The organism is Streptomyces griseoflavus (genome assembly GCF_014649995.1).
Lineage (GTDB): Bacteria > Actinomycetota > Actinomycetes > Streptomycetales > Streptomycetaceae > Streptomyces > Streptomyces griseoflavus.
In genome coordinates, this window is the sequence record NZ_BMUC01000008.1 from 1 (window position 1) to 113,776 (window position 113,776).

At 72.5% G+C, this 113,776-nt stretch carries 108 protein-coding genes and 1 pseudogene (1 of these 109 cut by a window edge); 74 read left to right on the forward strand and 35 right to left on the reverse strand.

All coding sequences use genetic code 11. The annotated features are described in order from the left end of the window. The first annotated feature begins 88 nt into the window (after positions 1-88). The 8 genes from IE172_RS17540 (at position 89) to IE172_RS17575 (ending at position 7,108) form a co-directional block, all read left to right on the forward strand. On the forward strand, positions 89-742 hold the full coding sequence (locus IE172_RS17540; protein WP_190098189.1) for an HAD family hydrolase: 654 nt from the start codon (positions 89-91) through the stop codon (positions 740-742). 60 nt (positions 743-802) lie between these two features. Next, positions 803-2,071 carry an MFS transporter gene (locus IE172_RS17545; protein ID WP_190098190.1) on the forward strand — a complete coding sequence of 423 codons (1,269 nt, stop codon included), beginning with the start codon at positions 803-805 and terminating at the stop codon, positions 2,069-2,071. After that, positions 2,022-3,194: an acetoin utilization protein AcuC gene (locus tag IE172_RS17550; protein WP_190098191.1), complete on the forward strand. Its 1,173-nt coding sequence runs from the start codon at positions 2,022-2,024 to the stop codon at positions 3,192-3,194. The genes IE172_RS17545 and IE172_RS17550 overlap by 50 nt, the downstream gene beginning before the upstream one ends. Positions 3,195-3,300: 106 nt before the next feature. Continuing rightward, on the forward strand, positions 3,301-4,116 hold the full coding sequence (locus IE172_RS17555) for a phosphatase (protein ID WP_190098454.1): 816 nt from the start codon (positions 3,301-3,303) through the stop codon (positions 4,114-4,116). Between the two features lie 129 nt (positions 4,117-4,245). After that, entirely contained in the window at positions 4,246-4,458 is a 213-nt protein-coding gene (locus tag IE172_RS17560; RefSeq protein WP_004984898.1) for a helix-turn-helix domain-containing protein, read from the forward strand. A 154-nt stretch (positions 4,459-4,612) separates the two neighbouring features. Then, positions 4,613-4,711, forward strand: a complete 99-nt coding sequence (locus tag IE172_RS17565) for a 30S ribosomal protein bS22 (RefSeq protein ID WP_003948845.1) — start codon at positions 4,613-4,615, stop codon at positions 4,709-4,711. A 253-nt stretch (positions 4,712-4,964) separates the two neighbouring features. Then, positions 4,965-6,026: an NAD-dependent epimerase/dehydratase family protein gene (locus IE172_RS17570; protein WP_190098192.1), complete on the forward strand. Its 1,062-nt coding sequence runs from the start codon at positions 4,965-4,967 to the stop codon at positions 6,024-6,026. 14 nt (positions 6,027-6,040) lie between these two features. Next, the gene (locus IE172_RS17575) at positions 6,041-7,108 is read left to right on the forward strand and encodes a lysophospholipid acyltransferase family protein (RefSeq protein ID WP_190098193.1); all 1,068 of its coding nucleotides are present in this window, start codon (positions 6,041-6,043) and stop codon (positions 7,106-7,108) included. A gap of 97 nt (positions 7,109-7,205) precedes the next feature. Here the strand turns inward: IE172_RS17575 and IE172_RS17580 are convergent, their stop codons facing one another. The 3 genes from IE172_RS17580 to IE172_RS17590 all read right to left on the reverse strand — a co-directional run bounded on the left by IE172_RS17580 (position 7,206) and on the right by IE172_RS17590 (position 10,942). Beyond that, positions 7,206-8,447, reverse strand: coding sequence for a DUF5667 domain-containing protein (locus tag IE172_RS17580; RefSeq protein WP_190098194.1), 1,242 nt, complete (start codon positions 8,445-8,447; stop codon positions 7,206-7,208). Positions 8,448-8,718: 271 nt separating this feature from the next. Next, the gene (locus IE172_RS17585) at positions 8,719-9,492 is read right to left on the reverse strand and encodes an ECF subfamily RNA polymerase sigma factor, BldN family (RefSeq protein ID WP_190098195.1); all 774 of its coding nucleotides are present in this window, start codon (positions 9,490-9,492) and stop codon (positions 8,719-8,721) included. A 538-nt stretch (positions 9,493-10,030) separates the two neighbouring features. Continuing rightward, the gene (locus tag IE172_RS17590; RefSeq protein WP_190098196.1) at positions 10,031-10,942 is read right to left on the reverse strand and encodes an HAD family hydrolase; all 912 of its coding nucleotides are present in this window, start codon (positions 10,940-10,942) and stop codon (positions 10,031-10,033) included. Positions 10,943-11,046: 104 nt separating this feature from the next. On the opposite strand from IE172_RS17590, the gene IE172_RS17595 reads away from it, so the two are divergent. The 5 genes from IE172_RS17595 to IE172_RS17615 all read left to right on the forward strand — a co-directional run bounded on the left by IE172_RS17595 (position 11,047) and on the right by IE172_RS17615 (position 16,773). Continuing rightward, the gene (locus IE172_RS17595) at positions 11,047-11,325 is read left to right on the forward strand and encodes a glutaredoxin family protein (RefSeq protein ID WP_190098197.1); all 279 of its coding nucleotides are present in this window, start codon (positions 11,047-11,049) and stop codon (positions 11,323-11,325) included. Positions 11,326-11,625: 300 nt separating this feature from the next. Next, on the forward strand, positions 11,626-12,393 hold the full coding sequence (locus tag IE172_RS17600) for a redox-sensing transcriptional repressor Rex (protein WP_190098198.1): 768 nt from the start codon (positions 11,626-11,628) through the stop codon (positions 12,391-12,393). Continuing rightward, on the forward strand, positions 12,390-14,123 hold the full coding sequence (locus tag IE172_RS17605) for a glutamyl-tRNA reductase (protein ID WP_190098199.1): 1,734 nt from the start codon (positions 12,390-12,392) through the stop codon (positions 14,121-14,123). Before IE172_RS17600 ends, IE172_RS17605 begins: the two co-directional genes overlap by 4 nt. Next, positions 14,120-15,079 (forward strand): hydroxymethylbilane synthase, encoded by a 960-nt coding sequence (gene hemC, locus IE172_RS17610; RefSeq protein ID WP_190098200.1) that lies wholly within the window; start codon positions 14,120-14,122, stop codon positions 15,077-15,079. The genes IE172_RS17605 and hemC overlap by 4 nt, the downstream gene beginning before the upstream one ends. Next, positions 15,076-16,773, forward strand: a complete 1,698-nt coding sequence (locus IE172_RS17615; protein ID WP_190098201.1) for a bifunctional uroporphyrinogen-III C-methyltransferase/uroporphyrinogen-III synthase — start codon at positions 15,076-15,078, stop codon at positions 16,771-16,773. Before hemC ends, IE172_RS17615 begins: the two co-directional genes overlap by 4 nt. 377 nt (positions 16,774-17,150) lie before the next feature. Here IE172_RS17615 and IE172_RS17620 read toward each other — a convergent pair whose 3' ends face one another. From IE172_RS17620 to IE172_RS17645, 6 genes are all read right to left on the reverse strand, one after another. After that, on the reverse strand, positions 17,151-17,777 hold the full coding sequence (locus IE172_RS17620) for a DUF4232 domain-containing protein (protein WP_190098202.1): 627 nt from the start codon (positions 17,775-17,777) through the stop codon (positions 17,151-17,153). A gap of 274 nt (positions 17,778-18,051) precedes the next feature. Continuing rightward, positions 18,052-19,845 (reverse strand): LysM peptidoglycan-binding domain-containing protein, encoded by a 1,794-nt coding sequence (locus IE172_RS17625; RefSeq protein WP_190098203.1) that lies wholly within the window; start codon positions 19,843-19,845, stop codon positions 18,052-18,054. 141 nt (positions 19,846-19,986) lie between these two features. Next, positions 19,987-20,514 carry an SMI1/KNR4 family protein gene (locus tag IE172_RS17630; RefSeq protein ID WP_190098204.1) on the reverse strand — a complete coding sequence of 176 codons (528 nt, stop codon included), beginning with the start codon at positions 20,512-20,514 and terminating at the stop codon, positions 19,987-19,989. Between the two features lie 16 nt (positions 20,515-20,530). Next, the gene (gene pdxR / locus IE172_RS17635; RefSeq protein ID WP_190098455.1) at positions 20,531-22,012 is read right to left on the reverse strand and encodes a MocR-like pyridoxine biosynthesis transcription factor PdxR; all 1,482 of its coding nucleotides are present in this window, start codon (positions 22,010-22,012) and stop codon (positions 20,531-20,533) included. Positions 22,013-22,026: 14 nt separating this feature from the next. Then, entirely contained in the window at positions 22,027-22,755 is a 729-nt protein-coding gene (locus IE172_RS17640) for a B3/B4 domain-containing protein (RefSeq protein WP_190098205.1), read from the reverse strand. Position 22,756: 1 nt separating this feature from the next. After that, entirely contained in the window at positions 22,757-23,362 is a 606-nt protein-coding gene (locus tag IE172_RS17645; RefSeq protein WP_190098206.1) for a LysE family translocator, read from the reverse strand. Positions 23,363-23,527: 165 nt separating this feature from the next. Here IE172_RS17645 and IE172_RS17650 point away from each other — a divergent pair, with 165 nt between their 5' ends. Next, a complete protein-coding gene (locus IE172_RS17650; RefSeq protein WP_190098207.1) occupies positions 23,528-24,034 on the forward strand; it encodes a hypothetical protein in 507 nt (168 codons plus the stop codon). 16 nt (positions 24,035-24,050) lie between these two features. Here IE172_RS17650 and IE172_RS17655 read toward each other — a convergent pair whose 3' ends face one another. Further along, the gene (locus IE172_RS17655) at positions 24,051-24,815 is read right to left on the reverse strand and encodes an alpha/beta fold hydrolase (RefSeq protein WP_190098208.1); all 765 of its coding nucleotides are present in this window, start codon (positions 24,813-24,815) and stop codon (positions 24,051-24,053) included. Between the two features lie 117 nt (positions 24,816-24,932). Between IE172_RS17655 and hemB the strand changes: the two genes are divergently transcribed. Then, on the forward strand, positions 24,933-25,934 hold the full coding sequence (gene hemB / locus IE172_RS17660) for a porphobilinogen synthase (protein WP_190098209.1): 1,002 nt from the start codon (positions 24,933-24,935) through the stop codon (positions 25,932-25,934). On the opposite strand, the gene IE172_RS17665 is transcribed toward hemB, so the two are convergent. Then, positions 25,928-26,674, reverse strand: coding sequence for a DUF4232 domain-containing protein (locus IE172_RS17665; RefSeq protein ID WP_190098210.1), 747 nt, complete (start codon positions 26,672-26,674; stop codon positions 25,928-25,930). The two genes, hemB and IE172_RS17665, sit on opposite strands and share 7 nt — an antisense overlap. A 224-nt stretch (positions 26,675-26,898) precedes the next feature. Between IE172_RS17665 and IE172_RS34585 the strand changes: the two genes are divergently transcribed. From IE172_RS34585 to IE172_RS17705, 8 genes are all read left to right on the forward strand, one after another. Then, the gene (locus IE172_RS34585; protein ID WP_438817021.1) at positions 26,899-28,617 is read left to right on the forward strand and encodes a helix-turn-helix domain-containing protein; all 1,719 of its coding nucleotides are present in this window, start codon (positions 26,899-26,901) and stop codon (positions 28,615-28,617) included. A gap of 216 nt (positions 28,618-28,833) precedes the next feature. Beyond that, on the forward strand, positions 28,834-30,150 hold the full coding sequence (locus IE172_RS17675; protein WP_190098211.1) for a helix-turn-helix domain-containing protein: 1,317 nt from the start codon (positions 28,834-28,836) through the stop codon (positions 30,148-30,150). Positions 30,151-30,585: 435 nt separating this feature from the next. Beyond that, positions 30,586-31,266 carry a TIR domain-containing protein gene (locus tag IE172_RS17680; protein ID WP_190098212.1) on the forward strand — a complete coding sequence of 227 codons (681 nt, stop codon included), beginning with the start codon at positions 30,586-30,588 and terminating at the stop codon, positions 31,264-31,266. After that, complete coding sequence (locus IE172_RS17685) at positions 31,263-33,542, forward strand: hypothetical protein (RefSeq protein WP_190098213.1); 2,280 nt, start codon at positions 31,263-31,265, stop codon at positions 33,540-33,542. The genes IE172_RS17680 and IE172_RS17685 overlap by 4 nt, the downstream gene beginning before the upstream one ends. Positions 33,543-33,659: 117 nt before the next feature. Next, positions 33,660-34,565 carry a hypothetical protein gene (locus IE172_RS17690; RefSeq protein WP_190098214.1) on the forward strand — a complete coding sequence of 302 codons (906 nt, stop codon included), beginning with the start codon at positions 33,660-33,662 and terminating at the stop codon, positions 34,563-34,565. Next, entirely contained in the window at positions 34,562-35,815 is a 1,254-nt protein-coding gene (locus IE172_RS17695) for an OmpA family protein (protein WP_190098215.1), read from the forward strand. Before IE172_RS17690 ends, IE172_RS17695 begins: the two co-directional genes overlap by 4 nt. Before the next feature lie 16 nt (positions 35,816-35,831). Next, positions 35,832-37,181: a hypothetical protein gene (locus IE172_RS17700; RefSeq protein ID WP_190098216.1), complete on the forward strand. Its 1,350-nt coding sequence runs from the start codon at positions 35,832-35,834 to the stop codon at positions 37,179-37,181. Further along, entirely contained in the window at positions 37,178-37,594 is a 417-nt protein-coding gene (locus tag IE172_RS17705) for a hypothetical protein (protein ID WP_190098217.1), read from the forward strand. The genes IE172_RS17700 and IE172_RS17705 overlap by 4 nt, the downstream gene beginning before the upstream one ends. On the opposite strand, the gene IE172_RS17710 is transcribed toward IE172_RS17705, so the two are convergent. Together IE172_RS17710 and argS are read right to left on the reverse strand one after the other, a co-directional pair. Continuing rightward, entirely contained in the window at positions 37,571-38,023 is a 453-nt protein-coding gene (locus IE172_RS17710) for an HIT family protein (protein ID WP_190098218.1), read from the reverse strand. The genes IE172_RS17705 and IE172_RS17710 overlap by 24 nt on opposite strands. 87 nt (positions 38,024-38,110) lie before the next feature. Beyond that, positions 38,111-39,859: an arginine--tRNA ligase gene (gene argS / locus IE172_RS17715; RefSeq protein WP_190098219.1), complete on the reverse strand. Its 1,749-nt coding sequence runs from the start codon at positions 39,857-39,859 to the stop codon at positions 38,111-38,113. Positions 39,860-40,070: 211 nt separating this feature from the next. Here argS and lysS point away from each other — a divergent pair, with 211 nt between their 5' ends. Further along, complete coding sequence (lysS, locus tag IE172_RS17720; RefSeq protein WP_190098220.1) at positions 40,071-41,813, forward strand: lysine--tRNA ligase; 1,743 nt, start codon at positions 40,071-40,073, stop codon at positions 41,811-41,813. Between the two features lie 79 nt (positions 41,814-41,892). On the opposite strand, the gene IE172_RS17725 is transcribed toward lysS, so the two are convergent. The 3 genes from IE172_RS17725 to IE172_RS17735 all read right to left on the reverse strand — a co-directional run bounded on the left by IE172_RS17725 (position 41,893) and on the right by IE172_RS17735 (position 45,110). Next, a complete protein-coding gene (locus IE172_RS17725; protein ID WP_190098221.1) occupies positions 41,893-43,251 on the reverse strand; it encodes a DUF2637 domain-containing protein in 1,359 nt (452 codons plus the stop codon). A gap of 88 nt (positions 43,252-43,339) precedes the next feature. After that, entirely contained in the window at positions 43,340-44,182 is an 843-nt protein-coding gene (locus tag IE172_RS17730) for a DUF3558 domain-containing protein (protein ID WP_190098222.1), read from the reverse strand. A 118-nt stretch (positions 44,183-44,300) separates the two neighbouring features. Further along, positions 44,301-45,110: a DUF3558 domain-containing protein gene (locus tag IE172_RS17735; protein WP_190098223.1), complete on the reverse strand. Its 810-nt coding sequence runs from the start codon at positions 45,108-45,110 to the stop codon at positions 44,301-44,303. 217 nt (positions 45,111-45,327) lie between these two features. Between IE172_RS17735 and IE172_RS17740 the strand changes: the two genes are divergently transcribed. Beyond that, positions 45,328-46,521 (forward strand): RtcB family protein, encoded by a 1,194-nt coding sequence (locus tag IE172_RS17740; protein ID WP_190098456.1) that lies wholly within the window; start codon positions 45,328-45,330, stop codon positions 46,519-46,521. A 42-nt stretch (positions 46,522-46,563) separates the two neighbouring features. On the opposite strand, the gene IE172_RS17745 is transcribed toward IE172_RS17740, so the two are convergent. The 3 genes from IE172_RS17745 to IE172_RS17755 form a co-directional block, all read right to left on the reverse strand. Beyond that, entirely contained in the window at positions 46,564-47,400 is an 837-nt protein-coding gene (locus IE172_RS17745) for an LAGLIDADG family homing endonuclease (RefSeq protein WP_229886165.1), read from the reverse strand. A gap of 162 nt (positions 47,401-47,562) precedes the next feature. After that, positions 47,563-48,339, reverse strand: coding sequence for an SDR family NAD(P)-dependent oxidoreductase (locus IE172_RS17750; RefSeq protein ID WP_190098224.1), 777 nt, complete (start codon positions 48,337-48,339; stop codon positions 47,563-47,565). Positions 48,340-48,404: 65 nt separating this feature from the next. Continuing rightward, the gene (locus tag IE172_RS17755) at positions 48,405-48,740 is read right to left on the reverse strand and encodes a YnfA family protein (protein WP_190098225.1); all 336 of its coding nucleotides are present in this window, start codon (positions 48,738-48,740) and stop codon (positions 48,405-48,407) included. Between the two features lie 105 nt (positions 48,741-48,845). Here IE172_RS17755 and IE172_RS17760 point away from each other — a divergent pair, with 105 nt between their 5' ends. Beyond that, entirely contained in the window at positions 48,846-49,322 is a 477-nt protein-coding gene (locus IE172_RS17760) for a MarR family winged helix-turn-helix transcriptional regulator (protein WP_190098226.1), read from the forward strand. A 14-nt stretch (positions 49,323-49,336) separates the two neighbouring features. On the opposite strand, the gene IE172_RS17765 is transcribed toward IE172_RS17760, so the two are convergent. After that, positions 49,337-49,738, reverse strand: a complete 402-nt coding sequence (locus tag IE172_RS17765) for a winged helix-turn-helix transcriptional regulator (protein WP_190098227.1) — start codon at positions 49,736-49,738, stop codon at positions 49,337-49,339. Positions 49,739-49,863: 125 nt separating this feature from the next. On the opposite strand from IE172_RS17765, the gene IE172_RS17770 reads away from it, so the two are divergent. The 8 genes from IE172_RS17770 to IE172_RS17805 all read left to right on the forward strand — a co-directional run bounded on the left by IE172_RS17770 (position 49,864) and on the right by IE172_RS17805 (position 59,168). Continuing rightward, complete coding sequence (locus IE172_RS17770) at positions 49,864-50,754, forward strand: NADP-dependent oxidoreductase (protein WP_190098228.1); 891 nt, start codon at positions 49,864-49,866, stop codon at positions 50,752-50,754. Between the two features lie 124 nt (positions 50,755-50,878). Continuing rightward, on the forward strand, positions 50,879-51,973 hold the full coding sequence (locus IE172_RS17775) for an LLM class flavin-dependent oxidoreductase (RefSeq protein WP_190098229.1): 1,095 nt from the start codon (positions 50,879-50,881) through the stop codon (positions 51,971-51,973). Beyond that, the gene (locus IE172_RS17780) at positions 51,970-52,581 is read left to right on the forward strand and encodes an FMN reductase (RefSeq protein WP_190098230.1); all 612 of its coding nucleotides are present in this window, start codon (positions 51,970-51,972) and stop codon (positions 52,579-52,581) included. Before IE172_RS17775 ends, IE172_RS17780 begins: the two co-directional genes overlap by 4 nt. A gap of 96 nt (positions 52,582-52,677) precedes the next feature. After that, entirely contained in the window at positions 52,678-53,403 is a 726-nt protein-coding gene (locus tag IE172_RS17785) for a response regulator transcription factor (protein ID WP_190098231.1), read from the forward strand. 93 nt (positions 53,404-53,496) lie between these two features. Next, positions 53,497-54,906, forward strand: a complete 1,410-nt coding sequence (locus IE172_RS17790) for a HAMP domain-containing sensor histidine kinase (protein WP_190098458.1) — start codon at positions 53,497-53,499, stop codon at positions 54,904-54,906. A 163-nt stretch (positions 54,907-55,069) separates the two neighbouring features. Further along, entirely contained in the window at positions 55,070-56,338 is a 1,269-nt protein-coding gene (locus tag IE172_RS17795; RefSeq protein ID WP_190098232.1) for an ArgE/DapE family deacylase, read from the forward strand. 71 nt (positions 56,339-56,409) lie between these two features. Further along, positions 56,410-57,117 (forward strand): AAA family ATPase, encoded by a 708-nt coding sequence (locus IE172_RS17800; protein WP_190098233.1) that lies wholly within the window; start codon positions 56,410-56,412, stop codon positions 57,115-57,117. A 113-nt stretch (positions 57,118-57,230) separates the two neighbouring features. Next, complete coding sequence (locus IE172_RS17805; protein WP_438817020.1) at positions 57,231-59,168, forward strand: sigma-70 family RNA polymerase sigma factor; 1,938 nt, start codon at positions 57,231-57,233, stop codon at positions 59,166-59,168. 129 nt (positions 59,169-59,297) lie between these two features. Here IE172_RS17805 and IE172_RS17810 read toward each other — a convergent pair whose 3' ends face one another. Beyond that, a complete protein-coding gene (locus IE172_RS17810; RefSeq protein ID WP_190098234.1) occupies positions 59,298-59,915 on the reverse strand; it encodes a VOC family protein in 618 nt (205 codons plus the stop codon). 53 nt (positions 59,916-59,968) lie between these two features. Beyond that, positions 59,969-61,477 carry a SulP family inorganic anion transporter gene (locus tag IE172_RS17815; protein WP_229886167.1) on the reverse strand — a complete coding sequence of 503 codons (1,509 nt, stop codon included), beginning with the start codon at positions 61,475-61,477 and terminating at the stop codon, positions 59,969-59,971. Between the two features lie 359 nt (positions 61,478-61,836). Between IE172_RS17815 and IE172_RS17820 the strand changes: the two genes are divergently transcribed. The 3 genes from IE172_RS17820 (at position 61,837) to IE172_RS17830 (ending at position 64,028) form a co-directional block, all read left to right on the forward strand. After that, positions 61,837-62,241 carry a MerR family transcriptional regulator gene (locus tag IE172_RS17820; RefSeq protein ID WP_190098235.1) on the forward strand — a complete coding sequence of 135 codons (405 nt, stop codon included), beginning with the start codon at positions 61,837-61,839 and terminating at the stop codon, positions 62,239-62,241. A 301-nt stretch (positions 62,242-62,542) separates the two neighbouring features. Then, complete coding sequence (locus IE172_RS17825; protein ID WP_190098236.1) at positions 62,543-63,193, forward strand: hypothetical protein; 651 nt, start codon at positions 62,543-62,545, stop codon at positions 63,191-63,193. A gap of 193 nt (positions 63,194-63,386) precedes the next feature. Further along, a complete protein-coding gene (locus IE172_RS17830) occupies positions 63,387-64,028 on the forward strand; it encodes a sigma-70 family RNA polymerase sigma factor (protein WP_190098237.1) in 642 nt (213 codons plus the stop codon). Positions 64,029-64,134: 106 nt separating this feature from the next. Here the strand turns inward: IE172_RS17830 and IE172_RS17835 are convergent, their stop codons facing one another. The 3 genes from IE172_RS17835 to IE172_RS17845 all read right to left on the reverse strand — a co-directional run bounded on the left by IE172_RS17835 (position 64,135) and on the right by IE172_RS17845 (position 66,754). Then, the gene (locus IE172_RS17835) at positions 64,135-64,881 is read right to left on the reverse strand and encodes a DUF1775 domain-containing protein (protein ID WP_190098238.1); all 747 of its coding nucleotides are present in this window, start codon (positions 64,879-64,881) and stop codon (positions 64,135-64,137) included. Between the two features lie 124 nt (positions 64,882-65,005). Continuing rightward, positions 65,006-65,902 (reverse strand): phosphorothioated DNA-binding restriction endonuclease, encoded by an 897-nt coding sequence (locus tag IE172_RS17840; RefSeq protein ID WP_190098239.1) that lies wholly within the window; start codon positions 65,900-65,902, stop codon positions 65,006-65,008. A 243-nt stretch (positions 65,903-66,145) separates the two neighbouring features. Beyond that, positions 66,146-66,754 (reverse strand): hypothetical protein, encoded by a 609-nt coding sequence (locus IE172_RS17845; protein WP_190098240.1) that lies wholly within the window; start codon positions 66,752-66,754, stop codon positions 66,146-66,148. Positions 66,755-67,058: 304 nt separating this feature from the next. Between IE172_RS17845 and hemL the strand changes: the two genes are divergently transcribed. The 9 genes from hemL (at position 67,059) to IE172_RS17890 (ending at position 76,827) form a co-directional block, all read left to right on the forward strand. Beyond that, positions 67,059-68,375, forward strand: a complete 1,317-nt coding sequence (gene hemL / locus IE172_RS17850; RefSeq protein WP_190098241.1) for a glutamate-1-semialdehyde 2,1-aminomutase — start codon at positions 67,059-67,061, stop codon at positions 68,373-68,375. Further along, positions 68,372-69,064 carry a histidine phosphatase family protein gene (locus IE172_RS17855; RefSeq protein ID WP_190098242.1) on the forward strand — a complete coding sequence of 231 codons (693 nt, stop codon included), beginning with the start codon at positions 68,372-68,374 and terminating at the stop codon, positions 69,062-69,064. The genes hemL and IE172_RS17855 overlap by 4 nt, the downstream gene beginning before the upstream one ends. 197 nt (positions 69,065-69,261) lie before the next feature. Beyond that, positions 69,262-70,545, forward strand: coding sequence for a polysaccharide deacetylase family protein (locus IE172_RS17860; RefSeq protein ID WP_190098461.1), 1,284 nt, complete (start codon positions 69,262-69,264; stop codon positions 70,543-70,545). 78 nt (positions 70,546-70,623) lie between these two features. Beyond that, positions 70,624-71,274: a TlpA family protein disulfide reductase gene (locus tag IE172_RS17865; protein ID WP_190098243.1), complete on the forward strand. Its 651-nt coding sequence runs from the start codon at positions 70,624-70,626 to the stop codon at positions 71,272-71,274. A gap of 1 nt (position 71,275) precedes the next feature. After that, on the forward strand, positions 71,276-72,049 hold the full coding sequence (locus IE172_RS17870) for a cytochrome c biogenesis CcdA family protein (RefSeq protein WP_190098244.1): 774 nt from the start codon (positions 71,276-71,278) through the stop codon (positions 72,047-72,049). 4 nt (positions 72,050-72,053) lie between these two features. Beyond that, the gene (gene resB / locus IE172_RS17875) at positions 72,054-73,799 is read left to right on the forward strand and encodes a cytochrome c biogenesis protein ResB (RefSeq protein ID WP_190098245.1); all 1,746 of its coding nucleotides are present in this window, start codon (positions 72,054-72,056) and stop codon (positions 73,797-73,799) included. Beyond that, the gene (ccsB, locus tag IE172_RS17880; protein ID WP_190098246.1) at positions 73,796-74,908 is read left to right on the forward strand and encodes a c-type cytochrome biogenesis protein CcsB; all 1,113 of its coding nucleotides are present in this window, start codon (positions 73,796-73,798) and stop codon (positions 74,906-74,908) included. Before resB ends, ccsB begins: the two co-directional genes overlap by 4 nt. Positions 74,909-75,063: 155 nt before the next feature. Continuing rightward, the gene (locus tag IE172_RS17885) at positions 75,064-75,828 is read left to right on the forward strand and encodes a CDP-alcohol phosphatidyltransferase family protein (protein ID WP_190098247.1); all 765 of its coding nucleotides are present in this window, start codon (positions 75,064-75,066) and stop codon (positions 75,826-75,828) included. Between the two features lie 126 nt (positions 75,829-75,954). Continuing rightward, entirely contained in the window at positions 75,955-76,827 is an 873-nt protein-coding gene (locus IE172_RS17890; RefSeq protein ID WP_190098248.1) for a hypothetical protein, read from the forward strand. A 16-nt stretch (positions 76,828-76,843) separates the two neighbouring features. On the opposite strand, the gene IE172_RS17895 is transcribed toward IE172_RS17890, so the two are convergent. Continuing rightward, positions 76,844-77,443 (reverse strand): TetR/AcrR family transcriptional regulator, encoded by a 600-nt coding sequence (locus IE172_RS17895; protein WP_190098249.1) that lies wholly within the window; start codon positions 77,441-77,443, stop codon positions 76,844-76,846. Positions 77,444-77,616: 173 nt separating this feature from the next. Between IE172_RS17895 and IE172_RS17900 the strand changes: the two genes are divergently transcribed. Further along, positions 77,617-79,428 (forward strand): serine/threonine-protein kinase, encoded by a 1,812-nt coding sequence (locus IE172_RS17900; protein ID WP_190098250.1) that lies wholly within the window; start codon positions 77,617-77,619, stop codon positions 79,426-79,428. A 22-nt stretch (positions 79,429-79,450) separates the two neighbouring features. Here IE172_RS17900 and IE172_RS17905 read toward each other — a convergent pair whose 3' ends face one another. Further along, positions 79,451-79,789 (reverse strand): PLD nuclease N-terminal domain-containing protein, encoded by a 339-nt coding sequence (locus IE172_RS17905; RefSeq protein ID WP_190098251.1) that lies wholly within the window; start codon positions 79,787-79,789, stop codon positions 79,451-79,453. Positions 79,790-79,865: 76 nt separating this feature from the next. Between IE172_RS17905 and IE172_RS17910 the strand changes: the two genes are divergently transcribed. Genes IE172_RS17910 through mqnP form a run of 3 tightly spaced genes read left to right on the forward strand, consistent with a single transcriptional unit; the run spans position 79,866 to position 82,710 of the window. Beyond that, positions 79,866-81,323 carry a menaquinone biosynthesis decarboxylase gene (locus IE172_RS17910; protein ID WP_190098252.1) on the forward strand — a complete coding sequence of 486 codons (1,458 nt, stop codon included), beginning with the start codon at positions 79,866-79,868 and terminating at the stop codon, positions 81,321-81,323. After that, a complete protein-coding gene (locus tag IE172_RS17915; protein ID WP_190098253.1) occupies positions 81,320-81,793 on the forward strand; it encodes a hypothetical protein in 474 nt (157 codons plus the stop codon). The genes IE172_RS17910 and IE172_RS17915 overlap by 4 nt, the downstream gene beginning before the upstream one ends. Beyond that, a complete protein-coding gene (gene mqnP / locus IE172_RS17920; protein ID WP_190098254.1) occupies positions 81,790-82,710 on the forward strand; it encodes a menaquinone biosynthesis prenyltransferase MqnP in 921 nt (306 codons plus the stop codon). The genes IE172_RS17915 and mqnP overlap by 4 nt, the downstream gene beginning before the upstream one ends. Positions 82,711-82,727: 17 nt before the next feature. On the opposite strand, the gene IE172_RS17925 is transcribed toward mqnP, so the two are convergent. Then, positions 82,728-83,330 carry a rhomboid family intramembrane serine protease gene (locus IE172_RS17925; RefSeq protein WP_190098255.1) on the reverse strand — a complete coding sequence of 201 codons (603 nt, stop codon included), beginning with the start codon at positions 83,328-83,330 and terminating at the stop codon, positions 82,728-82,730. Positions 83,331-83,423: 93 nt separating this feature from the next. Between IE172_RS17925 and IE172_RS17930 the strand changes: the two genes are divergently transcribed. The 10 genes from IE172_RS17930 to IE172_RS17970 all read left to right on the forward strand — a co-directional run bounded on the left by IE172_RS17930 (position 83,424) and on the right by IE172_RS17970 (position 92,590). After that, the gene (locus tag IE172_RS17930) at positions 83,424-84,107 is read left to right on the forward strand and encodes a UbiX family flavin prenyltransferase (RefSeq protein WP_190098256.1); all 684 of its coding nucleotides are present in this window, start codon (positions 83,424-83,426) and stop codon (positions 84,105-84,107) included. A 153-nt stretch (positions 84,108-84,260) separates the two neighbouring features. Continuing rightward, a complete protein-coding gene (locus tag IE172_RS17935) occupies positions 84,261-84,719 on the forward strand; it encodes an Lrp/AsnC family transcriptional regulator (RefSeq protein WP_190098257.1) in 459 nt (152 codons plus the stop codon). A 106-nt stretch (positions 84,720-84,825) separates the two neighbouring features. After that, complete coding sequence (gene mqnE / locus IE172_RS17940) at positions 84,826-85,989, forward strand: aminofutalosine synthase MqnE (RefSeq protein WP_190098258.1); 1,164 nt, start codon at positions 84,826-84,828, stop codon at positions 85,987-85,989. Positions 85,990-86,139: 150 nt separating this feature from the next. Next, positions 86,140-86,664, forward strand: coding sequence for a GNAT family N-acetyltransferase (locus IE172_RS17945; protein ID WP_190098259.1), 525 nt, complete (start codon positions 86,140-86,142; stop codon positions 86,662-86,664). Positions 86,665-86,762: 98 nt separating this feature from the next. Beyond that, on the forward strand, positions 86,763-87,077 hold the full coding sequence (locus tag IE172_RS17950; RefSeq protein WP_190098260.1) for a DUF4229 domain-containing protein: 315 nt from the start codon (positions 86,763-86,765) through the stop codon (positions 87,075-87,077). Positions 87,078-87,243: 166 nt separating this feature from the next. Then, positions 87,244-87,330 (forward strand): putative leader peptide, encoded by an 87-nt coding sequence (locus IE172_RS35350; protein WP_355929949.1) that lies wholly within the window; start codon positions 87,244-87,246, stop codon positions 87,328-87,330. A gap of 60 nt (positions 87,331-87,390) precedes the next feature. Further along, the gene (locus IE172_RS17955; RefSeq protein ID WP_190098462.1) at positions 87,391-88,722 is read left to right on the forward strand and encodes a dicarboxylate/amino acid:cation symporter; all 1,332 of its coding nucleotides are present in this window, start codon (positions 87,391-87,393) and stop codon (positions 88,720-88,722) included. Positions 88,723-88,889: 167 nt separating this feature from the next. Next, on the forward strand, positions 88,890-90,554 hold the full coding sequence (locus IE172_RS17960; protein WP_190098261.1) for an SPFH domain-containing protein: 1,665 nt from the start codon (positions 88,890-88,892) through the stop codon (positions 90,552-90,554). Next, complete coding sequence (locus IE172_RS17965; RefSeq protein ID WP_190098262.1) at positions 90,551-91,876, forward strand: SPFH domain-containing protein; 1,326 nt, start codon at positions 90,551-90,553, stop codon at positions 91,874-91,876. The genes IE172_RS17960 and IE172_RS17965 overlap by 4 nt, the downstream gene beginning before the upstream one ends. A gap of 24 nt (positions 91,877-91,900) precedes the next feature. Continuing rightward, on the forward strand, positions 91,901-92,590 hold the full coding sequence (locus tag IE172_RS17970) for a TetR/AcrR family transcriptional regulator (protein ID WP_190098263.1): 690 nt from the start codon (positions 91,901-91,903) through the stop codon (positions 92,588-92,590). Here the strand turns inward: IE172_RS17970 and IE172_RS17975 are convergent. Then, positions 92,560-93,426 (reverse strand): MaoC family dehydratase, encoded by an 867-nt coding sequence (locus tag IE172_RS17975; protein WP_190098264.1) that lies wholly within the window; start codon positions 93,424-93,426, stop codon positions 92,560-92,562. The genes IE172_RS17970 and IE172_RS17975 overlap by 31 nt on opposite strands. 7 nt (positions 93,427-93,433) lie before the next feature. Beyond that, positions 93,434-94,741, reverse strand: a complete 1,308-nt coding sequence (locus IE172_RS17980; RefSeq protein WP_190098265.1) for a 3-oxoacyl-ACP reductase — start codon at positions 94,739-94,741, stop codon at positions 93,434-93,436. Between the two features lie 109 nt (positions 94,742-94,850). On the opposite strand from IE172_RS17980, the gene IE172_RS17985 reads away from it, so the two are divergent. After that, positions 94,851-96,137, forward strand: a complete 1,287-nt coding sequence (locus IE172_RS17985) for an acetyl-CoA C-acetyltransferase (RefSeq protein ID WP_190098266.1) — start codon at positions 94,851-94,853, stop codon at positions 96,135-96,137. 236 nt (positions 96,138-96,373) lie between these two features. Beyond that, the gene (locus tag IE172_RS17990) at positions 96,374-98,293 is read left to right on the forward strand and encodes an AMP-dependent synthetase/ligase (RefSeq protein ID WP_190098267.1); all 1,920 of its coding nucleotides are present in this window, start codon (positions 96,374-96,376) and stop codon (positions 98,291-98,293) included. 1 nt (position 98,294) lies between these two features. On the opposite strand, the gene IE172_RS17995 is transcribed toward IE172_RS17990, so the two are convergent. Continuing rightward, complete coding sequence (locus IE172_RS17995; RefSeq protein ID WP_190098268.1) at positions 98,295-98,936, reverse strand: class I SAM-dependent methyltransferase; 642 nt, start codon at positions 98,934-98,936, stop codon at positions 98,295-98,297. Positions 98,937-99,243: 307 nt separating this feature from the next. Further along, positions 99,244-99,447 (reverse strand): cold-shock protein, encoded by a 204-nt coding sequence (locus tag IE172_RS18000; protein WP_003992177.1) that lies wholly within the window; start codon positions 99,445-99,447, stop codon positions 99,244-99,246. A 308-nt stretch (positions 99,448-99,755) separates the two neighbouring features. Here IE172_RS18000 and IE172_RS18005 point away from each other — a divergent pair, with 308 nt between their 5' ends. The 7 genes from IE172_RS18005 (at position 99,756) to IE172_RS18035 (ending at position 106,516) form a co-directional block, all read left to right on the forward strand. Then, positions 99,756-100,604: a menaquinone biosynthetic enzyme MqnA/MqnD family protein gene (locus IE172_RS18005; RefSeq protein WP_190098269.1), complete on the forward strand. Its 849-nt coding sequence runs from the start codon at positions 99,756-99,758 to the stop codon at positions 100,602-100,604. A gap of 48 nt (positions 100,605-100,652) precedes the next feature. Then, positions 100,653-102,440 carry a protein kinase domain-containing protein gene (locus tag IE172_RS18010; RefSeq protein WP_368858551.1) on the forward strand — a complete coding sequence of 596 codons (1,788 nt, stop codon included), beginning with the start codon at positions 100,653-100,655 and terminating at the stop codon, positions 102,438-102,440. Between the two features lie 288 nt (positions 102,441-102,728). Continuing rightward, on the forward strand, positions 102,729-102,962 hold the full coding sequence (locus IE172_RS18015) for a hypothetical protein (protein ID WP_190098270.1): 234 nt from the start codon (positions 102,729-102,731) through the stop codon (positions 102,960-102,962). A 174-nt stretch (positions 102,963-103,136) separates the two neighbouring features. Further along, positions 103,137-103,871: a prepilin peptidase gene (locus IE172_RS18020; RefSeq protein ID WP_190098271.1), complete on the forward strand. Its 735-nt coding sequence runs from the start codon at positions 103,137-103,139 to the stop codon at positions 103,869-103,871. 78 nt (positions 103,872-103,949) lie between these two features. Further along, positions 103,950-105,149 carry a cyclic dehypoxanthinyl futalosine synthase gene (gene mqnC, locus IE172_RS18025; protein WP_190098272.1) on the forward strand — a complete coding sequence of 400 codons (1,200 nt, stop codon included), beginning with the start codon at positions 103,950-103,952 and terminating at the stop codon, positions 105,147-105,149. A 6-nt stretch (positions 105,150-105,155) separates the two neighbouring features. Continuing rightward, positions 105,156-105,755: an imidazolonepropionase-like domain-containing protein gene (locus IE172_RS18030; protein ID WP_190098273.1), complete on the forward strand. Its 600-nt coding sequence runs from the start codon at positions 105,156-105,158 to the stop codon at positions 105,753-105,755. A 65-nt stretch (positions 105,756-105,820) separates the two neighbouring features. Next, complete coding sequence (locus tag IE172_RS18035) at positions 105,821-106,516, forward strand: demethylmenaquinone methyltransferase (RefSeq protein WP_190098274.1); 696 nt, start codon at positions 105,821-105,823, stop codon at positions 106,514-106,516. On the opposite strand, the pseudogene IE172_RS34590 reads toward IE172_RS18035, so the two are convergent. Both IE172_RS34590 and IE172_RS18040 read right to left on the reverse strand, forming a co-directional pair. Then, positions 106,503-106,791: pseudogene (locus tag IE172_RS34590) on the reverse strand (PASTA domain protein). The gene IE172_RS18035 and the pseudogene IE172_RS34590 overlap by 14 nt on opposite strands. A 146-nt stretch (positions 106,792-106,937) precedes the next feature. Beyond that, the gene (locus IE172_RS18040) at positions 106,938-107,462 is read right to left on the reverse strand and encodes a GNAT family N-acetyltransferase (RefSeq protein ID WP_190098275.1); all 525 of its coding nucleotides are present in this window, start codon (positions 107,460-107,462) and stop codon (positions 106,938-106,940) included. Positions 107,463-107,560: 98 nt separating this feature from the next. Here IE172_RS18040 and IE172_RS18045 point away from each other — a divergent pair, with 98 nt between their 5' ends. After that, positions 107,561-108,844 carry a geranylgeranyl reductase family protein gene (locus IE172_RS18045; protein ID WP_190098276.1) on the forward strand — a complete coding sequence of 428 codons (1,284 nt, stop codon included), beginning with the start codon at positions 107,561-107,563 and terminating at the stop codon, positions 108,842-108,844. A 150-nt stretch (positions 108,845-108,994) separates the two neighbouring features. Further along, positions 108,995-110,698: a hypothetical protein gene (locus IE172_RS18050; protein ID WP_190098277.1), complete on the forward strand. Its 1,704-nt coding sequence runs from the start codon at positions 108,995-108,997 to the stop codon at positions 110,696-110,698. Positions 110,699-110,969: 271 nt separating this feature from the next. Here IE172_RS18050 and IE172_RS18055 read toward each other — a convergent pair whose 3' ends face one another. Further along, entirely contained in the window at positions 110,970-111,803 is an 834-nt protein-coding gene (locus IE172_RS18055) for a C40 family peptidase (protein WP_190098278.1), read from the reverse strand. 748 nt (positions 111,804-112,551) lie between these two features. Between IE172_RS18055 and IE172_RS18060 the strand changes: the two genes are divergently transcribed. The 3 genes in view from IE172_RS18060 to IE172_RS18070 are tightly spaced (at most 13 nt apart) and all read left to right on the forward strand, a layout consistent with a single transcriptional unit that may run on beyond the window. Continuing rightward, positions 112,552-112,911, forward strand: coding sequence for an NADH-quinone oxidoreductase subunit A (locus IE172_RS18060; protein WP_003974383.1), 360 nt, complete (start codon positions 112,552-112,554; stop codon positions 112,909-112,911). Positions 112,912-112,924: 13 nt separating this feature from the next. Further along, a complete protein-coding gene (locus IE172_RS18065; RefSeq protein WP_030565381.1) occupies positions 112,925-113,479 on the forward strand; it encodes a NuoB/complex I 20 kDa subunit family protein in 555 nt (184 codons plus the stop codon). Continuing rightward, positions 113,476-113,776 carry the start of an NADH-quinone oxidoreductase subunit C gene (locus IE172_RS18070; protein ID WP_190098279.1) on the forward strand. The gene runs 449 nt beyond the window's last position, so the window shows 301 of its 750 coding nt (coding positions 1-301); its start codon is at positions 113,476-113,478; its stop codon lies beyond the right edge, outside the window. Before IE172_RS18065 ends, IE172_RS18070 begins: the two co-directional genes overlap by 4 nt.

The window sequence follows — 113,776 nt, forward strand, 5'->3', positions numbered from 1 at the left end:
ACCCTGTGGGAGAGTAGGACGCCGCCGAACAATTTTTGGGAAAGCCCCGTGCCATTGGCACGGGGCTTTCTGCGTTTAAGGTCGGGGTATGTGCTATGACCTCGTCATCTTCGACAACGACGGAGTTCTCGTCGACAGTGAACCAATCTCCAATCGGCTCCTGGCCGCCCATCTCACGGAACTCGGACACCCCACCTCCTACGAGGACTCCATCCGTGACTACATGGGCTCCGCCATGCACCGCGTGCACGACCTCGTCGAGGAACGGACCGGGCGGCGGTTGCCGGCAGACTTCGACGACGTGTTCCACGCCCGGGTCTTCGCCGCGTTCGAACGGGAGTTGAAACCGGTCGTCGGCGCCACGGACGTCCTGGAGAAGCTGACCGCGGACGGAGTGCCGTACTGCGTCGCCTCGTCGGGCAGCCATGAACGCATCAGGGTGGGGCACCGCACCACGGGCCTCGACCGGTGGTTCGACGACGATCGGATCTTCAGCTCCCAGGACGTGGGACGGGGTAAGCCGGCCCCCGACCTGTTCCTGCACGCGGCCGAGCGGATGGGCGTCGCACCCGAGCGGTGCGTGGTCGTCGAGGACAGTCCCCTGGGCGTGCGAGCGGCGGTCGCGGCCGGCATGGACGTGTACGGGTACACCGCGATGACACCGGCCGCGAAGCTGGCCGGAGCGACACAACTCTTCGACGACATGCGGGAGTTGAACAGCCTGCTCCACACGGGAATCTGAACCCGGTTCATCTTTGACCGGATCTACCCACCGGTATCCCCGGGCCCTACGCTCGCCGCCATGACTGATGTGCTGCGGCACGGCCGGGCCTCGCTGGCGTTCGGCTTCCTCGTGCAGGGCGTCGCCTTCGCCCTGCTCGTGACGCGGATCCCGGCCATCCAGGACCGGTACGGGGTCTCCGACGCGCTGCTGCCCGTCTTCCTCGCCGCCGTCCCGATCCTGGCCGGCATCGGCAGCGTGGCGACGGAACGGCTCGTGAAGCGGATTCCGCCGAGCCGTGTGCTGCGGTGGTCCCAGCCCGTGGTGCTGCTCGCGCTGCTGGGAGTGGGCGTCGGACGGCACATGGCCGGGCTGGCCGTGGCGCTGGCCGTGTTCGGGCTGGCCGTCGGGGCGCTGGACGCGTCGATGAACATGCTCGGAGTGAGTCTGCAGCGGGCCTACCGGCGCAGCATCATGCTCAGCTTCCACGCCGCCTACAGCCTGGGCGGGATCGTCGGCGCTTCGCTGGCGTGGGCCGGGGCCCACTGGGACCTGGCGCTGTGGGTGTCGTACCTGCCGGTGGTGCTGGTGCTCATGCCGGCCGCGTTGGCCGGCAGCCGGTGGTACGTCGACGGGCGCGACGGACCCGCGGCCGAGACCCGGAGCCGCACCCGGGAGCAGATCCCGGCCCGGGCGCCGGACCCCGCCGAGGGCGCGGCCGTCGGCCTCACCTGGATGCTGCCGCTGTGTCTGGTGATGACCGTGGCGTACATCGGGGACTCGACGGTCTCCAACTGGAGCGCGAAGTACCTCCAGGACGTGCTGGGCAGCTCCGAGCAGACGGCGACCGTCCCGTACAACGTCTACATGGTCACCACCCTGCTGGGGCGGACCCTCGGGGACGTCGGGGTACGGCGGTTCGGGGCCGTGGCGGTGGTGCGGGCGGGGGCGCTGGTGGCGGCGGCGGGATTCGCGGTGGTGGCAGCTGCGCCCGGTGCGTGGGCGGGGATGCTGGGGTTCACGCTGCTGGGGCTCGGACTGTGCGTGCTGGTGCCGCAGACCTTCGCGGCGGCGGGACGGCGGGCCGCCGAGCGGGGCGGCCCGGCGGCTTCGGACGCGGCGATAGCGCGCCTGAACGTCTTCAACTACGTGGGTTTCCTGGTCGGCTCGCCCCTGGTCGGCGTGCTCGGCGACGCGTGGAGCTATCGCGGGGCGATGCTGGTGCCGATGGTGTTGGTGCTGGTGACACTGGTGTACGCCAAGTCGTTCGCTCCTGAACCGGACCGATACGGTGGCGGGCATGAGCGGCCGCGCACAGCTGATGTGGGACGAGGCAGTAACGGGCTATGACTTCGGACGGGACCATCCGATGGACCCGGTCCGGCTCGCCCTGACACGGAGTCTGGTCGGCTCCTTCGGGCTGGACCGCGAGGTGAAGGTGGTCGCGGCGAAGGCGGCCGGGCTGTCGACGCTGCGGCTGGTCCACCGGGAGGACTACATCGAGGCGGTGCGGGCCGCGTCGGCGGACCCGGCCGCGGCGGACCAGTCGTACGGGCTCGGCACGGTGGACGATCCCGCGTTCGCCGGGATGCACGAGGTGTCGGCGCTGATCGCCGGGCAGTCCGTGGGTGCCGCGGAGGCCGTGTGGCGCGGTGACGCGCTGCACGCGGTGAACTTCGCGGGCGGACTGCACCACGCGATGCCCGGCGCCGCCTCCGGCTTCTGCGTGTACAACGACGCCTCGCTCGCCATCGCCCGGCTGCTGGAACTGGGGGCGGAGCGGGTCGCGTACGTCGACGTCGACGTGCATCACGGGGACGGGGTGCAGGCGGCGTTCTGGGAGGACCCGCGCGTCCTGACGATCTCGCTGCACGAGCATCCGCGGACCCTGTTCCCGCAGACCGGGTGGCCCGAGGAGACGGGCGCCGGCGGCGCGGAAGGCGCCGCGGTCAACGTCGCCCTGCCGGCCGGCACCGGGGACGCGGGTTGGCTGCGGGCCTTCCACTCGGTGGTGCCGGAGCTGATCGCGGACTTCCGGCCGCAGGTGCTGGTGACGCAGCACGGCGCCGACACGCACTTCGAGGATCCGCTGGCGCACCTGGCGGTGTCGCTGGACGCGCAGCGGGCGGTTCAGGTGGCGTGCCATGACCTGGCGCACGAGTACGCCGACGGGCGGTGGGTGGCGCTGGGCGGCGGCGGATACGCGGTGGTGGAAGTGGTGCCCCGGTCCTGGACCCATCTGGTGGGCATCGCGGCCGGGCGGCCCGTGGAGCCCACCACGATGATCCCGGAGGAGTGGCGGCAGCAGGTCTACGCCCGCACCCGGCAGCCGGCGCCGCGGCGGATGACGGACGGCCGGTGGCCGGCGTCCTGGGCCGCGTGGGACGAGGGGTACGACCCGGCGGACCGGCTGGACCAGGCGATCCTGGCGACCCGGCGCGCGGCGTTCCCGCTACGAGGGTTGCTGCCCTAGCGGGCCCTCCTCCGCCCCCGGGACCGGGGTCCGTTACGCCAACCGTGCGGTGTCGGTCCCGTTCCGGCCGCGCATCGTGCCCGTGTGGCGCAGCATCGCTCCTGTGCTGCTGACCACCGACGGGCTTCGCTCGCATCTCCTGGCTGCCCGGCTCGCCGGGGTGGTGGGCACCACCCGCGAGGAGAGCCTGCGCAGTTACCGGTTGTTCGCGGCCCGGGATCCGCGGCTGCTGATCGGGCTGGATCCCGAACGGGCATGGGGCGAACGGGATCTGCTCGCGCTGATGGCGGAAAGGTGCGGGGTTCCGGCCGACCCGGGACGCGTGGGGGGCCATGATGTGATCGACCCCGAGCGCACCCTGTCCGCGCTGGACGCCTGTGCGCAGCGGCTGGCGGTGGCCGCGGAGCGTGGTGTCCCGGTGCTCCTCGGCACCGGTCATCCGCACCGGCTGCTCGGTTTCTACGCCGCCCTGGCAGACGGTTTGTCGGCGGCGGGATGTGCTGTCCTCACCCCCGCGCAGGGTCGCCGTGTCGACATAACGACCCGGTTCGGTCTACGCACGTACAACCTCGACTACGTACGGGGAGTCGGGCTCGTCCGGAGCGCGACCTCCGGACGCCCCGGTTGTGAGCCGGGCGCACACACGCACTCCCCCCTCCCGGTTCGGACCGCGCTCGCCGCGGCGGCCGACGCCGGCGGGCCGCTCCCGCAGTTGGTGATCGGCGATCACGGCTGGGTCTGCGGGGCTGGTCAGCTGGGGTTCGAGGCCGTCGGACCGGCCGACGTGAACGACCCGGCGCCGTTCGTCGGGGAGGCCGAGGGGGTCGTATCGGTGGCCGTTCCACTTGATGACGGCGTGCGATGCGATTACTACCTGCCGCTGGCCCGCTACGTACTCAATCGAGCGTGTCTGTCACAGTAGGCCGCCGATGGGTGCACCTCTTCCCCACTCGCATCACCCGCCCCTACATTGGGGAGTGAGCACGCAGCGACGAAGAGTCACCGGAAGGGGAAGCCGGTGGCCGTCGAGTGCGGAAGGTTCAGGTGTGTCATGGCTGCAGCTGGCGAGAGGCCTCTGAACGAGGTTCAGTTCCTTACCGTGGCGGAAGTCGCCTCGGTGATGCGAGTGTCGAAGATGACCGTGTACCGGCTGGTGCACAGCGGTCATCTGCCCGCGATCCGGGTCGGGCGGTCGTTCCGCGTCCCGGAGCAAGCGGTTCACGAGTACCTCCGCGAGAGCTACGTGGGGGTGGAAACCGCCTGACGGCGTGCCGGGGAGACCCGTCCAGGGCACTCACGGGCCTCCCCGGTCACCTCGATTACGACCTCAGCGCTCGGGCGGGTAGGCTAGCCCCTCGTAGGTCGTGTGGGCCCATGGCGCCCAAACACCGAGTGATGAGAAGTGAGCGAGGGTAGTCGTGGGCTCTGTTATCAAGAAGCGGCGCAAGCGGATGGCCAAGAAGAAGCACCGCAAGCTGCTCAAGCGCACGCGCGTTCAGCGTCGCAACAAGAAGTAAGCGACAGCGCGACAGCGTGTTCAGTGGCCCCCCACCGCGATTCGGTGGGGGGCCACTGCCGTGCGTGGATCCGGGGGCGTCGTCCGCGCTGCCGGGGCACTCGTTCTCCCGCCGGTCCTCGCGCGGGTGCGGCCGGTCCCGGGGGTGCGTACGTTCGGGACCGTCGTCACTTCAAGCATCCGGCCGGCACCACAGAGCGACGGCGACCCGATAGGTTGGCCGTCGGGAGCAGGGCGAGAGGAAGGCGCTGATCTTGGGAAGGGTCGTGCTCGTGACCGGGGTGGCCCGGCAGCTGGGGGGCCGGTTCGTCCGGCGGATCCAGCGGGATCCCGGGGTGGACCGGGTCGTCGGGGTGGACGCGGTCCCGCCCGAGCACCATCTGGGCGGCGCCGACTTCGTCCGGGCGGACATCCGGCAGCCCACCATCGCGCGGGTGCTCGCCGAGTCGGGTGCGGACACGGTCGTGCATCTCGACGTGACGGGGATGCCGTTCGGCAGCGGCAGCCGGACCGCGCTCAAGGAGACCAACGTCATCGGCACCATGCAGCTGCTGGGTGCCTGCCAGAAGTCGCCGAGCATCAAGCGGCTGGTCGTGAAGTCCAGTACGAACGTCTACGGTTCGGCGCCCCGGGATCCGGCGGTCTTCACCGAGACGACGTCGGCGAAGTCGCTGCCCAGCGGCGGCTTCGCGAAGGACACGGTGGAGGTCGAGGGGTATGTGCGGGGCTTCGCGCGCCGCCGTCCCGACGTCGCGGTGTGCGTGCTGCGGTTCGCGAACATCCTGGGGCCGGCCGCGGACACTCCGCTCGCGTCGTACTTCTCGCTGCCGGTGCTGCCGACCGTGCTGGGCTACGACCCCCGGCTGCAGTTCGTGCACGAGGACGACGTCATCGAGGTGCTGCGGAGGGGCTCGCACGAGCCGGAGCGGGGCACGCTCAACAGCGGCACCTTCAACATCGCCGGTGACGGTGTGCTGCTGTTGTCGCAGTGTGCGCGGCGGCTGGGCCGGCCCACCGTCCCGCTGCTGCTTCCCGCCGTCACCTGGGTGGGCTCGCTGGTGCGTACGCTGGGGATGACGGACTTCTCGCCCGAGCAGATCCGGCTGCTCACCCACGGGCGGGTGGTGGCGACGGACCAGATGCGGGAGACGCTGGGCTTCACCCCGAAGTACTCGACTGCTGAAACGTTTGCGGACTTCGTGCGCAGTCGTGGTCCCGGGCTGCTTCCGCCGGAGGTCCTGGCGGGGGCCGTCGACCGGATCGCCGCGCTGCCCCTGCCGGGCGGCGGACACTCCCCTACGCAGAGCGCCAACTGAGGAGCGCAGCAACGATGGCGGACGCCAAGGTCATTCCGTTCGACGACGACCACCGCTCCCGTGGGGGCGGCGCTCCGCGCCCGTCGCGCCGCCGGAGCGCGGGGAGCCGGCGCCAGGGGGGCGGGCAGCCCGCGGCGGTCGGTGAGGTCCAGCCCCTGCCGGGCGTGGCGTCCGTGCAGGATGATGATCCGGTGACCGATGAGGACGAGCAGCCCCAGGAGCCGGCCGCCGGGAGGGACGGCGGTGGTCTGGAGCGGAGGGTCGCGAGCGGTCTGGCCTTCCTGCGGCGCCGGCTCACCGGGGACTACGAGGTCGACGACTTCGGCTACGACGAGGAGCTCACCGACCAGGTCCTGATGTCGCTGCTGCGTCCGGTGTACGAGAAGTACTTCCGGGTCGAGGTGAAGGGCGTCGAGAACATCCCGTCGGAGGGCGGCGCGTTGATCGTCGCCAACCATTCCGGGACGGTGCCGGTGGACGGTCTGATGATGCAGGTCGCCGTCCACGACCACCATCCGGCCGACCGCCATCTGCGGCTGCTCGCCGCGGACCTGGTGTTCGTGCTGCCGGTGGTCAACGAGCTCGCGCGGAAGCTCGGGCACACCCTGGCCTGTGCGGAGGACGCCGAGCGGCTGCTGGCGCAGGGGGAGCTGGTGGGGGTGATGCCGGAGGGGTTCAAGGGCATCGGGAAGCCCTTCGGTGAGCGGTACAAGCTGCAGCGGTTCGGGCGGGGCGGATTCGTGTCGACCGCGCTGCGGCAGGGGGCGCCGATCATTCCGTGCTCGATCGTCGGGGCGGAGGAGATCTATCCGATGATCGGCAACGCGAAGACGCTGGCGCGGCTGCTGGGCTTTCCGTACTTCCCGCTGACGCCGACGTTTCCGTGGCTGGGGCCGTTGGGGGCCGTACCGCTGCCGACGAAGTGGACGATCCAGTTCGGTGAGCCGATTCCGACGGACGGCTATCCGCCGGAGGCGGCGGAGGATCCGATGCTGATGTTCAACCTGACCGACCAGGTCCGGGAGCAGATCCAGCACACGCTGTACAAGCTTCTGGTGCAGCGCCGGTCGGTGTTCTTCTAGCGGCCCGGCCGCCGCCGCCCGTCGGCGCGACCGCTCCGCCGTACGTCCCTGGGGGCGCCCCTCGTCGTCGAGGGGCGCCCCCCAGGTCCGCTCCGGTCTACTCGGCGTCCTCGGCCTCGATGCCCAGGCCCGGCAGGAGACCGGGCAGGAGGGGCGGAAGGGTGACGTCGGGGGCGGGGGGCCGGGTGACGGAGCCCGTGGGCGGGGAGGTGGGGGTGCCGCTCTCCTTGGGCGGGTCGAGCAGGCCGCCCGTGTTGCCGCCGAGGAGTCCGTCGTCCTCGCGGTCGGCGCCGGTCGAGCCGGAGGGGGCCGCGCTGCGGGAGCCGCTGCCGCCGGTGCCGTCGTCGTCGGTGCCGGGGGCCCGCGAGGGGTCGGCCTCGGAGGTGTTCCCGGGGGTGGTCTCGGTGCCGCCGTGCCGCGTCCCGTCGCGGGTCTTGTCGTTCGGGTGCTGGGGGAGCAGCGACTTCAGCGGGGCGACGTCTTCGTCTATGGCGTCGAACACCGAGGAGACCTGCTCACTGACGTCTCCCAGCTGCAGTGGAAGCCTGTCGCGCAGGGTGCCCCAGGTGGCGCGGTGTGCGTGCGAGAAGGAGGACAGCGCCTGCATGGGGCCGAGGGAGTCCGGGTCCCGCTCGTAGGCCTCGCGCAGCAGCCGGTGGCCCTCGGAGGCGTCGTGCCGCATGCCGGAGAGGGCGCGGCGGATCTCACCGAGTGACTCGTGGTCGAGGGGGCCGCCGCGGTCGCGTTCCATGAGCCGGCGGGCTTCGCCGAGCCGGGTGGAGGCGTGGTCGAGGTAGACCCGGCCGCGCTCGTCGCTGCCGTCGGCGAGGCCGAGTTTGACGTCCTCGATGCCGCGTTTCAGCCCGTACAGGGAGTCGCCGGGCAGGGCGTCGGAGCTGGCGACGGCCACTCCGCCGAGGGCGCCGGCGGCGACGCCGACGGTGAGCCCGCCCGCGGTGAGTCCTTTGGCCAGCCGTGACCGCGGCCGCAGTTTGCCCAGGGGGGTCGCCCGGTGTGCGCCCCGGGCCCGGCGCGAACGCTGTTCGGGTACGGCCTGGTCCGACGCCTCGCCCGCCGCGGTGCCCTCCTGGAGCATGGCCTCGAACGCGGCCACCAGCTGGGCCCGCTGTACGACCTTGACCTCGGGGTCCAGTTCCGGCTTGGGCAGCGCGCCGAGGCCCGAGGCCAGCGCGAGCAGTCGTGCCTGCTCGCGCTCCGCGGCGGCCGGTGCCGGTGCCGGTCCTTCGGACTGCTCGGCCGCCGCGCCCCGGTCGGACTGCTCCTCCAGGGCCCGGGCGAAGGCGTTCGCCCGCCGGTGCGCCGATACGTTAGCGATCACTGGCGGCACCTCCTCTCGTCATGACGGTCGACTCCCCAGGGGGTCCTGAGGGTTCCCCGCCCCGACCAAGGTCACACGATCGGGTGATCGCGGTCGGTCGGCGGGTGACCACAGGGAGCCTGTATCCCGCACAACGAGCGGCACGGCACTTGGGTTACGGACGTGGCGCGGCCGATTGAAGAAGTCAACCGGGCCTCACATTGGGTGAGTTGAGCGTCGCGGACCGTGCGCGGCCCGGCGGGGGCGGTCCGGTCGGTGTCGAGAGGGCCGGTCAGCGGACGTCGTCCGGGAGGAGCCGGGCGAGGGTGCGGACGGCCCGGTACTGGAGGGTCTTGATGGCGCCCTCGTTCTTGCCCATCACGCGCGCGGTCTCGGCGACGGACAGGCCCTGCAGGAACCGCAGCGTGACGCACTCCCGCTGTTGGGGGTTGAGCCGTCGTACGGCATCGAGGAGGGCGGCGTTGGACAGGGACTCGAGGACGGAGTCCTCGGGGGAGCGCTCGACCTCGTTGGCGTCGAGCATCTCCCCGGTGGTGACCTCGAGGCGGAAGCGGCTGGACTTGAAGTGGTCGGCGACGAGGTTGCGGGCGATGGTCACCAGCCAGGCGCCGAAGTCGCGGCCCTGCCAGGTGAAGGTGCCGATGCGGCGCAGCGCCCGCAGAAAGGTCTCGCTGGTGAGGTCCTCGGCGGTCGCCTTCCCGCCGACCCGGTAGTAGATGTACCGGTACACGGTGTCGCTGTACTGGTCGTAGAGCCGTCCGAACGCCTCGGCCTCACCGGCCTGGGCGCGCTCCACGAGATCCATCATCCGGGCACTGTCGCTGTCGGCGGCGGGGCGGCGGGTGGTGGTCGCACGCCCCCGTCTGCCGACTGCGGCGGTGCCCATGCCCTCGGCGAGGGCGTAGCACGGGCCGGCGGGGGCGGCGGCGAATGCCGGGACGGTGTGCGCGGTGGGGACGGCGGCGCGCAGCATGTCTCGGGCTGTCGCGACGGATGCGCGCAGCGTAGCCAGGCCCGAGGCGTCAACCCCGACGTGTGGGTACACGGGACTCCCAGAGGCAGAGCTTTCGATCACGTGCAGTACATGCAGTGCGGGGCCGTTCACCCGTCGTAGCGACGGGTTGGTCCCGGATTGCGTCTGAGGAGAATAACGCTTCGTGCAGGGCCTGCTACACCGAGTTGCTCAAATCACCGATTACGTCGCTTCCGTAGCCGGTTGACGTTCGTTCAAGTGGTGATTGATGACCGGTTGTTGACCGGGAGGTTTCGTATTGGGGGTGGGACCCGGACGAGTTGTGGCCGTGTGCAGCCAACGTGACTGAACAGGGGGGTTGCGGGGTACGGGAGTTGGATTCGGGGTGTTTGTGGGTGGGGCGGGGGATTTGGTCGGGGTCGGTCACGGGGGTGGCGTCAACGGCGTGGGCGCGGAAGCGGGTCGCTGACCGTACCGGGCTCCGGGTGTGCCGCTCGGCGCCACTGGCGCCGCAGCGTCGACCTGCCCGCGCAGGCGCGGGAACACATGGCCCGGCAGTCACGGAAGGGCGGGCGGCCCGTCAGGCCGTTCGGTCCGTGGCCGAGTGGGGTCAGCGGCGCTTGCGGTGGAGGGCGATGGCCGCCGCGGTGCCGCCGGCCACCGCGCCGACGCCCGCCGCCGCGGGGATGCCGACCTTGGCGGCCTTGCGTCCGGTGCGGTAGTCGCGCAGCCGCCAGTCCATGCGGCGGGCGTGCTTGCGGAGCTTGGAGTCGGGGTTGATCGCGTAGGGGTGGCCCACCAGGGACAGCATGGGGATGTCGTTGTGCGAGTCGCTGTACGCGGCGCAGCGGCCCAGGTCCAGCTCCTCGGCCAGCGCCAGGGCGCGTACCGCTTCGGCCTTGGCCGGGCCGTGCAGCGGTTCACCGACCAGTTTGCCCGTGTACACGCCATCGATCGACTCGGCGACCGTGCCCAGGGCGCCGGTCAGCCCCAGCCGGCGGGCGATCACGGTGGCGATCTCCACCGGTGCCGCCGTGACGAGCCACACCCGCTGTCCCGCGTCGAGGTGCGCCTGGGCCAGCGCCCGGGTGCCCGGCCAGATCCGCTCGGCCATGTACTCGTCGTAGATCTCCTCGCCGATGGACTGCAGCTCGGCGACGCGGTGGCCCTGGACGATGGAGAGCGCCGAGTCGCGGGCCTCCTGCATGTGCTCGGGGTCCTCGACCCCGGCGAGCCGGAACCACGCCTGCTGCCAGGCGAACCGGGCGAGCTCGCGGGTCTCGAAGAACTTCCGCTTGTACAGTCCGCGCCCGAAGTGGAACAGGGCCGCGCCCTGCATCACCGTGTTGTCCAGGTCGAAGAACGCGGCGGCCCGTTCGTCGCCGTGCACCGGGAATTCGGGTTCGCGTTCGGAAATCTCCTGGGTGGACTTCCGTGCGGCCTCCGCCGAGGCCTCGCCTGCCAACACGCTCCGCGCCGTGGCGGAGCGCCTACGGGGGGTGAGCCATCCGAGAGCGGCCATGGCGTGAGCATAGCCAGTCGCCGGGCCTGTTCCGGAGCCGAGAGGTTGGAGCGTCGTGAACTCTCCGGGTCCGTGTCGTGAAGGAGGGCGCGACAATGGCCCGTATGAGCCCTCTCTTCCGCCGCAACACCCCGGCCGCTCCGCGGGACCGGCTCGTCACCCTCGTCCGCAAACCCGGCTGCCATCTGTGTGACGACGCGCAGGTGGTGGTGGAGAAGGTGTGCGGGGAGCTCGGCGTCCCGTGGGAGCGGAAGGACATCACCGAGGACCGGGAGCTGTACGACGCGTACTGGGAGCAGATCCCGGTCGTCCTCGTCGACGGGGAGCAGCACACCTTCTGGCGGGTCGACGAAGGCCGGCTGCGCAAGGCGCTGAGTGACTGACCGGCCAGTCCAATCTGGCGGAAAGTCGCTTAGGATCGATGGTGACTTGGTCTCGGGGGCGGGATTCACAGAGGAGAGTGTGCGGTTTTGCCCCCGAAAGAAAAGGAACGATGGTGCGCATGCGCCGGTTCCGTACGCGTGCGCCGGGGTTGCGTGACCCCGGTCACGTTGGCCGGGCAAATCGGACACAATCTTTGTGCACGCGTTCACAAAGACATAGCCTGCATGCGACGGGGCGGTCCGGGGACGTATGACCTGACGTATGACCGCCTGAAGCCCCGCTCTACCCGCAGGAGCACCGTGGCAACTGGCCGAACTCACCGACCGGCGACCCGTAGCCGAGGAATTCCCGAGGCCACCGTCGCCAGGCTTCCGCTGTACCTCCGAGCCCTCACCGCGCTCTCCGAGCGTTCGGTGCCCACGGTCTCCTCGGAAGAACTGGCGGCCGCCGCGGGCGTCAACTCCGCGAAGCTCCGCAAGGACTTCTCCTACCTGGGCTCGTACGGGACCAGGGGTGTCGGTTACGACGTCGAGTATCTCGTCTACCAGATCTCCCGTGAACTCGGCCTGACCCAGGACTGGCCGGTTGTGATCGTCGGGATCGGTAACCTCGGTGCCGCGCTCGCCAACTACGGCGGGTTCGCCTCCCGCGGTTTCCGGGTCGCCGCGCTGATCGACGCCGACCCGGCGATGGCCGGCAAGCCCGTCGCCGGCATCCCGGTGCAGCACACCGACGAACTCGAGTCGATCATCACGGACAACGGTGTGTCGATCGGCGTGATCGCGACCCCCGCCGGCGCCGCCCAGCAGGTCTGCGACCGCCTCGTGGCCGCCGGCGTCACCTCCATCCTGAACTTCGCGCCGACCGTGCTGTCCGTGCCGGAGGGCGTCGACGTGCGCAAGGTGGACCTCTCCATCGAGCTGCAGATCCTCGCCTTCCACGAGCAGCGCAAGGCCGGCGAGGAGGCCGCGGCCGGGACCGCCACCGCCCCGGCCGCCACCGCCCGCAAGGACTCCGCCACCGACCAGGGGCCCGACGGGGACGTCCCCGCCGTGATGCCGGCATGAGTCTCCTCGTCGTCGGACTGAGCCACCGCAGCGCGCCGGTCAGCGTGCTGGAGCGGGCCTCCCTGGCCGCGGACGCGCAGACCAAGCTGCTGCAGGACACGGTCGCCACCGAGCCCACCACCGAGGGCGCGGTCCTCGCCACCTGCAACCGCATCGAGCTGTACGCCGACGTGGACAAGTTCCACGCCGGTGTCGCCGAGCTGTCCACGCTGCTCGCCCAGCACAGCGGGGTCGGCCTGGAGGAGCTCACTCCCTATCTCTATGTGCACTACGAGGACCGGGCCGTCCACCACCTGTTCTCGGTGGCCTGCGGACTGGACTCGATGGTCGTGGGCGAGGGGCAGATCCTCGGCCAGATCAAGGACTCGCTCGCCCGCGCGCAGGAGCTGCACACCGCCGGACGGCTGCTGAACGACCTGTTCCAGCAGGCGCTGCGGGTCGGCAAGCGCGCCCACTCCGAGACCGGGATCGACCGCGCCGGACAGTCCCTGGTGACCTTCGGCCTGGAGCAGCTCGCCCACGGGGCACCCGTGGAGACCTGGGCCGACGGCAAGAAGGCCCTGGTCATCGGCGCCGGCTCGATGTCCTCGCTGGCCGCGGCGACCCTCGCGCGGGCCGGTGTGGCCGAGGTCGTCGTCGCCAACCGCACGCCCGACCGTGCCGAGCGGCTCGCGCAGATCCTGACCGAGGGCGACGACACGAACGTGCTGGCCCGCGCGGTACCGATGACGTCGGTGCCGTTCGAGCTGACACGTGCAGACGTCGTCGTCTCCTGCACCGGCGCGACCGGACTTGTCCTCACGGGCGACGCGATCGCCGCGGGCGTCGAGGGCCGTACCGGTGCGCCGCGGATCGTCGTCGACCTCGACGAGGAGGCGGAGCGCGCCCCGGCCTCGCGGACGCCCGCGACGCAGTCGCCGCTGCCGCCCGCCGCCGCGGGCACCGACGAGAACTGCCCGCTCGACCTGTCCGCCGTACCGCCCGGCTTCTCCGTGATGGGCGAGGCCGCCGTCGCCGGCATGGACGCGGCGACGCTGGAGCAGCACGCCGCGTGGGCCGCGGGCACGACCGTCGACCGCCGCCCGGCGGGCCGCGTCGGCCCGGAGGCCGACGCCGAGCTGATCGGCGCGCTCGCCGCGACCGCGTCCGTGGTCGGCCGGATCCCCGAGCGTCGCCGCCCGGAGCAGGTGGCCGAGCCGCCGCGCCCCGAGCCGGTGCTGTTCCTGCTGGACCTCGCGATGCCGCGCGACATCGACGCGGCCGCGCACCGGCTGGCCGGCGTGCGGCTGGTCGACATCGAATCGCTCGCGGAAGCCTCCGCGGACGCTCCGATGGCTGCCGATGTGGACCAGGTGCGGCGTATCGTCTCCGACGAGGTCGCCGCGTTCGGGGCGGCACAGCGGGCGGCGCACATCACGCCGACCGTCGTCGCCCTGCGCACCATGGCGGCCGACGTGGTGGCCGGAGAGATCGCCCGCCTGGAGGGGCGGCTGCCCGGCCTGGACGACAAGCACCGCGCGGAGATCACCCAGACCGTGCGGCGGGTGGTCGACAAGCTGCTGCACGCACCGACGGTACGGGTCAAGCAGCTCGCCGCCGAGCCCGGCGGAGCCGGGTACGCCGACGCGCTGCGCACCCTGTTCGACCTCGACCAGGAGACGGTGGCCTCCGTCTCCCGCGCCGAGGAAAGCACCGAGAAGCGAGACGCAAGGAACCGAGGGCCGGGATGACTGAGAAGGCACTGAGGCTGGGGACGCGGCGGAGCAAGCTCGCCATGGCCCAGTCCGGGCAGGTGGCGGATGCCGTGAGCCAGGTGACCGGACGGCCCGTCGAGCTCGTCGAGATCACCACGTACGGCGACGTCTCGCGCGAGCACCTCGCGCAGATCGGCGGCACGGGTGTGTTCGTGGCCGCGCTGCGGGAGGCGCTGGCGCGCGGCGAGGTGGACTTCGCGGTGCACTCGCTGAAGGACCTGCCGACCACGCAGCCCGACGAACTGGTCGTGGCGGCCATCCCGGTGCGCGAGGACCCGCGCGACGTGATGGTGACCCGCGACGCGCTGAAGCTGACCGACCTGCCGCGCGGCGCCCGCATCGGTACGGGTTCGCCGCGCCGCATGGCGCAGCTGAACGCGTACGCGCGCAGCCGCGGCATGGACTTCGAGACCGTCCCGATCCGGGGCAACGTCGACACCCGCATCGGGTACGTCCACCAGGGCGAACTGGACGCCGTGGTGCTGGCCGCCGCCGGGCTCAACCGGGTCGGCCGCAGCGACGAGGTGACCGACTTCCTGTCGGTCGACACGATTCTGCCCGCTCCCGGCCAGGGAGCACTGGCGGTCGAGACCACCGCGGACAACGCGGACCTCATCGCCGCGCTCGCCGAGCTCGACGACCCGTTCACGCGGGTCGCCGTGACGGCCGAGCGGTCACTGCTCGCCGCCCTGGAGGCCGGCTGCAGCGCACCCGTGGGGGCGCTGGCCGACCTCTTGACCGCCGGGCAGTCTGTCAAGGAAATGCGCCTGCGCGGCGTCGTCGGCTCGACCGACGGTGCCACGCTGGTGCAGCTGTCCACCACCGGTCCCGTGCCCGAGACGCACGAGGCGGCGATGGCGCTCGGTCGCGAACTCGCCACCGAGATGCTCGCGCAGGGCGCGGCCGGTCTGATGGGGGAGCGAGCACATTGAGCCCCACCACCCTTCCCGCCCCTCCCGAACACGGGCACGTCACCTTCCTCGGTGCCGGACCCGGGGATCCGGGACTGCTGACTCTGCGCGCCGTGGAGGCCCTGGCGAACGCGGACGTCCTCGTCGCCGAGCACGAGGTCCTCGACGTCGTGCGCCGGCACGCCAGGCAGGGCGTCGCCGAGGTGCACACGGAGGCCGATCCGACGGTCCCGGGTACAGGCACGCCCCAGCTGACGGTCGTTGACGGCGCGTCAACACCCGCCAGTGTCCCCGCGATCAGGGATGCCGCACATCTTGTCATGGAGGCCGCGCGGGGCGGCAGGCGGGTCGTGCGTGCGGTGTCCGGTGACCCCGGGCTCGACGCGTACGCCGCCGAGGAGATGCTGGCGTGCGCCTCGGCGGGGGTGCCGTTCGAGGTCGTGCCCGGAATCGCCACCGCGGTCGGCGTGCCCGCGTACGCCGGTGTGCCGCTGCGTGACGCCGAGGGCGCGGACGTGCGGTTCGTCGACGCGCGCACGGCGTCCGACCGGTGCTGGACGGAGGTCGGTGCGTCGGACGGCACGGTGGTCGTCTCCACCACGCTGGACTCCGTGGCGGCCACGGCAGGCGAACTGGTGTCCGCCGGACGCAAGCCCGATACGCCGATGACGGTGACGGTCGCCGGTACGACGACGCGGCAGCGCTCCTGGACGGCGACGCTCGGCACGATCGCGCAGACGCTGAAGCAGGCGAAGGTGCTGCCCTCCCCGGAGGGCGGAAGGCCGGTGATAGCCGTGGTCGGTGAGCGTTCCGCCCCCGCCCAGCGCGACCGGCTGGCGTGGTTCGAGTCCAAGCCGCTGTTCGGCTGGAAGGTGCTCGTGCCGCGCACGAAGGAGCAGGCGGCGTCGCTCTCCGACCAGCTCCGCTCCTACGGTGCCGTGCCGCACGAGGTGCCGACGATCGCCGTCGAGCCGCCGCGCACGCCCCAGCAGATGGAGCGCGCCGTCAAGGGCCTGGTGACGGGCCGCTACGAGTGGATCGCCTTCACGTCGGTCAACGCGGTGAAGGCGGTGCGGGAGAAGTTCGAGGAGTACGGGCTCGACGCGCGTGCCTTCGCGGGCATCAAGGTCGCCGCGGTCGGCGACCAGACCGCCCAGGCGCTGATCGACTTCGGCGTCCGGCCGGACCTGGTGCCGAGCGGGGAGCAGTCGGCCCGCGGTCTCGTGGAGGACTGGCCGCCGTACGACCCGGTCTTCGACCCGATCGACCGTGTCTTCCTGCCGCGCGCCGACATCGCCACGGAGACGCTGGTCGCCGGGCTGATCGAGCTCGGCTGGGAGGTGGACGACGTGACCGCCTACCGCACGGTCCGCGCGTCGCCGCCGCCGGCGGAGACCCGTGAGGCGATCAAGGGCGGTGGCTTCGACGCGGTGATGTTCACGTCGTCGTCGACGGTCCGGAACCTCGTCGGCATCGCGGGCAAGCCGCACAACGTGACGGTGATCGCCTGCATCGGCCCGGCCACGGCAAAGACCGCCGAGGAGCACGGCCTGCGGGTCGACGTGATGGCTCCCGAGCCGTCGGTCCACAAGCTGGCGGAAGCCCTGGCCGACTTCGGCGCGCGGCGCCGGCTGGCGGCGATCGAGGCGGGCGACCCGGTGACGCGGCCGAGCGAGCGGCGCCCGGGGGCGCGGAGACGCCGGTCGACGACGTGACGGTCGTAGCGTCGAGGTGAGGAGGGGCGCCCTTTCGGGGGCGCCCCTCCTTTTCCGGTTTCCGCGGTCCCGCGCACGTCGCCCGGGATTCCCGCGGTCGTCGCCTCAGGCGCGCATCAGGGGAAGCCGTTCCAGCCGTTCGTCGATGGCGGTGACCACCATGCCGGGGACGGGGCAGTCCCGCTGCACGGAGCCCGGCGAATCCGGGTACGGCCCGCTCCCGGTCGGTGAACCGGCCGGCCGCTGGGGCGTGCGGACAGGTCCGGTGCCGTGCACGACCGTGGGGGCGGAACTGGACTTCGGCCGGTGACCGGGGCCCTCTCCGTCACGCGGGCCTGAGGGTGCGCTCCGCCACACGCCGGACGGCGTCGGGCCGTTCAGCCGCCCTGGCCGGCGCTGCCGATCGGGCCGACCTTCACCGGGGTGCCGGAGCCGTCCGTGACGGGGAGGGAGTCGGCGCCCGGCCAGTCGAGCGTGACCGACTTCGTCTCGTCCGGCGGGGTCACCACCAGGCCCGTGACGCGGACGCCGGAGCCTCCGGAGTCGTTGACCGGGTAGACGACGGCGAAGGACACCTTCTCGCCGTCCTTCAGGACGACCGAGGGGGACTCCTCGCCGGTGCGCTCGGCGGAGAGCGAGCCCGCGCTGGTCTTCAGGTCGACGCCCGCGTAACCCGAGAGCGCGCAGTCCCGGCCGCCGCCGTTGGTGAACGTCACCGCGACGGTGCCGTCGGTGTCGCCGTCGATGGTGGCGTCCGTCGCCGTGACGTCCAGTTCGTCGGTGCGGCACGTGGCGGTCCTGCCGTCCTCGTTGTTCCCGGTTCCGGCGACCGTGCCGCCCTCCTGTCCCTGCTCCTTGCCCTGCTCCTTGCCCGCGTCGCCGTTCGCGGTGGGGGCCGAGGTGGCCGGCTTGGGGTCGGCGGCGACGTCCTCGTTCTGGCAGGCCGTGAGCGAGAGGCCCGCGACGACGGCCAGGGCGGCGATGGTGAGCTTGGTGACGCGCATGGTGTCTTCCTCGGTGTCGGTGGGAGAGCGTGTGACGGGCCGTCAGTGCGGCCGTCGCACCCCACAAGAGCCGTCCCGTCCGCTCGCCGTTTCGCTCCACGGCGCGTCCGGACACGCCTGTTACAGACGGAGGCATGCGCGGTGACATCCGTGCCGCGCCCGCCACCGCACGCAGGCCGGTGTGCCGAGGACGGTCGGCCCGACGAGGCGGAGCGGCCCCCGGGGCGCTCCGCCTCGTCGGGCCTCGCGGACGGCTCCGTACCCCGGAGGCGCCCTACGGGGACTTCGACGTGGGCGTGAAGACCAGCAGGCGGTCCAGGAGGAGCGAGGACAGGGCCGGGTGGGTGAGGGTCTCGGGCTGCATGTAGGCGCGTGCCACCGCCTGCATGCGGCTCATGTCGACGGGCCGGTCGGCGCCGTACTGGGCGCAGAAGTCGGTTCCGGCGGGCGGGAGTGCGGTGACGTGCGGTCCGGTCGGTCCGGCGTCGCCGGCCCGGCTGAAGGTCCATGCGTAGAGCTGGTCCGCGTCCGGGCTGCCGGGAAGGTAGTCGCGGGCGGTGCCCCGCAGGTCGCGGTGGTTCTTGGCGGTCACCGAGACGGCGGCCTCCTCGTCGGCGTAGAGCGAGATGCTGGAGTAGCTCGCCTGCCGGGTGGCCACGTGGTTGGTGCCGTACGCGACGACGAAGGAGCCGTCGGGCAGGCTGAAGGGCGGGCTCAGCGGGTCGTCGGCGTCATTGGACAGGGCGCCGATGCCGGGCGTGGGGGGATCGATCACCTTGTTGGACTGCAGCCCCGGGTACGACTGCTCGAAGCCGCGCTCCATGGCCACGTCGCGTGCCTCGAAACCCGGGTGGGCGTCGATGATGCGTTGCCGCAGCTTCTGCAGCGAGGGGTCGAGGTCGAGTTCGGTGGCGCCGGTACCGGCGACGCGCAGCCGGGGCACGGGCAGCGGGGCGGGGGCGTACACCGGTGTCGTCTGGTCGGCGGAGGCGCCCTTGGGCCGTACGCGCAGGATCCGGAGCGGGGGCGCGGCGCGGTAGTCGTCGAGCGCCTTCTCGGAACCGGGCTCGGGCGCGGCCGTGCGGATGCCGAGCAGGAACTGGTCGGCGTCCTCGCCGAGGCCCAGGCGGAACATGGCCGGGGGGACGGTCGCGTCGTTGATCGCGCCGCCGAGCCCGGAGGCGGCCAGCATCTCGTGCACCTCGGCCCGCGTGCGCTCGTGCCCCGTGATCACGAGGGCGAACGGCTGCCCGAAGGGGGTGGGGCCGGCCGTCTTCACGGTTCCCCTGTTGACCGGGTCGCCGACCGCGGGCCACAGGACCGGACCGGTGTTCAGGGACCCCCGCACCATGCTGAGGTCGAAGGAGAAGTAGGCCTCCGGCGGCGGGGTCGTCCCGATCAGGACGACGGCTTCGTCCTCGCGCATGCGCCAGGTCACGGGGGGATTGGTGTTGGCCTTCTGCCCCGGGACTTCCGGCAGGTTGGTGACGATGTAGGGCGACTGGGGGTTCGGCCACATGCCGCTGAACAGGGCGCCCTCGCAGTACCTGCGGTTCAGGTCGAACACGGCCTCGGTGCCGGACTGGGACACGTACCCGGACTGCGCCAACCGGCGCTCGAAACGGGCCACGTGGGCGTCGGCCGGGGGCGCGGCCGAGGTCTTCGCGGCGGGGGCGGGCGTGCGGAGCGCCGTACCGGCGAAGATCCAGTGCCCGTCGCCGTCCGAGGGGAGTCCGTGGGAGCGGGCGGCCTTCTCGATGCCGTCCAGGCTGGCGCGGTAGAGGTCGGGCCACCGGGCTCCGGTCCCGTAGACCTCCTCCGCCACGGACCACAGGGTGTCGCCGTCCGTGACGGTGCGGACGCTCCCGCTGTCGTTCCCCGTGTCCTCGGACGGGGCCGGTGGCGGGGCCGTCAGCGCGGTGGGGGCCGGATCGGCAGTGGCGGGGTGGGCGGAGGCCGCGGGTGCGGGGCAGAGGACCGTGCAGCCGGCGGCGATGCCGCTCACGGCCGTGACGGCCATGCGGCGTCGGCGCGGCGCCTTCGAGTGGCGTATCGGAAGTTTCTGCACACAGGGCTCCCGGAGGGCGAGTGCGGACGGTTGTTGTTCGTCACGCTAAGTGCCCGCTCTGGCCTGTGCACGTATCGCTCACCCGGACGGGTGTGCTGCCGCACCGGACCGTACGGGGCCGGGGCGGCTGCTCCCGTGGAGTCAGCGGCAGAGGGCGGCGATGTCCTCGGCGAAGGTCGGGAACTCGGCGCGGGCCCCGGCGAGGATGTCGCGGGCCGGGCGGCGGTCAGTCGTGGCGTGGCGTTCGGCGAGGGCGGTGAGGGCGGTGTCCGGGCGGGACTCGGGGGCCCCGTACGTCACGGCCTCGAAGGGTCCGCAGCCGTCGGCCAGCATCCACAGGAAGTCGGAGAGGCTGCCGGCCACCACGCCGCACTCGCCCTCCGAGCCCATGAAGACCACGGGCTGCTCGGTGAGGGGACGGCCCGGTCGCACGCGCCAGAGGGCGGCGAGGCCGCCCGTGCCGTCCTGCCCGAAGACCCGGTAGGCGTCGCCGTCGACTGCGGGGTTGCCCGTCCACCGGCGCAGCCAGTCGGTGGTCTCCTCGGCCGGGTCGAAGGCGTCGTAGGGCTCGAAGTCGATGCCCTCGCCGTCGGCGTAGTCGATCTCCGTGCGGGCCAGGTCGGCGAGGGCGGGAGGGAGGGTGCGGTCGTCGTCGGTCGTCCGGTTCACCCGGTCACCGTAACCGTCAGGACAACTCCCGCAAGGCCCGGCCCAGGAGGGCGACGCCCTCGGTGATCGTCCCGGGTGGGTCCGCCGCGTAGCCGAGGACCAGGCCGGGGCGGCCGGGGAGTTGGCGGTGCCAGGACAGGGGGTGGCACTTGACGCCGTGGGCGAGGGCGGCGGTGGCGAGGTCGGTGTCGGGCACGTCCGGTGCGTAGGTGACCGTCAGGTGCAGGCCGGCCGCCGCTCCGTGGACGACCGCGCCCGGAAGGTGGAGCCTGACGGCTTCGATCATGGCGTCGCGGCGGCGGACGTGGCGGGCGCGGAGCAGCCGCAGGTGGCGTTCCAGCTGGCCCGATTCCATCAGCTGGGCCAGGACGAGCTGGGGGAGGGCGGCGTTGCCCAGGTCGGCGAAGCGTTTGGCGTCGGTGAGGGCGCGGAGGTGGCGGGGCGGCGGGAGGAGCCAGCCGATGCGCAGGGCGGGGGCGAGCAGTTTGGAGACGCTGCCCATGTAGCAGAGCCGGTCGGTGAGTTGCGAGCGCAGAGCGGGCACGGGCGGGCGGTCGTAGCGGTGCTCGGCGTCGTAGTCGTCCTCCAGGATCAGCCCGCCGTCCGCCGCCCAGCGCAGCAGCTCACGCCGGCGTTCGCCGCTGGTCACGACGCCGGTGGGGAACTGGTGGGCGGGGGTGAGGAGGACGGCGTCGGCGCCGGTGGCGCGCAGCGCGTCGACGCGTATGCCGTGGGCGTCGACCGGCACCGGCGGGGTGCTGAGGCCGCCGTTGCGCAGGTGCTGGCGGGTGCCGAGCGAGCCGGGGTCCTCCACCGCGACCGCCCTGATGCCGTCCGCCGGCAGGAGGGGATTGAGGAGGGTGAGGGCCTGGGCGGTGCCGGCGACGATCAGGATGCCGTCCGGTTCGACCCGTACGCCACGGCTGCGGGCCAGCCAGTCGGCGACGGCGCGGCGCAGCCGTGGGGCGCCGCGGGGGTCGCCGTAGCCGAGGTCGGTGGCGGACAGCTCGGCCAGGACGGCCCGTTCGGCGCGGAGCCAGGCCGTGCGGGGAAACGCGGAGAGGTCGGGCCGGCCGGGGGTGAGGTCGATGCGGGCGTCGGCGGCGCGCAGCGCGTCGAAGACGTCGGCGCCCGGTTCACCGGTGAACGGGGAGTGGGGCGGTGGTGCGTCACCGGCCGGGGGCACGTGGGCGGGGGGTGTCGCGACGACGACGGTGCCGCCGCGTCGGCGCCCCTCGACGTGGCCGTCCTCGGCGAGCCGCCGGTACGCCTCGGTGACCACGCCCCGGGAGACGCGCAGTTCGGCGGCGAGCACCCGGGTGGCCGGCAGTCTGCTGCCGACGGTCAGGCGGCGGTCGGTGATCGCCTGCCGCAGTCGCTGCGCCAGCCAGTCCGCCTTGCCGCCCGTGGGGGCGTCGTCGGGGCGGAGCTGGAGGAAGTCGGAGCCGGGCGCCGCCGGGCCGCTCGTCGCCGTGTTCCGCTCGCTCACCGCACCCATGGTGCCACGGCGCATCAGGGCGCCCGGGTGTCGGACAGCGGCCGGTCCGTGAGGGTGAACTCCGGTGCGGTGGAGGTGAGGAGGGCCGTCGTGGGGGTGGTCGGCCAGTGTGCGGTGAGTTCCCGGGCGATCGTCTCCAGCACCTCCGCGACGGTGTCCGTGCCGCCGTCGTGCAGGGCTTCGGTCACCACGAGGATCCGGTCGGTGCGGTCGCTCACCGCGGAGTGGCCGCTCTGCCGGTTGGTCCAGCGGCGGGCGTGCGCGTGCCCGGCGGAGTCGGCGTACGTCACCTCGCCGGGGGCGGGGTGTTCCAGGTCGCCGCCGAAGGTCGTGTACTCCTCGTCGCCGTGGGCGTACCGCACTTCGAGCAGGGGCCCGGTGATGCGGTCGGCGTCGAGGACGGCGACCGGGACCGCGTGGGCGACGGAGATCGCGTTGCACAGGTCGACCACCGGGTGGATGCGGGGCAGCGTGCCCTCCTTGCGGAGCCGCCGCAGCAGTGACTCCGAGGCGCAGCGGTACTGCGTCGGTTTCAGGCCCATCCGGGCGAACGCCCGCCGCCAGGCCAGCACTTCGGGGAACTGGCCCTCGGAGGCGCCGGCCAGCCGGGCCCGGGCGCGGGCGGTGTACTCGGTGACCCTCGGGCCGACGTCGGCCGTCCGGTCGACGCCGGTGGTGTACAGGGCGCCCGCCGCGAGGCGGGGATGGTCGGACCGGAGGGCGTCGGTGTGCCGGAAACGCATCTCAGGCCACCGCCATCCGCGCGCCCAGGCCGACGAAGCAGGCCGCGCACACGCGGCGGACACCCGTCATGATGCGGGGCCGGACCGACAGGTGGTCGCGCACGGCCGCGGCGAGCATGCCGTACGCGGCGAAGACGACGAAGGTCAGGGCCATGAACACGGCGCCGAGCCGGAGCATGAGGCCGGTGGAGCCGGGTGTGCCGGCGGGGACGAACTGGGGGAGGAACGCGACGAAGAACAGGGTCAGTTTCGGGTTCAGCAGGTTGAGGAGCACCCCGGAGGTGATCACGCGGAGCGCCGGCCGCGGCGCGGCGTCCGCCGTGACGGTCAGCGCGTCCTTGTCGCGCAGCGTCGCCCACGCCATGTACAGCAGACAGGCGACCCCGAGGTACTTCACCACCGCGTAGGCGACGGCGCTGGTGTGCAGGAGCGCGGCGAGGCCGGTGACCGTCGCCAGCAGGTGCGGCACGACACCGAGGGTGCTGCCGAGCGCGGCGACCACGCCGGCCCGGCGGCCGTGGGACAGCCCGGCGGCGAGGGTGTACACCGCGCCGGTGCCGGGGGTGACCACCACGATCAGGGTGGTCAGCAGGAAAGCGAGGCTCAAGGGAACCCTCCGGGGATCGACGGTCCTCCCAGCCTGACGCGGTGATGGTCCGGAGGGCAGAGCCAAAAGGAGTCCGCTGGAGAGGTCCAAAAGCCTGCCGCGGCCCACCCGGTCCACCCGGCACCCGCCGATGCCGGGAAGATCGCCACGCATACGATGCTTCATATGACCCATGACGCACACCGGGTCATGTCCGTACGAAGGGGAGGCAACATGCGCAGGGTCATGACCGTGACGGCGCTCATCGCGGCGGCCGGGCTGATGACGGCGTGCGGCGGCAGCGGCGGCGACGGCGACGAGAAGGAGCGCGCCGGCGGAAGCACGGCCGCCTCGTCCTCCGAGACGTCGTCCGAGGCTTCCTCCGAGGGCGAGGACAAGACGTACGAGGTCACCCTCGAAGTGGGCGGCCAGGGCAAGTCCAGCGTCTACTACACCCTCGGCACGAACAGCAACGAACAGGTCACGCTGCCGTGGAAGAAGACGGGCAAGATGACCTTGAACCCCACCGAGCGCAAGGTCGGCATCCTCGTGTCCGTCGTTCCGGGACCGGTGAAGCTGTCCAACGGCCAGTTGGGCGCGGCTCCCTGCTCGATCACCGTCGACGGGAAGAAGGTCGTCGAGGACGAGGGCGGCGTCGAGGGCGCGCACACGTGCGAGTACACCCTGAACTGACGGCACACGGCCGGCGTCAGACGAGCGCTTCCGCCACCGCCCGGGCGAACCCCTCCGGGTTGTCCAGCATGATGTTGTGGCCGCAGCCGGGGATCGCGGTCAAGGACACTCCCGCGGCGGTCAGTTCGGCCGCGCCGGGGAAGGGGCCGTCGGCCTCGGGGTACAGGAACGCGCGGGGCAGCGGCAGATCGAGCAGCAGCTCGCGCATCGTCGGGACGGTTCCCTCGACCAGGCGGGACGCGCTGCGGTGCAGGGCCTCCAGGCCCGCCAGGCGCATCGTCGACCACCAGTGCGCGCCCGCCCGGTCGCGGACCTCGCGCCAGGCGCCGGAGACGAACTCCTCCTCCGTGTACGCGGCGATGCCGCTGCTGCCGGACGCGCCGGGGGTGCGGGGCAGCGGGTCGAGGTTGGCGTCGGCCAGGACGAGCCGGGACACCAGCTCGGGGTGCCGGGCGGCGAGGACGACGGCGACGGAGCCGCCCATGCTGTGCGCGACGAGCTCGGCGCCGGTGACGCCGGCGGCGCGCAGGGCGGTGGCGAGCGTGTCGGCGTGGTCCTCCAGGGTGTAGGCGAACGCGGTGGGGCGGTCGCTGTGGCCGTGGCCGAGGAGGTCCACCAGGAGCGAGCGGTGCCCGGCGAGGAGGGGGTGGACGGCGGTCGCCGTGAAGTAGGCGGGGGAGGTGGCGCCCAGACCGTGGACGTAGACGCGGGCCGGGTCCCGGCCGGGCAGTTCGACCCAGCGGATGCGGTCGCCCTCGGCCGTTACGGCGGCGCTGTGCACGGTGTGGTCCTCCCGGTGGTGTGATCGCGACGGGGGTGAACGGTACCCGCACCGTGTGCGACCGCGCCGACTCCCCGTCGGTAAAGGCACGGGCGGGGCGGGCGTAGCGTAGGTGGTATGACGACGTACGGATCCTTCCCCGGCGCGCGGCCGCGGCGTCTGCGTACCACCCCCGCCATGCGGCGCATGGTCGCCGAGACCAGGCTGCACCCCGCCGACTTCATCCTCCCCGCCTTCGTGCGCGAGGGCGCGGACGAACCGGTGCCGATCACGGCGATGCCCGGGGTCGTGCAGCACACGCGCGACAGCCTGAAGAAGGCGGCGGCGGAGGCGGTGGCGGCCGGAGTCTCCGGGATCATGCTGTTCGGCGTGCCGGAGGAGTCGAAGAAGGACGCCCTCGGGACGCCGGGGACCGACCCGGACGGGATCCTCCAGGTCGCCCTGCGGGACGTGCGGGCCGAGGTCGGGGACGACCTGCTGGTCATGTCCGACCTGTGCCTCGACGAGACGACGGACCACGGGCACTGCGGTGTGCTGGACGAGCAGGGGCGCGTCGACAACGACGCCACGCTCGAGCGGTACGCCGAGATGGCGCAGGTCCAGGCCGACGCGGGCGCGCACGTGGTCGGGCCCAGCGGGATGATGGACGGGCAGATCGGCGTCATCCGCGACGCCCTCGACCAGATCGGGCGGGAGGACGTGGCGATCCTGGCGTACACCGCCAAGTACGCGTCCGCCTTCTACGGTCCGTTCCGCGAGGCCGTCGGCTCCTCGCTCCGGGGCGACCGCAAGACCTACCAGCAGGACCCGGCGAACGTCCGCGAGTCGATGCGCGAGCTGGCGCTCGACCTGGAGGAGGGCGCCGACATGGTGATGGTGAAGCCGGCGGGCCCGTACCTGGACATCCTCGCGCGGGTCGCGGACACGGTGGACGTGCCGGTGGCGGCGTACCAGATCTCCGGTGAGTACTCGATGATCGAGGCCGCCGCCGAGAAGGGCTGGATCGACCGGGACCGGGCGATCCTCGAAACGCTCACCGGCATCAAGCGGGCCGGCGCGCGCAACATCCTCACCTACTGGGCCACCGAGGCGGCCCAGAAGCTGAGCGCCGCTCAGTAGGTGAGGGCGTCGTCCATCGACTGCTGCCAGTACGTCACCGCCAGCGAGCTGTCGTAGTACACGCCCTTGGCCGGCAGGGACGGGATCGCGGACGGGCCGCCGCTGCTGTTCGGGGTGCGGCCCTGGAAGCCGACGGTGAGCTTCTGCCCGGTGGTGCCGCCGTCACCGCTTCCGTCGGCGGCCGACAGCAGGACACCCGCGTACGCGGACTCGCCCGGGTTGAGACTCACCACGGCCTGCGGCTTGCTCTCCTCGACCGGCTGCGGCACCCACTGCATCTCGTCGAAGCGGAGCACCGGGTAGTAGGTGAGGTCGCACAGCTTGCCTCCGGTGTTCTTGACCGTGATCAGCATGTGGTTGACGGGACGGGAGACCGGCTGGGCGGTGACGGTGGTGTTGGAGCCGTTGCAGGCGGCGAAGGTCCGGGGGCCGTCGTCGGAACCCTTCCCCTGGCCCGTGCCCTTCTCCTTGCCGGAGCCGGAGCCGGAGCCGGAGCCGGAGCCGTTGCTTGATGCCTTGTCGCCGTCCGTGCCCGCGCCGGCCTGGGAGGGGGCGTTGGACGGGGTGCCGTCCGCCGAGGGCTTCGAGGACGGGGCCGTGGGGGTGTCCGCGGTCGCCGTCGCGTCCGGCCGGCCCGAGCCCTCGTCCGCGGTGCCCGTGCCGTCCTGGCAGGCCGTCAGGGACAGGGTGGCGAGGGTGATTCCGGCGGCGGCGAGCAGGCGGAGACGGGAGGTGCGCATGGCGAATTCCTTGTCGTCGAGATGGGGTTGGCAGCGTCGCTCGACCGGTTGCCGGGAGCGGCGTGCTTGGATGACCAGAGCTTGCGGGGAGATCCGTCCCGGCCGCCACACCTGGCGGGGCATCCGGGACGCTGGAACGCCCACACCGCTGTGACCTGGGGAAACGACCGTCCCCTGGAACGGTGGAATGGGACGCGGGGGAGGGAGTCACGGTGTCGGAGGACATGCCTGCGGCGGAGTTCGCGGCGCTGCTGCGGCAGTTGAAGGAGCGGTCCGGGCTGAGCTACGGAGTGCTCGCCAAGCGGCTCCACATGAGTACGTCGACGCTGCACCGGTACTGCAACGGGGACGCCGTGCCGACGGACTACGCGCCGGTGGAACGGCTGGCCCGGCTGTGCAAGGCGGGCCCCGGGGAGCTGGTCGAGCTGCACCGGCGGTGGGTGCTCGCCGACGCGGTGCGGGGGAAGAAGGGGACGGCGTCCGCCGGGGGCGCGGTGTCCCCGGGCCCCTCGGCACCTGCCGGGGGACCGGCGCGGCCCGGGGACCCGGCACGCTTCGGGGAACCGGCACGGCCCGGGGACCCGGCGGCGGACGCGGGCGTCCGGGAGGGACACGGCGACAGCCTCCCGGCGGCTGGGCGGCCGGCGGCGGGGCGGGTCGAGCCCGAGGACCCGGAGGCGGAGACCGCGGAGACCCGGGAGACGGAGCATCGGGAGGCCGGGACCCCGGGCGTCGGGGCGCCCCGTGCCGGGGCCGCGGGAGACGGGGCCTCGGGAGACGGGGCCTCGGATGGCGGGGCTCCGAACGTCGGGGCGCCCCATGCCGGGGCCGCGGACGAGGAGTCCCCGGGAGCCGGGACTCCCGGTGCCGGGGTGCCGGTAGCCGGGACTCCCCGTGCCGGGGTGCCGGGAGACGGAAGCCCGGAAGCCGGGACGCCGGAAGCGGGGAACCCGCGGGCGGAGACCGGGCAGGCCGGGATCCCGCAGGTCACCGGCGCCGGTGAGGCCCGCCCCCGCACCCGCACCCGCCGCACCCGTACCGCCGTCCTCGCGGGGATCGCCGTGGCCGCCGTGCTCGGCGGGGTCACGCTCGCCCTGGGCCTGCCGGACGGGGGCGACGCGGGCGGTGGCGACCGGAAGGACCCGGCGGCATCCGCGACCCTCGGCGCCGCCGGAGCGGGCGGGAACGAGGACGCCGCCGTGTCACCCTCCGCCTCCGCCTCCCCTTCCGCCTCCGCCTCCGCCTCGGCGTCCCCCTCCGGGAAGACCGGGGAGACGCCGCGCACCCCGGCCACGGCCTCCACCGGCCCGGCGGGCGACGGCGAGGGGAGCGCCGTGCCGCTGACCGTGCGGACGGAACCGTACGCCTGGCAGAGCCCCTGCTCGCAGCGGTATCTGATCAACAGGCCGGCGGGCGAGGTGAAACCGCCGCCCGAGGAGCCGGACGCGACGGCGTGGGTCAGCTCGTTCGGGGCCGTCTCGTCGGGGGAGCAGTTCGTGCGGCTCACCGTCCAGGGGACCGGGGAGGAGACGGTGGTCGTGGAGGGGCTGGCCGTGCGGGTGGCGGGCAAGCGGTCGCCGCTCCCCTGGAACGACTTCGCCATGGGCTACCCCGGCGTGGGCTGCGGCGGCAACGTGCCCACGCGGTCCTTCACCGTCGCCCTCGACGCCGTACGCCCCGTCGTGACCCCGGAGTCCGGGCAGCGGAACTTCCCGTTCTCGGTGAGCGAGTCCGACCCCGAGGTCTACTACATCACCGCCGACGCCTCCGCGTACGACGTGAGCTGGTACCTGGAGCTGACGTGGTCCAGCGGCTCCCGCAGCGGCACGCTCACCGTGGACGACAAGGGCCGCCCCTTCCGCACCAGCGGCAACAACGGGCGCCCGGCGTACGAGTTCCCGCTCGGCGGCGAGGAGTGGGTGCCGGAGGGCACGACGATGTGACGACGTCCGGCCGGCCGGGTGGCCGACCGCCCGGGAACCCGACACCACCGGGGCCCGACCGTTCAACGACGGTCTCCGTTCATTCACGGAAGAGCACAACAAGTCACCTGTCGCTCAAAGGGGTTCATTCAGTACGACAAAGTCACTGATCGGTTGACCAGTGACCAAGCTGTGGCAAACTCGGCTCACTGCAATGGCACGGCGGGGGGAGCGAGCATGGCACCAGTTCGTCCGGAGTTCGGACCGGAACTGCGCCGGCTGAGGACCGCTTCCGGGATGTCACTGGCCCAGCTGGCCGGCAAGGTGCACTGCTCCAGGGAGTACCTGAGCAAGATCGAGCGCGGGATAGGCACCCCCGGCGACCGGCTCGCGCGGTTGTGCGACGCCAAACTCGGCGCCGGGGGCGCCCTCGTCGCACTGCTGCGGCGCCCGGCGCGGGACAGCGCCGAGGAACCCGGCTCCCTCCCGGCCACCGGCGGCTCCGGACCCTGGTCGCTGCACCTCGGCACCGACGGGGCGGCCGACTTCACCGCCTGCGACCCCGCCCCGCGCGCGGACGAGCGGGTTCCCGCCGTCGCGGCGAAGTGGGCCGTCGCCCCGCACGGCACCCCGGCCGACTCGACGGACGAGGCGCTCACCGTCTTCCGGGAGGTGTACCGGCAGTGCCGGACCCTCGGCCAGTGCTCCGGACCCGCCGCGGTCGCGCCGATGAGCATCGCGGCGACCGCGGCGCTGCGCGGCCTCGGCCGGGGTGAACCCTCCCGTCACCGTGCCGCCGCGCTCCGCCTCGCGGCACGGTTCGCCGAGTACACCGGCTGGATGGCGCAGGAAGCCGGCGACGACTCCTCGGCGCGCTGGTGGACCGGCCAGGCCGCGGGCCTGGCCGAGGCGGGCGGCGACGCCGAGATGACCGCCTACTCACTGTTACGCCGGGCCGAACTGGCGCTGTACCAGGACGACTCGATGTCCACGGTGGAACTCGCCCGGGCGGCCGGTGCGCAGGCCCGGGACATCCGCACCAGGACCCTGGCCGCGCAACGGGAGGCTCAGGGGTACGCGCTCATGGGCAACGAGTCCCCGTGCCGGCGCGCGTTGGAGCGAGCGACCGAGATGGCCGAGCCCGCCGAAGCGCACGACGACGACCTGACCCTCGGCAGTACCCATCTCCCCGACCTCACGGCCTTCGTCACGGCGTGGTGCCTGAGGGAACTCGGTGAGGCCGAGGAGGCCGTCGCACTGCTCGACAGCGGCAAGCACTCCATCGCGCCGCACGCCCTGCGGGCCCGGGCCCGGCACGGTGCCCGGCTGGCCCTGGCCCTGGCGGACGCCGGAGACGTCGAACGCGCCTGTGCGGAGACCGTGCCGGTCGTCCACCACGCCATGACGACCGACTCCACCACCGTCCGCGCCGACCTGCGGCAACTCCGGTCGTCGCTGGCCACCCGGCGCAAACACCCCGCCGTGCGCGACACCCTCCCCCTCATCGCCGCGAGCCTGCGCGGAAACCCTGACACCCGAGGCGGAAGCGGCTGAGCCGGGCCGGGACGCCCCGGCGGCCGGCGCCGGTACGCCGACGGGCGATGCCGCCGTTCCGGCCGCCCGGCCCCACCCCGGGCCCGCTCCCGCGGGACACGCCTCCCCGCGCCTTCCCTCCGTCACCACGCTCCGTCGAGCCCCTGCGGACCCTCCGGGCCCGGATGTGACCTGTTGCCTGCCGAGTGGGCCACAGGCAACACATTGACCGCCCGCGGGGCGGCTGAAAACGTCGATCTCATCCACTGAGTCCAGGCCCCGGCCTCACTGATTCCACCACTCCACCACCGGGTCCTGCCCCCTCCTGAGTCCGTCCACCGCATGCCCGCCCGCCGGCCGGCGCGGTCCTCCCCGATCCGTCTCCGCCGGAGCGCGACGCTCCACGGATGCCCCACATCCGGACACACCGGGTGTTCCCGCGACACGAGGAGCAGCATGGCCCCCTCCGTCTTCATCAACTTCCGTCGTGCCGACACCGGCGGTACCGCCCCGCACCTCGACACGGGGCTCCGGGGGGTGTTCGGCGAGTCCGAGGTGTTCCGGGACCAGCGCTGCATCGACAAGGGCGCCCACTACCCCGACGAGATCAGGGACAAGCTGCGCAGGTCCCGTCTGCTGCTCGCGCTCATCGGCAAGGAGTGGGAAACCGGCGTGGACGCGTCCGGCCGGCGGCACCTCGACGACGAGACCGACTGGGTCCGCATGGAGATCGCCCTCGCCCTGCAGTGGCGGATCAAGGTCATTCCGGTCCTGGTCGACCGCGACGAGATGCCCGACAGGGCCGACCTGCCGGAGGACATCCGGGGACTGTCGACCCGTCAGGCCATCGGCTTCCGCCCGCACCACGAGGAGATCTACCTCCCGGCCCTGATCAAGGCGGTCCGCGCCGCGGTCCCCGAGCTCGCCGCCCGGCGACGACGCGCCGCCCCCGGTGGCGGCGGCGTGAGCGACGTCCGCAGCGTCCGGTCCGACCGGGGCGTGGTGATCCTCGGCGGCAGCGGCCACAGCGGCGTCGTCCACAACGTCGGCTCCGCCCCCGACGGCTCCGCCCCCGACGACGACTTCGACGACGAGTACGACGCGTACGACGACGACCAGGACGAGGGACGCACATGAGCACCACCGAGGAGTTCTCCGGGGGCGGCGCCCCCGAACACGACGGTCCGGAACCGGCCGCCACGGCCGGCCCGGGCGGGGACGACCCGTACGGCACGCACACCCCCGCCGACGCGGCGGACACCACACCCGCGCCCGCCGCGGACGACGCCCCCGCCGGCCCGCCCGGGGAGCGGCCCGCCGGCGGGACGGACGACGCCGCCCGGCAGTCGCGGCGGACACCGGACACCCCGGGCGACGCGCACAGGACCCCGCAGCACCGGCCACCGGACCCGCGGGAGCAGGACGCCGACCGGTTCGAGAAGCTGGAGGCGTACGGGAGTTCGGTCGCCTACCACGGTTCCGCCGTCACGCTGAACGTGGGCGCGGACCGGCCTCCCGAGTTCCAGCGGATCGACCTCGACCCCGAGGAGACGCGCCGCACGTGGGAGCTGCACCAGAAAGCCCCGCAGTACGGCCGGATGACCGGCAGCCTCCGCGAGCACCACCTCGTCGTCGTGGTGGGGGCGAGGGGCAGCGGGCGGGAGGCCACCGGCTGCGCGCTGCTCGCCGAGCGGTGCGCCGGCGGCATCAGCGTGCTGCACGGTGCACAGGACGGGTTGATCCAGGCCCTCCTCGAACGGAACGGCCGCCGGCTGAAGCGGGGTCACGGGTTCCGTGTGAACCTGGGCGCCCACCGGCCCGACCCGGCCGCACTGGAGGCCCTGGCCCGGCAGGCCGCGGCGCGCCACGCGTACGTGGTGGTGATCGTCGAGGACCCGGAGGCCGACCCCGGTGACCTGGGTCCGTACGCGTTCCGGCACCTCAGGCCCGACCCCGCCCCCGTACTGGAGGCGCACCTGAAGGCGGCACTGGAGGAGCACCGTGCGCAGTGCACGGCGGCCTGCACCCTCCACGGCACGGGCGCGTTCCGCTCCCGCGTCATGGCGGACCCCAGGACGGTCAGGAAGCTCGGCGCCGCCCCCTCCGTCCACTGGGTCACCCGATTCGCCCGGGACCTCGCCGGGTGCCTGCACGAACCCGAGGACACGCTCGACACCCTCCTCGACACTCCCGTGGGTGACCTGAGGGGCCTGGTCAGACGGTTCCTGAAGCTGTCCGAGCAGAGGACGGAGCCGGCCGCGGCCGGCCCGTACCACCAGGCGCTGCGCATCGCCTACCTCCTCGGTCACGAGCTTCCGCTGTCCGACGTCATCCGGGCCGGCACCCTGCTCGGCGTCGACATGCTGCGCGTCGAGAACCGGGACACCGCACCCGCCCGGCCCGTCTTCGAGGCCGACCTCGACCGCCTGGCGCCGCCGGGCGGGGGCATAGCCGCCGAACGCGGCGGGGGGATGTCCGACAACCCCCGGCGGGCCCGGCTGGCGGACCCGGAGCTGATGCCGGCCGCCGTCGAGGTCGTCTGGCACGACCTCCCCTGGCTGCGCGAACCACTGGTGACCTGGCTGAGGAGGCTCGGCTCCGACGATCTGGAACGGGTCCGGGGGCGGGCCGGGGTGATCGCCGGGTATCTGCTGCGGCACGACTTCGACAGCGTCTACCGCAACCTGGTGCGGGTGTGGGCGATCAGCAAGTCGGTGAACGACCGGCGGTGTGCCGCCCTGGCCCTGGACGTGGCCCTGGAGGCCGACGACCCCTGGCTGTCGCAACGCGTCGCCCGACAGGTCGCCTCCTGGGCCGACAGCCCCAAGTGGCCGTTCCAGGACAGCGCCGCCCGGGCCTACGGCACCTCCCTGGGCGTCCGGGACGTGACCACCACACTGCCGGCCCTGCGGGCGCTGGCGGGCAGGCCGGCGCTCGTCCCCTACGTATCCGTCGCCTACTCCCTCACGGCCCTGTTCCTCGCCGAGGACGGCGTGGAACCGGTCACCGAGGCACTCGGGGAGTGGATCCGGTCGGAGAACGACAACCTGCCCCGGCACGCGGTCCGGGCGCTGCTCGTCCTCGGACCCTTCGCCGTCGGACCGGACCTGCCGTCCCGGCCCAGGCTCGCGCAGCAGGCGATCGACGACCCCGGCCAGGAGGAGACCCTGCTGCTGCTGTGGCAGCGCGCGCTGGTCGACCCGGCCCACTCCGGACAGGCGTGGAAACTGCTGCGGGACTGGCTGCTCGCCGCCGACCAGGACGAGGAACTGGCGCGGTTCCTGGAGAAGTTCGTACCGCGCGTCTGCGCTCCCCGACGCCGCCGCACCCTGTTCCACCTGCGGCTGTGGTCCCGAGTCCACCCGGAGGCCACCGTCCTGCGGCAGGTCCTGGACTCGCTGGCCGGCCCCTGACCGGCGCACCACCACCCCGGACCGGCCTTCGACTCCCCGACCCCACCGGCGCCGGTCGCGGCACCGCACACCCGGACCCGAGCACCCCGACGTCCCGTCACCTCAGGAGGACCGACCATGGCACGACGGCCCCAGGGCCTGTTCGCCACACTGCGCGAGGCCTACCGCGCGTGGCGGCGCTCGAAGTACGACGACGGCCGGGAACAGGGCGGCGCGGCCGCCACCCCGGACGGCACCGGCCCGTCGCCGACGGCACCGCGCAGGGAGGTGTCCGTCCAGTCGATCCCGCCCGACGAACCGCTCGCCCTGCCGGCCCGCGACGACGTCTTCGCCTTCCAGGCCGTCCCCGTCCTCCGGTGGACCAGCGACACCATGTCGCAGGACATGCTGAGGACCCGCGCCCAGCAGCACGAGGATGCGGCCCGCGAGGAAGTGCTCCGGGTCGCCTGGCGGGCGACCCGCGCGTGCGACCCGGCCGACGCGGTCACCGCCGAAGCCGCCGTCAACGAGGCACTGCCCCTCCACGGCAACTGGTGCTTCGAGGGCGCCGAAGGCCAGATCCGCTGCACACCCTCCGTCCGGCTCCGGGTGGACCCGGCCCTGCGCGAGCACGTGCTGCCGCACCACCTCGACGAGCTGACGCTCAAGGAGACCCAGCGGATCGGCCTGATCCGCGCCGAGCGGGCCCGTACCCTCACCGAGGCATGGCTGGACGTCATCAGCCGGCTGGAGCTGATGGGCGAACTCGACGCACACCAGCGGCGCCTGCTCGTGCCGTTCGCGGCCACCTTCGCCGACCCGGAGTTCCGCGGGGTGATGGAGGCGCTGCGCCACCAGCGGCGTACGAGCGTCGACGCGCTCGTCGCGGCCCTGAAGGGAGCGCGCGGCGACCACCAGGAGGCCGGCCTGTTCGAGTTCGCCGACGCCTACGACAAGGCGCTCAGCGCCTTCTGCCGGGAGATGGGCGTCGGCCCGTTCTCCTGGGTCGAGGGCGCGATCGCGTCCGACGGGGCGGACCGATGAGCGCCCTGCGGCGCGCGGCGGGCGTCCTCGGGGCCCTCACGGTCGTCCTCGGCGGGCTCACCGGCTGCTCCGCGGACGATCCCAGAGCGGGCTGCACATGGATGGACGACCAGAGCGTCGCCGACGACGCCGACGCGACCGTCGTCCTCGTCGACGGCACCACGTCGACGCGGGGCGGGGCCACCGGGGCCGGGGACGTCGACTACGGGCCCCTGATCGGCGACCTGCTCGACAAGAAGGGCAGGAGCAACCAGGTCGTCTCCATCGGAACGTTCGGCGGCGCCGACGGGGAGGTCGAGTGGACCGTGCAGCGGCGGTCGACCGACTGGCGGCGCAGCAACGACAACACCTCCAACCAGGAGGACAACCGTCAGGACGCCAACCGGTGCCTCAGGGACGACGTCGCCGCCGCCCGGCAGGTGGTGCCCGCCGGCCGGGGCACCGACGTCCTCGCCGGACTCGCCGCGGGAGCCGAGATGTTCGACGGTGTCCGGGGCGAGCGACGGCTGCTGGTGCTCAGCGACGGACTGTCCACCACCGGCTGCGCCGATCTGACGAACGCCCGGTTCGGCTCCGCGCAGGAGCTGAGATCCATCGTCTCGGTGTGCGGCACCCAGGGCGAGTTCGGTGAACTGCCCGACCTCGACGGGGTGCGGGTCACCTTCATGGGCCTGGGCCACTCCGCGGGGGGACAGCCCTCGGCCGACAGCGCCCGGCGGACCTGGCTCGGCAGGCTGTGGACGGCCCTGTGCGAACGCGCCGGCGCCGCCCGCGGGTCCTGCGCCGTCAGCAGGGCGCCCGTCGGCAGGACCGAGACGTCCGACGGGGGAGCCGCCCGCTCCCTCCCGGACGACGCGGCGGTGTCGTTCGGCGAGCAGGACGTGCGGACGTACACCCTGTCGGGCGCCGCCCTGTTCGCCACCGACTCGGCGCGACTGCGGGACGCGGCCGGACCCGCCCTCGTCGACCTCGCGGTGACCGTACGCACCACGCCCTCCCTCGACCGCGTCGAGGTCCGCGGGTACGTCGACCCGCGCGGTTCGCGCGCGAACGACCGCGCCCTGTCCCGGGCCCGCGCGGACGCGGTGGCCGCCGAGCTCGTCGCCCACGGGGTGCCCGCGGACCGGGTGAAGGCGTACGGCGAGGGAGTGTCGCCGGGGTGCCCCGAGGACGTCACCGGGACGAGCGGGACCCGGGAGCAGCGACTGCAGTGCGACCGGCGCGTGGATGTGAAGATCGTCGGAAAGTGAGGTCGAAGAACCTGCCATGAACACGACCGAGATGAACGGCTCGCCCCCGGCGGGCGGCCCGCGCGACGCACCCATACCCTGCCCGGCCCACCGTCGCGTCACGGACATCAGGATCGGGACCGGCCCGGCGGGACGACCCGCCGACCCCGTGGAGAGCCGGGAACACGTCACGCTGATGCGGGCCTTCACCCAGGCAAACACGGGCCTGAGCAGGACCCAGGACACCCTGGGGGAGCTCGGCACGGCCCTGCTGAGGACGTACCAGGCCGCACGGACGGGCATCGACGCCGTGGAGCGGTTCACCGCCGGACGGACGGCCGGCGAGGCGCGGCGGCAGGCCGGCACCGTGCGGGCCCGGCACACCGACGACGGACCGGAGGGACTGCGCCGCGGCCGTCAGCCGTGGACGTGGCTGCAGTGGCTCGTGCTCGTCGTCAACTCCGCCTTCGACCTGCCGTTCATCGGCGAGGCCACGGCGAAGGTGCTGAGCATCGGCGGGGACGGCCTGATGGACAGGATCGCCTACGCCCTGGCCTACCTCGTCACCTTCGGCGTGGCCGTCCTTCAGTTCGCCCTGGGGCACCTGCTCGGCAGGTCGCTCTTCCGGTGGCGGGTGCGAGCCGGCCGCCGCCCGGAACGCGTACGGCGCGCACCGTGGGCGGCCTGGCGGCACCTGTGGCGACTGGACGGACCCCGCACCGAGACCCGCCGGCCCGACGACCTGCCCTGGCCCGTGCTGTTCTGGCCGGTCCTCGCCAATCTCCTGCTGATCACCCTGCTCGCCCTCACCGCCTACGCCCGGGTGCAGAAGAGCAACACCTCGGAATTCGGCCCCGGTGGCGGCCTCGTCGCGGTGTTCCTCGTCGTCTCGCTCGCCCTCGCCACCATGGCGACCACCGCCCTCGCCCACAATCCGTACGCCGACAGCGACAGGGCGGCCCGGTCCGCGGTGACCACCGCCCAGCAGGCGGTGGCCGAACTGGTGCCCGCCGCGCGCGAGCTGATCACGGCGCACAGCGGGAACTGGCACCGGCTGCGCGCCGCCCTGGAACAGGCCCGGGCCGACGCCCGGCAGACCGTCGACGACGCCTGCGCGCTGATCGTCGAGCAGCGCGCCGAGACCGCCCTGGCCGGGTGCGTGGAACTACCCCTGCGCGACTACGCGTGGCCCACCCCCGAAGGGGAGAGCGGGACCGCCACCCCCAGGCTGCGCCTGGACATCCTCGAACAGGGGCAGGCCCTCCTGGCCCGGTACGCCCCCGGCCCGCTCGAGAACCTGCTGGAGACCCACGTCAAGGAACTCAACGGCCAGTTCGAGCTGTCGGAACCCCCCTCCGACACGGCGCAACGGCCCTCCGCGTCATGACCCATCGGCGCAGGGTCGGGGAACAGGAACTCAAGCACCTGGAGCTGCTGCAGAGCGTGATCAGCCGGCTCGGCAGCAACTCCTTCGTGGTCAAGGGCTGGTGCATCACGCTCAGCGGTCTGCTCATCGCCGTCGCGGACCGCGTCCCCGCCTGGAAGCCGGTCACCGTGTCCGTCGCCGTGGCCGTCGGCTTCTGGCTGCTCGACGGCTACTACCTCCGCCAGGAGCGGCTGTTCCGTTCCCTCTACGAGCGGGTCGCCAGGGGCGAGGACCCTCCCCCGACGCTCACGATGGACGCCGAACGGTACGGCGGCCCGGTCCCGTGGCCCAGCGCGCTGCTGTCCCGGCCGCTGCTCTTCTGCTACGGCGTGCTCGTCGTCGCCGACAGCCTACTGATCCTCGCCCTGAGCTGACCCCACCCGCTCCCGGCCCCGGCAGGCCGGACCCTCCGGCGCCGTCCACGGCAGGAGGATGCCGTCCCCGGGCCGGCGCGGCACCACATGGACGTGCAGATGCGGCACCGTCTGCGTGGCCGCGGCCCCCCGCGACGTGATGATGTTGCAGTCCCCCACCTCCGCGGCGAGTTCCGCGGCATACCGCATCGTCGTCGCGGACACGGCCGGATCCGCCGCCACGTCGGGCACGTGCAGCACCGGCAGCACCAGCACATGCCCCCGGGTCACGCCACCGCCCCGGGGCGTGATCGCCAGCGCGTCCGTCCAGCGCCGCACCACCCGCGCGGGAGCGGCACCCCGCACGATCAGACAGAAGGGGCACTCGGCTCCCGGATCCCCGACGACGGACCCGTCCTGCCGGTGCCCGCCCCCCGCGCGGTCGGACATGTCACTCTCCACAGCCAGTTGCCTCCGGTGCGCGCCGCGGCCCGCGCTCCCCGGAGGGAGGGCGGGCCGCGCGGGAGTCTCGGACGGTCAGAGCCGCTCGGGCGTCCGGATGCCCAGCAGCGCCATGCCCCGGTGCAGCGTGCGGGCCGTGAGGTCGCACAGGAAGAGGCGGTTCTCCACCTGCTGCGGCAAATCGGCCTTCAGCACCGGGCACTTGTCGTAGAACGACGTGTACAGCGACGCCAGCTGGTACAGGTACGCGGCCAGCTTGTGCGGCGCGTACTCCGCGGCCGCCTCGAAGACCGTGTCGCCGAACGCGTCCAGGTGCAGGCCCAGCGCGCGCTCCGCCTCGTGCAGCTCCAGCTCCGGGTGGGCCGCGGGACGGACCTCGCCGGCCTTGCGCAGGATGGACTGGATACGGGCGTAGGCGTACTGGAGGTAGACGGACGTGTCGCCGTTGAGCGAGACCATCTGGTCCAGGTCGAACTTGTAGTCGCGGCTCGGCGACGTCGACAGGTCCGCGTACTTCACCGCCCCGATGCCGACCTGCGCGGCCCGCTCCCGGATCTCGTCCTCGGTGAGGTCGCGCGCCTTCTCCCGCACGACCTCCGCGGCCCGCTGCACCGCCTCGTCCAGCAGGTCCTCCAGCCGTACGGTCGCGCCCTCACGCGTCTTGAACGGCTTGCCGTCCGCGCCGAGCACCGTGCCGTAACCCATGTTGTGCGCGGTGACGTCGTCGTTCAGCCAGCCGGCCCGGCGGGCCGTCTCGAAGACCATCCGGAAGTGCAGCGACTGACGCACGTCGACGACGTACAGCAGCGTGGTGGCGTGCAGGTCGACGACACGGTTGCGGATCGCCGTCAGGTCGGAGGCCGCGTAGCCGAAGCCGCCGTCGGCCTTCTGCACGATCAGCGGGACCGGCTGGTCGTCCTTGCCGCGGATGTCGTCGAAGAACACCACCAGCGCGCCCTCGGAGCGCACCGCGACACCCATCTCCTCCAGGAGCCGGGCGGTCTCGGGCATGCCCTCGTTGTACGCGGACTCCCCGACGATCTCCTCGTCGCGGATCTCCATGTCGAGCTTCTCGAAGACGGAGTAGAAGTAGACCTTCGACTCGTCCACGAACTGCTGCCACAGTTCGAGCGTCTCCTTGTCACCGGACTGGAGGGCCACGACCCGCTTGCGGGCCCGCTCCTTGAACTCCTCGTCCGCGTCGAAGAGCGCACGGGAGGCCTTGTAGACGCGGTTCAGGTTGCTCATGGCCTGCTCGCCGTCGACGTCGGCCGCGGGGGCCAGCTCGCCCGGGTGCTCGAACAGGTACTGGATGAGCATGCCGAACTGGGTGCCCCAGTCGCCGATGTGGTGCCGGCCGATCGTCTTCTCGCCGGTGAAGTCGAGCATGGCGCGCAGCGCGTCGCCGATGACCGCCGACCGCAGATGGCCGACGTGCATCTCCTTCGCCACGTTCGGCTGGGCGTAGTCGACGACCGTGACGCCCGCGTCCGCCTTCAGCGGCACGCCGAGGCGCTCACCGTCCGCGAGCCGCGCGGCGAGGTTCGTGGTGATCGCCCGGTCGGCGAGGGTGATGTTGAGGAAGCCGGGGCCGGAGACCTCGACGTCCTCGATCAGGTCACCGGTGGTGATGCGCGCCACGACCTCGGCGGCCAGCTCCCGCGGGTTCGCCTTCGCCTTCTTGGCCAGCGCGAGGATGCCGTTGGCCTGGAAGTCCGCCCGGTCGCTTCGTCGCAGCAGCGGGTCCGCCTCCGGCCGGGTGGCCGAGAGGGCGGAAGTGAGCTGCTGGTTGACGAGATCGGTGAGCGATGTGACCGAGGCCATAGGGGTGGGTGCCGTTCTCCTCGTGGGTGCAGATAGACACGGTCAGTATCCCATGAGGGGTAAAGCGGTTTTCCCGGCCGCGGAGCGGCGGGCACCCGTCGCGCCCCCCGCGCGAGGCGGTGAAAAGGCGTTTTCGCGGAAGCGGGCCGTACTGGGAGAATGGAACGGTCAGCCGTGCGACCGTACCGGCTGCTCCAGCAGAAAGAAGGACGTGCCGATCGTGGCTCAGAGCACCGAGACCACCGACTGGGTCTCCCGTTTCGCGGATGAGGTCATCGAGGAGTCGGAGCGTCGGGCCCCGGGCAAACCCATCGTCGTCGCGTCCGGCCTCTCCCCCTCCGGCCCGATCCACCTGGGCAACCTCCGCGAGGTCATGACCCCCCACCTCGTCGCCGACGAGGCCCGCCGCCGCGGCCACCAGGTCCGGCACCTGATCTCCTGGGACGACTACGACCGGTACCGCAAGGTCCCGGCCGGTGTCCCCGGGGTCGACGTGTCGTGGTCCGAGCACATCGGCAAGCCGCTGACCTCCGTCCCCGCACCCAAGGGCTCCGCCCACCCGAACTGGGCCGAGCACTTCAAGGCCGCCATGGTCGAGTCGCTGGCCGCGATGGGCGTGGAGTTCGACGGCATCAGCCAGACGGAGCAGTACACCTCCGGCGCCTACCGCGAGCAGATCCTGCACGCCATGAAGCACCGCGGTGACATCGACGCGATCCTCGACCAGTACCGCACCAAGAAGGCCCCGGCGAAGAAGCAGCAGCAGAAGCCGGTCGACGAGGCCGAGCTGGAGGCCGCCGAGGGCTCCGGCGCCGCCGCCGAGGACGACGGCAGCTCCGGTTCCGGCGGGTACTTCCCGTACAAGCCGTACTGCGGCAACTGCGAGAAGGACCTCACCACCGTCACCTCCTACGACGACGACTCCACCGAGCTGACCTACGCCTGCACGGCGTGCGGCTTCTCGGAGACCGTCCGGCTGAACGAGTTCAACCGCGGCAAGCTGGTCTGGAAGGTCGACTGGCCCATGCGCTGGGCGTACGAGGGCGTGGTCTTCGAGCCCAGCGGCGTCGACCACTCGTCCCCCGGCTCGTCGTTCCAGGTGGGCGGGCAGATCGTCGGCATCTTCGGCGGCGAGCAGCCCATCGGGCCGATGTACGCGTTCGTCGGCATCAGCGGCATGGCGAAGATGTCCTCGTCGAAGGGCGGGGTGCCCACCCCCGACGACGCGCTGAAGATCATGGAGCCGCAGCTGCTGCGCTGGCTGTACGCCCGCCGCCGGCCCAACCAGTCCTTCAAGATCGCCTTCGACCAGGAGATCCAGCGGCTCTACGACGAGTGGGACCGCCTCGACGCCAAGGTCGCCGACGGCAGCGCCCTGCCCGCCGACGTCGCCGCCCACTCCCGCGCGGTGCGCACCGCGAGCGGTGAGCTGCCGACGACGACCCGGCCGCTGCCGTACCGCACCCTCGCCTCGGTCGCCGACATCACCGGCGGCCACGAGGACCAGGCGCTGCGCATCCTCAGCGACCTCGACCCGTCGAACCCGCTCGGCTCCCTGGACGAGGCCCGCCCCCGGTACGACAAGGCCGAGGCGTGGGTCAACACCCACGTCCCCGCCGACCAGCGCACCATCGTCCGCGCCGAGCCCGACACCGACCTGCTGAAGTCGCTCGACGAGCAGGGACAGCGGTCGCTGCGGCTGCTGCTCGACGGACTCGCCGACAACTGGTCCCTGGACGGGCTCACCCACCTCGTCTACGGCGTGCCCAAGGTCCAGGCGGGCTTCTCCGCCGACGCCACGCCCAAGGAACTGCCGCCCGAGATCAAGACCGCCCAGCGGTCCTTCTTCGCGCTGCTCTACCACCTGCTGGTGGGGCGCGACACGGGCCCCCGGCTGCCCACGCTGCTGCTCGCGGTGGGGCAGGAGCGGGTGCGGTCCCTGCTCGGGGAGTAGCCGACAGCGGTGAACGCGGAGGGGCGCCCGGTGCCATCGGCACCGGGCGCCCCTCCGTCCGTCGCGGGCCGTCGCCGCGCTACGCGATGTGGTCCTCCTCCATCTCCGCCATGTGGCGCGCCTGGAAGCGTTCGGCGAGGGCCTTCAAAGCGCTGGGGCTCAGCGTCGTCCCGTAGGTCGCCTCGATGTTGTCGCCGAGGACGCGGGGGGTCGGGTAGCTGCCGTCTATCGACTGACGGAACACCTGGTAGTACGCCTCCTCGTCCGGGTCGGCGACGGGGGTGCCGCCGCCCTCGCCCAGCTCACGGGTGCGGCCGCCGGGCACCACGGGGATGGGGAAGCTGCCGGTCTCCTCCGGAGAGGGCTCCTGGAGCGGCGGTTCCTCCTGGTACTGGTCCTGGTACTGCTCGGCCTGCTGCTGCTCGGCGTACCAGCGGGCGTACTCCTCGTCCGGGTCGTACGTGGGGTCGTAGCCGCCGTGGTACTCCACCGTGCGGGGGTCGCGGGCGTGCAGCCACTGGTTCTGGTCCCCGTCGGTGCCCTCCGGCACCCCGGGGGCGCGGTCGCCCCGATCCTCCGGGCGCCGCTCGCCGGGAGGCGTCTTCTCCAGCGCCGGCACGGCCCGGGGAGCGCCACCGTCGCCCGCCCGCACCCCGCCCGGTGCTTCCACGGCATGACCGGCGGTCACCTCGGGGCGCGGAGACGCGGATATCTCCCGGGTCTCCGGGGCCGGGGGGAGCAGCGCCGGCTCGATGCCCGCCGCCGCGAGGCCCGCCGGAGCCGTCTCGGCCAGCGGGACGCCGTACTTGGCGAGCCGCAGCGGCATCAGGGACTCGACCGGGGCCTTGCGGCGCCAGGAGCGCCCGAAGCGGGAGCGCAGGCGGGCCTGGTAGACCAGCCGCTCCTGCTCCAGCTTGATCACCTGCTCGTAGGAACGCAGCTCCCACAGCTTCATCCGCCGCCACAGCAGGAACGTCGGCACCGGCGACAGCATCCAGCGGGTCAGCCGGACGCCCTCCATGTGCTTGTCGGCGGTGATGTCGGCGATCCGCCCGATGGCGTGCCGCGCCGCCTCCACCGAGACGACGAACAGGATGGGGATCACCCCGTGCATGCCCACGCCGAGCGGGTCCGGCCACGCCGCCGCGCCGTTGAACGCGATCGTCGCCGCCGTCAGCAGCCACGCCGTCTGCCGCAGCAGCGGGAACGGGATGCGGATCCAGGTCAGCAGCAGGTCCAGCGCCAGCAGGACGCAGATGCCGGCGTCGATGCCGATCGGGAAGACGTAACTGAAGTTCCCGAAGCCCTTCTGCAGGGCGAGTTCACGGACCGCCGCGTACGAACCGGCGAAACCGATCCCGGCGATGATCACGGCACCGAAGACCACCACGCCGATGAGAATCCGGTGCGTCCGTGTCAGCTGAATGGGCGCGGCCACCCGTACTCCCCTCCCAGTGCGTGTTGTTGCGCGCAACAGAGTGGCACATGTGTGCGGGAGACGGGTGGCCGGTTCCGCTTCGGAGGGCTCAGCCCTGGTCGGAAGCGGCCTGAGAGGCGGAGGCGGACGGCGCCCGGGAAGCGGACTGCGACGGCGAACCGGCTTCCCCACCGGGGCCGTTGGCCTTGGTGACCGAAGTCACGGCCTCCTTGGCCGCCTTCTGGGCGTCCTTCATCAGATCGTCGGCGGACGGCGTCTCGTCCCCGGCCAGACCGGCACCGTTGTAGTCGACGGTGACGACCACGTTCTCCACGCGGACCACCACCGTCTGCTGCTTGAAGGTGCCTTCCTTCTTCTTCAGGTCGTACCGCACCGCGGTGGCCTCGTCGCCCGTCCCGGTGACCGGCTCCGCCTTCGCGCCCTGCGCGCCCTCGGTCGCCTGGGCGTCCCGCACCTGCTTGTCGTAGTAGTCCTTGGCCAGCTTGTCGCCCGCGCCCCGGGTGGTGTCGGAGTCGAAACGCAGCAGCGACACGTTCAGCCAGCGGAACTGAGACCCCTTGACCCCGTTGTTGTCCAGGCTGTTCCAAGAACAGCTGGCGCGGGTCGAAACGTCGTCCGAGCTGCCCTGCTTGCCCGACTTCGCCTTCGGGGCCAGGTCCTCCAGGGTCTTCTTCGACAGCACCCCGCACGCCTCGGGAAGCGTCCGGTACGCCGCCGCCTGCACGGTCGGCGACGGGCTCGCGGACTTCGAGGCGGACGCGCCGGAGCCCTTGTCCCTGCCGTCGTCGGAGCCGGAGTCCGAGGAGCAGCCGGCGGCGCCCAGCATCACCGGGACGGCAGCCGCGCAGACAAGGACGCGGCGAAGACGCTTCACTCTCTGACCGGACTGCTGCTCACGCTGTGCTCGTCGCTGCATGGTTCCTTCACTCATGACGCTCGTGTTCCCTGCGGTCGGATCGGGTCCGAGGGGTCACGGTACGCGCTGAGTCACCCGTACGGTCTTCCTTCGCCCGCTTCGCGCCGGGCGGTGGAGAGGGTGTGAAAGACGTTCAGCCGCCCAGCGACTCGGCCAGCTCGGCAGCCAGTTTCCGTGCCCTGTCCTGCATTTCCTTGCTGTCCGGGACCGCGCCGACGGTCATCGGCTGCTCCGCGTACTCGACGGTCACCATCACGTTGGACGTGCGGAACGCCACAGTCACCGTGCGCTGCCGGGAGGTGGAACCGGCGCTGTCGAGCTCGTCGTCGAGGAACGCCTCGTCGCCCAGGTCCTCCAGCAGACGGGGCTGGAGATCGGTGGGGGCGACGGAGGGCGAGGCGGAGGACGGCGGGGACGAACCGGCGTCCGTGGACGGCGCGGTGGAGGAGGCGGCGGCGGAGGGGGAGGGGGAGCCCGTCGTCGTCACCACCGGCTCGGGCAGTTCGGCCGCCGCCTGCCTGGCCGCGAACAGCTCCTCGGCCTGGGCGTCGTCGCTGACCGCGTTGTCGTAGGAGACGACCCGTTCGAAGTCGACCAGCAGGTGGTTGGTGGCCTCGGCCGACTCCACCTTCCAACGGCAGCCCACCTTGCGGTCGGTGTCGTAGGTGAGCGTCGCCTCGCCCCCGTACGCCTTCTCCCGCTTGGCCTCGTCGGCCATCTCCCCGATTCCGGGCAGGAGTTCGTCGAGCGTGCGGCCGTCGACCACACCGCACGGCTCGGGCAGCGTGGCATACCTGCCGGGCTGGGCCGCCTGGGACGCCGTACCGGCGCTTCCCGGGTTGGAGTTGTCCGACGGTCCGCCGTCGTCCGAGCTGCCGGTGCAGCCGGCCAGCACGGCCGCCAGGAGCGCGGCGACGCCGGGTACGTACGCCCTCCGCTGCACGGCCGGGCTCCTCTCGACGGTGGGTACGGGCCGGTGCCCGCCGGGCCTCCCCAGTGTCCCCGCTGGTTAATCGCTTGCCGCAGGGGGGCGCCCTTCGCAGACAATGTGTATCGCACGCACTGCCGTGGACGCCGGTCCGTCATCCCTTTTCACCGGCCTTGGCGCCGGTTTTGCGGTTCAGCAACTTCTGCTTGTCTTCCGGGGGAATGAGGGCGTTATGTCGTACGTGGAAATGCCGGGCGCGAAGGTGCCGATCCGGATGTGGGCCGATCCGGCCACGGTGGAGGGCGGCGCGATGCAGCAGCTGCGGAACGTGGCGACGCTGCCGTGGGTGCAGGGCCTGGCGGTCATGCCGGACGTGCATTACGGCAAGGGCGCGACGGTGGGCTCGGTGATCGCCATGAGGGACGCGGTGTGCCCGGCAGCGGTCGGCGTGGACATCGGCTGTGGCATGTCCGCGGTGAAAACTTCTCTGACGGCCGACGACCTGCCGGGCGACCTGTCCCGCGTCCGGTCGAAGATCGAGCAGGCGATCCCGGTCGGCCGGGGCATGCACCGCGAGGAGATCGATCCGGCGCGGCTGTACCGGTTCCCGACCGGGGGCTGGGACGACTTCTGGTCGCGGTTCGACGGGGTGGCGGATGCGGTGAAGTTCCGGCGTGACCGGGCGGCGTTGCAGATGGGCACCCTGGGCCAGGGCAACCATTTTGTGGAGCTTTGCGTTGATACATCCGGTTCGGTCTGGCTCATGCTGCATTCCGGGTCCCGCAATATCGGTAAGGAGCTCGCCGAACACCACATCGGCGTGGCTCAGAAGCTGCCCCACAATCAAGGGCTCGTCGACCGGGACCTCGCGGTCTTCGTCGCGGACACCCCGCAGATGGCGGCCTACCGGCACGACCTCTTCTGGGCGCAGGAGTACGCGAAGTACAACCGCGCGATCATGATGGCGCTCTTCCAGGAGGTCGTCCGCAAGGAGTTCCGGAAGGCGAAGGTCACCTTCGACCCGGTGATCTCCTGCCACCACAACTACGTGGCGGAAGAGCGGTACGAGGGGATGGACCTCCTGGTGACCCGTAAGGGCGCGATTCGGGCCGGATCGGGAGAGTTCGGAATCATCCCGGGCTCGATGGGCACCGGCTCGTACATCGTGAAAGGGCTCGGGAACGCGGCCTCGTTCAACTCGGCCTCGCACGGCGCCGGCCGGAAGATGAGCCGGAACGCGGCCAAGAAGCGCTTCACCACGCGGGACCTGGAGGAGCAGACGCAGGGCGTGGAGTGCCGCAAGGACTCCGGTGTCGTGGACGAGATCCCGGGCGCGTACAAGCCGATCGAGAAGGTGATCGAGCAGCAGAGGGACCTCGTGGAGGTCGTCGCCAAGCTCAAGCAGGTCATTTGTGTGAAGGGCTGAAGGCGGTGTGGCGCCGGGTCGGCGGCGCCCCCGATTCCTGTGTCAGACGGCGGGCGCCATCACCTGCCCGGTGCGGAGGCGCCACAAGCGCATCAAGCAGCTCTGCCGGGTGCGGCCGAGCACGGCGGCCGCAGCCGTCGGATCGCCGAGCCGGAGCAGTTCGCGGTCGTCCTCCGGAGTCCACCGGCGGCGGGGAGGGGCGATCCTCATGTCGTCGGGCCGGGTCCAGCCCTGAATCGAAGCGGCGTTGGCCCTCTTGTGGTCCAGAGAGAGGCTGCCGGGGTAGTAGAGGTGCTCGGCGAGCCGCTGTGCCTGCTCCTTGAAGTAGGTGAGGACGTAGACCTGGTCACGGGTGTTGCGGCGGGGGGTGCGCTCCGCGCCCGTGATCTCCTTGGCGAAGTGGGCCATGTACGTGGCGAGATCGGTGCTGGCCGACGTCAGGGAGAAGTACGGGAATCCCTCGGCCGTCCAGCCGAGCGAACCGTCGGCGTCGATGATTCCCCGGATGTAGTCGCGGTGGCGGAAGTCGACGCGGGGCGGCCGGATGAGCAGCGACTTCTTGCCGTACGGGATGCCCAGTTCGTTGACGGTGGTACGGGCTTCCAGGGAGCACACGGTCCAGATGGCCGAGCGGTGCTGTTCGGTGAAGTTCGTGGTGCGGACCCGCTCTCTGATGGAGCTGTGGTACGGGGTCAAGCGCTGGAAGTCATGGAGGATGTGCACGTCCCGCGCGTTGATCTCGACCGAAAGGCGTCCCTTCTGCCCCGGGCCCTGGTGCAGGTGACCGTCGGCCTGGAGGAAGCCGAACATGTAGGCGTAATCGGGGTCTTCGAGGTCCATGAAACGGCGGGCGGGCGCGCTGAGGCCCTGTTCGGCCATGGAAGTGGTGCCTTCCCTGTGGTGAGGCCCTTGGCCCGGACCGCGGTCCGGGCCAAGGGCCGTTCCTTTGCTCGCCGTTGAACCTAGATCGAATGCTCCTGTCCCGGCCGGGTGATCGATGGCTTTCACCCCTGCGGATTACTTGCCTTGTTCGGGCCGGCCTCACGCCTCCCGGTGGACCTTGCTGTTGGAGGCCTGGGCGCGGGGGCGGACGACCAGCAGGTCGATGTTGACGTGGGGCGGGCGGGTCACCGCCCAGGTGATGGTGTCGGCGACGTCGTCCGCCGTGAGGGGTTCCGCCACGCCCTGGTAGACCTTCTCGGCCCGCTCGGTGTCGCCGCCGAAGCGGGTGAGGGCGAACTCCTCCGTCCTGACCATGCCGGGCGCGATCTCGATGACGCGGACCGGGCGGCCGACGATCTCCAGGCGGAGGGTCTCGGCGAGGACGTGGGCGCCGTGCTTGGCTGCGACGTAGCCCGCGCCGCCCTCGTAGGTGGAGTGGGCGGCCGTGGAGGAGACGACCACGACCGTGCCGTCGCCGCTCGCGTCGAGCTTGGGGAGCAGGGCCTGGGTGAGGTGGAGGGTGCCGAGCACGTTGGTCTCGTACATGGTGCGCCAGTCGTCCGGGTCGCCGGTGGCGACCGGGTCGAGGCCGAGCGCGCCGCCGGCGTTGTTGACGAGGACGCCGATGGTCCTGAAGGCGGTGGCGAACTCGTCGACGGCCGCGCGGTCGGTGACGTCGAGGGGGTAGGCCGTGGCCGCGTGGCCGGCGGCGGTGATCTCCTCGGCGAGGGCCTCGATGCGGTCCTTGCGGCGGGCGGTGAGGACGACGCGGTAGCCGGCCTCGGCGAGCCGGCGTGCTGTGGCGGCGCCGATCCCGCTGCTCGCGCCCGTGACGACGGCGATACGGGACGCGGCGGGCGGTGCGGCGGTGGCCATGGGGCTGCTCCTCGGGCGGTGGGGACCGTGCCGGGTCAGCATAGGCGGGGGCGTCGGGCGCGGGATCAGCCGTTGCGCGGGGCGTACATGATCACGGCCATGCCCGCGAGGCAGACCAGGGCGCCGGTGATGTCCCAGCGGTCGGGGCGGTAGCCGTCGGCGACCACGCCCCAGAGGAGGGAGCCGGCGACGAAGATGCCGCCGTACGCGGCGAGGACGCGGCCGAAGTGGGCGTCGGGCTGGAAGGTCGCGACGAAGCCGTAGGCGCCGAGGGCGAGGACGCCGCCGGCCGCCCACATCCAGCCGCGGTTCTCCCGCACGCCCTGCCAGACCAGCCAGGCGCCGCCGATCTCGAGCAGCGCGGCGAGGACGAACAGGGTGGCGGAGCGGAGGATCAGCATTCCCGCAGCCTCCCACGCGGGTCGCGCGTCACCTGATGGAGGGCGCCTGGCGGGGGCCGCACCGGGGATACATGCGGTACATCCGACGAACGGGGAGGTGCGGGCATGCCGGTGAGCGCGCGGCCGCGGCTGATGGCGGAGCTGGCCGTGGTGTCCCGGCGGTACATGGCGTCGTACGCGCTGTTCAACCAGGCGCTCGCCGACCGTCTGGGCCTGCATCCCACGGATCTGCAGTGTCTGAACCTGCTGACGCTGGAGGGCGGTCCGGTGACGACCGGGCGGATCGCGGAGCTGACCGGGCTGACGACCGGGTCGGCGACGCGGCTGGTGGACCGGCTGGAGCGGGCGGGCTACGTGGTGCGGGAACGGGACGCGGCGGACCGGCGGCTGGTGCTGGTGGCGCCGGTGCCGGAGAAGGCGGCGGAGTTCGAGCGGGTGTGGGAGCGGCTCGGGGGCGGCTGGGTCGCGTTCTTCGACGACCTGGACGACTCCGAGCTCGCCCTGTTCATCGACCATCTGCGGCGCACGACGGACTTCGGGGCGGAGCAGGCCGCACGGCTGCGGGCCGGGGAGGTCGAGTAGGGCGGGCGGTGCGGTCAGCCGCTCGCGGTGTCGTAGTGCTCCCGGGCGCGGTGGACCTCGTCGAAGTGGGTCTCCGCCCAGTCCTTGACGGCGGTCAGGAGCAGGCCGAGGCTCGCGCCGAGCGGGGTGAGCGCGTAGTCGACGCGGACGGGGACGGACGGGGTGACGGTGCGGGTGAGGAGGCCGTCGCGTTCCAGTGAGCGCAGGGTCTGGGTGAGCATCTTGGGGCTGACGCCGGCGATCCTGCGGCCGAGGTCGCTGTAGCGCATGGGACCGGGGGCGAGGGCGCTGACGACCAGGGCGACCCACTTGTCGCTGATGCGGTCCAGGAGCTGGTTGGTGGGGCAACCCTTGAGGAACGCGTCGTACTCGGCGCGTGCCTGTTCCCGCCGCTGGGCCGCCGTCGTGGTCGCCATGGCTCACCTTCCGGAGACAAACGCACTCTGAGGTAACTACTTACTCCTGGATAGTAACTCTTCCTAGGGTTGTGGTCAGCCGCGGAGAAACCGTGGTGAACAGCCACCATCAGGGAGTTGTCGTCATGCGTGCAGCAGTGGTGACGTCGTTCGGCGGGCCCGAGGCCGTGCGGGTCGTCAACGTGGAGGCGCCGGAGCCGAGGGCCGGGCAGGTCCGGATCGAGGTCGCGGCGGCGGCCCTGAACCCGGTGGACGCGGGGATCAGGGAGGGCGTCTTCGGCGGGACGGACGGGGCGGTCGGGCTCGGTTGGGACGTCGCGGGGACCGTCGACGCGGTCGGGGCGGGGGCGGGGTGGAGCACCGGTGACGAGGTGGTCGCGCTCGCCCACGGCTTGGCGAAGCCGCTGGGGACGCACGCCGAGTACGTCGTCGTGCCGGCGGACGCGGTGGCGAGGGCGCCCCGGACGGTCGACCCGGTGCACGCGGCCGCGCTGCCGCTGAACGCGCTGGCGGCCGCGCAGGGCCTGGACCTGCTGGCGGTGCCCGAGGGCGGTTCGCTGCTGGTGACGGGCGCGGCGGGCGCGGTCGGCGGATACGCCGTCCAGCTCGCCGCCCATCGGGGGGTCGCCGTCACCGCCCTGGCGCGAGAGGACGACGAGGAACTCGTGCGCTCCTTCGGTGCCGCGCGCTTCACGGGCGGTGAGGTGCGGGCGGGGAGTTTCGACGCCGTGCTGGACGCGGCGGTGCTCGGCGAGCGGGCGCTGGCGTGGGTGCGGGACGGGGGCGCGTACACCGGTCTGATCCCGCGGGCGGAGCCGGCGGGGGAGCGCGGGGTGCGGGTGGCCGCCGTCGACGTGGTCGCGGACGGGGTCCGGCTGGCGGAGCTGGTGCGGCTGGTGGACGAGGGGGTGCTGACGCCGCGGGTCGGGGGCACGTACGCGCTGGCCGACGCGGTGAAGGCGCACGCGCGGCTGGCGGAGGGCGGGGTGCGGGGACGGCTCGTGCTGGTGCCGTAGGCGCGCCGTCGGGGGTACCCGGCGTCGGGGACGGTGGGGGCGCGCGGGGTCGGGGAATAGCGAGGGGTGGGGGGTCGTTCCAGGGGTATAGTTGAACCGTCAACAACCTGGAGGGTGAGCGGCCATGCAGTTCGGGATCTTCACGGTCGGGGATGTCACTCCCGACCCGACCACGGGGCGCACGCCGACCGAGCGTGAGCGCATCAAGGCCATGGTCGCCATCGCGCTGAAGGCCGAGGAGGTGGGCCTGGACGTCTTCGCCACCGGCGAGCACCACAACCCGCCGTTCGTGCCGTCCTCGCCGACCACCATGCTCGGCTACATCGCGGCCCGCACGGAGAAGCTGATCCTCTCCACCTCGACCACCCTGATCACCACGAACGACCCGGTGAAGATCGCCGAGGACTTCGCGATGCTCCAGCACCTGGCCGACGGCCGGATGGACCTGATGATGGGCCGCGGCAACACCGGGCCGGTCTATCCCTGGTTCGGCAAGGACATCCGCCAGGGCATCAACCTCGCCATCGAGAACTACGCTCTGCTGCACCGCCTGTGGCGCGAGGACGTCGTCGACTGGGAGGGCACGTTCCGCACCCCGCTGCAGGGCTTCACCTCCACGCCCCGCCCGCTGGACGACGTGCCGCCGTTCGTCTGGCACGGTTCCATCCGCTCGCCGGAGATCGCCGAGCAGGCCGCGTACTACGGCGACGGCTTCTTCCACAACAACATCTTCTGGCCCGCCGACCACACCAAGCGCATGATCGAGCTGTACCGGAACCGGTACGCCCACTACGGGCACGGCACCCCGGAGCAGGCGATCGTGGGCCTCGGCGGCCAGGTGTTCATGCGGAGGAACTCGCAGGACGCGGTGCGCGAGTTCCGCCCCTACTTCGACGTGGCGCCGGTCTACGGGCACGGGCCCTCGCTGGAGGAGTTCACCGCGCAGACCCCGCTGACCGTGGGCTCCCCGCAGCAGGTCATCGAGAAGACGCTGGCGTTCCGCGACTACGCCGGTGACTACCAGCGCCAGCTGTTCCTGATGGACCACGCCGGACTCCCGCTGAAGACCGTGCTGGAACAGCTCGACCTGCTCGGCGAGGAGGTCGTGCCGGTGCTGCGCGAGGAGTTCGCCAAGAACCGTCCGGCGGACGTGCCGGACGCGCCGACCCACAGTTCGCTGCTGGCCACCGCCCGGCGCACGGAAGGAGCACGCGCATGAGGCTCGTCGTCGTATCGGCCGGACTGAGCGTGCCGTCGTCCACACGGCTGCTCGGCGACCGGCTGGCCGCGGCCGCCGCCCCGGCGGCCGGGGACGCGGAGGTCCGGGTGATCGAGCTGCGCGACCTCGCCGTGGAGATCGCCCACACCTTCACCAACGGCTTCCCCGGCGGGGCGCTGTCCGACGCGTTCGACGCGGTGACCGGGGCCGACGGGCTGATCGTGGTCACCCCGGTGTTCTCCGCCTCGTACAGCGGGCTGTTCAAGTCGTTCTTCGACGCTCTCAGCGTCACCGACCCCGACGCCCTCGCCGGGAAGCCGGTGCTGATCGCCGCGACCGGCGGCAGCGCCCGGCATTCGCTGGTGCTGGACCACGCGCTGCGTCCGCTCTTCTCCTACCTGCGGGCCGTCGTCGTCCCGACCGGCGTCTACGCGGCCTCCGAGGACTGGGGCGCGGAGGGTCTGGACGGGCGCGTCGAGCGGGCGGCCGGTGAGCTGGCCGCGCTGACGGCGGGCCCCGCCGCCGCCCGCCCGCGGCCCCGGCGGGACTCCTTCGAGGAGGTCACCCCCTTCGAGGAGCGGCTGGCGGGGCTGCGGCCCGCCGGATGAGAGGCGCCGCGGCCCCCGGGTGAGATACGAGTAAGAAGCCGGCCCCGGTGCCCTCCACCGGGGCCGCGGCACGTCCGCGGTTGGCACACTGGGCGCGTGCCGCACACCGTTCTGCTCGCCGAAGACGACCGCGCCATCCGCAACGCGCTGGAGCGCGCCCTGACCCTGGAGGGCTACCGGGTCACGGCCGTCGCCGACGGAGTCGAGGCCCTCGCCCAGGCCCACCGCAGCCGCCCCGACGTCCTCGTCCTCGACGTGATGATGCCCGGCATCGACGGGCTCCAGGTGTGCCGGGTGCTGCGCGCCGAGGGCGACCGCACGCCGGTGCTGATGCTGACCGCGCTGGTAGAGACCGCCGACCGGATCGCGGGACTGGACGCGGGCGCCGACGACTACGTCGTCAAGCCGTTCGACGTCGAGGAGGTCTTCGCCCGGCTGCGCGCCCTGCTGCGCCGCGCGGCCCCCGTCGCGCCGGCGCCGGCCCCCGAGCCCGTACCGGAGCCGAAGCCGGAACCGTCCGGACGGTTCGTGGAGGCGGCCGGGCTGCGCATGGACCCGCAGGCACGCCGCGCCTGGCGGGGCGGACGGGAGCTGGAACTGACCCGCACCGAGTTCGAACTGCTGGAACTGCTGATCCGCCACGCGGGCGTCGTCCTCGAACACGCCACGATCTACGACCGCATCTGGGGCTACGACTTCGGCCCCGGCTCCAAGAACCTGGCCGTCTACGTCGGCTACCTGCGCCGCAAACTCGACGAGCCCGGCGCGCCCCAGCTCATCCACACGGTGCGCGGGGTGGGTTACGTGCTGCGGGAGGGCTGAGTGTCCGCGGACGGCGCGCACGGGCCGGGGGGCGGCCCGCACCGGACGAAGGGCGGCGCGCACGGGACGCCGGGGCCGGTTCCGCGCCGGCGGCTGCGGCTGCTGTCGCTGGGGACGACGTTCGCGGTGGCGTTCGCGGCGGTCACCGCCACCGTCACCGTGCTGGTCGGCATCCTGTCGTACAACGCGGCCGCCCGGCTGGTGCGGGTGGACCAGCAGTCCGTGTTCGACGAGGTCGTGCAGGACCTGCGGAGCGAGGTCCGGGACAACCGGATGACCCCGCTCGACTTCTCCTCCGCCGCGCCCGGCCACGACCTGGTGCGGCCCGCGCGGACCGACGTGCAGGTGCTCGGGCCCGACGGCAGCGTCTTCGACCCCGGCGACCCCGGGCTGCCGGTCGTCGACGCCGACCGCCGGATCGCCCGGGCCGCCCCCGCGGGCCGGGTGGTCGTGCACGCGGGCGTCGACGTCGGCGACGACGTGTACCGGGTGGCGACCGTGTCGCTGGGCGGGGAGCGGGGCGCGGTGCAGGTCGCGCAGGAGTTCAGCGACACCGAGGACCTGCTGCGCGCCCTCCAGCGGCGCACCCTGGTCCTGATGGTGGCCGTCGTGGTCGCCGCCGGACTGTTCGGCTGGTGGCTGGCCCGACGCATCACCCGCCGCCTCGTCGTCCTCACCAACGCCGCCGAGGTCGTCGCCCGCACCCGGCGCCTCGGCATCCAGGTGCCCGTCGCCGGCAACGACGAGGTGGGGCGCCTCGGCCGCGCCTTCGACCGGATGCTGGGCCGGCTCGCCCAGTCGGAGGAGGACCAGCGCCGGCTGGTGCAGGACGCCGGGCACGAACTGCGCACCCCGCTCACCTCGCTGCGCACCAACATCTCGCTGCTGCGCCGCATCGACGAGCTGCCGCCCGGCACCCGTGAGGAACTCGTCGCCGATCTCACCCAGGAGGCCCGTGAGCTGACCGACCTCGTCAACGAGCTGGTCGAGCTGGCGGCCGGGCAGTCCGACACCGAGCCGCCGCAGCGCGTCGACCTCGCGGACATCGCCGAGGACGTGGCGGGACTGGCCCGGCGGCGCACCGGGCGGGAGATCCTGGTCGGCGCGAGCGGCGACACCACGACCGACGGGCGGCCGGTGATGCTCACGCGGGCGCTGTCCAACCTGGTCGAGAACGCGGTCAAGTTCGACCGGGGCGGCCGCTCGCCGGTCGAGATCCGGGTCTCGGGCCCGGCCCGTCCGGGCACGGTGCGCGTCGAGGTGCGTGACCGGGGGCCGGGCATCGCCGAGGACGACCTGACCCGCGTGTTCGACCGCTTCTACCGGGCCGCCGACGCGCGGTCCCTGCCGGGGTCGGGGCTCGGCCTGTCCATCGTCCGCGAGGTCGCCCTCGCCCACGGGGGCGCCCCGTACGCCCACCGCCGCGAGGGTGGCGGAACCGTCACCGGGTTCACGGTGGGCGGTGTCGCGGGAGACGGGCCGGGGGAGAACGGGGCGCGGTGAGCGCCGTGGCTCCCGGGCGGTGCCGCCGGCGGTCCTGGGTGTCCTTCGGTGCGCGGGGGCCGCGGTGAGTGGGCGGCGTGCGGAGGCGTAGCCGGTCCTCGCGCTGCGCAGGTATGGCGGGAGGGGCGGTCGGGTGTCGTCCCCGGACGAGGGAGGGCCAGGGATGCTGACGGACGAAGAGGCGGCGGCGCTGGCGGCGGTCGACGAGGAGGCGCTGGGGCGGACGCTGCTGGAGCTGATCGCGGTGCCGAGCGTGACCGGGAGCGCCGCCGAGTCGGAACTCCAGCACCAGCTGGCCGGGCGGCTGGAGTGGCTCGGCCTCGACGTCGACCTGTGGCCGCTGGAGCTGCCCGCACTCCGTGCCGAGCCGGGCTTCCCGGGCATGGAGGTGCCCCGGGACGAGGCGTGGGGGCTGGTCGGGACCACCCCCGACGGCGGCGACGGGCCCACGCTGATACTCCAGGGCCACGTCGACGTCGTACCGCCGGGTGACCTCGGGGCGTGGGACGGGGACCCGTTCGCGCCCCGGGTGACCGGGGACCTCGTGCACGGGCGCGGGGCGTGCGACATGAAGGCCGGGCTCGCGGCGCACCTCGCCGCGCTGGCCGCGATACGCACGTCCGGGGTACGGCTGCGCGGCCGGGTCGCCGCGCACTTCGTGGTCGGCGAGGAGGACGGCGGCATCGGCGCCTTCGGCACCCTGCGGCGCGGTCACCGCGGCGACGCGTGCGTCATAGCGGAGCCCACCGCGGGCACCCTGATCACCGCCAACGCGGGCGCGCTGACCTTCCGTGTCTCCGTGCCCGGCAAGGCGGCGCACGGCAGCTCGCGCGAGCAGGGGGTGAGCGCCGTCGACGCGTATCTGCCACTGCACCGGGCGCTGGCCGCGCTGGAGGCCGAGCGGAACCGGGACCCGGACCCGCTGCTCGCCGAGTATCCGATCCCCTACGGCCTGTCCGTGGGCACGCTGCGGGCCGGGGACTGGGCGAGCAGCGTGCCCGATCTGCTGGTCGCCGAGGGCCGGTTCGGTGTACGGCTCGGCGAGGACCCGGCCGAGGCGCGGGCCGCGCTGGAGCGGTGCGTGGCCGAGGCGTGCGCCGCCGACCCCTGGCTGCGGGACCACCCGGCGACGGTGAGCTGGCCGGGCGGGCAGTTCGCGAGCGGCCGGCTGCCCGAGGGGCACGCCCTCGCGGACACGGTCCGGGCGGCGCACGCCGACGTGGCGGACGACGGCTCCCAGCCGAGGCTGCGCGGGGCCACCTACGGCAGCGACCTGCGGCACTACGCGGACGCCGGCATCCCGACGCTGCAGTACGGGCCGGGCGACATCGCCGTCGCCCACAGCGCCCGCGAGCACGTCTCCCTGCGCGAGACGGCGCGGGTGGCGCGGGCGCTGGTGCTGACGGTGCTGCGGACGGTGGGCACGAAGTGAGGGGTGGGACACCGGCGGCGTTCCGCGTGGACACCTGACCCCGGACCCGTCCCCGTGGGACACTCGGGCCCGTGATCATCGAACGTGCGTACGCACACGGGGGGTCCCGCGACGAGGGGGAGTGGCCCTGGTCGGTCCCCTGTGTGCGTGAACTCCTGCGCGGCGGCATGCGGTTCACCGCCCCGGTGACCTTCGTCGTCGGTGAGAACGGCTCGGGGAAGTCCACTCTCGTCGAGGCCCTCGCCGAGGGCTTCGGCCTGGACCCCTGGGGCGGCTCCCACGAGTGGCGCTACGCGAGCCACCGCACCAAGTCCGTCCTCGGTGAACGCATCCGCTTCGACGCCGCCCCCGGGGGCCGCCGGATGCTGGCCTCCTGGTCCGCCCGCCAGGGCTTCTTCCTGCGCGCCGAGACGGCCCTGGACGCCCTCGGCCGGGAAGGGCTGGACCCCGACGCGCGCAGTCACGGCGAGGGCTTCCTCGCCGCGTTCCGGGGCAAGTTCCTGCGCCCCGGCCTGTATGTGCTGGACGAGCCGGAAGCGGCTCTCTCCTTCTCCTCCTGCCTCGAACTGATCGGCCACATCGACCAGTTGGCCGCCGCCGGTGCGCAGGTGATCTGCGCCACCCACTCGCCCCTGCTGACCGCGCTCCCCGGCGCGGACATCGTCGAGGTCGGCGACCACGGCATGCGCCGCACCACCTGGCAGGACCTCGCCCTGGTCGACCACTGGCGCCGCTACCTCGCCGACCCGGGGGCGTATCTGCGGCACGTACTGGGATGAGGCCGGCGCGGGCCGGTCCCCCGCTTTGCGTTATCCGGCCCGGGGCGGCGGCTCTCCTGTGGTGACAGGGCCAGGACAGTACGGTCCAGGACCGAGAAGGAGCGTGGACGAGCGTGGCAGCGAACAGCGGACCCGGCAGGGAGACGGTCGAGGCGGCACGGCGTGGCGACATGCGGGCCCAGGATGAACTGGTCGCCGCCTACCTCCCGTTGGTGTACAACATCGTGGGCCGGGCCCTGAACGGGCACCCCGACGTCGACGACGTGGTGCAGGAGACCATGCTGCGCGCCCTCGCCGCGCTGGGCTCGCTGAGGGATCCCGACGGTTTCCGGTCCTGGCTGGTCGCCATCACCATGAACCAGCTCCGTCACCACTGGCGCGATCACCGCACGGCTCCGGCCAGTTCGGCACTGCACGACGCGTACGACGTCGCCGACCCGGGTGCCGACTTCGTGGACCTGACGATCGTCCGGCTCGGCCTGGAGGGCCAGCGGCGGGAGGCCGCCGAGGCCACCCGCTGGCTGGACCCCGACGACCAGGCGCTGCTGTCGCTGTGGTGGCTGGAGGCGGCGGGCGAGCTGACGCGGGCCGAGGTGGCGGCCGCGATGGAACTGTCCCCGCAGCACACGGCGGTGCGCGTGCAGCGGATGAAGGCCCAGCTGGAGACGGCCCGGCTGGTGGTGCGGGCGCTGGCCGCCCACCCGCGCTGCGTCCTCCTCGACGACGTGGTCGCGTCCTGGGACGGTGTCCCCTCGGCCCTGTGGCGCAAGCGCGTCGCCCGTCACGTCCGGGACTGCACGGTCTGCGCGGGCTACCAGTCGGGCCTGGTCCCGGCGGAGGGCCTGCTGGTCGGCCTGGGCCTGGTCCCGGTGGGCGCGAGCCTGCTCGCGGCGTCCGCCCTCTTCACCGTCTTCGGCGCCGGCACGGCGGACGCGGCGCCGGTGTCCTTCGCCGGGGAGGCGACGGGGTCCGGGGCGTGGCCGGGCGACACCGGGGTGCTGCCCGCGGGGCCGGGCGGGCCCGGAGAGGCGCCCGTGGGCCCGGGCGGAATGTGGACGGACGGGGGCGGCGGTGCGCGGGCGGGAGCGGGCGACGTGCCGGGCGGCCGGGGGGCGGCGTACGGCGACGGCACGGGTACGGCGTACGGCGACGGCACGGGTACGGCGTACGGCGACGGCAAGGGCTCCGCGTACGGCGACGGCACGGGCTCCGCGTACGGCGACGGCACGGGAGCGGCGTCCGCGGGCGCCCCCTCGGCGGGCCGGGAGACCGGCACGGTGGTGGGCCACCGGACGAACCTGCGCGCCCGCAGCCGTCAGCGCAGGCGGCGCGGCAGGACCGTCGCGGCGGTGGCGGCGGCGCTGCTGGTCACCGGCGGCACGATATCCGGGATAGCCGTCCTCATCCCGGACGGCGACGCGGACCGGGTGCGGGCGGCCGCCGAGAGCGCCGCGGAGTCGTCCCCGCCCACCCCGGGGTCCGCCACCCCGTCCGCCGAGGCCTCCACCGCCTCCGCCTCCCCCTCGTCCTCCCCCTCGGCCAGTGCCTCCGCCACGAAGCCGGAGCCCAGCGCCACGCCCGGCCCGGACACGTCCGAGGCGAAAGCCGCCCCCGCACGCACCACGGCCCCCGCGAAGCCGCCCGCCCGGCCGAAGCCGGAGGCCCCGGCCGCGCCCCCCGCCGGGGGCCCCGCCGCCCAGGTCCTGAGCCTCACCAACACCGAGCGCGCCAAGGCGGGCTGCGGTCCCGTGAAGCTCGACGACCGGCTCGCCAGGGCGGCCCAGCTGCACAGCGAGGACATGTCCGCCAACGACTACTTCTCCCACACCGGCCAGAACGGCAGCAGCTTCGTCGACCGCGCCAAGGCCCAGGGCCACCCGAGCCCCGGCGCCGAGAACATCGCCAGGGGCCAGAGCTCCGCCGCGAGCGTCATGGACGCCTGGATGAACTCCGAGGGCCACCGCGCCAACATCCTCAACTGCTCCCTCTCGTCCCTCGGTGTCGGCGTGACGCAGAACGACTGGACGTGGACGCAGGTGTTCGGCTTCTGACCCGGCCGAGGTGCGAGTCCGGGGTCGTCCTCGACCCGGTCCTCGAGCCGCTGAGGCGGACCAGCGGTCCGGCGAGCGTCACGTGAGCGACGGCCACTGCCCGGACGCCACCCCCGTGCGGGGCCCGGGTCACTGACCGGCCGCCTCCCAGACGAAGCCGTCCGGGTCGGTGAACGGGCCGACCGGGCTGGTGACCGTGAGGCGGTGCGATCCCGTGCCGTCCGGGGACATGCCCGCCACCTTGCCCAGGGCGCGGCGCTTGTACAGCGACAGCTTGACGGTGTCGGGGGCGGTGGTGAACTCGACGTACTTTCCGCCGAAGCTCTTGCCCACGCTCAGGCCCCGCTCGACGTAGAACTGCTTGCTGGCCTTGACGTCCTCGACGCCCAGCAGGAGCACGATCTCGTCGACGTCCCGGGTGGCCGGGCCGGTGTCCTTCCTGGAGGAGGTCGCGAGCTGCCAGACCGTGCCGTCGGGGGCCTGCACGACGCCGCCGTAACCCCACAGCGACTTCGCGGCGGGCTTGAGGGAGGTGGCGCCGGCGTCGAGGGCGGCGGCCTGGAGCGCGTCCACGTTGCCCGGCTGGGACACCACGAGGGAGAGCGTGAAGCCCCGGAAGCCGGTCGAGGGGGCCTCCGAGCCGCGCACCCGCACCCGCGCCGGGTCCAGGCCGAAGGCGTCGGTGTGGAAGCGCGCGGCGGCGTCGGGGTCGGCCGCCTCGAGGGTCACGGAGTCGATGGAGTTCATGCCTTCGACGGTAGGGGCGACCCGGGCGCGGCCGCTTCTCGAGAACTGACCGGTCAGTGACCGCCGGTGAGCTCGCCGCTGAGCGTCTTGTGGATCCGGGCGCTGGGCTCGTTCAGCCCGACGATCTCGACGCTCTTGCCGCGCTGGGCGTACTTCGTCTCGATGGCGTCCAGCGCGGCCACCGAGGAGGCGTCCCAGATGTGCGCGGCGGACAGGTCGACGACGACCCGGTCGGGGTCGGTGGCGTACGAGAACCGCCCGACCAGGTCGTTGGACGACGCGAAGAACAGCTCGCCCGTGACCCGGTAGACGACCGTGCCGCCGTCGGGGTCGGTGACGGCGGTGACCTCGGCGAGGTGGGCGACCCGCTTGGCGAAGACGACCATCGCGGTGACCGATCCGACGACCACCCCGATGGCGAGGTTGTGGGTGGCGACCACGCACACGACGGTGATCACCATGACGGTGATCTCCCCGGCCGGCATCCGCCGCAGCGTCCTCGGCGCGATGGAGTGCCAGTCGAACGTGGCGACCGACACCATGACCATGACCGCGACCAGCGCCGCCATCGGGATGTCGGAGACGACCGGTCCGAAGACGATGCACAGCACCATCAGGAACGCGCCCGCCAGGAACGTCGACAGCCGGGTACGGGCCCCGGACACCCGCACGTTGATCATCGTCTGGCCGATCATCGCGCAGCCGCCCATGCCGCCGAAGAAGCCGGTGACGATGTTGGCGATGCCCTGGCCCACGGACTCGCGGGTCTTGGAGGAGTGCGTGTCGGTGATCTCGTCGACCAGCTTGGCCGTCATCAGCGACTCCATCAGCCCGACCAGGGCCATGGCGAGCGCGTAGGGCGCGATCGTGGTGAGGGTGTCGAAGGTGAACGGCACGTCCGGCAGCCCCGGCACCGGCAGCGACGACGGCAGCTCGCCCCTGTCGCCCACGGTCGGCACCGCGATCCCGGCCGCGACCGTGAGGACGGTGAGGACCACGATGGACACCAGCGGCGCCGGGACCACGGTGGTGACCTTCGGGAAGAGGACCAGCAGCGCCAGCCCGGCGGCGAACAGCGGGTAGACCGGCCACGGCACGTCCATCAGCTCCGGCACCTGCGCCATGAAGATGAGGATCGCCAGGGAGTTGACGAAGCCGACCATCACGCTGCGCGGCACGAACCGCATCAGCTTCGCCACCCCGAGCGCGCCGAGCGCGATCTGGAGGACACCGGCCAGGATGACGGCCGCGACGAGGTGGCCGAAGCCGTGGTCACGGTTGAGCGGTGCGATGACCAGGGCGACGGCACCGGTCGCCGCGGAGATCATGGCCCGGCGGCCGCCGACGACCGCGATGGTCACCGCCATGGTGAACGAGGCGAACAGACCGACCGCGGGATCGACCCCGGCGATGATCGAGAACGAGATGGCCTCGGGAATGAGGGCCAGCGCGACGACGAGACCCGCCAGCACCTCGGTGCGCAGCACCTTCGGGTCGGACAGCCAGGACGGGCGCCGGGGGCCGCGCAGCCAGGCGGACGGGGACAGTGCGGAAGTGGACAAGACGAAGGGAACCTGTCGTGCTCGGGCATGCCCGGCATCGGTGCGGGCGCGCAGGGGAGAGATGCGGGACACCGGGCCGGAGCGGCCGTCCGCGACGTCCGCGAGCGGCGGACCGACGTCAGGGAGCGGCGGCGCGGCGGGGCGTGCGGGGAAGCGGGGGCGCCGGCGGGCGAAGGGTCACGGCGGGCAGACAGCGGCGGGCATCACGGACATGCGCACGCTCTCCTGTGGACCATGGTCTTCGCCGGGGGCTTCGTCGGCCCCGGCACGGCTGACCCGCGAAACCCTACCCTAACGTTAGGGTAGGGATCGGCGTCGGCTTCCCGCAGCCCCGGCGAGAGACGAGGACGGCACTTCGCGTGAGCAGCGCACACATGCAGATCGGCGAGGTCGCCGCACGGACCGAGCTGTCGCTGCGCACCATCCGGCACTACGAGGAGACCGGCCTCGTCATCCCGTCCGCCCGTTCCCAGGGCGGATTCCGTCTCTACACCGAGGCCGACGTGGCCCGGCTGATGGTCATCCGCCGCATGAAGCCGCTCGGCTTCTCCCTCGACGAGATGCGTGCCCTGCTCGAAGCCACCGACCGGCTCGACTCGGGCGACGCCCTCTCCCCGGAACTGCGGGAAAGCCTGCTGGAGCGCATCCGGGACTTCGAGCGGGCCGCCCAGCAGCGGGTCGAGACCCTGCGCACCCAGCTCGCCCGCGCCGAGGAGTTCGCCGCCGACCTCGCCCACCGCCTCGCACCCGCGTCCACGCCCTGACCCGACGGGGCGCGGCCCGCGGCCGGCCCGCCGGTCGGCGCGCCGGCAGGCCGATCACGCTCGTCAGGTCCTCCCCTCCGCCGCCCTCGGCCAGGCGACGGCGCGTCAACGCTCAGCCCGGCGGCGGTGGGGTGCACGGGCGGGGCCGGTAAGCGCCGTCCTGACGGCGGCCGGGCCGACTCCCCCCGGGCAGGCCCTCTTTACATGTGACGCGAATCACCGCGAGAGTGTTGAGTGCCGGACGGGGGGCGTTTCCGTACCCCACAGGACGGCGGGGCCGGGAATGCGAGGATGAGCCGCCATGACTGCTGGGTGGTGCTTCCGCACGACACGGGCCGCGGTGTTCGCGGCCGTCTGCGTGCTGCTCGCCGCCCTGGGCCACAGCCTGATGTCCGGCACCACGGTGCCGTGGTGGGCGCTCGGCGGCGCGACGGCGGTGGTCGGCGGCGCGGTGTGGTGCCCGGCCGGCCGGGAGCGCGGGCCGCTCCTCGTCTCCTCCGCCGTGGTGGCCGCCCAGACGGCACTGCACCTGTGGTTCGCGTACGCGCAGGAACTGTCGCTCCCGTCCGGGGCGTTGGACGCCGGACCGCATCCCGTGGAGCACATGACCCCGGTGACGCACGCGGGCCACCTCGGCCACACCCCGCACTCCGGGGGAACGGGCCACACCCTGGAGGGGATGTCGTCCCCGGGCATGCTCGCCGCCCATCTGCTGGCCGCGCTCCTGTGCGGCCTGTGGCTCGCCCACGGCGAACGCGCGGTCTTCCGCATCCTGCGGACCCTCGCCGGATGGCTGGCCGCCCCGCTGCGCCTGCCGCTCGCCCTGCCCGCGCCGGTGCACCACCCGGACGTCCCCGCCCGCCGCGGCCGGAGCGACCGTGCGCCGCGCCGGCTGCTCCTCGTCTGCACGATCACCTCTCGGGGCCCGCCCCCGGGGACCGCTGTCCTCTGAGACAGCCGGTTCCCCGACCCCGTCCCCGGCACCACGACGCGCCGGGACGGCTCGGGCAACGGGCGTACGCCGCCGTGCGCGCGCACGCCCGCCACCCCCCGCCCTCACCGGACCCGCCGCGTGCCCCGCACGCCCAGGTCCGGATGCCGGACGTCCGCATGCCGGACGTCCGGATTCCCGCAAAGGACATCAGGTGATCAGTCCTGCCCTGCCGGTCGCACCCGGCACCACGCGACACGCCCCGAGGACCCGTGACGACGCCCCGTCCGTCGACGAGTCGACGACCGCCTGGGCGCTGGCCGCCCGCGGCGGCGACCCGGCGGCCGTGGAGCACTTCGTCCGCGCCCTGCACAGAGACGTCCGCCACTACGTCACCTACCTCAGCGCCGACCCCCAGGCCGCCGACGACCTGGCACAGGACACCTTCCTGCGGGCCCTCGGCAGCCTGCACCGTTTCGAGGGGCGTTCCTCCGCCCGGACCTGGCTGCTGTCCATCGCCCGGCGCGCGGTGATCGACAGCTACCGGCACGCCTCCGCCCGGCCCCGCCCGGCCGACACCGACGACTGGCAGGCGGCCGCCGAGGGCGCCCAGCCCCGCGGGCTGCCGGGCTTCGACGACGGCGTCGCCCTGGCCGAACTGCTGGACGCGCTGCCCGCGGAACGCCGGGAGGCGTTCGTCCTCACCCAACTCCTCGGGCTGCCCTACGCGGAAGCGGCCGAGCTCAGCGACTGCCCGGTCGGTACCGTCCGCTCCCGGGTCGCCCGCGCCCGCTCCTCACTCATCCGGTCGCTGCACGACGCCGAGCGGGCCGCACCGGCGGGTGCCGCGGCCTGACGGACGCGGGAACCGGACGGGGCGGCGGCCACGGAGGCTCCGGACCGGACCGTGTCCCGGAGCCTCCGTGGTGCCCGCGCCCCCCGGCGCACTGTCCTGGAACGTGTCAGGCGGACGGCGTGCCGCGGCGCCTGAACCACCACACGCCGCCGGCCGCGAGCAGCGCCACGGCGCCGGCACCGATCCACACGGCCGGAGACACCCCGCCGTCCTCGCCGTCCGTCTCCCCGGCCGCCTGCTGAGTGGCCGGGGTGCCGGTCGGATCCGGCCGCTCGCTCGGTGAGGCGTCGGCCGGCGCGGCCGTCGTGGCCTCGGCGGTGGGGCTCGGGGCGACCGGCGTCGCCCCCGGTGCGGCGGCGCCGAGCTTCAGCGTCGGAGCGGGGTGACCGTGGCCGTGCCCGTCGCCCCCCGAGTCCTCCAGTTCGACCCAGCGGTCGACGCGGCCGTCACCGTAGGACTGGAGCGTCTTGAAGACCAGTTCCTCGGCGTCGGGCAACTGCCGTACGACCACGGAGAATTCGGCATCCGCGCCCTTGGTCAGTTCGGGTCCCGAGACGGTCCAGCCTCGGCTGGTGGTGGCGAACTCCCACCCCCGCGGGCCTTGTCCGTAGGTGATGTCGGTGGGGACGAGCCCTTCCGGCAGGACCACCTCCAGCTTGGTGATGCCGGCGGAGGAGGACTCGGACGCGGCGTGGAAGTCCAGGGTGACGTTCTGCGCGAGGGCGCGCGCGTCCTTCCCCGTGACTTCCGTATGGGCGTACGCCGGTCCGGCGACGGCGACGACGGCCGTGGCGAGGACCGCGCTGACGGTGGCGAGACGGCGTGCGGTGCGCGCCTTGCTGGGACGGGACACAACGGACTCCGGATGTTCGTCGGTGACGGGCGGCAACTGAGGATCGTTCAGGCAGTCGGACGGAACGTCCGGTGAGTTCCCGCCCGCAGGTGTGGCGCGCGTCACGTGAGGGCGGCCGTCGCGGTCAGGCGGCCGGGGCCGGGCGGGGTTCGCCGTGGAAGACCTGCCGGGCGTGCCACTCCCGGTGGACGGAGGCAACCGGGGGCGAGCCGGGCTGCGGGCCGAGGAGAGGGCGTCCCGCGAGGGCCGTGACCTGCTCGCGCGCGGCGGGGCTGTGGCCGACGAAGCGCTGGGAGACCAGGACGCGCTGGCCGTCCCCCACGCCCAGGACGCCCTTGTCGAAGAGCCTGTGGTGCAGCGAGCACAGGCACAGCCCGTTCTCGATCGCGTCCGGTCCGCCGAACGCCCACCAGCGCACATGAGCGGCCTCCAGCCCCACGGGTACGGCGCCGATCCTGCCGTCGTAGCCGCAGAAGGCGCACCGGTACTCGTAGGCGGTCAGCACCAACTCCCGCATCCGCGGGTCCCGGGGCCTGCGCGGCACCAATGAGAGCCGTTCGGCCTCCGCCGGTTCCCGTTCCAGGCCGACGGCCTCGCGCAGTTCTCCGTGCAGGGAGGGTGGGAAGTGCTGGTCGAGAAGCAGGCGCGTGATGTCGTCCAGCAGGCCCGGTTCGCGTCGCAGCGCCGCTCGCAGATCCGGTGCGAGCCGCCCGGCGGCGCCCGTCCCGCGGAGGTCCCGCACCCCGCTGCCGGGGCTGCCCGGACCCCGGTCGGTACGGACCTCCCACACGCCGTCGCTGACCAGGTGGTGAAAGGGATAGGCCGGTGTCGTCCTGTTCGGCGGGCCGTACTCGGTCAGCAGGTGCCGCAGGTCCTGTTCCACCGCGGTGTACCGCAGCTCGCCGTCGGCGTCGTGGTGGAACCGGCCGAGGGCGTACAGGAGCAGCAGCGGCTTGTGCGGAGCACGCGTACCGCTCCTGGTCCACTGCCTCAGCCTCGCGACCCGCTCCAGCCAGTCCATGGCCGCTGATCGTAGACGTGCGCGACCTGCTCGCCCAGGGCCGCCCGTGACGTCGTGATCGGAGCCGCCGGGCCCGGCCCGGCAGGGCCGCAGCCGGCGACGGCGACCTCGCGGATCCGCTCATGACGGCCTCGACGCCCTGGCCGGCCGGGTCCGGCGTCCGGTGCGGGCAGCGCTCGCCCGGGGGGAGAGAGAAGGCAGGTGTCGCCGCGGCCGACCCCGCCCCCGATCACGAACTCCGGCTCAGGGCCACACCAGGCAGTACGGCTGGTGCCCCGCCTCGTGCAGCCGGTGGCTGAAGTCCTGCCACTCGTGCAGCAGTTGGTACACGTTGAACGCGTCCCGCGGGCCGCCGCGGTCGGGGACCGTGGACCAGATGAAGGCCGCTGCGCCGACCGCTTCCTCGCCTATGCCGCGCAGCGGGTCGACGACCGTCATGGGGAGCTTCACGACCGCGTAGTCGGGGTGCAGGACGACCAGTTCCAGGGGCGGGACCTTGTGCAGGGGGACACCCTCGATGCCCGTGAGGACCATCGCGGCCATGGTCTCCGGCTTGATCTTGGTGAACATGCCGTTCATGCCGAGCTCGTCGCCGCCGAGTTCCTCGGGGCGCATCGAGATCGGGACGCGGGCCGCGGTGGCGCCGTCCGGCGCGCCGAAGTACTTGTACGTCACCCCCACCCGACCACCATTCCTGCTCCCCGCCCCGCTCAGGGGGCCGATCCGCTCCGGCTCGCCGTGGGTGCGACGTGTCTCGTCCGCTTCCTCCGCCTCGCGCCGGTGCTTTCCCCGCCGGGCACGTCGAGGACCCAGGTCGTCAGTCCCCTCGCCCAGTCCGCCACCGCGATGCATATCTCCACCCGACTGCTTTTCTAGGACGCGTGGCCCCCGCCGCGCAACCCGATCATCGTGACAGTGACCTCCCCCACGGCCGCCCGCCGAAACGTGCGGCGAACCATCTTGTCCGGGGGACGGACGCGGCCTCCCGCCGCCCCGGCCGTGTGAGCTGTGTGTATCAGACGACAGTTTCGCAGATCGCGACGGATCGGGGGCCGGATGCCCGATGCCGCCGCTGGCCTACCCTGAAACACGTCACACGCACCCGCAGCCCGGCGAGAGTCCGGGACGTCGGAGAAGGTCGGAGAAGTCGCAGGTCATGAGCGAACTGCCATATTCGTACGAAGCCCAAGCCTCGCAGGCGCTGTTCGACCGTGCCGCGGCCGTCACTCCCGGTGGTGTGAACTCACCGGTGCGTGCCTTCCGCGCCGTCGGCGGCACCCCACGGTTCATGGTGTCCGGAACCGGCCCCTATCTCACCGACGCCGACGGACGCGAGTACGTCGACCTGGTGTGCTCGTGGGGCCCGATGATCCTCGGGCACGCGCACCCCGAGGTGATCGCCGCCGTGCAGGAGGCCGTCGCGCGCGGCACGTCCTTCGGCACGCCCGGTGAGGGCGAGGTCGCGCTCGCCGAGGAGATGGTCGCCCGGATCGAGCCGCTGGAGCAGGTGCGGCTGGTCTCCAGCGGCACCGAGGCCACCATGTCGGCGATCCGACTCGCGCGCGGGTTCACGCAGCGCACCAAGGTGGTCAAGTTCGCCGGCTGCTACCACGGGCACGTCGACTCGCTGCTCGCCTCCGCCGGGTCGGGGGTGGCCACCTTCGCGCTGCCCGACACGCCCGGTGTGACGGGCGCGCAGGCCGGCGACACGATCGTGCTGCCGTACAACGACCTCGACGCGGTGCACGCCGCGTTCGCCGCGCACCCCGGTGAGATCGCCTGCGTGATCACCGAGGCGTCGCCGGGCAACATGGGCGTCGTCCCGCCGCTGCCCGGCTTCAACCAGGGGCTGAAGGACGTGTGCGCCGCGAACGGCGCGCTCTACATCTCCGACGAGGTGATGACGGGCTTCCGCACCAGCCGCGCCGGCTGGTACGGCGTCGACGGGGTGCGGCCCGACCTGATGACCTTCGGCAAGGTGATGGGCGGCGGCTTCCCGGCCGCGGCCTTCGGCGGACGCGCCGACGTCATGGCGCACCTCGCCCCCGCCGGGCCCGTCTACCAGGCGGGCACCCTCTCCGGCAACCCCGTCGCCACCGCCGCCGGCCTCGCCCAGCTGCGGCTGCTCGACGACGCCGCCTACGAGAAGGTGAACGCCGTCTCGGCGCGGATCCAGTCGCTCGTCACCGAGGCGCTGAGCAAGGAGGGCGTCGCGCACACGCTGCAGAACGCCTCCAACATGTTCTCGGTGTTCTTCACCGACCGTCCGGTGCGCGACTACGACGACGCCAAGGCGCAGGAGTCGTTCCGCTTCACCGCGTTCTTCCACTCGCTCCTGGCGAACGGCGTCTACCTGCCGCCGTCGTCGTTCGAGTCCTGGTTCGTGTCCACGGCCCACGACGAGCGGGCCGTCGAGCGCATCGCCGACGCCCTCCCGGCGGCGGCCCGGGCGGCGGCGGAGGCCACGGCATGAGCGCGACGGAGAAGGACGACGACATCACCGTCGTCCACCTGATGCGGCACGGCGAGGTCGAGAACCCCGACGGTGTCCTCTACGGCCGGCTGGCCGGCTACCACCTCTCCGAACTGGGCCGGCGCATGGCCGACCGGGTGGGGGAGCACCTCGCCGCCCGTGACGTCACCCATGTCGTCGCCTCCCCGCTGGAGCGGGCGCAGGAGACGGCCGAGCCCATCGCCAAGGCGCACGGCCTGGACATCGCCACCGACGAGCGGCTGATCGAGGCGGAGAACGTCTTCCAGGGCAAGACCTTCGGCATCGGTGACGGCGCGCTGCGCCGCCCGGCCAACTGGAAGCACGTCGTCAACCCGTTCAAGCCGTCCTGGGGCGAGCCGTACATCGAGCAGGTCATCCGGATGATGGGCGCGCTGAACGCGGCGAAGGACGCGGCGCGCGGGCACGAGGCGGTGCTGGTGAGCCATCAGCTGCCGATCTGGATCGTGCGGTCCCACGTCGAGAAGCGGCGGCTGTGGCACGACCCGCGCAAGCGGCAGTGCACCCTGGCCTCGCTGACCACGTTCACCTACCGGGGGGACAGGATCGTCTCCGTCGGCTACAGCGAGCCGGCCCGCGACCTCGTTCCCCCGCACCTGCTGGCGGGCGCCAAGCCGGTGAAGGGCAAGGGCAAGGCCTTCGGGGCCTAGGGAGTGCCGGACACCCCCGGCGGCGAGACACCGGGTGCGCGACCGACGTAGGTCCCGGGAGGGCACGGCCTCCCGGGACTTCGTTGCCAAACCTCCTCAAGTGACGGGAACCCGTCGCCGCGTCGCCTCCTCTGAGTCAGTGACCACCCAAGGACGTGACGAAGGGGGACGCCGTGCGTGCTCTCTCCCGCAGGGGAATGCTCGGACTCGGCGCGGGGGCCGGTGCCGCCGCCGCCGTCTCACTGGCCGGCTGCGGCGGCCACGGCGGCACGGAGGGTGCCGCCCCCGGTGACGGCTCCCGCTCCGGGGGCGGCGACCGGCCCGGGACGCCGAAGCCGGAGCCGACGAAGACGGCCCGCCCGATCGGTGACGGTTCCACCTCCTTCACCGGCGCCCAGCCCCACCAGCCGGACCGGCCGGTGCCGCTGGAGCCGGGTCGGACACCCCCGCAGTTCGTCGTCTTCTCCTGGGACGGGGCGGGCGAGGTCGGCAACGGGCTCTTCCCGCGTTTCCTGGACCTCGCCAAGGAGCACGGCGCGGCCATGACCTTCTTCCTCTCCGGCGTGTACCTGCTGCCCGAGTCGAAGAAGCGGCTCTACGACCCGCCGAACAACCCGCGCGGCGCCTCCGACATCGGCTACCTCACCGACGAGCACATCAAGGACACGCTGAAGAACGTCCGCCGTGCCTGGCTCGAGGGCCACGAGATCGGCACCCACTTCAACGGCCACTTCTGCGCCGGCTCCGGCAGCGTCGGCAACTGGACGTCGCGGCAGTGGCGCCACGAGATCGAGCAGGCCAAGTCCTTCGTGAAGGAGTGGCGCACCAACTCCGGCTGGACCGACCTGGAGTCCCTGCCCTTCGACTACGACAAGGAACTGGTCGGCGGCCGGACGCCCTGCCTCCTCGGCCAGGACAGGCTGCTGCCCACCGCCCGCGAGCTCGGCTGGCGCTACGACGCCTCCTCACCCGGCGGACGCCAGGTCTGGCCCACGAAGAAAAAGGGCATATGGGACCTTCCGCTCCAGCAGATACCGTTTCCCGGGCGTTCCTTCGAAGTCCTGTCGATGGACTACAACATGCTCGCCAACCAGTCCCTCAACACGACCAAGGCCCCCGCCCACAACCACCCGGCCTGGCGCGAACAAGCCGCCGGCGCCTACATATCCGGATTCAAGCGGGCATACGAGTCGAACCGGGCGCCCTTCTTCATCGGCAACCACTTCGAGCAGTGGAACGGCGGCATCTACATGGACGCCGTGGAGCAGGCGCTCCAGCACATCGCACGGGAGAAGGAGAAGGGCGGGGACGTGAGGCTCGTCTCCTTCCGGCAGTTCACCGACTGGCTGGACGTGCAGAAGCCGGAGGTGCTGGAGCGGCTCCGCACCCTGGACGTGGGCCAGGAACCGGCCGGTGGCTGGGCGGCGTTCACGAAGGACCCCGCGGGCACCACCGGGACGGGCGCCCCCGACGCCGCCTGAAATGCGGGTTTCCGCCCGCGGGGAGGCCGTGCAGGGGGGTGCGCAAGATCCCCGGAACGGGCATGCGAAACTTTTCACATGAGTGCCGCCAGCCGTGCCCCCCAGCGCTCGAAGCGAGCCCCGCAGAGCTCGCGCCGTGCCACCCGCGTCCGCCGCCGCGCCACCCTGGCCGCAGGCGCCGCCGCGACCGCACTGCTCGTCTCGGCGTGCACGTCGGGCGGCACGTCCGGCGGAGGCGGCAACACCAACTTCGTGGTCGGCAAGGACGGCATCTCCACGGTCGCCGCGGGCAAGCGCGTCGCCGCGCCCGAACTGTCCGGCGAGACGCTCGAGGGCAAGCCGCTCGACGTCGCCGACTACAAGGGCAAGGTCGTCGTCCTCAACGTGTGGGGCTCCTGGTGCAACCCGTGCCGCGCGGAGGCGAAGTACTTCGCCAAGGTGTCGAAGGACTACGCCGACCAGGGCGTGCAGTTCGTCGGCATCAACACGCGCGACGGCAGCACCACGGCCGCCCTCGCCTTCGAGGAGGACTTCGGCATCCCCTACCCGAGCCTCTACGACCCCACGGGCAAGCTGATGCTCCGCTTCGAGAAGGGCACCCTCAACCCGCAGGCCGTCCCCTCGACCCTGGTCCTGGACCGGGACGGGAAGATCGCGGCCCGCTCCCTGACGGCGCTCGACGAGAAGCGGCTGCTGAAGATGCTCGAGCCGGTCGTCGCGGAGAAGTGACGTGACGGCCCTGTACACCCTCGCCGCCGAAACGGGCTACAACGGCACCGTGCTCAACGGCGCCCTCCTGGTCGCCCTGCCCATCGCCGTACTCGGCGGGCTCGTCTCCTTCTTCTCGCCCTGCGTCCTGCCGCTCGTCCCCGGCTACCTCTCCTACGTCACCGGAGTCTCCGGCACCGACCTGGCCGAGGCCCGGCGCGGACGGATGGTCGCCGGCGCCTCCCTGTTCGTCCTCGGCTTCACCGTCGTGTTCGTCTCGGGCGGCGCCTTCTTCGGCTACTTCGGGCAGACCCTCCAGGAGCAGTCGGGCGTCCTGTCGAAGGTGCTCGGCGTCCTCATGATCCTCATGGGCGTCTTCTTCATGGGCCTGATGCCCTGGCTCACCCAGCGCGAGTTCCGCTTCCACAAGCGGCCCGCGGCCGGGCTGGCCGGCGCGCCCCTCCTCGGCGCCCTGTTCGGCATCGGCTGGACCCCCTGCATCGGCCCCACCCTCGCCTCCGTGCTCACCCTCTCCGCCCAGCAGGAGAGCGCCGGACGCGGCGCGATACTGACCGTCGCGTACTGTCTGGGGCTGGGTGTCCCCTTCGTTCTCGCCGCCATCGCCTTCCGCAAGGCGCTCGGCGCCTTCGGCTGGGTCAAGCGGCACTACGTCTGGGTCATGCGCATCGGCGGCACGATGATGATCGTGACCGGTGTACTGCTGCTGACCGGAGCGTGGGACGCCCTCGTGGCGGAGATGCAGACCTGGTCCAACGGCTTCACGGTGGGGATCTGACCCGATGAGCGACACCACGACGGACAACACCCCCAAGGCCGGTGACGACCAGGACCTGGGCGCCGCCGGCTCCCAGCTGTCCACCGCGCCCAAGGAGGAGCCGCCGAACCTGCCCTCGCTGGGCGTCATCGGCTGGGCCCGCTGGTTCTGGCGGCAGCTCACCTCCATGAGGGTCGCGCTGCTGCTGCTCCTGCTGCTGTCGCTCGGCGCGATCCCCGGCTCGCTCATCCCGCAGACCGGCATCGACGAGACCAAGGTCGCCGACTTCCGCGAGCAGCACGACATCCTCGCGCCGATCTACGACAAGCTCGGCCTCTTCAACGTCTACAGCTCGGTGTGGTTCTCCGCGATCTACATCCTGCTGTTCATCTCCCTCATCGGCTGCATCGTGCCCCGCACCTGGCAGTTCGTGGGCCAGCTGCGCGGCCGCCCGCCGGGCGCCCCCCGGCGCCTGACCCGGCTGCCCGCCCACACCACCTGGCGCACCGGGGCCACACCCGAGCAGGTCCGCGAGAGCGCCCTCGCCCTGCTGCGCAAGCGCCGCTTCCGCGCCCACGCCGTCGGTGACGCGGTCGCCGCCGAGAAGGGCTACCTGCGCGAGGTCGGCAACCTGCTCTTCCACATCGCGCTGATCGTGATGCTGATCGCCTTCGCCTGGGGCCAGCTCTTCAAGTCCGAGGGCAACAAGCTGATCGTCGAGGGCGACGGCTTCGCCAACACGCTCACGCAGTACGACGACTTCAAGTCCGGGAACCTGTTCACCAACGAGGACCTGGAACCGTTCAGCTTCGACGTCGAGGAGTTCACCGGCACCTACGAGCGCACCGGCCCCAACAAGGGCACCCCGCGCACGTACGAGACGGAGCTCACCTACACCGCGGGAGCCGACGGCGAGGAGAAGAAGGCCCTCGTCAAGGTGAACAAGCCGCTGGAGATCGGCGACGCCAAGGTCTACCTCGTCAGCCACGGCTACGCGCCCGTCGTGACCGTCCGCGACGGCAAGGGCAAGGTCGTCTACCAGGACGCCGTCCCGCTGCTGCCGCTCGACGCCAACGTCACCTCCTCCGGCGTGGTCAAGGTCCTCGACGGCTACCGCAACCCGCAGGGCAAGAAGGAACAGCTCGGCTTCAACGCCTTCTTCGTGCCCACGTTCGGCGGCTCCGCCAGCGGCACGATGCTGTCCCAGTTCCCGGCGCTGGACTATCCGGTGCTCGCCCTGTCCGCCTACCACGGCGACCTGAAGGCCGACTCCGGCATTCCGCAGAGCGTGTACCAGATGGACAAGACCAAGATGAAGGAGTTCAAGGACGCCGACGGCGAGCTGTTCAAGCAGCTGCTCATGCCCGGCGAGACCATGACGCTCCCGAACGGCGCCGGTTCGGTCACCTTCGAGAAGGACATCAAGGAGTGGGCCGGCTACCAGATCGTCCAGGAACCGGGCGGCGGCTGGGCGCTCGGCGGTTCCGTCGTCGCGATCGCCGGCCTCGCCGGCTCCCTGTTCATCCAGCGCCGGCGCGTGTGGGTGCGCGCGGTCGAGGGCCCCGACGGGGTGACCGTCGTCGAGATGGCGGGCCTCGGCCGCAGCGAGTCCGCGAAGGTGCCGGAGGAACTCGGCGAACTCGCCGGTCTCCTCTACGACGAGGCCCCGGGCGTGCCCGACCCCGACCCGGACGAGACGTCCGCCAAGACAGCCGCACCATCCGATCCCGATTCCGAAGCCGTGCCTGCCGAAGGGGCTGAGCAGCAGTGACTCTCGCCGCCGCGACCAACGAGAGCCTCGCGGAGATCAGCAATGTGCTGATCTACTCCGCGATGGCGGTCTACACCCTCGCCTTCTTCGCCTACATCGTCGAATGGCTCCTCGGCAGCCGCAGCAAGGTCGCCCGCACGGCCGCGGCCCTGACCCCCGGGGCGGCGGCGAAGACGGCCGGGCCGGCCGTCACCGTGAAGCGGGCCGGCGGCACCGCCGTGCTGGAGCGGCCGAAGGTCGTCGTCCGCGCCGCGACCGGATCGCGCGACGTGCCCGACGGGCCGGGAGCGCACGGCGGCGACGAGAAGGGCGACCTCTACGGGCGGATCGCCATCTCCCTCACCGTGCTCGCCTTCGCCCTCGCCTTCGGCGGAGTGCTCACCCGCGCGCTGTCGGTGGAGCGGGCGCCGTGGGGCAACATGTACGAGTTCAACATCACGTTCTCCACGACCGCGGTCGGCGTGTACCTGCTGCTGCTGGCGCTGAAGAAGAACGTCCGCTGGCTCGGCCTGTTCCTCACCACCTCGGTCCTCCTCGACCTCGGTCTCGCCGTCACCGTCCTGTACACCGAGAGCGACCAGCTGGTCCCCGCGCTCCACTCGTACTGGCTCTACATCCACGTGTCCACGGCGATCCTGTGCGGCGCGGTGTTCTACGTCGGCGCGTTCGCCACGCTGATGTACCTGTTCAAGGACTCGTACGAGAACAAGCTGGCGGGCGGCGGCAAGCCCGGCAGCTTCGCCACCTCGTTCCTGGAGCGACTGCCCGCCGCCGCCTCCCTGGACAAGTTCGCCTACCGGGTCAACGCGGCCGTGTTCCCGCTGTGGACGTTCACGATCATCGCGGGCGCGATCTGGGCGGGTGACGCGTGGGGCCGCTACTGGGGATGGGACCCCAAGGAGACCTGGTCCTTCATCACCTGGGTCGCCTACGCCGGCTACCTGCACGCCCGCGCCACCGCCGGCTGGAAGGGCCGCAAGGCCGCGTACCTCGCCCTCGCGGCGTTCGGCTGCTGGCTGTTCAACTACTACGGCGTCAACATCTTCGTCTCCGGCAAGCACTCCTACGCGGACGTCGGCCTCGGCGCCCTGCACGCGGTGGGCTTCTGACGCACGCACGGGAGGGCGGGCCCGGCGGGGTTTCTCCGCCCCCGGACGGGCTGACCTCCGGCGTCCCCCGGCCCCCCGTCGGACGCCCCGCACCCCCTCTGTAACCTGGCCCGATCGTCGCCGCGCGTGCGGCAGTTGGGCCTGGGAGGAACGTCATGGGTGCTCCGGCACTGGAGGAGCTGCGGGAGGTCTGCCAGCCGCAGGCCAAGATGGAGAGCCGCAACGGCGAGCACTGGGCCGGCCGGCTCTACATGCGCAAGCTCTCCCTGCGCACCACCCGCCACCTGGTCCGCACCCCGGTCACCCCCGACCAGCTCACCTGGACCATGGTGGTCTGCGGAGTGGCCTCCGGCGCCGCGCTGATGATCCCCGGCCTGACCGGCGCGATCCTCGCCGTGATCCTCATGCAGCTGTTCCTCCTCTTCGACTGCGTCGACGGCGAAGTCGCCCGTTGGAAGGGGCAGAACAGCGCGACCGGCATCTACGTCGACCGGCTCGGCGCGTACCTCGCCGACGCGGCCCTGCTGGCCGGCGCCGGCTACCGCGCCGCCGAGTCGGGCGTCGGCGGCTGGCTGTCGATCGGCATAGCCACCGCCCTCGGCGTCGTCCTGCTCAAGGCCTCCACCGACCTGGTGGACGTCGCCCGAGCCCGCCGCGGCCTGATGGTCGCCGACGACGAGTCGACCCGACCCCGCTCCCAGGGCGTCGCCACGGTCCGCCGCATCGCCGCCGCGTTCAAGATCCACCGCGTCACCAACGGCATCGAGGCGTCCCTCGTCCTCCTCGTCGCCGCGATCGCCGACGCGCTGACCGACAGCATCGACCCCACCCGCTGGGCCCTCGGCGCCCTCGCCGTCATCACCTGGGTGATGGTCCCGGCCCACCTCCTGTCGATCCTCTCCTCCTCCCGCCTCCGCTGACCCGACGGCTCACCCGCGCGGGTGAACATCGCCGGTTCGGGTCTCCATGAGGGCCCGGTTTCCCTACGTTCGACGCACATGCCGACGACATATGTCGGCTGTGATCAGCTGAACGCAAGGAAACCCATGGTCAAGCCGCCCCACGAGGCGATGCACCGCATCTTCCAGCACGATCCCGGGCTGTTCAGCCGGGTCTCACGCTTCCTCGGAGTCGACCTCCCCAGACCGGTCAGGGCCACGCCCCTGCCGACCGACCTCACCGAGACCAGCCTCGTCGAACGCCGGGTCGACACGCTGCTGAAGTTCGAGACCGCGGAACAGGGTGACTTCCTGCTGGCCATCGAGGCCCAGGGCAGCAAGGACCCGGACAAGCCGGCGAGCTGGGCGTACTACACCGTCTACCTGTGGACGAAGTACCGGCTGCCCACCGCCCTGCTCGTCGTCTGCCAGGACCACGCCACGGCCAAGTGGGCCCAGCGGGCGGTCAGCAGCGGGCCGCCCCAGCTGCCCACCCTCACCCTGCGCCCCGTGGTCGCCGGCCCGCACAACATGCCCGTGATCACCGACCCGGACGAGGCCCGCGCCGACCTCGTCCTGGCGAGCCTGGCGGCCATCACTCACGCCGCCGAACCGGCCGTCAATGCGATACTGAAAGCCCTCTCCACCGCACTGCGGGACGTGCCCGAAGACATCGCGGACCCCATCGTCGAATTCACCGCACAGGGCCTGGGCAAGCACCCGGCCAAGCACCTCTGGAGGAACCTGGTGGCCGTGGACCTCTCCTTCTACAAGTCCTACCTCGTCGAAGAGATCCGGGAAGAAGCCCGAGCCGAAGGCCGTGCTGAGGACGTTCTGCTCGTTCTGGAGCAGCGTGGGCTGGAGGTGTCGGAGGAGGTGCGTGGTCGTGTCACGGGCTGTGCGGATCCCGATGTCCTCCGTCTGTGGCTCGCCCGCGCCGTGACCGCCTCGAAGGCCGAGGAGATCTTCGCCGGAGAGTGACGCGGCCGGGCCGCACTCACTCCGCGTCCGCGCTGATCGACCGCCAGATCCGGTCGGGCAGGACCTCCGTCGCCTCGTCGAGGTCGATGTCGCCGAGGGTCAGCCAGCGCCGGCTGACGCCGATGACCGGGCCGAGGACGAGGGATTCGAGGATCGGGACGGGCAGGGGCGCGACCTCTCCCGACGCGACGTGCCCGCTCACCCACGCGGACAGCGGGGTGAGCCGGGCCTCCTGGGCGTCACGGAGCTGCTTCGCCTGCCGCATGCCGATCTCGTCGGCGCGGGAGGAGTGCAGGAGGAGGCCCGCGTCGCGGTGGTCCCGGATGAAGGTCAGGTACGCCCGCACGAGCGCCCGTATGCCGGTGCGGGCGGAGTCCGACTGCTCCAGCGCCGTGACCATCTCCACCAGCAGCCGCTCCAGCCAGCGCATCAGCAGGGCGGTCAACAGGCCGTCCATGCTGCCGAAGTGGTGGTAGAGGCTGCCGGGGCTGACACCGCTCGCCGCGGTCACCGCGCTGACGGTGAGGCCCTGTTCGCCCGACTCCCCGTAGACGCGCAGTGCCGCGTCCAGGAGGTGGTCGGCGGTCACCTCACCACGGTGCTGCTTGGGGCTCATCGCGGGATCGCTGTACCTTCCCGGTTTTTCTGGAGTGAATTTCTAGAATCCTCTTCCAATCCTAGCCCGCGCTGGTTCAGACTGACCCCTGCCGACGTGCGGTCCGCCCGTCGCGGGGGAGTGGGCGGACCGCCACCGGCGGGGAGCCGACGGACCACGACTACGGGGCACGCGTGATCGAGCTGGGCGGAAGCGGCGCCGAGCCGCTGGAGGACGAGGACCCGCGGCGGATCGGGCCGATCCCGCTCGTCGGGCGACTCGGGGCGGGCGGCATGGGCCGCGTCTACCTCGGCGTGCACGAGGGGCGCTACGCCGCGGTCAAGCAGCTGCTGCCGTCGATCGTGGCCGAGGACAAGGACTTCCTGCGCCGCTTCGGGCACGAGCTGGACAACCTGGCCCGGTTACCCGGGCACGCCACCGCCCCGCTGCTCGCCGGCGACCGCACCGCCCGGCCGCCGTGGTTCGCCACCGCCTACGTCCCCGGCCTCACCCTGCGCGAGGCGCTTGAGGTCCACGGGGGACCGCTCCCCGCCGGGGCGCTGTGGCTGTTGCTGCGCGAAGCCGCGGCCGGGCTCGCCGACGTCCACGCGCTGGACATGGTGCACCGCGACATCAAGCCGTCCAACGTCATGCTCACCCTGGACGGGCTCACGCTCATCGACTTCGGGGTGGCCCGGGCCGCCGAGCAGAGCAAGATCACCATCAGCGGCATGGTGGTGGGCACCCCCGCCTACATGTCCCCCGAGCAGGCTTCGGGAGCACGCCGGTCGACCGGGGCCGTCGACGTCTTCGCGCTCGGCTCGGTCCTCGCGTACGCGGCGAGCGGCCGGCCGCCGTTCGGTGACGAGTCCGGGCACGGCGTGCTGTACCGGATTGTGCACGAGGAACCCGACCTCGACGCCGTACGGGAGGTGGATCCGGAGCTCGCCGAGGTCGTCGCCGCCTGCCTGGACAAGGACTACGAGGGCCGGCCCACCGCCGCGGAGCTGGTCGGCGTCGCGGACCGGCACGGTCCGTTCGCCCCGCCCCTGTGGCCGTCGGCCGTCTCGGAGCGGCTGGCCGAACGGGCCGCGTTCGCGGCGGCGATCCCGGACACCGGCGACCTCACGCTCCCCGAGGCGCCGCCGGAGGAACCGGCCCCCGAGCCGGAGCGGGCGAAGGAGCCGGAGCAGCCCGAGGCGTCCCGGAAGGAGCGCCGCCGTACCCGGGTCCTGCCCGTGTTCGTCCCCGTGGTGGTCGTCGTGACGGGAACGACGCTCGTCTTCACGCTCCTGCCCCACGTCACCGACGCCGGCGACGCGGCCGGACCACCCGCCTCCTCCTCGCCGGCCGCGGCCTCCGCGGGCGTGACTCCGTCGGGAACGGCCGGCGGATCCGCGACGCCGTCACCGTCCTCCTCGAAGGAGAAGGAGAAGGAAAAGGAGACGGGGAAGGAGAAGCCGGAGCCCGGATCGGGGGAGTCGGCGACCGCCTCCGGAGCGCCGGGCGCGGGCGTCTGGGCGGACGGCCGGGACGCCGGGGCGAAGGACGGCGGCGGAGCCGCGCGGGACGACGGCGCGGACGCGGGCAGCAGCGGCGGGGGCGGCGCGGCCCCGGGCGGGCAGGGCGAGGCGGCACCCTCCACGGGCGGAGCCACCCTGCGCAACGGGGCGAGCGGACAGTGCCTCACCGCTACCGGCGGGCCCGGGTACGGCTATGTCACCGGGGGCAGCTGCACCGCGGGCGCGGCCCGCTGGAGCCTGAAGAGCACGGCGTCCGGCGCCTACCGGATCGTCCAGCAGACGAGCGGCAACTGCCTGTCCGCCTACGGTTCCCTGCACAGCGCGTCGTGCGGCGCGGACGACGCCCAGGAGTGGCGTCCGGGTCCGGGCGGCACCATGGTCCTCACCAAGACGGGCAGGTGTCTGGACCACGCCCGGCCGAGCGGCATGATCATGGCGCGGGAGTGCGACGGGTCGGCGGGCCAGCGCTGGGCCAGGGGCTGACGGGGGCGGTCGGCGGTGGCGGTCAGCCGGCTCCGCCGCGGTCGCCGTCCCCCGGCTTGTCGTCCTTGTCCTTGTCCTTGTCGTCGTCCAGCGACTTCAGGAACTCGGGGTTGTCGTCCGGCGCCACCCACTGGCGGCGGCCGCCGCCCCCGCCCCACGCGGAGCCGCCCGCGCCCGCCGGGTGCCGCTTCTTGCCGGCGATGAGCCAGGAGATCGACCCGACCAGCGGGAACAGCAGCACGAGGATGGCCCACAACGGCTTGGGCATGTGACGGATGTCGTCGTCCTTGGTGCTGATGCAGTCGATGAACGCGTACACGCTCAGTGCCAGCGGCACGAGGAACATCAGCAGCCGCAGCATGGGGCCTCTCCAGCGAAAGCAGCGAAAGCGGTGGGCGGTACAGGGCCAGGGTAACCGCTCGGGGATACTTGACCGCATGGCTTACGACGATCTTCGCTCCCTGCTCAGGGCGCTGGAGCGCGAGGGTGACCTCAAGCGCATCAAGGCCGAAGTCGACCCGTATCTGGAGGTCGGTGAGATCGTCGACCGGGTGAACAAGGCCGGCGGTCCCGCCCTGCTCTTCGAGAACGTGCGCGGCTCCAGCATGCCCCTCGCCATGAACGTGTTCGGCACCGACCGCCGCCTGCTGAAGGCGCTCGGACTGAAGTCGTACACGGACATCAGCGACAAGATCGGCGGGCTGCTGAGGCCCGAGCTGCCGCAGGGCTTCATCGGCGTGCGCGAGGCCTTCGGGAAGCTCGGCGCGATGACGCACGTGCCGCCGAAGAAGGTGAAGTCCGGCGACGCGCCCGTGCAGGAGGTCGTGCTCACCGGTGACGACGTGGACCTGGAGCGGCTTCCGGCGCTGTTCACCTGGCCGAAGGACGGCGGCTCCTTCTTCAACCTGGGGCTGACCCACACCAAGGACCCGGAGACCGGCATCCGGAACCTGGGCCTGTACCGGCTCCAGCGTCACGACAAGCGCACCATCGGCATGCACTGGCAGATCCACAAGGACAGCCGCAACCACTACCAGGTGGCCGCACGGCGCGGTGAGCGGCTGCCCGTCGCCATCGCGTTCGGCTGCCCGCCGGCGGTGACGTACGCCTCGACCGCGCCGCTGCCCGGGGACATCGACGAGTACCTGTTCGCCGGGTTCGTGCAGGGCAAGCGGATCGAGATGGTCGACTGCAAGACCGTCCCGCTGCAGGTGCCCGCGCAGGCCGAGGTCGTCATCGAGGGCTGGCTGGAGCCCGGCGAGATGCTGCCGGAGGGGCCCTACGGCGACCACACCGGCTTCTACACCCCGCAGGAGCCGTTCCCCGCCCTGAAGATCGACTGCGTGACGATGCGGAAGCGGCCGCTGCTCCAGTCGATCGTGGTCGGCCGGCCGCCGACCGAGGACGGGCCGCTGGGGCGGGCGACCGAGCGGTTCTTCCTGCCCCTGCTGAAGATCATCGTGCCGGACATCGTGGACTACCACCTGCCCGAGTCGGGCGGCTTCCACAACTGCGCGATCGTCTCGATCGACAAGAAGTACCCCAAACACGCCCAGAAGGTGATGCACGCCATCTGGGGCGCCCACATGATGTCGTTGACCAAGCTCATCGTGGTCGTCGACTCCGACTGCGACGTCCACGACCTGCACGAGGTCTCCTGGCGGGCCCTCGGCAACACCGACTACGCCCGTGACCTCACCGTCGTCGAAGGTCCCGTCGACCATCTCGACCACTCCTCCTACCAGCAGTTCTGGGGCGGCAAGGCGGGCATCGACGCGACGAAGAAGTGGCCCGAGGAGGGGTACACGCGCGACGGGGGCTGGCCCGACATGGTGGAGTCCGACCCCGACACGGCGGCGAAGGTCGACCGCCGCTGGAAGGAGTACGGACTGTGAGTCCCGACGCCGAGGGCGGACCGGCGCTCTTTATCGGCACCGACACCGACTACGTGGCCCTCGTGCGCCCCGAGCTGGACCCGGCCGACGAGGGGGTCCGCCGGGCGGCCGAGGAGGCGGGCGTCACGCCCGAGGAACTCGCCGGCTCCGGCGACACGTGGGCGGTCCTCTTCGAACAGGGCGGCGAGGGCGACGGCTTCGAGCTGCCCGGCGTGCGGGACGCCGAACCGGCCGAGTTCGCGCGGCGGCTCCGCGAGGAGCTCGCCGCCGCCGCGGGCGAACCCTTCACGGTCGACGGCGGGGCGGTCCTGCGGCTCGACGGCCGCCCGTCCGGCGCCGGCGCGTACGTCTTCACCGCGCACCTCACCCCGCCCGACGACACCGGCACGACGCCGGCGGTGGAGACGGGACCGCAGCCCGTCGCCGAGCTGCTGGCCGACCTCGACACGTTCCTCGGGAGCCTCGCATGATGACCACCGCCGACGGGGTCGTGGGCCCGGGTCCCGCCCCGCAGCCGGGGCGCACCAGGGCCTTCCTGCGCCTCGTCATGATCGAGCACTCGGTGTTCGCGCTGCCGTTCGCCTACATCGCCGCGCTCACCGCGATGTACGAGTGGGACGAGAACATCCACTGGGGCAAGCTGCTCCTGGTCACCGTCGCCATGGTCGGGCTGCGGACCTTCGCGATGGCCGCCAACCGGATCATCGACCGCGAGATCGACGCCCGTAACCCGCGCACCGCCCACCGCGAACTGGTCACCGGCGCGATGTCGGTCAAGCACGCCTGGACCGGCGCGCTGATCGCCCTGGCCGTCTTCCTGGGCGCGGCGGCCCTGCTCAACCCCCTCTGTCTGGCCCTCGCGCCGGTCGCCGTGATCCCGATGGTGGTGTATCCGTACGGCAAGCGGTTCACCGACTTCCCGCAGGCGATCCTCGGGCTCGCCCAGGCCATGGGGCCGGTCGGCGGCTGGCTGGCGGTCACCGGGTCCTGGTCGTGGGACGCGGTGGTGCTCGGTCTGGCGGTGGGCGTCTGGATCGGCGGCTTCGACCTGATCTACGCCTGCCAGGACGTCGAGACCGACCGTGAGATCGGCGTGAAGTCGGTGCCGGCCCGCTTCGGCATCCCGGCCGCCGTGTGGGGCGCTCGCGTCTGCCACGCCGTGACCACGGCCCTGTTCGTCTGGTACGCCGTCCTCACCGACGCCGGTGCCTTCTTCTGGCTGGGCCTGCTGATCGTCGCCGGGGCCTTCGTGTACGAGCACACCATCGTCCGCCCCACCGACCTGACCCGCCTCAACCGGGCGTTCTTCAGCGTCAACGGCTTCATCGGCATCGCCCTGTTCGTCTGCGCGCTGCTGGACCTGCTGGTGCGCGGGCTGACGGTGTAGGGCCGGGCGCGGGAGCGTCAGGCCGGCGGATGCCGGGGCTCGGGCGGGCGGCGGAAGAGGAACGCCGCCGTCACGCCCGCCACCAGGCCGATCAGGTGGCCCTGCCAGCTGACGCCGGACTGGGTCGGGGCGAGGCCCGCCAGGATCGAGCCGCCCCAGACCGCGGCGATCAGCACGCCCACGACCACGCCCAGGGGGCGGCGCTCGACGAAGCCGCTGACCAGCAGGAATCCGAAGAGGCCGAAGATCAGACCGGAGGCGCCCGCGGTGTTGCTGTGCGCCGGGGAGATGAGCCACACCCCCAGACCGTCGGCCACCACGATCAGGGCGCAGACGGCGAGGAACCGGCGTATGCCGCCGAGCGCCGCCAGGAAGCCCAGCACCAGCAGCGGCACGCTGTTGGCGGCGACATGGGCGAAGCCGAAGTGCAGGAACGCCGCGGGGACGATGTCGGCCAGTTCGGAGGGGACGCGCGGCACGATGCCGTAGTCGTCCAGGGCGTGCCCGGTGGCCGTGTCGATCACTTCGAGCAGCCACAGCAGGGCCACCCAGCCCACCATCAGCTTGGCCGCGGTCCCGATCCGGTCGCCCCGCGACCACTGCGGACGTGAACCCGACATCATCCACCCCCCGCCGTCGGCTCGTTCTCCTGGAAGAACGCCCGGCCCCCCTTGCCCGGTTCCCACCCTCCGACTCCCGATAGGCTCGGTGTCGTGAACCCAGTCAAGCCAGGAGAGACGCGGCGTACGCCTTGGATCGTAGGGGTCTCCGGCGCCTCCGGCACCCCGTATGCCGCCTCGGTGCTGCGGGCGCTGCTCGCCGCCGGTGAGAGCGTCGACCTCGTCGTCAGCCGGGCCTCGCGGCTCACCCTGCTCGACGAGACCGGCATCTCCTTCCGCGACGCCCACTGGCGCGACGACCTGCGGGAATGGCTGTCCCGGGGCGCGGACGGAAAGCCGGACACGTTCACCGTCGACCTCGACGGGGTGAGGCACTGGGCCGCCGGTGACCTCGCGGCCGGGCCGTCCTCGGGGTCGTATCCGAGCAAGGGCATGATCATCGTGCCCGCCTCCACGGCCTGTGTGGCCGGGGTGGCGCTCGGCCTGTCCAAGGACCTGCTGCAGCGGGCGGCGAGCGTGACCCTGAAGGAGGGGCGCACGCTGATCGTCGCCGTGCGGGAGACCCCGCTGAACGGCCAGACCCTGCGGCACCTGGTGACGCTGGACGACGCGGGCGCCGCCGTGGTGCCCGCCTCACCCGCCTTCTACGCGGGCGCGACGCACATCCAGGACCTGGTGGACTTCGTCGCCGGGCGCGTGCTCGACGCGGCGGGCGTCAAGCACGGTCTCTACCGCCGCTGGAAGGGCGAGCTGGGCGGCGGATCCCGCGCCGACTGACACGCTCCGGGCACGTCACCGCGGCACCGCCGCACCACGGCACGTCGGCACGGCAGGCAGCACCCGTTCCAGCACCACCCCTTCAAGTACCACCCCTTCAAGTACCACCCCTCTCAGTACGTCCGTACCTCTTCAGTGGAAGGCTCGATTCGCATGGACGCGGTGGACAGGCAGCTCATCCAGGCCCTGAGGGAGAACGGCCGGGCCTCCTACGCGGAGCTGGGGCGCCTCGTCGGCCTGTCGGGACCCAGCGTCACCGACCGCATCAACCGGCTGGAGGCGGCCGGGGTCATCACCGGTTACCGCGCCACCGTGGACTCCGCCTCGCTCGGCCTCGGCGTCACGGCCCTGATCGGCATCTCGCTCTCCGACGCCGCCGACCACGAGGACGTGGCGCAGCGGCTGAAGGACCTCGGGGAGATCGAGGACTGCTGGTTCATCGCCGGTGACGACTCCTTCATGCTCAAGGTGCGGGCGAGCGACGTGGACGGCCTGGAGAAGATCATCCGCCGGCTGTCCGGCACCAAGGGCGTCTCCCGGACCCGTACGACGATCGTGCTGTCCACCAAGTGGGAGAACCGCGTGGGTGAGCTGCCGGAAGAGGAGCAGTAGCAGGCGGCGGGGAGCGATGTTCGGGGGTCCTTCCGCCCGAGGGGCGGGGGAGTACGGTTGACGGGCCTGTTGGAAGGTCGCATAGGTCGAGGAAAAGAGGGACGGCATGGACGTCGGGCTCAAGCGCGAGCTGGAGCAGAAGGTCAGGGCGGGCGAACGCCTGACCCGTGAGGACGGCATCGCGCTGTACGAGTCGGACGACCTGGCCTGGCTGGGCGGGCTGGCGCACGAGGTGCGGACGCGGCTCAACGGCGACGTCGTGCACTTCAACGTCAACCGCCACCTCAACATGACCAACGTGTGCACCGCCTCCTGCGCCTACTGCTCCTTCCAGCGCAAGCCGGGGGAGAAGGACGCCTACACGATGCGCATCGAGGAGGCGGTGAAGCTCGCCAAGGCGATGGAGTCGGAGAACCTCACCGAACTGCACATCGTCAACGGACTGCACCCCAACCTGCCGTGGCGCTACTACCCGCGCTCGCTGCGGGAGCTGAAGGCGGCGCTGCCGGACGTCTCGCTCAAGGCGTTCACCGCCACCGAGATCCACCACTTCGAGACCATCTCCGGCATGTCCGCCTCGGAGATCCTCGACGAGTTGATCGACGCCGGTCTGGAGTCCCTCACCGGCGGCGGCGCGGAGATCTTCGACTGGGAGGTGCGGCAGCACATCGTCGACCACCGCACCCACTGGGAGGACTGGTCGCGCATCCACCGGCTGGCGCACGAGAAGGGGCTCAGGACCCCGTGCACCATGCTGTACGGGCACATCGAGGAGCCCCGCCACCGGGTGGACCACGTCCTCAGGCTGCGCGAGCTCCAGGACGAGACCGGCGGCTTCCAGGTCTTCATCCCGCTGCGCTACCAGCACGACTTCGTGGACATGAAGGACGGCAAGGTACGCAACCGGCTCCAGGCGCGGACGCAGATGGCGACCGGGGCGGAGGCGCTGAAGACGTTCGCCGTGTCGCGGCTGCTGTTCGACAACGTGCCGCACGTCAAGGTGTTCTGGGTGATGCACGGGGTGCACACGGCGCAGCTCGCCCTCCAGCACGGTGCGGACGACATGGACGGCTCGGTCGTCGAGTACAAGATCACGCACGACGCGGACGACTTCGGCACGCCGAACAAGCTGACGCGCGAGGACCTGCTGGACCTGATCAGGGACGCCGGGTTCCGGCCGGTGGAGCGCAACACGCGCTACGAGGTCATCCGGGAGTACGACGGTCCGGACCCGGCGCGCCGGGAGTCGCCGCAGCCGATGCGCGTCTGAAGGGGGTTCCGCCGCTCCCAGGGGGCTGCCGCCCCCTGGGAGGTGGTCGGCCGCGGCTGCGTGAAAGCTGTTCGCGCGGTTCCCCGCGCCGCCCCTCGGGCGCGGGGAAATCCGCTGCGCGCCCCCTGAGGTAATAGGTATATTCGATCCATGCCCCTTACCTTCACCTTCGATCCCGTGGTCACCCCCGAACTCCGCGACGGCATCCTCGACCTGTGGGCCGACGTCACCGACGCGGGCGGGGCGGTCGGTTTCGTGCCGCCCGTGACGACGGACGAGATCCGGCCCGAACTGGTGCGGCAGCTGGTGGCGATGGCCGAGGGGCGCTCCCGGCTGCTCGTCGGGCACGACGAGGAGGGGCGGGTGGCCGCCACGGCGTTCCTCACCCTCAACACGCACCGTCTGATGACCCACTGGATCTGGCTCTACACGGTGATGGTCCACCCCCGCCACCAGGGCCGGGGGTACGGCCGTGACCTGCTCGCCGCCGCCGAGGAGGCAGCCCGCACCCTCGACGGCGTCGAGGCGATCCGGCTCACCTGCCGCGGCGGCCTCGGCCTGGAGCGCTTCTACGCCTCCTGCGGCTACAAGGAGGTCGGCCGGGTCCCGGACGCCATCCGCGTGGCCCCCGGCGACGACCGGGACGATGTCATCATGCTGCTGCCGCTCGCGTGAGGTCCGTACCCCGCTGAAAGATCGACGCCCGGCCGTGCTTCACTGGACGGACGTCCCTTTGGGGCGTTCTGACCGTACGCAGGGAAGAAGTGGATGAGATGCTCCGCTACACGCTGATGCGCCTCGGGATCTTCGCGGGCTGCCTCGTGGTCGTCTGGGGTCTCGTCTACTCCGGCCTCGCCCCGCGCGGCCTGGGTGACTCCAACGGCCTGTGGATCATCCTGCTCGCGATGCTGATCTCCGCCCCGATCAGCCTCGTCGTGCTCCGCAAGGAGCGGGACCGGGCCTCCGAGGGCATCGTGCGCCGGATGGACCGGGCCAAGGCCAAGCTGGAGGCCGACCGCAACCAGGAGGACGCGGCCGACGACTCCGCACGCGCGCAGCAGGGCCAGGCCCAGGGCCAGACCTCGTAACGTCCGTCACAGCCGCTCACGCACGTCGGCGCCCCGGAACCAGGAATCCCCTGGTGACCCGGGGCGCTTTGCGTTGTGTGGATGTGTCCGGGCCCGCGCCTGTCAAAGCAAGGCTTTGAGGATCTCAAAGCTCTGGTGTTACGGTCCTCTGGTGAAGTCAGCAGCCGTGTTCCCCACGCCCCGGAGTGTTCCGCTCGTGGCGCGCCTGCACGTGGACCTCTGCCGGGTCACCTCCGCGACCTGTCGTCACTGACGGCGGCCCTGCCGCGCCCCGAGTCCGCGCCACATTCCCCACGCGTCCCCTTACCGGAGCATCTCCGTGTCCACGAACACGCAGTCCAAGCCGTCCCTGCGCGCGCCCTTCTGGGCCCAGATACTCGCCGGCCTCGTGCTGGGCGTCCTGCTCGGCTGGCTCGCCCGCAGCCAGGACGTCTCCTGGCTGGTCACCACCCTGGAGAAGGTCGGCGGCACCTTCGTCGGCCTGCTGAAGCTCGCCGTCGCCCCGCTGGTCTTCTTCGCGATCCTGGTCTCCATCACCAACCTGCGGAAGGTCAACAACGCGGCCCGGCTGGCCTCGCGCACCCTCCTCTGGTTCATGATCACCTCGCTGATCGCGGTGGCGATCGGCCTGGTCATCGGCCTCGTCACCAACCCGGGCGCGGGCACCGGCCTCACCCCGGCCGACGGTGCGGCGCCGGAGAAGACCGGCTCCTGGATCGACTTCCTCACCGGCATCGTGCCGACCGACGTCATCACGCCGTTCACCGAACTGAACGTCCTGCAGATCGTCTTCATGGCCGCCGTCGCCGGCGTCGCCGCCCTCCAGCTCGGCGAGAAGGCCCAGCCGATCCTCACCCTGAGCGAGTCCGTCCTCGAACTCCTCCAGAAGGCCCTGTGGTGGGTCATCCGCCTCGCCCCGCTCGGCACGGTGGGCCTCATCGGCAACGCCATCGCCACCTACGGCTGGGACCTCATCGGCAAGTACGCCACCTTCACCGCCGACATCTACGTCGGCTGCCTCATCGTGCTCTTCGGTGTCTACCCGGCGCTGCTGGCGGGCGTCGCCAAGGCCAACCCCGTGCAGTTCTTCAAGGGCGCCTGGCCGGCGATCCAGCTCGCCTTCGTCTCCCGCTCGTCCGTCGGCACCATGCCGCTGACGCAGAAGGTCACCGAGCGTCTCGGCGTGCCGAAGGAGTACGCCTCCTTCGCCGTCCCGTTCGGGGCGACGACCAAGATGGACGGCTGCGCCGCCGTCTACCCGGCCATCGCCGCGATCTTCGTCGCGCAGATCTTCGGCATCCAGCTGGGCCTCGGCGACTACCTGCTGATCGCGTTCGTCTCGGTCGTGGGCTCCGCCGCCACGGCCGGCCTGACCGGCGCCACGGTCATGCTCACCCTCACCCTCTCCACCCTGGGCCTGCCCATGGAGGGCGTCGGCCTGCTGCTGGCCATCGACCCGATCGTGGACATGATCCGCACGGCGACCAACGTCGCCGGACAGGCCCTGATCCCCGTGATCGTCTCCGCCCGTGAGGGACTGCTCGACCGCACGGCGTACGGCTCCGTCCACTCCTCCCCGGTCGACGAGACCCCCGCCGGCGGCACTCCCGCCGACGAGCCGCAGCGGGTGCCCGCGGCGGCCTGACGGCCTCCCCGTCACGGACGAAGGGGCGTTTCCCGGCAACCACCGGCAGGTGACCGTTGCTGGGAGCGCCCCTTACCGCTGTCCGCGCCCTGGTGTGGAATCACGGGAACCACATCAGTCACAGGGGTGATCCGGCAGGGTCAGCACCACACGCGAAGGGGGAACCCGTGGCACGTACGCGGGCGCAGAGCCTACGCAATGTCGTCGGGGCGGTCGCCTCCGGCACCGATCCGCGGGCGGCGGCCCAGGACGAGCTGCGCCGCCGCGTCGGCGGCGGCGCGGGCTCCGGCGGTGAGCAGGGCGGACGCCAGGCGGCCGACGGCGAGGGCATGGACCCCGCCGACTTCCCGGCGGCCCGGGAACAGGACGGGAGTTCCGTCGACACCGTCATGCGGCAGAAGACGGTCCCGCTGGACGAGGCCGGGGAAGCGCTCGGCCGCAGCGAGCAGCTGCGCGAGAACGGCGAGGTGGTGCACGCCATCTGCCCCATGGTGATGCCCAGGGGCCGCTCCCTGCTGTCCATGCTGCCGGTGCTGTCGCTGCTGGTGATCGGCGTCGTGGGCACCTCGGTGGTGTCGGCGACCGGGGGAGACTCGCTCACCGACCCCCTGTTCGGCCCGCACTACTGGATCATCGCGCTCGCCGCCGTCGCGTTCGTGTGGTGGCGGCAGGGTCTGGTCATGGTTCCGGACGGCTGCCAGGCGATGATCACCCGGTTCGGCAAGCTGGAGAAGGTCGTCGGACCCGGCCGGGTCACCCTGCTGAGCCCGTGGAAGCGGGTGTCGTACATCGTCAACACCACCCGTGAGTACCCGTTCAACGCACCGGTGCGGGAGGCCCCGACCAAGGGCGGGGTGAAGGCGTCCATCGACCTGTTCATCCAGTTCCGGATCAGCGACCCGGTCGAGTTCGTCTACACCCTCGGCGCCGTGCGCGGATTCGAGGAGAAGCTCGGCAACGCCGTCAGCGAGACCATCCGCAGCCTGATCTACGAGCAGGAGGCGTCCGGCATCTACGACATGGTCGGTGAGGACAGCGGCCGCCTGCTGGAGCAGCTCAACCAGCAGTTCCGGCCCGCGGTGGAGCTGACCAACGCCAACATCACGCACGCCGAGCCCTCGGACCGGCGCTACCGGATGGACCTCGCCGCCCCCGAGATGGTGCGCGTGGCCAAGGAGGCGTACACCCACGAGTACGCGCTCCAGCTGCGCAAGGAGCAGGACGAGGGCGACCTGACCCGGGAGCTCGCCTCCAGCCAGGAGACGCTCTCCGCGATCCAGGCCGACATCGCCCAGTACCAGGCGCAGATGGACACCGCCGTGGAGCGCGAGACCAACCGCGCCGAGGCGCTGGCCCGCCAGCGCTACGTGCAGGCCGAGTCGGAGGCCAAGGCCAACGCGGCGCTGCTGGAGGCGCAGGCCCTCGACATCCGCGCGGTGACCGCGGCGCAGGCCCCGGAGATCCTCGAGTACCGCTACCAGCAGCAGGTGCTCGACACCCTGGAGCAGGTCGCCGACCACCTGCCCCGGCTGGTGCGCATCGGCGGCGTGGACGGCACCGGCGCGGCCGGCATCGACTTCCTCCAACTGGCCCGGGAGCTGATCGGCGAGCGCGGGGCCGAGCTGTTCACCGACGCGGACATGGCCGACGTACGGGGCCGGCTGGCGGAGGTGACGGAGCGGATCGCCGCCCGCGAGGAGGAGATCGGCGCGCTGCTGGCGGCCGAGCGGCCCACGGTGCCGCAGATGCCCGAGGGCGCGGCGGCGGGCGACGAGCCCGTGGCAGCCGCGGCCGCAGACCTGTCCGAGTCCGCCGAGGAGGCCCAGAGGTGAGCTCCGCCCGTTTCCACCGCCGTTCGGTCATCTCCGAGGCGGTCGCCCCCTGGAGCGACATCGCCCGGCTGCTGCGCGGCGGCGAGGCCGACACCCTCATCCCCGTGATCATCCCGCGTCACCGGCAGCGGCTGTGGTGGATGCTGCCGCTGTGGCTCGGCGCGTACGCCCTGCTGACCGGCGTGATGCTGTCGCTGAAGGAGGCCGGATCCGACGGGGCGGCCGGCGTCGCCCACGGCGCGCCGGCCGGCCTCTCCTACACGTGCGGCGCGGTGCTGCTGCTGATCGGCGCGCTGTGGTGGTGGCGCTCCTCGATCGTCGAGATCGAGCAGGGCACCCACGGCGTGCTGACCCGCTACGGCGCCGTCACCCGCACGCTCGACGCCGGCCGGCACTACCTGTGGCACCCCTGGTCGCGGGTCGACTTCGTCGTCGACACGGCCACCGAGATCCCCTACTCGGCGCCGGTCATGGCCTGCCCCACGCGGGAGAACGTGCCGCTGCGCTCGATCGAGTTCTTCCTGAAGTTCCGCATCACCGACGCGGTGCTGTTCGTCCGCACCATCGGCGCGGGCAACTTCGACCTGGTGCTGTCCAGCGCCGTACAGGACGCGATCCGGCAGCGGGCCCGGCAGATGCGCACCGAGCGCGCCTACGACCTGCGCGGCTCGGACGTGGCCGACATGCAGGAACTGCTGAACCGGCAGCTGTCCGGCTACGGCGTGCGCATCACCGGCTGCAACATCCCCGACGTGCAGCTGCCCACGCAGTACCAGCAGCACCTGGCCACCCGGGAGCGGATCGCCAAGGAGCGCCACGCCTACGAGCAGGAGTGGGGCCTGACCCGCAAGCGGCGCATCGACAGCCTCGGCATGGACATCGAACGGGCCAAGAAGGTGCGCGACGCCCGGATCGTCGAGGTGAAGGCCGCGCTGAACCGGGCCCGTGAGGAGGTCGCGCAGCTGCTGGAGAGGCAGGAGACCGAGGCCCAGCGGGTGCGGTTCGAGATCGAGACGCGCGGCCGCAGCGGACTGATCGCCGCCGAGAACGAGGCCCGCGCCCAGCGCGCCCTGGCCAAGGCCTACCGGGACAACCGGGCGGTGCTCCAGTACGAGCTGGCCCGCCGCCGCCTGGAGGTGGGCGCCGGACTCGCGGGGAAGGCCCCGCAGCCGGTGGTGGTGCGCACCGACGGCGGCACCGACACCTCGGCGCTGTCCACGCTGTTCACCGCGCAGCTGCTGCCGCGGCTGACGGCGGGCGACCGGCCGGCCCTCGGTGACCTGATGGGGCGGGCGGACGACGGCGGCCACGACCCGCGGTAGCGGCGGACCGTACTCTGTTGTCCCATGGGTGCCGTGAAGACGAAGCGGATGCCGCGTGCGGTCCGTGAACAGCAGATGCTGGACGCAGCCGTACGGACCTTCGGACAGCGGGGGTACATGGCGGCGTCGATGGACGAGATCGCCGAACTGGCGGGCGTGTCCAAGCCGTTGGTGTACCTGTACCTGAATTCCAAGGAGGACCTGTTCACCGCCTGCATCCGGCGGGAGGCGGAGGCCCTCACCGAGGCGGTCCGTGCGGGAGCCCGGCCGGAGCTGCCGGCGGACCGCCAGCTCTGGTCGGGCCTCACGGCGTTCTTCACACACACCGCCCGGCACCCCGACGGCTGGGCGGTGCTGCACCTCCAGGCGCGGACGCACGGCGAGGTGTTCGCCGCCGAGGTCGCCGCGATGCGCGCGGAGATCGTGGCGTTCGTGACGCAGCTCATCCTCGCCGCCGCCCGTGAGGCCCACCGGGACCCCGACTTCCCCGAGCGGGAGGTCTCCGGGCTCGCGGAGGCCCTGGTCGGGGCCGCCGAGTCGCTCGCCGACTGGGCCAACACCACCTCCGGCGTCACGGCCCGGCAGTCGGCGGCCACCCTGATGAACTTCGCCTGGGCGGGGCTCGGCGACCTGATGGCGGGCCGCCACTGGTCCCCGCCCGAGGACGGCGACGCCCCCGACGCTCAGGCCGGGCGGACCTCGCCGGTGAGGTGAACGCGGTCGCCGGAGCCGCGCAGCTCGAAGCGTCCGTCCCGCGCCGCGTACGTCACCGTGCCCGGCAGCGGCACGGGCTTCCTGAAGTCCGCGCGGACCTCGGCAGCGTCCGGGGTGCCGTGCGCGGCGAGGCAGCGGGCGACGGTCCACATGCCGTGCGCGATGGCGCGGGGGAAGCCGAAGAGGCGGGCGGTGAACGGGTACAGGTGGATGGGGTTGCGGTCGCCGGACGCGGCTCCGTAGCGCCGGCCGAGGTCACCGGGCAGCCGCCACTCGGCGAGCGCGGGAAGATCCGGGCGGTCCTCCCGCGTCTCCCCGGGGACGCCCGGACCACCGCGGTGCCGGCCGGAGACCCGGTGCCGGGCCAGATAGGTGCTCCGTGACTCCCACACGGCCTCCCCGCCGGACCGCAGCGCGGTGACCACGGCGGCCTCCGTGCCGCGCCGGTGCGGGGCCAGGCCGTCGACGTGCACCGTCAGGTCGTAGGCGCCGGCGGTCGGTGTCGCGCGGTGCCGGGTGATCCGTATCGACGTGTGGACGAGGCCCAGCAGCGGCAGCGGGAAGTCCCGTGCGCTCATCAGCCGCATGGCGAGCGGGAAGCCCAGCACGTGCGGGTACGTCACCGGCAGCGTGTGCGCGCCGGTGGGGAAGCCGCACACCCGCTCGTAGGCGGCGAGCCGGCCGGGGTCGACGCGCAGGCCGGGCAGGACGAGCCGGGTGCGGGGGTGGCCGGCGTCGGGGCGCGGCCGTTTGAGGGGTGACAGCAGGGCGCCCCGGGTGAGGAGCGGCGCGAGGGCGGGGGGCCCGGAGAGTTCGAGGGTGGGCGGGGTCGTCATGGAGGGCTCACGCCCCCAGCAGGCTCTGGCCGCAGACCCGTACGACCTGTCCGTTCACCGCGCCGGAGGCGGGGTGGGCGAGCCAGGCGGTGGTCTCGGCGACGTCGCAGGGGAGTCCGCCCTGGGCGAGGGAGTTCATCCGGCGTCCCGCCTCACGGATGAACAGCGGGACGGCGGCCGTCATCCTCGTCTCGATGAAGCCCGGCGCCACCGCGTTCACCGTCACGCCGTGCCCGGCGAGCGCGCGCGGGGCGAGGGAGCGGACCAGGCCGGTGATCCCGGCCTTGGACGCCCCGTAGTTGGTCTGTCCGGCGTTCCCGGCGATCCCCGCGATGGAGGCCGTCGCCACGATCCGCCCGCCGCGCTTCACGGCGCCGGCGGCGAGCAGCGCGTCGGTCGTGCGCAGCACGCTCGCCAGGTTCACCTCCAGCACCGAACTCCAGCGCTCGGCGGGCATGTTGACCAGGCGGCGGTCACGGGTGACGCCCGCGTTGTGGACGAGCACGTCGAGGCCGTCGGGGAGGGCCCCGGCGATCCGGTCGCCCGCGTCGGCGGCGGTGATGTCGAGGGGGAGGGCGATGCCGTCCAGCCGTTCGGCGACGCGGCGGGCGTCCTGTTCCGCCTGCGGCACGTCGAGGACGACCACCTTGGCGCCGTCCCGGGCCAGGGTCTCGGCGACCGCCTCGCCGATGCCGCGCGCGGCGCCGGTGACCAGGGCGGTGCGGCCGGCGAGGGGGCGGTCGGCGTCGTGCGGGGCGGCGGGCTCGCGCGCGCCGGTCTCGATGACCTGGCCGCTGACGTAGGCCGACTTGGGGGAGAGCAGGAAACGCAGGGTGGACTCGGCGGCGTCGGCGTCGGTGAGGCGGACCAGGTTCACGGTCCTGCCCCCGCCGGTCTCCTTGCCGAGGGAACGGGTGAAGCCCTCCAACGCCTGCTGGGCGGCGGCCTGATGGTGGTCGTCGGGGTCGAGCGGGGCGCCGAGCACCACGATCCTGCCGCTCGCGGCGACCGACCGCAGGACGGGGCGGAGCGCCGCGTGCACCTCGGCGAGCCCTTCGACGTCGCGCACCCCGCTCGCGTCCAGGACCACCGCGGCGGGCCGTCCGGTGGCGTCGTCGGGGTCGAGCCCGGTGCGGGCGAGCACGGGGGCGAGGGCGAGGTCGGACTTCCCGGCCGTGAGGTGGAGCAGGCCGCCGTCCAGGGACGGCCGGTCGGCCGACCAGCGGCGCAGCGGCGCGGGCTGGGGGAGGCCCAGGCGGCGCGTCAGGAAGCGGCCGGGCGGGGTGCCCGTGAAGCTCAGGTAGCGGTCGGCCATGGGGGACTCCTCCGTGCGTGCGGTCCTTGCCCTGCTTGCTCCCAGCGGCCTTACTCTGGAGTAAGGTTACCGGAGGTAATCCTATGTCACCGGTGAGGAGCAGGTCGAGATGAGCACCCTGAAGCCGGCCGCCGTCCGGCGCGTCGCGGTCATCGGCGGCAGCCGTGTCCCCTTCGCCCGGTCCGACGGCCCCTACGCCACCGCCTCCAACCAGGAGATGCTCACCGCCGCGCTCGACGGCCTGGTCGAGCGGTACGCACTGCGGGCGCCCGGCGCGGTGGGGGAGGTGGTCGCCGGGGCGGTCCTCAAGCACAGCCGTGACTTCAACCTCGCCCGGGAGACCGTCCTCGGCTCCCGGCTCGACGCCCGCACCCCCGCCTACGACATCCAGCAGGCCTGCGGCACCGGCCTCCAGGCGGTCGTCGCCGCCGTCAACAAGATCGCCCTCGGCCAGACCGAGGCCGCGATCGCGGGCGGCGCCGACACCACGAGCGACGCACCTCTCGGCGTCAACGACGACCTGCGCAAGGTGCTGCTGGAGGCGCGGCGGGCGAAGTCCCCCGGCGCCCGGCTCAAGGCGCTGGCGAAGGTGCGACCCCGGCACCTCGTCCCCGACATCCCGCGCAACGCCGAGCCGCGCACCGGCCTGTCCATGGGCGAGCACGCGGCGGTCACCGCCCGCGCCTGGGGCATCACCCGCGAGGCCCAGGACGAACTGGCGGCGGCCAGCCACCAGCGGCTGGCCGCGGCGTACGAACGCGGCCTCATGAAGGACCTGGTGGTGCCGTTCCGGGGCCTGGACCGCGACCAGAACCTGCGCCCCGGCTCCACGGTGGAGAAACTCGCCTCGCTCAAGCCCGTGTTCGGCCTCGACCGGCCCGACCCGACCATGACGGCGGGCAATTCGACCCCGCTCACCGACGGCTCCGCCCTCGTCCTGCTGGCGAGCGAGGAGTGGGCCGAGGAACGGGGCGTGGAACCGCTCGCCTACCTCACCGCCCACGAGACGGCCGCCGTGGACTTCGTGCACGGGGACGTCGCCGACGGCGAGGACGGCCTGCTGATGGCGCCCGCGTACGCGGTCCCGCGCATGCTGGAGCGGGCCGGGCTCGGCCTGGCGGACTTCGACCTGATCGAGGTGCACGAGGCGTTCGCCTCCCAGGTGCTGGCCACGCTCGCGGCCTGGGAGAAGCGGGGCCTGGCGCCCGTCGACCGCGCCCGCCTGAACGTGGCCGGCTCCTCCCTGGCCACCGGCCACCCCTTCGCCGCCACGGGCGCCCGCATCGTGGCGACGCTGGCCGCCCTCCTCGCCGAACGGAACGCCCCCGGCCGGGGCCTCATCTCCGTCTGCGCGGCCGGCGGGCAGGGGGTGACGGCGATCCTGGAACGCCCGTGAGCCCGCTCGGGGCGCGCGGGGGACGAACGTGAGTGCCCCTCACACAACCCCCGACACTGCACAGCCCCGGCTCCGTACCACCGCCGTACCCGCACAGACTCCCCACGTCACCGCCGTACGATCCCGGCACCGACCGGTGCCGCCCCCTCGCCGGAAGCCACCGATGAGCGCCTCGGCGTGCGAGGCACGTATGTCGTGGCACCGAGCCGCCGCACCGCACGCCCCAGGAGCCGCCCGTGTCACCCGCGCATTCCTCCACCGCTCTCGACGACGACGTCTACGGAGCGCCCGTCCTGGTCGAGCCGGAGATCCGGCGGCTGGACGGAGTCGTGCGGGAGGCGTCCATGGCGCCGTTCGCCAAGCCGGTGCGGCACGGATCGCTCGCCGACCTGCCCTTCGACAACGCGAGCACGGCACCGGACGCGGTGGTCCTCAGCCGGAAAGCGGCCGACGGCGGCTGGCGGGACGTGACGGCGAAGGGATTCGCCGCCGAGGTCCTGGCGGTCGCCAAGGGCCTGATCGCCGAAGGGCTGGCGCCGGGGGACCGGATCGCCGTCATGGCCCGCACCGTCTACGAGTGGACGGTCCTCGACTTCGCCGCCTGGGCGGCCGGACTGGTCACCGTCCCCGTCTACCCCACCTCGTCCGTCTTCCAGGCCCGCTGGATCCTGCACGACTCCGGCGCGGTCGCGCTGATCACCGAGACCGCCGGCCAGGCCGCCGCCATCGGCCCCGAACTCCCGCACCTGCCAGACCTGCGACGGGTGTGGACCATGGAGAAGGGGCACGTCGACGCCCTGGCGGAAGCGGGCACCCACCTCCCCGACGCCGAGGTCGAGGTGCGCCGGGGCATGCTGGTCCCCGACACCCTCGCCACCCTCGTCTACACCTCGGGCACGACCGGCCGCCCCAAGGGCTGCGCCCTCACCCACGGCAACTTCTTCGCCGAGGTGGACAACGCCATCGAGCTGCTCTACCCCATCTTCAAGGCCCGGACCGGCGAAGAGGCCTCCGTGCTGCTCTTCCTGCCCCTGTCGCACGTCTTCGGCCGCATGGTCGCCGTCGCCTGCGTGCGCGCCCGGGTCCGGCTCGGCCACGCGCCGAGCCTGGCCGCCGAGGACCTGCTGCCGGACCTGGCGAGCTTCCGGCCGACCTGTCTGCTGACCATCCCGTACATGCTGGAGAAGGTCTTCAACTCCGCCCGTGCGAAGGCCGAGTCGGGCGGACGGGCCGCGACCTTCGACCGCGCGGCGTCGGTGGCCCGCCGCTACGGGGAGGCCGTCGAGGAGAGGCAGACCGGGGCCGGCCCCGGCCCGTCCCGCGCCCTGAAGGCGGCCCGTGCCCTCTACGACCCGCTGGTCTACCGCAGGATCCGCAACGCCATGGGCGGCAGGGTCCGGTACGCCATCTGCGGCGGCTCCCCGCTCGGCCGCCGCCTCGGCGCCTTCTACGCCGGCGCCGGGATCGAGATCTTCGAGGGGTACGGCCTGACGGAGACCACCGGCGCCTCGACGGTGACGCCCCCGCTCAAGCCCCGTCTGGGCACCGTGGGCTGGCCGCTGCCCGGCACGCGGATCCGCATCGCGGCCGACGGCGAGATCCTGCTCGGCGGCGAGCACGTGCTGCGCGGCTACTGGGACCCCCAGGCGGGCGGGGTCGTCCCGGCCGCGCCCGACGGCTGGCTCCCCACCGGCGACATCGGTGAACTGGACGACGAGGGCTACCTCACCATCACCGGCCGCAAGAAGGAACTGATCATCACCGCGGGCGGCAAGAGCGTCGCCCCCGCCCCGCTGGAGAACTGGCTCCGTTCCCACCCCCTGATCTCCCAGGTCATGGTGCTCGGCGAGGACCGCCCGTACGTGTCCGCCCTGGTCACCCTCGACGCCGCCGGCGTCGCCCACTGGCGCCGGATGAACGGCAGGCACCCGGTCCCGCCGGAACTCGTCGCCGACGACGAGGAGCTGCTGGCGGTCGTCCAGCGCGCCGTCGACGAGGCCAACAAGATGCTCTCCCGCCCGGAGTCCATCCGCCGCTTCACCGTCCTCCCGGTGGACTTCACCGAGGAGGCGGGCCATCTGACCCCGTCGATGAAGCTGCGCCGGGAGGCGATCCTGCGGGACTTCGCGCAGGAGGTGGAGGGGCTGTACCTGTAGGTCAGCGCGGTGTGCGGGCGATGAGGAAGGCGTGCGGGGGCGTCTCGCCGTGATCGGTGCCGGCCGCGCGGACCGAACGCTGGACGAGGGTGTAGCCGGCCGCTTCCAGGAGTGCGGCGACCCGCTCCGGGCGCATGCGCCGGAAGTCGAGGGCGACCTGGTGGCCGAAGGCGCTCTCGTAGCGGCGCGGTTCGTCACCGGCCTGGAAGGCGAGCAGGAGGTGGCCGCCGGGGGTCAGCACGCGGCGGAACTCGGCGTAGAGGGCGGGCAGCTCCTTCTCCGGGGTGTGGATGGTGGAGTAGGAGGAGACGACGCCGTCGGGGAGGTCCAGGCGCTGCATCGCGCCCTGCTCGAAGCGCAGGCCGGGGTTCTCGCGGCGGGCGATCGCGAGCATGGACTCCGACAGGTCGAGGCCGAAGACGGACAGGCCGAGGGAGGCCAGGTGGGCGGTCACCCGCCCGGGGCCGCGGCCCAGGTCGGCCACCCGGCCTCCGGTGCCGACCAGCTCGGCGAAACAGGCCATGAGCGCGCGGTCCAGGGGCAGGCGGCCGAGGACGTCACGGAACGCGACGGCGTAGTCCTCGGCGACGGCGTCGTAGAAGGTGCGGGTCGCGACGGTGTGGTGGGCGTCGGTGGGTGTCATGGGCGGGGACCCTGTCCGCCGCCACTGACAGCCCCGGCCGGTCCGAGGCCGCGCCGCCTCGCGGGGGGTGTTCCGCCCGCGGTCGCGGGTGCGCGGCGACCGGGTGAACGACACGCCGGCGGTGCCGCCGGACGGACACGGCGGGCCGACGTGCCCGAGCGGGTCCGGGCGCACAGCGGGCCGGGACATGGGGCCGGACGGGTGACGCGCTGGGTGACGCGGGGCCGGTCGGGCGGAAAGGCAGGAGCCCCGTCGCCTGATGGCGCGGGGCTCCTTGGGTACTGCTAGTCGTTCCCGGATCGGAGGATCAGACCGGGGTGACGTTCTCCGCCTGCGGGCCCTTCGGACCCTGCGTGACGTCGAAGGACACCTGCTGGTTCTCCTCGAGAGAGCGGAAGCCGCTCGCGTTGATCGCGGAGTAGTGGACGAAGACGTCGGGGCCGCCGCCTTCCTGGGCGATGAAACCAAAGCCCTTTTCGGCGTTGAACCACTTCACGGTTCCGGTAGCCATAAGCCCTCCTTGGGCTCAAAGGGTTGCCCTGCTCCAGAACCAGCAAGTGTGAAGACCAATTCCGCACAACTGCATCCGTCTGAGAACGACGAGAGCCCGCGGTCACATGCTCCGCAGGCTCTGTACTGCAAGGGAAACCAAACTGCAACTTGCGATGAGCCTAGCACGCGGGGGGCCCGATGCAATAGAGGTCAAGATCACGTCACCCGAATGTCCGCAGGCCCCGCCCGTCACACCCGTGAAGATCGTTCAAAGGTGAACAAGGGGGTGAAGGGTCTCCCGGTCCGGGTGAGGGCTAGCCTCGCGATGTGGACAATCCTCGCACCCGGCCGCGCGTCGGCCACATCCAGTTCCTGAACTGCCTGCCCCTGTACTGGGGGCTGGCGAGAACGGGCACGCTCCTCGACTTCGAGCTGACGAAGGACACCCCCGAGAAGCTCAGCGAGAAGCTGGTGCAGGGCGACCTCGACATCGGGCCCATCACCCTGGTCGAGTACCTCAAGCACGCGGACCGCCTCGTCGCCTTCCCCGACATCGCCGTGGGCTGCGACGGCCCGGTGATGTCCTGCGTGATCGTCTCGCAGGTCCCCCTGGACCGGCTGGACGGCGCCCGGGTCGCCCTCGGGTCGACCTCCCGCACCTCCGTGCGCCTCGCCCAGCTCCTCCTCGCCGAGCGGTACGGCGTCCAGCCCGACTACTACACCTGCCCGCCCGACCTGAGCCTGATGATGCAGGAGGCCGAGGCGGCCGTCCTCATCGGGGACGCGGCCCTGCGCGCCAACATGGTCGACGGCCCCCGCTACGGCCTGGACGTGCACGACCTGGGCGCGCTGTGGAAGGAGTGGACGGGCCTGCCGTTCGTCTTCGCGATCTGGGCGGCCCGGCGCGACTACGCCGAGCGCGAGCCGGTCATCACCCGCAAGGTGCACGAGGCGTTCCTCACCTCCCGCAACGTCTCCCTGGAGGAGGTCGACAAGGTCGCCGAGCAGGCCGCCCGCTGGGAGGCCTTCGACGAGCGCACCCTGGCCCAGTACTTCACCACCCTCGACTTCAGCTTCGGCACCCCGCAGCTGGAGGCGGTCGCGGAGTTCGCCCGCCGGGTGGGGCCGACGACGGGTTTCCCCGCGGACGTCGAGGTGGACCTCCTGCGGCCGTGAGACCGGGGCGCGGCCCACTACCCTGCTGGAAGGTTCCGGCATCCGGGCGTGACGGGGGAGGGGTGGCGCCATGCGGCCGCTCGATGTGGACGAACCCACGGTCGTGGGTCCCTACCGGCTGCTCGGCCGGCTCGGCTCCGGCGGCATGGGGCGCGTCTACCTGGGCCGCAGCGCCGGTGGCCGCACCGTCGCGGTGAAGATCGTGCACCCGCACTTCGCGCTGGACGAGGAGTTCCGGGCCCTCCCCCACGCTCGACTGCGCTCGCGCGGGGGGACCCCCATCGCCGTGAGGTCGACGCCGCCCGCCGGGTCGGCGGCGCCTGGACGGCCTCCGTCCTCGACGCCGACCCCGAGGCCCGCGTCCCGTGGGTCGCCACCGCCTACGCGGCCGGCCCCTCGCTCGCGGCCGCCGTCACCGACGCCGGCCCGCTGCCCGCCCACTCCGTACGGACCCTGGGCGCCGGTCTGGCCGAGGCGCTGGCGGCCGTGCACCAGCTGGGCCTGGTGCACCGGGACGTGAAGCCGTCCAACGTGCTCCTCACCCTCGACGGCCCGCTGCTGATCGACTTCGGCATCACCCGCGCCATGGACGGCACCGCCTCGCTGACCTCCACCGGCGTCTCGATCGGCTCCCCCGGCTACATGTCCCCCGAGCAGATCCTCGGCAAGGGCGTCACGGGCGCGGCGGACGTCTTCTCGCTCGGCGCGGTCCTCGCGTACGCGGCGACCGGCAGGCCGCCCTTCCCCGGCGACTCCTCGGCGGCCCTGCTCTACAAGGTCGTCCACGAGCCGCCGGAGCTGGGCGGGCTGGACGGTGCCTTACGCGACGTCACCGAGGCCTGCCTGAACAAGGATCCGTCGGCGCGGCCGGCCCCCGCCGAGGTGGCCCGGCGGCTCGCTCCGGAGGGCGGCGCGGCGCGTCTGGTGGCGGGCGGCTGGCTGCCGGGGCCGCTGGTGGAACAGGTCAGCCGGGCCGCGGTGCGGCTGCTGAACCTGGAGGCAGAGGGGGAGGGACCGGCCTCCGGGCCGGTGGGGTTCAGCAGGCCGTCGGTGAGCGGGTCCCCGGGCGCGGGGGTCACGGGGCCGGCGAGCGGGGTCTTCGGGCCGCCGCCGGTGATGCCGGAGCGCGAGGAGCCCGGCGGGGCCGTGCTCCCGGAACCGCGCGACGCGCCCGACGGCCCGGCCGGCGGCACCGACGCGAACCCGTACGTGACCGCCCGCCCGGCGGCCCGGCCCGCCGGCGAGGGCGAGGGCCCGGACGGCCACCGCCCCGGCAAGCTCTCCGTCTCGGTGGCGGCCACGGCCTCGCCCGGTGCCGGCGGCAGGGGCCGGCGGGTGAGCTGCACGGTCGCCCTCGCCGTTGCGGGCGCGCTGGCCGCCGTGACCGTCACCACCGTGGTCGTCCAGGACTGGCTGCCGGGCCGGTCCCCCAGCGGCAGCGCGGACGCGGAGGGCAGCGCCGGTCCCCAGGCGCCGGCCGTCACCGTCCCCGCCGGCCACCTCGGCACCTGGGAGGGGCAGGCCACCTCCCGCGACACCGTCTCCCTTCCGCTCGGCACCTTCCGGGTGACGCTCCACCAGGCCACGGTGGGAGAGAAGGTGGGCACCCTGCGGCACACGGACCTCTTCGGCGGCACCTGCGACGACGTCCTCACCCTGAAGCAGGTGACGGGCAAACGGCTCGTCACCACCTCCGTCGGGGCGAAGGACAACCGCGGCGTGTGCGACCAGGAGTCCCACACGGTCCTTCTCACCCGGGTCGGCGACGACCTCGTGTACGAGTCGGACAGCAGGCCCTCCGGGCGTCCGGAGGCCCGGTTGTCGAAGATCGGTTAGCCGCCCCCCCGGGGCCGTCCCGGGGGCAGGTCCCGGAACCTTCCGCGGATCTGCACAGGTTTCGCGCGCCGCCGCTCCCGGCCGCCCCGGGGAGGGTGCGAAAGGGCCGGTGGGAGGCCGGTCCGCGTGAAGATGCGGGGCCGGGCGGTGACCGTCGTGTCAGGGTCGTGAACACGCCGGAGCGACCCCGTGCCGCGCGGCGGACGACGGGCTGGCCGCCCCTTCCCGCCCGTGCTTTGATCGGGTCTCCCCCCACGTGATCCGGTCCTCCGAAGGGAAACGCGCCCCATGCACCTCGCCCCCCACCTCCACACCGCCGAGCTCTCCGACGCCGACCTGGACGCCGTCGCCGGCGGCCAGGCGGGCGCGGGCGCCGGCCTCCACGCCGGCATCCACGCCCAGCAGGGCGCCCTCGGCCTCCACGTCGAGGCCGGCGACGTCGGCATCACCGCGGGCGTGGGCGCCTCGGCCCCGGCCCAGGGCGTCTCGGTCGACGGCCACCTGCACGCCACCCTGTACTGAGGGCGACGCGGCCGCACGGGCACCGGGTCCGGGACGGATCCGGTGCCCTTTTTCGCGCCCGGGGAAGTCCCTAGGATCTGAGGGCCCGACAGAATCCTTGTCCCCACGCCCCAGGACACTCGCCATGACGCGACGCCACCGTCCCCGCCCCGCCCCCGTCCCGCCGGTGGCGGGATGAGCGACGGCCTGTACGTCTCGCTGGTCGCCGTCGCCGCGCTGTGGGGCGCGGTGGCGGGTGCGCTGCTGCCCCGGGCCGCCTACCGCTTCTCCGTCCCGTCGGGGGAGGAGTGGCGGACGGCGTGTCCGGCGGGGCACGGGGTGAGCGGGTGGCTCGGCGGCGCGCGGTGCGGGCGGTGCGCGGGGCCGCCGTACGGGCCGGGCGCCGCCTCGGTCGTCGTGACCGCGCTGGTCTGCGCCGTCCTCGCCGCCGCCACCGGGACCCGGCCCGAGCTGGCCGTCTGGCTGCTGCTGGCGCCCGTCGGGGTGCTGCTCGCGGTGGTCGACTTCCGGGTGCAGCGGCTGCCCGACCCGCTCACCCTGCCGTTCGCGGCGGCCGCCCTGCTCCTGCTGGGTCTCACCGCCCTCCTCCCGGAGCACGCGGGGGAGTGGACGACGGCCCTGCTGGGCTCCCTCGCTCTCGGCGCCGGCTACTACCTGCTGTACCGGATCAACCCGGGCGGCATGGGCTTCGGCGACGTGAAGCTGGCACTGGGCGCGGGCGCGGTGCTCGGCTGGTACGGCTGGCCGACGGTGATGCTCGGCACCCTCGCCGGATTCGTGTCCGGGGCGCTGTACGGGGGCGCGCTGGTCGTCGCCCGCAAGGCGGGACGCAGGACCGCCATCCCGTTCGGGCCGTTCCTGATCAGCGGTGCCTTCGTGGGGCTGCTGATGGGTGCGTACGCGGCCTGACGTCAGCCGTCACACACGGCTGACGTACGCTGGATCGGTCCGTCCACACCCCTTGTGAACCTTGCGAAAGGGACGCCGGTGACCGAGAAGGCCGACCTTCAGACCGTCCTCGACCGTGCCGCCGCCGGTGGGCGGATCACTCCGGAAGAGGCCCTCGACCTCTACCGCGACGCCCCGCTGCACGCGTTGGGCGCCGCCGCCGACGCCGTACGCAGGCGCCGGTACGCCGGTACGGAGCACATCGCGACGTACATCATCGAGCGGAACATCAACTACACGAACGTGTGCGTCACGGCGTGCAAGTTCTGCGCCTTCTACGCGGCCCCCAAGGACAAGGCGAAGGGCTGGACCCGCGACCTCGACGACATCCTGCGGCGCTGCGCGGAGACCGTCGAACTCGGCGGCACGCAGATCATGTTCCAGGGCGGCCACCACCCGGACTACGGCGTCGAGTACTACGAGAAGCACTTCGCCGCCATCAAGCAGGAGTTCCCGCAGCTCGTCATCCACAGCCTGGGGGCGAGCGAGGTCGAGCACATGGCCCGGATCTCGAAGGTGTCGGTCGAGGAGGCCATCACCCGGATCCACGCGGCCGGGCTCGACTCCTTCGCCGGGGCCGGCGCGGAGCTGCTGCCCGCGCGGCCCCGCAAGGCCATCGCTCCGCTGAAGGAGTCCGGTGAGCGCTGGCTGGAGATCATGGAGATCGCCCACGGCCTCGGCGTCGAGTCCACGTCCACCATGCTGATGGGCACCGGCGAGACCAACGCCGAACGCATCGAGCACCTGCGGATGATCCGCGACGTGCAGGACCGCACGGGCGGCTTCCGCGCGTTCATCCCGTACACCTACCAGCCCGAGAACAACCACCTGAAGGGCCGCACGCAGGCCACCCTCTTCGAGTACCTGCGGATGATCGCCATCGCCCGGCTGTTCATGGACAACGTCGCCCACATCCAGGGGTCCTGGCTGACCACCGGCAAGGAGGTCGGCCAGCTCTCGCTGCACTACGGCGCGGACGACCTCGGCTCGATCATGCTGGAGGAGAACGTGGTCTCCTCCGCCGGCGCCAAGCACCGCTCCAACCGGCTGGAGATCATCGACCTGATCCGTAGGGCGGGCCGGGTCCCCGCGCAGCGGTCGACCACGTACGAGCACCTCGTCGTCCACGACGACCCGGCGAACGACCCGGTCGACGACCGGGTGGTCTCCCACATCTCCTCCACGGCCATCGAGGGCGGCACCGCCCACCCGGAGCTCAAGCTCCTGCCCGCCAACTGACGCCCCGTGCCGACCCTTCACACCGCCGACGCCTCGCCCGGGACGGCCGTCCTGGTCGAGGGCGCGCTCATCGCCGCCGTCGGCCCGTACGAACAGCTGGCCGCGGCTCATCCGGACGCCCGGCTGCGGCGGTGGCCCGGCATCATGACGCCCGGACTGCTCAACCCCTACGGTCCGGAACTGCTGGAGCAGGCGTACCACCCCGACCCGCGCGAGGCGGACCGGCTCGGCAGCGAGCCGGTGTTCGGGGAGCGCGCGCGGGAGCTCCTCGCGGCCGGCCCGTCCGCGCGGGCCGCCAGCGCACGCCGCGGAGTGCAGCGCCTGCTGGCGCACGGCACGGTCGCGGTCGCCGGGCAACTGCGCGGCCGCGAAGCCCTGGACGCGGTGCGCAGGGCCGGGCTCGCCCGGGCGGGACGTCCGCCCGCACTGCCCGGGCCCGCGGCGCTCTCCCCGGTGCCCCTCGTGATGCTGCCGGGCCTCGGCGCGGGGAAGCCCGCGCGGTTCGCGGTGTTCGACGTGCCCGACCGGGACGCCCTCGTGCGGGACGGCGCGTCCACGTGTGTGGTCACCGTCGTGGGCGGCCGCCTGGTGTACCGGCGGCGATGACCGGCCCGCGGCCGGGACGGGACACCGCCGGGGGCCGGCCGGTGCGGGGCTGCAAGAATGGGCCCGTGACCCGCGCATCCCTGGACAAGCAGCCGCACGAAGTCGCCTCGATGTTCGACGACGTCGCGGAACGGTACGACCTGACCAACGACGTGCTGTCCCTCGGGCAGGACCGGCGATGGCGCAAGGAGGTCGCCAGGGCCGTCGACGCCCGGCCCGCGCAGAAGGTCCTGGACCTCGCGGCCGGTACGGGCACCTCGTCGATGCCGTTCGCCCGCAGCGGCGCCTACGTCGTGCCCTGCGACTTCTCCCTCGGCATGCTGCGGGTGGGCAAGCGCAACCACGCCTGGCTGCCGTACACCGCGGGCGACGCGACCCGGCTGCCCTTCAAGGACGACGTCTTCGACGCCGTCACCATCTCCTTCGGGCTGCGCAACGTGCAGGACACCGACGCGGCGCTGCGCGAGATGCACCGGGTGACCCGGCCCGGCGGGCGGATCGTCATCTGCGAGTTCTCGCACCCGACGTGGACGCCGTTCCGCACCGTCTACACCGAGTACCTGATGCGTGCGCTGCCGCCGGTCGCCCGCTCGGTGTCGTCCAACCCGGACGCGTACGTCTACCTCGCCGAGTCCATCCGCGCCTGGCCCGACCAGCCCGGACTGGCCGACCGGCTGAAGGGCGCCGGCTGGTCGCGGGTGGCGTGGCGCAACCTGACGGGCGGAGTGGTGGCGCTGCACCGGGGCTTCAAGGAGAGCTGAGCGCCACGGCGCGGGGCGCGGCGGGCTCCTCCGGTTCCCGGTCCGGCCCGCCCGGGGGCGGTGCCGGCCCGGCGCGGCTCGCGCACCCCTCCGCCGCCCTCGCCCGGACCGGAGCCGAACCACACGTGGACCACGGAGTGCCGTGGGACCTCGGTGCCGGGCCGCGGATACCGGCGTACGACGTGGTCGACGACGGTGAGCCGGAAGTCCGGCCGGTCCGGGGCGTCCACGAACGGTCCCCGCGCGCGGGCCGACGCGCGCGCGTCCACGGCCATCAGTCCGACCGGGCGCGGCACGCGCACGTCGGGCGTTCCGGGTCCCTCGGGTGTCACACGCACGGACGTCACCCCCCAGCGGTACCGGCACCGTGGACCGGTGCGGTGCCCGCCGGAAGCGCCGCGTGGCGTTCCGCGACCATCGGTTACTCCACGTCGTCGGAACGGAGGCCGAGGCGGTAGCAGTGGGCCTCGCGCCGCGACACCGGAGTCGTGAACGTCTCGGCGAGGCGCATCCCGAGCCGCCGGGTCACCGCCGTGGAACGGGTGTTGCGGGCGTCCACCATCGCCACCACCCCCGTCACGCCCGCCGCGCCCACCCGCCGCAGGGTCTCCCGGGCCGCCGCGGTGGCGTACCCCTTGCCCCAGTGCTCCCGCCCGAGCCGCCAGCCGATCTCGATCTCGCCCGTGGGGCCCCAGTCGCGCTCCCACGGCTGGGCGCCGGTGAAGCCGATGACCTGCCCGGACGCGTCCGTCATGGTCCACAGGCAGAAGCCCAGCTGGGCGTCGTGCCGGCGCTGACGGGCGGTCAGCTCCTCGTAGACCGACAGGGCCGCCGCCCTGCCGCCGTGGAACTCCATGACGTCCGGGTCGTCGAAGATCCGGTGCCAGGTGACGGCGTCCTCATGGGTGGGAACACGCAGCCGTACAGCGGGGAGAGCTCGGTTCACGGGGCAGCCCTTCAGCCGGGTGATCAATGCCGCTGAATAGACTGCCCGTGTCCAGTGCCGGTCGGCACGCAGATTCCGAACCCTGGGGAGATCCCGCCGTGACCGAGCCCCTCTCCGACAACACCGCCGATGTGATCGTCGTCGGCGCGGGGCCAGCCGGCTCCGCCACCGCCTACCACCTGGCCCGGTCCGGACTCGACGTGCTCCTGCTGGAGAAGACCGAGTTCCCGCGCGAGAAGGTGTGCGGCGACGGCCTCACCCCGCGCGCCACCAAGCAGCTGGTGGCGATGGGCATCGACATCTCCGAGGAGGCCGGCTGGCTGCGCAACAAGGGCCTGCGCATCATCGGCGGCGGCGTCCGCCTCCAGCTCGACTGGCCGGAACTCGCCTCCTTCCCCGACTACGGTCTGGTCCGCAAGCGCGACGACTTCGACGAGCAGCTCGCCCGGCAGGCCCAGAAGGCCGGCGCCCGGCTGTACGAGCGCTGCAACGTGGGCGCGCCGCTCATCGACGACCGGACCGGGCGCATCACCGGCGTGAAGGCCAAGCTCGGCGAGGACAAGCGGGAAGTCACCTTCCACGCCCCGCTGGTGGTGGCCGCCGACGGCAACTCCACCCGGCTGTCCCTGGCGATGGGCCTGCACCGGCGCGAGGACCGGCCGATGGGCGTCGCCGTCCGCACGTACTTCACCTCGCCCCGCCACGACGACGACTACCTGGAGTCCTGGCTGGAGCTGTGGGACCGCCGCGGCCCGCAGGACCGGCTGCTGCCCGGCTACGGCTGGATCTTCGGCATGGGCGACGGAACCAGCAACGTCGGCCTGGGCGTGCTCAACACCTCCGAGTCCTTCAAGGAGCTGGACTGGCGCGAGGTCCTCAAGGCCTGGTGCGCCTCCATGCCGGAGGACTGGGGCTACACCCCGGACAACATGACCGGGCCGATCCGCGGCGCCGCGCTCCCCATGGCCTTCAACCGCCAGCCGCACTACACGCGCGGACTGCTGCTCGTCGGCGACGCGGGCGGTCTGGTCAACCCGTTCAACGGCGAGGGCATCGCCTACGCCATGGAGTCCGGGCAGATCGCCGCCGACGTGATCGTCCAGGCGCACGCGCGGGCCACCCCGGCCCAGCGGGAGATCGCGCTCCAGCGCTACCCGCGCGTGCTCAAGGACACCTACGGCGGCTACTACACGCTCGGCCGCGCCTTCGTGAAGCTCATCGGCAACCCCAAGGTCATGCAGATCGCCGCCCAGCGCGGGCTGACCCACCCGATGCTGATGCGCTTCACCCTGAAGCTGCTCGCCAACCTGACCGACCCCACCGGCGGCGACGCCATGGACCGCGTCATCAACGGGCTGAGCAAGGTGGCGCCGAAGGCGTGAGGCGGTGTGTCCGCCGCCGTCCGGTGTGACCGCGGGGTATGCGCGACCGTGATCACCGCGTGACGCTTCCGTGGGCAACTGATCGTCAACTCCGGCTGTCGAACGGGACGTACCCAGCCGGGCACGTCCCGTTCGACGAAAGAGCCTTCCATGACACAGCAGGCAAACCGGCGCCTCCGGCCCCTCAGGGCCCTGGGGCTGGTGGCCGCCACGAGCCTGGTCGCGGCCGGTGCGGCGGGCACCGCCCACGCGGCCGACGCGCCCCTGCCCGTGACGATCACCGGCGAGGACCGGGTCGACCTGTCGCTCCACTCCGACAACGGTGACCCCTCGGAACCGCAGGTCGACCTGCGGCTGAACGCCCCGGGCGAGCCCTTCGAGGGCGACGGCGTCATCCCGCCCGTGTTCACCGGGGACTACACGATCCGCATCGACGCGAGCGGCCTGGCGGGCGTGGCCGAGGTGAAGCTCCCGTGCCGGGCCGACGGCCCGGTCGCCGTCTGCTCGGGCAGCGAGCTGTACGCGGGCGAGCGGTACAACAGGGTCGGCGGCATCCGGCTCGACGTCACCGGCGACAGCGAGGCCGGGGACTTCGGCAGCATCACCGTCACCGGTGAGGGCGAGGGACTGGAGTTCACGCCGCTCACCATCGACGTGCTCGTCGGCGGCCCCGAGTTCCTCAACCGCGCCCTCTCGGTGCCGGACGACCTGCGGGCGGGCGGCACCTACGCGGCGCCCGTGGGACTGCGCAACGCCGGCAGCATGCCCGCCGAGGGCGCGGTGCTGCGCTTCCGCGGCTCGCGCGGGGTGTCCTTCCCCGACTCGTACGGCAACTGCGCCTACGCCGAGGTGACCACCGGGCCCCTGCTGCGCCAGGGCACCGAAGCCATCTGCGTCTTCCCCGACCGCATCGACGCGGGCACCGCCTACGCCCTGGCCGAGCCGCTGAAGGTGAAGACCGCCGACTTCGCGCTGCACGACGTCTTCACCTACTCCTTCACCGCCGTCGCCCCGGACGAGGCCGCCGCGCTGCGCGCCGCCAAGGACTACCGGCCGGGCACCGGCGGGGACCTGACGCTGACGAAGCTCCCCTCCGCGAACCCGGCGGACTACTCCCGGTACGCGGACGTGGACCTGCCCGTGAGGAACACCTACGACCTGGAGCTGACCGGCTCCTCGCAGGCGGCCGCGGCCGGCGACACCGTCACGGCGGAGATCCGCTTCCGCAACAACGGCCCCGCCTGGATCAGCGCCCAGCGCTCCGGCGGCGAACCCATCGGCTTCACCGTGGCCGTCCCGGAGGGGGCGACCGTCACCAAGGCCCCCGAGCGCTGCGGGGAGAACACCATCGCCGAGGGCGTGAAGGGCTACCTCTGCTGGGTGAACACCCCGCTGCTGGAGGACGCCGAGCTGGACTTCCCGTTCGAGCTGCGCGTCGACCGGGTCGTCGAGGGCGCCAAGGGCAAGGTGGCGCTGCCCGAGTGGGACAACCCCTTCGACTCCGACCACGCCAACAACTCCGCCTGGATCGTGCTCAACGGCTCCGACGGGGCGACGGACGGCGGCACGGGCGACGGCGGCACGTCGGGCGGCTCCACCCCGCCCGGGTCCGGCGAGGAGGGCGACTCCGGGGCGAACGGCTCCTCCGGTACGAACGGAACGAACGGAACGAGCGGTACGAACGGCACGTCCGGTGACGGAGCGGGCGACGGGGCCGGGGGCGGCCTGGCCCTCACCGGCGCCGGCGGCGTGACGCTGGTCGGCGGGGCGGCGCTGCTGGCGCTGGGCCTCGGCGCGGGCGTCGTCGTGCTGCTGCGCCGGCGCGCACGGCAGGGCGGCGGCGTCACCGCCTGACACCGACGCCGTGAACGGCGCTGTGGGCGGCCGGGGTCCCGAGTACGGACTCCGGCCGTCGGCGTTCGCGCGGGGCGCCGCGAGGGGCCGTCACGGCGCTTCACGGAGCACCGTCGGCGCATGGGGGTGCCGTCACCCCGCCCCGCGGGTGGGACGATTCCGGCAATCGGGCGATCCCGGCCCGGTGTGCGGGGCGTGGACGGGGGCCGCGGTGGACGGGGGAGGGCCGCCGCCGGACGGCAGCGGCCCTTCGGTCCGTGAGGAGCGCGGCTCAGAGCACGCGCACGGCACCCGACGCGGGGTAGCCGGAGAGGTCCTGGATCACGACGCCCTTGGACGGGTTGGCGGCGTCCAGGTACTGGCCGTTACCGATGTAGACACCCGTGTGGTACGCGGATCCCTTGCCGCCCCAGTACAGGATGTCGCCGACCTGGACCTGCGACAGCGGGATGTCGGTGCCGACCGTCGACTGGTCCTGCGAGACGCGCGGCAGATCGACGCCGACCTGCTTGAACGCGGCCTGCACCAGGCTCGAGCAGTCCCACGCGTTGGGGCCGGTGGCGCCCATGACGTAGGCGTCGCCCACCTGCGCCTTGAGGAAGGCGATGACCGCTCCGACGCTGCCGCTGGCGGGCGCGGACGCGGTCGTGGCGGTCGCGGTGGTGGCCAGGGCGGTGCGCCCGGCGTCGCGCGACGCACGCTCGGCGGCGGCCTTGCGGGCCTCCTCCGCGGCCTTCTTCTTCGCCTCGGCCTTCTCCTTGGCCTCGGCCAGGTCCGCCTTGGCCTGCTGGGCGGCCTGGGCGGCGGCCGCGTCACGCTCGGCCCGCAGCTGGTAGTTCGCGGCGGCCTGCTGGGTGGCGTCCGCGGACTGCGCGACCTGGGCGGCCAGGTCGGCCGTCAGGGTGGGCAGTTCGAGGGTCTGCGTCACCGGCTCGGCGGCGTTCGCCGAACCCGACGCCCCGGCCACTGCCAGGGTGCTGAGGACGCCACCGGCAACTCCGGCCCGCATCGCCATCGTGGACGACGCGGTACGGCGGGGTTTCCGGTGGCTGCGTATGTGAGCGGTGTGGGACATGGGAACAACCGGTACCAGGGGCTGCTTCATATCTTCAAGAAACGTGTGCTGCGCCACAGTTGTTCAATCGGGGCCCCGAAAACCCGGGGCGGGGTTCTTTATTGACGCCACAACGGACATTGCGGGCGTCCGTGATCGGCCCGTGATCACGTACTTTCATCGTTACGTCCGAATTGCTCCGCGCCTACCACCGGTCGGGTCGGTTGGCCAACCCCTCCTTTCATCCGGCTCTCATGAACGTGACGCACGTCACGGAACGATTGCCGCTTCCGCCGCGTCCGGCGGGCCGGCGCGCTCCGGGCCGGGTGTTGACCGAGCGTGGCCGGATCGTGACGCCGTGACTTCGTGAACGCGTGCACACGTCCACATCCCGCCCCGGCGCCCCTCCGACGTGTGAACGCGGCTTCTATCAAGAGATCGAGTCCAGCGCCAATTTGCATGCACGGGAAGCCTCTTGATATGGAGACGGGCCCTCTGAGCTGCGCTGACCAGTCAAAATGTCACCTTTGGTGATCACGCGAACGCTTGGCGTGCGAAGATCACTGCTCATCCGACTTCATGATCGTTCGTCAGGTGGTGGAGATCACAAAGGTTGTGGAATACCCCGTGTCGCAGATCACAGACCCTCGGGCATAGGATGCGGAGCGGTTGGGCTTGTGACCTGCTTCACATGTTCTCGATCTTCGCCGGGGCGGGCGTGGTTCGTGGGGCAGTTGGGGCTGACGGAGCCCGCCGCACAACGCCAGCAGTCAATGCCGACTGAGAGGAGCGAGGAGCGGTGAACGCGTATGCGCCCATCCTCGTACTGGGAGCCCTCGGGGCAGGCTTTGCGATCTTCTCCGTGGTCATGGCCACGCTGATCGGTCCGAAGCGGTACAACCGCGCCAAGCTCGAAGCCTACGAGTGCGGTATCGAGCCGACCCCCACGCCGGCCGGCGGCGGGCGCTTCCCCATCAAGTACTACCTGACGGCGATGCTCTTCATCATCTTCGATATCGAGATCGTCTTCCTCTACCCCTGGGCCGTCACCTTCGACGCCCTGGGGATCTTCGGGCTCGTGGAGATGCTGCTCTTCGTGCTCACCGTCTTCGTCGCGTACGCGTACGTATGGCGGCGCGGCGGCCTGGAATGGGACTGAGGGGCCACTAGTCATGGGACTCGAAGAAAAACTGCCGAGCGGATTCCTGCTGACCACCGTCGAGCAGGCCGCGGGCTGGGTGCGCAAGTCGTCCGTCTTCCCGGCCACGTTCGGCCTCGCCTGCTGTGCCATCGAGATGATGACCACCGGCGCCGGCCGCTACGACCTGGCGCGCTTCGGCATGGAGGTCTTCCGCGGCTCGCCGCGGCAGGCGGACCTCATGATCGTCGCCGGGCGGGTCAGCCAGAAGATGGCGCCGGTGCTGCGGCAGGTCTACGACCAGATGCCGAACCCCAAGTGGGTGATCTCCATGGGGGTGTGCGCCTCCTCGGGCGGCATGTTCAACAACTACGCGATCGTCCAGGGCGTCGACCACGTCGTCCCGGTCGACATCTACCTCCCCGGCTGTCCGCCCCGCCCCGAGATGCTGCTGGACGCGATCCTCAAGCTCCACCAGAAGATCCAGAGCTCCAAGCTCGGCGTGAACGCCGAGGAGGCGGCCCGCGAGGCGGAGGAGGCGGCGCTCAAGGCCCTGCCCACGATCGAGATGAAGGGGCTGCTGCGATGAGCGACGCGAACGACACCGCGGGTGACGGCGTGAACCCCGAGAAGGACCTCTCCGCGGAGAACCTCCCCGGCCAGCGCGGCCGGGGCGGCGAGGAGATCCGCGTCCAGCGCGGCATGTTCGGCGCCGACAACGGCGGCGACACCTCCGGCTACGGCGGGCTGGTCCGCTCGGTCCGGCTGCCCGGGCCGGCGACCCGCCCCTACGGGGGCTGGTTCGACGAGGTCGCCGACGAACTCGAGGGCGCGCTGGAGGAGCAGGACCTGCTGCCCGCCAACGCCATCGAGAAGACGGTCGTCG

Excerpts from the sequence above, each read along its gene's own strand:
- IE172_RS17540 (WP_190098189.1), top strand. The coding sequence starts at position 89 with ATGTGCTATGACCTCGTCATCTTCGACAACGACGGAGTTCTCGTCGAC.
- IE172_RS17545 (WP_190098190.1), top strand. The coding sequence starts at position 803 with ATGACTGATGTGCTGCGGCACGGCCGGGCCTCGCTGGCGTTCGGCTTC.
- IE172_RS17550 (WP_190098191.1), top strand. The coding sequence starts at position 2,022 with ATGAGCGGCCGCGCACAGCTGATGTGGGACGAGGCAGTAACGGGCTAT.
- IE172_RS17560 (WP_004984898.1), top strand. The coding sequence starts at position 4,246 with ATGGCTGCAGCTGGCGAGAGGCCTCTGAACGAGGTTCAGTTCCTTACC.
- IE172_RS17575 (WP_190098193.1), top strand. The coding sequence starts at position 6,041 with ATGGCGGACGCCAAGGTCATTCCGTTCGACGACGACCACCGCTCCCGT.
- IE172_RS17590 (WP_190098196.1), bottom strand. The coding sequence starts at position 10,942 with ATGGCCGCTCTCGGATGGCTCACCCCCCGTAGGCGCTCCGCCACGGCG.
- IE172_RS17595 (WP_190098197.1), top strand. The coding sequence starts at position 11,047 with ATGAGCCCTCTCTTCCGCCGCAACACCCCGGCCGCTCCGCGGGACCGG.
- IE172_RS17605 (WP_190098199.1), top strand. The coding sequence starts at position 12,390 with ATGAGTCTCCTCGTCGTCGGACTGAGCCACCGCAGCGCGCCGGTCAGC.
- hemC (WP_190098200.1), top strand. The coding sequence starts at position 14,120 with ATGACTGAGAAGGCACTGAGGCTGGGGACGCGGCGGAGCAAGCTCGCC.
- IE172_RS17620 (WP_190098202.1), bottom strand. The coding sequence starts at position 17,777 with ATGCGCGTCACCAAGCTCACCATCGCCGCCCTGGCCGTCGTCGCGGGC.
- pdxR (WP_190098455.1), bottom strand. The coding sequence starts at position 22,012 with ATGGGTGCGGTGAGCGAGCGGAACACGGCGACGAGCGGCCCGGCGGCG.
- IE172_RS17640 (WP_190098205.1), bottom strand. The coding sequence starts at position 22,755 with ATGCGTTTCCGGCACACCGACGCCCTCCGGTCCGACCATCCCCGCCTC.
- IE172_RS17650 (WP_190098207.1), top strand. The coding sequence starts at position 23,528 with ATGACCCATGACGCACACCGGGTCATGTCCGTACGAAGGGGAGGCAAC.
- hemB (WP_190098209.1), top strand. The coding sequence starts at position 24,933 with ATGACGACGTACGGATCCTTCCCCGGCGCGCGGCCGCGGCGTCTGCGT.
- IE172_RS17665 (WP_190098210.1), bottom strand. The coding sequence starts at position 26,674 with ATGCGCACCTCCCGTCTCCGCCTGCTCGCCGCCGCCGGAATCACCCTC.
- IE172_RS34585 (WP_438817021.1), top strand. The coding sequence starts at position 26,899 with ATGCCTGCGGCGGAGTTCGCGGCGCTGCTGCGGCAGTTGAAGGAGCGG.
- IE172_RS17675 (WP_190098211.1), top strand. The coding sequence starts at position 28,834 with ATGGCACCAGTTCGTCCGGAGTTCGGACCGGAACTGCGCCGGCTGAGG.
- IE172_RS17680 (WP_190098212.1), top strand. The coding sequence starts at position 30,586 with ATGGCCCCCTCCGTCTTCATCAACTTCCGTCGTGCCGACACCGGCGGT.
- IE172_RS17685 (WP_190098213.1), top strand. The coding sequence starts at position 31,263 with ATGAGCACCACCGAGGAGTTCTCCGGGGGCGGCGCCCCCGAACACGAC.
- IE172_RS17690 (WP_190098214.1), top strand. The coding sequence starts at position 33,660 with ATGGCACGACGGCCCCAGGGCCTGTTCGCCACACTGCGCGAGGCCTAC.
- IE172_RS17695 (WP_190098215.1), top strand. The coding sequence starts at position 34,562 with ATGAGCGCCCTGCGGCGCGCGGCGGGCGTCCTCGGGGCCCTCACGGTC.
- IE172_RS17700 (WP_190098216.1), top strand. The coding sequence starts at position 35,832 with ATGAACACGACCGAGATGAACGGCTCGCCCCCGGCGGGCGGCCCGCGC.
- IE172_RS17705 (WP_190098217.1), top strand. The coding sequence starts at position 37,178 with ATGACCCATCGGCGCAGGGTCGGGGAACAGGAACTCAAGCACCTGGAG.
- IE172_RS17710 (WP_190098218.1), bottom strand. The coding sequence starts at position 38,023 with ATGTCCGACCGCGCGGGGGGCGGGCACCGGCAGGACGGGTCCGTCGTC.
- argS (WP_190098219.1), bottom strand. The coding sequence starts at position 39,859 with ATGGCCTCGGTCACATCGCTCACCGATCTCGTCAACCAGCAGCTCACT.
- IE172_RS17730 (WP_190098222.1), bottom strand. The coding sequence starts at position 44,182 with ATGAGTGAAGGAACCATGCAGCGACGAGCACAGCGTGAGCAGCAGTCC.
- IE172_RS17740 (WP_190098456.1), top strand. The coding sequence starts at position 45,328 with ATGTCGTACGTGGAAATGCCGGGCGCGAAGGTGCCGATCCGGATGTGG.
- IE172_RS17745 (WP_229886165.1), bottom strand. The coding sequence starts at position 47,400 with ATGGCCGAACAGGGCCTCAGCGCGCCCGCCCGCCGTTTCATGGACCTC.
- IE172_RS17750 (WP_190098224.1), bottom strand. The coding sequence starts at position 48,339 with ATGGCCACCGCCGCACCGCCCGCCGCGTCCCGTATCGCCGTCGTCACG.
- IE172_RS17755 (WP_190098225.1), bottom strand. The coding sequence starts at position 48,740 with ATGCTGATCCTCCGCTCCGCCACCCTGTTCGTCCTCGCCGCGCTGCTC.
- IE172_RS17760 (WP_190098226.1), top strand. The coding sequence starts at position 48,846 with ATGCCGGTGAGCGCGCGGCCGCGGCTGATGGCGGAGCTGGCCGTGGTG.
- IE172_RS17765 (WP_190098227.1), bottom strand. The coding sequence starts at position 49,738 with ATGGCGACCACGACGGCGGCCCAGCGGCGGGAACAGGCACGCGCCGAG.
- IE172_RS17770 (WP_190098228.1), top strand. The coding sequence starts at position 49,864 with ATGCGTGCAGCAGTGGTGACGTCGTTCGGCGGGCCCGAGGCCGTGCGG.
- IE172_RS17775 (WP_190098229.1), top strand. The coding sequence starts at position 50,879 with ATGCAGTTCGGGATCTTCACGGTCGGGGATGTCACTCCCGACCCGACC.
- IE172_RS17780 (WP_190098230.1), top strand. The coding sequence starts at position 51,970 with ATGAGGCTCGTCGTCGTATCGGCCGGACTGAGCGTGCCGTCGTCCACA.
- IE172_RS17795 (WP_190098232.1), top strand. The coding sequence starts at position 55,070 with ATGCTGACGGACGAAGAGGCGGCGGCGCTGGCGGCGGTCGACGAGGAG.
- IE172_RS17810 (WP_190098234.1), bottom strand. The coding sequence starts at position 59,915 with ATGAACTCCATCGACTCCGTGACCCTCGAGGCGGCCGACCCCGACGCC.
- IE172_RS17825 (WP_190098236.1), top strand. The coding sequence starts at position 62,543 with ATGACTGCTGGGTGGTGCTTCCGCACGACACGGGCCGCGGTGTTCGCG.
- IE172_RS17840 (WP_190098239.1), bottom strand. The coding sequence starts at position 65,902 with ATGGACTGGCTGGAGCGGGTCGCGAGGCTGAGGCAGTGGACCAGGAGC.
- IE172_RS17845 (WP_190098240.1), bottom strand. The coding sequence starts at position 66,754 with ATGCATCGCGGTGGCGGACTGGGCGAGGGGACTGACGACCTGGGTCCT.
- hemL (WP_190098241.1), top strand. The coding sequence starts at position 67,059 with ATGAGCGAACTGCCATATTCGTACGAAGCCCAAGCCTCGCAGGCGCTG.
- IE172_RS17855 (WP_190098242.1), top strand. The coding sequence starts at position 68,372 with ATGAGCGCGACGGAGAAGGACGACGACATCACCGTCGTCCACCTGATG.
- IE172_RS17860 (WP_190098461.1), top strand. The coding sequence starts at position 69,262 with ATGCTCGGACTCGGCGCGGGGGCCGGTGCCGCCGCCGCCGTCTCACTG.
- IE172_RS17865 (WP_190098243.1), top strand. The coding sequence starts at position 70,624 with ATGAGTGCCGCCAGCCGTGCCCCCCAGCGCTCGAAGCGAGCCCCGCAG.
- resB (WP_190098245.1), top strand. The coding sequence starts at position 72,054 with ATGAGCGACACCACGACGGACAACACCCCCAAGGCCGGTGACGACCAG.
- IE172_RS17885 (WP_190098247.1), top strand. The coding sequence starts at position 75,064 with ATGGGTGCTCCGGCACTGGAGGAGCTGCGGGAGGTCTGCCAGCCGCAG.
- IE172_RS17890 (WP_190098248.1), top strand. The coding sequence starts at position 75,955 with ATGGTCAAGCCGCCCCACGAGGCGATGCACCGCATCTTCCAGCACGAT.
- IE172_RS17895 (WP_190098249.1), bottom strand. The coding sequence starts at position 77,443 with ATGAGCCCCAAGCAGCACCGTGGTGAGGTGACCGCCGACCACCTCCTG.
- IE172_RS17905 (WP_190098251.1), bottom strand. The coding sequence starts at position 79,789 with ATGCTGCGGCTGCTGATGTTCCTCGTGCCGCTGGCACTGAGCGTGTAC.
- IE172_RS17910 (WP_190098252.1), top strand. The coding sequence starts at position 79,866 with ATGGCTTACGACGATCTTCGCTCCCTGCTCAGGGCGCTGGAGCGCGAG.
- mqnP (WP_190098254.1), top strand. The coding sequence starts at position 81,790 with ATGATGACCACCGCCGACGGGGTCGTGGGCCCGGGTCCCGCCCCGCAG.
- IE172_RS17925 (WP_190098255.1), bottom strand. The coding sequence starts at position 83,330 with ATGTCGGGTTCACGTCCGCAGTGGTCGCGGGGCGACCGGATCGGGACC.
- IE172_RS17935 (WP_190098257.1), top strand. The coding sequence starts at position 84,261 with ATGGACGCGGTGGACAGGCAGCTCATCCAGGCCCTGAGGGAGAACGGC.
- mqnE (WP_190098258.1), top strand. The coding sequence starts at position 84,826 with ATGGACGTCGGGCTCAAGCGCGAGCTGGAGCAGAAGGTCAGGGCGGGC.
- IE172_RS17945 (WP_190098259.1), top strand. The coding sequence starts at position 86,140 with ATGCCCCTTACCTTCACCTTCGATCCCGTGGTCACCCCCGAACTCCGC.
- IE172_RS17950 (WP_190098260.1), top strand. The coding sequence starts at position 86,763 with ATGCTCCGCTACACGCTGATGCGCCTCGGGATCTTCGCGGGCTGCCTC.
- IE172_RS17970 (WP_190098263.1), top strand. The coding sequence starts at position 91,901 with ATGGGTGCCGTGAAGACGAAGCGGATGCCGCGTGCGGTCCGTGAACAG.
- IE172_RS17975 (WP_190098264.1), bottom strand. The coding sequence starts at position 93,426 with ATGACGACCCCGCCCACCCTCGAACTCTCCGGGCCCCCCGCCCTCGCG.
- IE172_RS17980 (WP_190098265.1), bottom strand. The coding sequence starts at position 94,741 with ATGGCCGACCGCTACCTGAGCTTCACGGGCACCCCGCCCGGCCGCTTC.
- IE172_RS17985 (WP_190098266.1), top strand. The coding sequence starts at position 94,851 with ATGAGCACCCTGAAGCCGGCCGCCGTCCGGCGCGTCGCGGTCATCGGC.
- IE172_RS17995 (WP_190098268.1), bottom strand. The coding sequence starts at position 98,936 with ATGACACCCACCGACGCCCACCACACCGTCGCGACCCGCACCTTCTAC.
- IE172_RS18000 (WP_003992177.1), bottom strand. The coding sequence starts at position 99,447 with ATGGCTACCGGAACCGTGAAGTGGTTCAACGCCGAAAAGGGCTTTGGT.
- IE172_RS18015 (WP_190098270.1), top strand. The coding sequence starts at position 102,729 with ATGCACCTCGCCCCCCACCTCCACACCGCCGAGCTCTCCGACGCCGAC.
- IE172_RS18020 (WP_190098271.1), top strand. The coding sequence starts at position 103,137 with ATGAGCGACGGCCTGTACGTCTCGCTGGTCGCCGTCGCCGCGCTGTGG.
- IE172_RS18050 (WP_190098277.1), top strand. The coding sequence starts at position 108,995 with ATGACACAGCAGGCAAACCGGCGCCTCCGGCCCCTCAGGGCCCTGGGG.
- IE172_RS18055 (WP_190098278.1), bottom strand. The coding sequence starts at position 111,803 with ATGAAGCAGCCCCTGGTACCGGTTGTTCCCATGTCCCACACCGCTCAC.
- IE172_RS18065 (WP_030565381.1), top strand. The coding sequence starts at position 112,925 with ATGGGACTCGAAGAAAAACTGCCGAGCGGATTCCTGCTGACCACCGTC.